The organism is Pseudomonas sp. HOU2 (genome assembly GCF_040729435.1).
Classification (GTDB): domain Bacteria; phylum Pseudomonadota; class Gammaproteobacteria; order Pseudomonadales; family Pseudomonadaceae; genus Aquipseudomonas.
Map to the genome: position 1 here is coordinate 1,379,398 of NZ_CP160398.1, position 115,343 is coordinate 1,494,740.

Below are 115,343 nucleotides of genomic sequence, written 5' to 3' on the forward strand. Positions count from 1 at the left end.
GGACGGCTACGAAGCGAGCCGGCAGATTCGCCAGAGCGGGCGCTGGCCGCACCTGCCGATCGTCGCGCTGACTGCCAACGCCATGTCCGAAGAACGCGAGCGCTGCCGTGCGGCCGGCATGAGCGATTACCTGGCCAAGCCGTTCCGCCGCGAAGAGCTGGCGGCCCTGCTCGACCAGTGGATTCCGGCTACGTCAGCGCTTTGATCTGCCCCAGCAGCTGATCGAGGCCGTTACGCAAATCGTTGAGCCGATCAAGGTCCACCCCGCTGTCGCACAACAACCGCGCCTTGAGCGGCCCGACCTGCTCGCGCAACGCCTGGCCTTGCGCGGTCAGGCTCAGGTGCACTTCACGCTCGTCGCGCGCCGAGCGCTGTCGCTGCACCCACTGCAATTGTTCAAGGCGCTTGAGCAACGGCGTCAGGGTGCCGGAGTCCAGCGCCAGACGCTCGCCCAAGGCCTTGACCGTCGGTTGCGCCGGCGCACTGTCCTGCCATTCCCACAGCACCAGCATCGCCAGGTACTGCGGATAGGTCAGGCCGAGCTGATCGAGCATCGGCTTGTAAGCACGAATCACCGCCCGGGACGCGGCATACAACTTGAAGCACAACTGACTGTCGAGCTTCAGCGAATCGTCGGGCAGGCTGTTCATTTGAGCAGGGCTTCGATCTCGCCGCTGATGTCCTGCGGCTTGGTGGTCGGGGCGAAACGCTTGACCAGTTGCCCATCCTTGCCGATCAGGAACTTGGTGAAGTTCCACTTGATGCCCTCGGAGCCGAGCAGACCCGGAGCGCGTTTTTTCAACTGCACGAACAATGGATGCGCGTCAGAACCGTTGACGTCGATCTTCTTGAACAGCGGGAAACTCACGCCGTAGTTCAGCTCACAGAACTCGCTGATCGCGCCTTCGTTGCCCGGCTCCTGCTTGCCGAACTGATTGCATGGAAACCCCAGCACCACCAGGCCCTGATCCTTGTAGGTCTGCCACAACTCTTCCAGGCCTTTGTACTGCGGGGTGAAGCCGCACTTGCTGGCGGTGTTGACCACCAGAACCGCCTTGCCGGCGAAATCGGCCAGGGTCTTTTGCTCACCCTTGATGGTGATGACAGGAATATTCAGCAGGTTGTCGCTCATGATCCGCACTCTGAATTCTGGAAGAAGGCGTAAACATAGCGAGCAATTAAATTGCGTGCAATTTAATTAACTGCACATAACCCTGTAGGAGCTGCCGAAGGTTCGGGCCGCGTTCGGACGATCTTTTGATCTTGAAAATCAAAAGATCGCAGCCTTCGGCAGCTCCTACAGGGTGGATCAAGCGCACCGGTCGGGCGGGCAGTTCATTCGCGCGGCTCGAGATCCAGGCACACCGAGTTGATGCAATACCGCAGGCCGGTCGGTGGCGGACCATCGGGGAACACGTGGCCCAGATGCGCGTCGCAGCGGGCGCATTTGACCTCGGTGCGGATCATGCCGTGGCTGGTATCGCGGATTTCGGTCATGGCGCTTTCGCCGATCGGCGCGTAGAAGCTCGGCCAGCCGCAGCCGGAATCGAATTTGGTCGTGGAGTCGAACAGCGGCTCATTGCAGCAGACGCAGTGATAAACGCCGTCAGTCTTGGTGGCGTTGTATTTACCGGAGAACGGCCGTTCGGTCGCACTGAGGCGACATACGTTGTACTGCTCCGGGTCGAGCATCGCACGCCATTCTTCCAGGGTTTTTTCCAACTTTTCCATCGTCACACCTCAGCGGCTGAAAAAGCCCGATCTGTACCTTTTCCACGGATCGGGTGGCACGTATGATTGCGCCTCGTCACACGCCAGTCTGGCAGCCAGACCGGGCGCATTCAAACGGATTCTCGGCGCCACGGCGCAAGACTCCGCCTGTGCGAAGACGCAGGAATCCCAGTACGGTTGGCCATCCGCCGTCTGGATCGTTCATTTTCGGGATCACATCGCCATGCAGTTCAGCAAATCGAACAAGCTCGCCAACGTCTGCTACGACATTCGCGGCCCGGTGCTCAAGCACGCCAAACGTCTGGAAGAGGAAGGCCAGCGCATCCTCAAGCTGAACATCGGCAACCCGGCGCCGTTTGGTTTCGAAGCGCCGGACGAAATTCTCCAGGATGTGATCCGCAACCTGCCGACGGCCCAGGGCTACAGCGATTCCAAAGGCCTGTTCAGCGCCCGTAAAGCGGTGATGCAGTACTACCAGCAAAAAAATGTCGAAGGTGTCGGCATCGAAGACATCTACTTGGGCAACGGCGTGTCCGAGCTGATCGTGATGTCGCTGCAGGCACTGCTCAACAACGGCGACGAAGTGCTGGTACCGGCCCCGGACTATCCGCTGTGGACTGCAGCCGTGAGCCTGGCTGGCGGCAATGCCGTGCACTACCTGTGTGACGAGGGTGCCGACTGGTTCCCTGATCTGGCCGACATCAAGGCCAAGATCACCCCGAACACCAAGGCCATGGTGATCATCAACCCGAACAACCCGACTGGCGCGGTGTATTCGAAGGAAGTGTTGCTGGGCATGCTGGAAATCGCCCGCGCGCACAACCTGGTGGTGTTCTCCGACGAGATCTACGACAAGATCCTCTACGACGACGCCGTGCACATCTGCACCGCCTCGCTGGCGCCGGACCTGCTGTGCCTGACCTTCAACGGTCTGTCGAAATCCTACCGCGTGGCGGGTTTCCGCTCCGGCTGGATCGCCATCTCCGGGCCGAAACACAATGCCCAGAGCTACATCGAAGGCATCGACATGCTGGCTAACATGCGCCTGTGTGCCAACGTGCCGAGCCAGCATGCGATCCAGACTGCCCTTGGCGGTTATCAGAGCATCAATGACCTGGTGCTGCCGCAAGGTCGCCTGCTGGAGCAGCGCAACCGTACCTGGGAGTTGCTCAATGACATTCCGGGCGTCAGCTGCGTCAAACCGATGGGCGCGCTGTATGCGTTCCCGCGGATCGACCCGAAGGTCTGCCCGATCCACAACGACGAAAAATTCGTCCTCGACCTGCTGCTTTCCGAGAAACTGCTGGTGGTGCAAGGCACGGCCTTCAACTGGCCGTGGCCGGATCACTTCCGCGTGGTGACGTTGCCCCGTGTCGACGATCTCGAGATGGCCATCGGCCGCATCGGCAACTTCCTCAAGTCCTACCGCCAGTAACCGGTCAACGGTGCGCAACGGCCCGAACGTTGCGCACTGTCTGATTCAGCAACACTTCTGCACTCTCCGCCCCGCTGCGCCTTCTACACTTGCGATTCGTATGGCTCACACGCCTCTGGCGTAGAGGTGGCGGGTGGCGACCGTCTGTCAGCCCTTTCGGTTTCGCTCGTGAGCAATGACCTGCGGCACCTCGAATCCGCTGTAGGACACAGTTTGAAATAGTCACTCGGTTGAATCACCCGGTGCCGCACCTTATATACCCCGCAGTACGCTACATCTTTAGCTTGAGGAGATTTCTACAACCATGATGCGCATCCTGCTGTTTTTGGCCACTAACCTGGCGGTCGTGCTGATAGCCAGCATCACCCTGAGCCTGTTTGGCTTCAACGGGTTCATGGCGGCCAACGGGGTTGATCTCAACCTCAGTCAGCTGCTGGTTTTCTGTGCGGTCTTTGGTTTCGCCGGTTCGCTGTTCTCGCTGTTCATCTCCAAGTGGATGGCGAAGATGAGCACCAGCACCCAGATCATCAGCCAGCCACGTACCCGGCATGAGCAATGGCTGCTGCAAACCGTCGAGCAACTGTCCCGCGAAGCCGGGATCAAGATGCCCGAAGTCGGTATTTTCCCGGCCTACGAAGCAAACGCCTTTGCTACCGGCTGGAACAAGAACGACGCGCTGGTCGCGGTCAGCCAGGGCCTGCTCGAACGCTTTTCGCCGGATGAAGTGAAAGCCGTTCTGGCCCACGAAATCGGTCACGTGGCCAACGGTGACATGGTCACCCTCGCGCTGATCCAGGGCGTGGTGAACACCTTCGTGATGTTCTTCGCCCGGATCATCGGCAACTTCGTCGACAAGGTGATTTTCAAGAACGAAGAAGGCCAAGGCATCGCCTACTACGTGGCGACGATCTTCGCCGAACTGGTACTGGGCATTCTCGCCAGCGCCATCGTCATGTGGTTCTCGCGCAAACGCGAATTCCGCGCCGACGAAGCCGGCGCACGTCTGGCGGGCACCAACGCGATGATCGGTGCGCTGCAACGCCTGCGCGCCGAACAGGGCCTGCCTGTGCACATGCCGGACACCCTCAACGCCTTCGGCATCAACGGTGGCATCAAACAGGGCTTTGCCCGCATGTTCATGAGCCACCCGCCGCTGGAAGAGCGTATCGACGCGCTGCGTCGTCGCGGTTGATCGGTTTGGCACAGTAACGAAAAGGCCCGCAGTGATGCGGGCCTTTTTTGTACTCGGGGGTTATGCGCTGCCTGTTCTGGCCTCATCGCTGGCAAGCCAGCTCCCACAGGGTTTTGTGGTGTTCTCTGGATTTCTGATACAACGGGGATCACTGTGGGAGCTGGCTTGCCAGCGATGAGGCCGGCCCTGCCAATAAAAACCTATCGGCCAGAAACCCGATAAACCCGCTCCTCCAACCGCGTCACTCCCGCCTGCAGAAACTTCCAGCTCTCCCCCAGCACATCCTGCTCTTCCAGCATCCGCACCTGCCAGACATCACCCAGCAACCGCTGCACTTCATCATCCCCCACCGCAAACGGCGGCCCTGGCATCTGCGCCTGATTGTAATCCAGGGTAATCAACAGACCTTGCACACTTTGCGGCAGGATTTGCTGCAGATGCGCCGCATAGCGCTCACGCATCGCTGGTGGCAAGGCGATCAGCGCGGCGCGGTCGTATAACGCGGTGCAATCGGCTACATCGCTTGCTGTCAGCGCAAAAAAGTCACCGCACCACAACTCGATGGCGTCACCGCGATAGACCTTGAACGCACCCTTCTGGCTGATCTGCGGCTGCACCTGATGCTCCCTGAAAAAGTCCTTAATAGCCTTTTCCGACAGTTCGATCCCGAGCACCTGATGACCGCGCCCGGCCAGCCACGCCAAATCCAGACTTTTCCCACACAACGGCACGAGCACTCGCGCCGTTGCCGGTACCGCCCAGTGCCGCTGCAGATACGGGTTCACCTCAGGCAGATGAAAGCCGATCTGATTGGATTCCCACTTCTTGTGCCAAAACTCAGGCTGCATGCATCACCCCAAAAAATTCGATCAAAAGGCGTTAAAACTTATATTAGATTTAGATCAATGATCTGACTGAAGATGAGGCCATCTTACCGCTCAGGAACCTTTCCATGTTTCCCAGCCTGTTTATCTCCCACGGCTCACCGATGCTGGCCCTGGAACCCGGTGCCAGTGGCCCGGCGCTGGCGCGTCTGGCGGCCGAACTGCCGCGGCCGAATGCCATCGTGATCGTCTCTGCCCACTGGGAAAGCCAGGAGTTGCTGGTCAGCAGCAACCCTCGTCCAGAAACCTGGCACGACTTCGGCGGCTTCCCGCGCGCCCTTTTCGAAGTGCAGTACCCGGCACCGGGGGATCCGCAACTGGCGGCCGAAGTGGCTGAATTGCTTGACGCCGCGCATCTGCCGGCACGCCTCGACCCGCAACGCCCGTTCGATCACGGCGTTTGGGTGCCACTGTCGCTGATGTACCCGCAAGCGGATATTCCGGTGGTGCAGGTGTCGCTGCCGAGTCGCGGCGGCCCGGTGTTGCAAACCCGTGTCGGACGAGCGCTGGCGACGCTGCGCGAGCAAGGCATTCTGCTGATCGGCTCCGGCAGCATCACCCATAACCTGCGCGAGCTGGACTGGCATGCTGGCCCGGACAGTGTCGAGCCATGGGCCAGGGATTTTCGCGACTGGGTCATCGACAAGCTTGCAGCCAACGACGAAGCGGCTCTGCACGACTACCGTCAGCAGGCACCCAATGCCGTGCGCAGCCACCCGAGTGATGAGCATTTGTTGCCGCTGTATTTCGCACGGGGTGCCGGGGGTGAGTTCAACGTGGCGCACCAGGGGTTCACCATGGGTGCATTGGGCATGGACATCTATCGCTTCGGTTAAAGGCAGATCAAAAGATCGCAGCCTGCGGCAGCTCCTACATTTGGAATGCATTTCTCCTGTAGGAGCTGCCGCAGGCTGCGATCTTTTGAGCTTGAAAGACAGGCAAAAAAAATCCCCGAACCAGTCGGGGATTTTTCATGTGCGATCAATCAGCCAAAGGGCGGATCAATCTTCGCGGTAGCGACGCAGTTTCAACTGCTTGCCAGCGACGCGAGTGTCCTTCAGCTTGGTCAGGAGTTTGTCCAGACCATCTTCCGGCAGCTCGACGAGGCTGAAGCTGTCACGCACCTGGATGCGACCGATCGCTTCGCGGGCCAGACCACCTTCGTTGAGGATCGCGCCCAGCAGGTTCTTGGCGGCGATACCGTCACGCGCACCCAGCGCGGTACGGCAACGGGCACGGCCTTCGCCCAGAGGCATTGGCGCGCGACGCTCGCGGTCACCACGATCAGGACGATCACCGGAACGCTCAGGACGGTCGCCACGCGGTGCGTTGTTCGGCACCAGTGGACGTTCCTTCTCGATCGCTGCCAGGTTCAGCGCCTGACCATTAGTGGCCTTGCGCAGCAGAGCAGCGGCCAGTGCACGCGGAGTGCAACCGATGTCGGCAGTCAGACGATCCAGCAGTTCGCCGTGAGTCGACTCGGCATCAGCGACCAGCGGCGACAGGCTGTTGGTCAGTTTCTTGATGCGTGCATCGAGAACAGCCTGAGCGTCCGGCAGACGCACTTCGGCAACCTTCTGACCGGTGACACGCTCGATCACTTGCAGCATGCGGCGCTCACGTGGAGTCACCAGCAGCAGCGCACGACCTTCGCGACCGGCACGGCCGGTACGGCCGATACGGTGCACGTAGGATTCCGGATCGTACGGCATGTCCACGTTGAACACGTGGGTGATGCGCGGAACGTCCAGACCACGGGCAGCCACGTCGGTCGCGACAACGATGTCCAGACGGCCATCTTTCAGCGAGTCGATCACGCGCTCACGCTGGTTCTGGGCGATGTCACCGTTCAGCGCAGCGGCTTTGTAGCCTTTGGCGTCGAGGGCGCTGGCCAGATCCAGGGTCGCTTGCTTGGTGCGCACGAACATGATCAGAGCGTCGAAGTCTTCCACTTCCAGCAAGCTGAGAACGGCAGAGGTCTTCTGGTCAGCGTGAACCAGCAGGTGAGCCTGCTCGATCGCGGTAACGGTCTGGGTCTTGCTCTGGATCTTCACGTGCTTCGGATCGCGCAGATGGCGCTCGGCGATGGCACGGATCGACTGCGGCAGGGTCGCCGAGAACAATACGGTCTGACGGGTTTCCGGCATGGCCTTGAAGATGACTTCCAGGTCGTCCATGAAGCCCAGTTTGAGCATTTCGTCTGCTTCGTCCAGAACCAGATGGTTCACGGTAGCGAGGACTTTTTCGTCGCGACGCAGGTGGTCGCACAGACGGCCCGGAGTGGCGACAACGATCTGTGCGCCATTACGGATTGCTTTCAATTGTGGGCCCATCGGCGCGCCGCCGTAGACAGCCACAACAGTTACGCCCGGCATTTGCTTGGCGTAGGTTTCGAAAGCGGTTGCAACTTGTAGCGCCAACTCACGAGTTGGGGCCAGGATCAGAGCTTGCGGCTCGCGCTTGGACGGATCAATGCGGTGCAGGATAGGCAGGGCAAAGGCAGCGGTTTTACCGGTACCGGTTTGCGCCTGACCAATCATATCGTGACCGGCGAGGATGATCGGGATCGACTGCTGCTGAATGGCCGAAGGCTCTTCATAGCCGGTAGCGACTACTGCAGCGACAATATTGGGATGAAGTTCAAGAGCGGCGAAGCCGCCGATTTCCTGGGTCATGGGTCTGCCTCTAAGTGCATCCGCAAAGACCCATGCTCCAAAGCTGCACATGCCGTGTTGAGACTCAAGAGTCGCCCTGGCAGCTTTGTCGGCGGGGATTTGCGAAAACGTATGAATGAAAAAGAATCGTCAAGGAAGAGCCCGCAGTGCGGACGTGCAGCCGAAGCTGACTTCGGGGAATTGCGCTACCTAAACGCGGCCCGGTTAAAGGCCGGCGCGCACTATACCGGAATTTGCCCGAAAAGGGAGCTTTTTTTATCAGCTGAATCGCTGTGTCACCGCTGTGTAACGGGGTTTTGCGGATAATCGTGCGAAGGTCTATTTTGCAAAGGCCCGGCCTTGCGGGCGATGACGCTTAAACGATTCACCGATGTGCGGCATACCGTCGCTGCACCCGCCCTTCCCGCCCGAGGATTTACCCATGAATCAGTCCTGCCCCGGTCGCGTCAGCCGTGAACGTCGTGGTCATGTCCACCTGATCGGCCTGGACCGAGCGGCCAAACGCAACGCGTTCGACCTCGATCTGCTCAACGCGCTGAGCCTGGCCTACGGTGAGTTCGAGGCCGACACCGAAGCGCGGGTGGCCGTGGTATTCGGGCATGGCGAGCACTTTACCGCCGGTCTGGATTTACTGAATGCGAGCTCTGCGCTTGCCGAAGGCTGGCAGGTTCCGACCGGCGGTTGCGACCCGTGGGGTGTTTTCGTCGGACCGCGAGTGAGCAAACCGGTGATTGTTGCCGCGCAAGGCTACTGCCTGACCATCGGCATCGAGTTGATGCTGGCCGCCGACATCAACCTGTGTGCGAGCAACACCCGCTTCGCGCAAATGGAAGTGCAGCGTGGGATTTTTCCTTTTGGTGGCGCGACTTTACGTTTTCATCAAGTGGCGGGATGGGGCAACGCGATGCGCTGGTTGCTGACCGGAGATGAGTTCGATGCACACGATGCGCTGCATTTGGGCCTGGTACAGGAAGTGATGGCCAGCGAGGATCTGTTGCCACGAGCGATTGAGTTGGCCGAGCGAATTGCCCGGCAGGCGCCGCTGGGGGTGCAGGCGACGCTGATGTCGGCTCGGCAGGCGCGGTATGAAGGTGAGACCGCGGCGGCACAGGGGTTGCCGGCGCTGGTGAAGAAGTTGCTGGGGAGTGAGGATGCCAAGGAAGGGGTACGGTCGCTGGTTGAGCGGCGCCCTGGAATCTTCAAAGGGATCTGAGAAAACGGGTGCTCTTCAGGCCCTCTTCGCGAGCAAGCTCGCTCCCACATTTGGAATGCATTTCAAATGTGGGAGCGAGCTTGCTCGCGAAGGGCCATTACTGACCACTCATGTCGCCGGGCGAATTGCGTTGATCAACGACTGCAACGAATACCCCAACCGCGGCGCCAGCTCTTCGGCCCGGGCGGTCAGGGCTTGCATGTCCAGGTCCTGATCGAGATCCGCCGGCACAATCAGAATCACATTGCCCTCCTTCACCGGCAGCTCCCAGTAATGCCGGTGATACAGCCCGCGCAGCAATGCTGCGCCCAACGGCTTGCCGTCATCGGTGGCCCACTGGTTGATCACCAGCCAGCCACCCGGATTCAGACGTTTCTGACAATCACCGAGGAAACTCCAGGCCAGATGCCCGACACCCGGGCCGACATCGGTGTAGAGGTCGACAAAGATCAGATCCGCAGGCTCGGCCGTCGGCAGCAACTCCAGGGCATCGCCGACACGAATGTACAAACGCGGATCGTCATCTAGCCCCAGATATTCGATGGCCAGGCGCGGCACGTCCGGGCGCAGTTCGATGGCTTCGACGTCTTCCAGCGGCAGAAACTTGAGACAAGCCTGGGTCAGGGTGCCGGCACCGAGGCCGAGAAACAGCGCGCTCTCCGGTTGCTCATGGCACAACGCGCCAATCAGCATCGCCCGGGTGTAGTCGTATTCGAGCCAGCTCGGATCGGCGGTGAACACGCAGCTCTGCTCGATGGCATCGCCGAATTCCAGAAAGCGGTAATCGGCCACTTCCAGCACGCGAATCACGCCGAACTCATCCTGTACCTCGGCGAGCAACAGCTCGACGCGCTCCTCAGTCATTTCGTCTCCTGATGGTCACCGGGCGCGGTGACGCGATGGCACCGCTCCGGCGCCGTGGCAAAGCGGCGATTGTCGGTGATGGGGCGGGAGCAGGTCACGCACTAATTGCTGCTACCATGGGCTTCCCGTGCGTAGAACCAATTAGAGACCGTGATGAGCCAACCGTGGAGCCCTGACAGCTGGCGCGCCCTGCCGATCCAGCAACAACCCCAATACCCTGACGCGGCGCATCTGCGCCAGGTCGAGCAGACCCTGGCCAGCTATCCGCCGCTGGTGTTTGCCGGCGAAGCACGCGAGCTGCGCCGTCAGTTTGCCGAAGTGACTCAGGGCCGGGCGTTCCTGCTGCAGGGCGGCGATTGCGCGGAAAGCTTTGCCGAGTTCTCGGCGGCGAAGATTCGCGACACGTTCAAAGTATTGCTGCAAATGGCGATCGTCATGACCTTCGCCGCCGGTTGTCCGGTGGTCAAGGTCGGGCGCATGGCCGGCCAGTTCGCCAAGCCGCGCTCGGCCAACGACGAGACCATAGACGGCGTGACCCTGCCCGCCTACCGGGGTGACATCGTCAACGGCATCGGTTTCGACGAAAAGAGCCGGGTGCCGGATCCCGAGCGCCTGCTGCAGTCTTACCACCAGTCCACCGCCACCCTGAACCTGTTGCGCGCCTTCGCCCAGGGCGGTTTTGCCGACCTGCATCAGGTGCACAAGTGGAACCTGGATTTCATCGCCAACTCGGCACTGGCCGAAAAATACAGCCATCTTGCCGATCGCATCGATGAAACCCTGGCGTTCATGCGCGCCTGTGGCATGGACAGTTCGCCGCAACTGCGCGAAACCAGTTTCTTCACCGCCCACGAAGCGCTGCTGCTGAACTACGAAGAAGCCTTCGTGCGTCGCGACAGCCTGACTAACGATTACTACGATTGCTCGGCGCACATGCTGTGGATCGGCGACCGCACCCGTCAGCTCGACGGCGCCCACGTCGAATTTCTGCGCGGAGTGAACAACCCGATCGGGGTGAAAGTCGGCCCGAGCATGAACCCGGATGATCTGATCCGCCTGATCGACGTGCTCAACCCGGACAACGATCCGGGCCGTCTGAACCTGATTGCGCGGATGGGCGCAAACAAGGTCGGCGATCACCTGCCGGCGCTGATCCGCGCGGTGCAACGTGAGGGCAAGCAGGTGCTGTGGAGCTCCGACCCGATGCACGGCAACACCATCAAGGCCAGCAGCGGCTACAAGACCCGCGACTTCGCGCAGATCCTTGGCGAAGTGAAACAGTTCTTCCAGGTACACGAAGCCGAAGGCACTTATGCCGGCGGGATTCACATCGAGATGACCGGACAGAATGTCACCGAGTGCATCGGCGGTGCGCGGCCGATTACTGAAGACGGGCTGTCGGATCGCTACCACACCCACTGCGATCCGCGGATGAATGCCGATCAGTCGCTGGAGCTGGCGTTTCTGATTGCCGAGACGCTGAAGCAGGTTCGTCGCTAAGCCGCCCGCCCCCATCGCCTGTAGGAGCTGCCGAAGGCTGCGATCTTTTGATCTTGATCCTAAAAAACAAAATCAAAAGATCGCAGCCTTCGGCAGCTCCTACAGGGGTCCAGATCACCCAAAGATCTTTGTGGAAGCCAGTCTGCTGGCGATAAGGCCAGTTCAGTCACAGAGAATTGCAGACATTGCCACCCGCAACCGCCCCGCACTTTCGCGCTGACAATTAAGCTGCACTCGCGCAAGCCCCAGCCAATCGGCCATCTGCCGCAAATTCAACGCCAGCGCCAACATCCCCTCATCATCCAGCCCCGGCGCCTCCTCGTGCACTGCATGCACCGCCAATCGCCCCGCCGCCCGCTCGGCACGCAGATCGACCCGCGCGGCAATCCGCTCGTTGTGCAGAAACGGCAGCACGTAATAGCCATAAACCCGCTTGTCCTGCGGCGTATAGATCTCCAGCCGATAGCGAAAATCGAACAGCCGCTCGGTACGACTGCGCTCCCAGATCAACGAATCGAACGGTGACAACAAAGCACTGGCGACAACTTTACGCGGGACTTTCGGCTGCGGCAGGCAGTAGGCAATTTGTCGCCAGCCGGCGACTTCGCAAGTCTGCAACTGCCCGTCCTCGACCAGTTCCGCCAGACGCGGTCGCGCATCTCCCGGATTCAGGCGAAAGTAATCGCGCAGGTCTTTTTCAGTGCCAACACCCAAGGCCTGCGCCGCGTGCAGCAGCAAGCCCCGCTGCGCTTCAGCCTCGTCAGGTAACGCTTGCTGCAAAATAGAAGATGGAATGACCCGCTCCGGCAAATCATACAAACGCTCAAAACCGCGACGGCCGGCCACCGTCACTTCACCGGCGGCGAACAACCATTCCAGCGCATGCTTTTCCGCACTCCAGTCCCACCACTGTCCGGCCTTGTCCTCACGGGTCGACAGGCTGCCGGCGCCCAATGCACCGCGCTCCTCAACCGCGCTTAAAACCCGGCGCACGACGTCCTGCCGTTCAAGACCAAACTTCGCCAGTTGCTGATAAATGTCTCTGCCAGTTCTGGCCCGCTGCATCCGCCAGCCCAGCAACGGATACATCGCCAGCGGCAGCAACGACGCTTCATGGCCCCAGTATTCGAACAGCGTGCGCCGACGACCCGAACTCCATGCAGCCTGGTCGAGCAGATCGGAAGAATAGGAACCGAGACGGGAAAACAGCGGCAGGTAGTGCGAGCGCACCACGGCGTTGACGGAGTCGATCTGCAGCAGGCCCAGCCGTTCGATCAGCCGGTTGAGTTGCGGCGCCTTGACGGTCGGCGGCTGGCGCCCGTTGAATCCTTGGGCAGCCAGCGCCAGACGTCGCGCCTGTTTGAGGGAAAAGGCCAGAGTCGCGGGCATGAACATCTCCTTGTCTGCTCGCAACCTACCTCACCTGAAAGTGGTTTGTGTAGTAAGGCCCTGATCATTTATGCATCGGATCGTCCCAGAACGGCCGGATGGCCTCGTGCTCGACGTCGGCACGGCTGACCCCGATGTCCTTCAGCGCTTCGTCGCTCAGGCTGGCAAGCAACTCGCGTTCTCGGTGCAGTTCGTACCAGCGGCTAAACTTGTGCAGCAGGTCGGAAACGATATGGCCGTGGCCGGAAAATTTTGTGTCGTCTACATACTCTCTTTGACCTTTCATCGTGTTGCCCTCCTTGTGGATGGCTCAAGTCTCGCGCTGGCGCTAAGATCAATCCAACGAATGTTTCTGATGGCATTCATCACGGAGATTCATCAATTGTCGGCTTACCCCAGTATCGATACCGATGTCCTGCGCACTTTCGTTGCGATTGCCGATCAGGGCGGTTTTACCCGCGCCGGCGAGATGGTCAACCGCACGCAATCGGCGGTGAGCATGCAGATGAAGCGCCTCGAAGAAGACGTGCTGCAACGCCAGTTGTTCGAGCGCGACGGCCGCCAGGTACGCCTGACCGCCGAGGGCCAGGTGCTGCTGGGTTATGCGCGGCGCATCCTGAAATTGCACAGCGAAGTGTTCAATACCCTGCGCGAGCCGCACATGGTTGGCACGGTGCGCATCGGTACGCCGGACGATTATGTGATGCGGTTTCTGCCGGGGATCCTCTCGCGGTTTGCCCAGTTCTACCCGCTGATCCAGATCGAAGTGCACTGCGAATCCAGCAAACAGCTGTTGCAGCGCACCGATCTGGACCTGTCGATCGTCACTCGCGAGCCGGGCAACGAGATTGGCCAGTTGCTGCGCAAGGAGCGATTCGTCTGGGCCGAGGCGCAGAATTTCAGCGCCCATGAGCAGACGCCGCTGCCGCTGGCGATGTTCAACAGTGATTGTTTCTGTCGCTTGTGGGCGTGCAATGCGCTGGACGCAATGGGCCGCGAATACCGCATCGCCTACAACAGCACCAGCCTGTCGGCGCTGATGGCGGTGGTGAGCGCCGGTCTGGCGATCACCGCGCAACTGGAAAGCCTGATCACCCCGGACATGCGCATTCTTGGCGCTGCCGAGGATCTGCCGCTGTTGCCCGAGGCCAGCATCATGCTGATCCGCAACCTGAACAATCCGTCGCCGATCACCGAATGCCTGGCCGAGCACATCGTCGAAGGCTTCAAACTTTAAAGGCGAGCATCACCGCACACAGCACCAGAAAACCGCAAAACAGCCCGCGCAGGAGCCTTTCCGGCATGGCGTGGGCGACTTTCACCCCCCAACTGATGCTCGCCAGACCGCCAATGGCCAGTGGCAGGCCGATCATCCAGTCCACTTCGTGATGCACCGCGTAAGTCACCAGGGTCACGCCAGTGCTCGGCAACGCCAATGCCAGCGACAGGCCCTGGGCAACCACTTGGCTGGTGCCGAACAGGCTGGTCAGCACTGGCGTTGCCACCACGGCGCCGCCGACACCGAACAGACCGCCCATGGTTCCGGACGCTGCGCCCAACACTCCCAGCCATGGCCAGGAATAGCGCATTTCGGAAGTCGCGGCGGGTCGCTTGCCAAACATCTTCAGCAGGTTGTACGCCGAAAGCACCACCAGGAACGCGACAAAACCGATGCGCATGGTCTGCGCATCGATGCCCACCGCCCAGATCGAACCGATCCACGCAAAGCAAAAACCCATGACCGCCAACGGCAGCGCATGACGCAGCTCGATGCGATTGCGCTGGTGATAGCGCCACAGCGCCAGCATCACGTTGGGCACCACCATCACCAGCGCTGTGCCTTGGGCGATCTGTTGATCGAGGCCGAACCACACGCCCAGCAGCGGAATGGCGATCAAACCACCGCCAATGCCGAAGATCCCGCCCAGGGTTCCAAGGGCGGCGCCAAACAGCAGGTACAACAAAAACTCGATCACAGCGATGTCCTCATCCGTCAGACGACTCATCCTACGCAGTCGAGGCTGGCGGGGAAACGCACAGCAACGCACAATGGCTATGCCAATTTCGCACAACCACTGAAGCACTCATGAATCCCAATCAGTTGACCGAACAGCTCGGGCTGTTTCTCGATGTACTGGAGAGTGGCAGTTTTTCTGCAGCTTCTCGTCGGCATCCGCTGACGCCCTCTGCCGTGGCGCGGCGCATCGACAGCCTGGAAAACGCGGTCGGCAGCCAGTTGTTCATTCGCAGCACCCACGCCGTACGGGCGACCCCGGCGGGTCTGGCGTTTGCCGAGCGAGCACGACGCATCGTCAGCGAACTGCAACTGGCCCGCGCCGAGGCAGTGTCGCTGAGCAGTGCACCGGAAGGCTTGATCCGCATCGATGCCCCGGCGGCTTTTGGTCGCCGCCATCTGGCGCCGGTGATCGCTGATTTTTTGGTGCTGTACCCGGGACTCGACGTGCAGTTGCACCTGATCGACAGCTTCATCGACATGCACGGCTCGAATCTGGGCAAAGTCGATCTGGTGCTGCGTGCCGGGCAAATGGCCGATACGCGGCTGGTCGCCACGCCCCTGGCGAGCATGGTACGCATTGCCTGCGCCAGCCCCGACTACCTCAAACGCCGTGGCGCACCGAGTCATCCCGCGCAGTTGAGTGAACACGACGGGCTGGATTGGGAAGGTCTCGCCCCACCCTTCGCCTGGCGCTTCGAACTGGACGGGCAAATGCAACTGCATCGCCCCGCGCGCATCCGCATGAGCGCCAATAATGCCGAAGCGCTGGTGTGCGGGGCACTGGCCGGGCTGGGCGTCGCGCATTTGCCGACCTGGCTGGCCAGTGAGTACCTGCTGCGCGGCGAACTGCTGCCGCTGTTCTGCGAGAACGGTCTGCCGCAACCAGAGAGCACCGGCATCTATGCACTGCGCATGGAACAGCAGACCCATTCGCGCAGCCGTCTGCTTCTGGAATACCTGAAGACCCGCTTCAGCCCGGTGCCGCCGTGGGATCTGGCGCTACAGCGCGAGCTGGGCCGGCACTAGATTCTGGATAATTATCTGGCGCATTAAACATTCGGGCGCTAGATTCAAGCCCATCATCGAACAAGGCTTTGCCATGACCACCGAACGCGACACCCCCGACAACTGCGATCACCTGCTGCTCGATAATCAGGCCTGCTTCGCCCTGCATTCCACTTCGCTGATGATGACCAAGGTCTACAAGCCGCTGCTGCAAGCGCTGGGCCTGACCTACCCGCAATATCTGGCAATGATGGTGCTGTGGGAAAAGGACGGTTTGACCGTGGGCGAGATCAGCACGCGATTGATGACCGATCCGGGCTCGCTGACGCCGCTGCTCAAGCGACTGGAGGGTGAAGGCCTGCTGAGCAGAACTCGCAGCCGTGAGGATGAGCGGGTGGTGATTGTCGAGTTGACCGCGCAGGGTCGGGCTCTTCGCGAGCAGGCCAAAAGCGTTCCGCAATGCATCTTGGGCGCCAGTGGTTTCACCCTCGAACGCCTGCAGAATCTACAATCCGAGCTGCAAGCCCTGCGCAGCCATCTGCAAGACAGCCTGACCGGATAACAACGCTGCCCCTTGTAGGAGTGAGCCTGCTCGCGATAGCGGTTGTTCAGTCGGCCCCCGTATTGCCTGCTCCACCGCTATCGCGAGCAGGCTCACTCCTACAAAGGATCGGTTCACCAGAAAAAATATTCAGCCCGCGCCCCCACCATCCGCTCTAAATCTTCACTTTCAAGCTGATCGACAGTGCCTTTAAAGGACCGAGATTCAGCTTTCTCAAAAAATTATCTTGCGCACTAATCATTTGCGAGCTACATTTCTCTCGCACTTACTTAGCGCGCAAACAATTAGCGCAAAATCAGAATTCCAACGAGGCCCACACCATGCAAACTCTCTACACCGCAATTGCAACCTCCACTGGCGGCCGTGACGGTCGTGCAATCTCCAGCGACAACGTCCTCGACGTCAAACTCGCTACCCCCAAAGAACTCGGCGGGGCCGGTGGTGCTGCGACCAACCCTGAGCAACTGTTCGCTGCCGGTTACTCCGCCTGCTTCATCGGCGCGCTGAAATTCGTTGCCAGCCAGACCAAACGCAAAATCCCCGACGATGCCTCGATCACCGCCCACGTCGGCATCGGCCAGATCCCTGGTGGTTTCGGTCTGGACATCGATCTGCACATCAGCCTGCCAGGCCTGGAACAAGCGGATGCACAGAGCCTGGTCGAAGCGGCGCATCAGGTCTGCCCGTACTCCAACGCCACTCGTGGCAACGTTGACGTACGCCTGCACACCACCGTTTGAGAACAACGCCAATCCACTGTGGGAGCGAGCTTGCTCGCGAATGCGGTGTGTCATTCAACAAACAGGTTGTCTGACCGGGCCTATTCGCGAGCAAGCTCGCTCCCACAGGGTTAAGAGGTAGACGTGGAATCGCAGGCACAAAAAAGCCCGACTCGATGGTCGGGCTTTTTCTTTCCGCGAAAAGCAGTGCTTATTTGGCACGGCCTTTGTAGGAACCGCCTTCGCGGGTATCGATCTCGATCATGTCGCCGATTTCGATGAAGTCAGCAACCGACAGCTCGGTACCGTTCTTCAGTTTGGCAGGCTTCATCACCTTGCCGGAAGTGTCACCGCGAGCGGAACCTTCGGTGTAGTCAACCTGACGCACGATGGTGGTCGGCAGTTCTACGGAAACCAGACGCTCTTCGAAGAACACGGCTTCGCAAACGTCGGTCATGCCTTCTTCAACGAAAGGCAGAACGCTTTCGATGTCTTCGGCGTTCAGTTCGTACATGGTGTAGTCAGTGGTGTCCATGAACGTGTAGGTGTCGCCGCTGATGAAGGACAGAGTCGCTTCTTTGCGGTCGAGGATCACGTCGTCCAGCTTGTCGTCCGCACCGTAAACGGTTTCGGTCTTGTAACCGGTCAGCAGGTTCTTCAGCTTGGTCTTCATGATCGCGCTGTTACGGCCCGACTTGGTGAATTCAGCTTTCTGAACCAGCCAAGGATCGTTGTCGATACGGATCACGGTACCGGGTTTGAGTTCTTTACCAGTTTTCATTGCGAATATCCGAATTTGGATGGGATTTACAAAAATCTAGGCCGCGTATCATATCCAATTTAGGTAAAACCTTACCAGCGCCGTGGCAAGATCCGCCTGCAAGCCTTGTTCCAGACACCACGCCTCGGCGTTTTCCTGCAGCTCTGGCCAGTGTTTACGGGCCTGGAGCCAGTGCTCGCCGATCGGCTGCCCGGCACTCCAGGCCCGCCACAGACCGCTCATCGCCTCGGCTGCGGCCGGCGAAAGCCCCTTCGTATACAACGCAAGGAACGCATCGAGCTTGTCGAGGTGGATGTCTTCGTCCTGCTGATAGATGTGCCAGAGCATCGGTCGCCCGGCCCACTGCGCCCGGACGAACGAGTCTTCACCGCGCACCGCGTTGAAATCGCAGCACCACAGCAACTGATCATATTGATCCTGACGAACGAACGGCAGCACCTGCACCGTCAGCGCCTGGCGCACGTTCAGATCGCCCACCGCCAGCGAGTCGACCCCGAGCCAACGCGCAACATCACCGAGAATCCGCCCTTCTGGCACCAGCAGATGGGTGGGCGCGTCATCGGCGGCCAGCACATCCAGCCAACTGGCGAGACCGGCGTTCTCGTAGGCAAACAACGAAATCAGTTGTGCGCCGGGCGCGCGTTCGATTCCCAGACGTTGCAGAAACTGACGCTGCGCCTGGTCATCCGCCTGAAACGCGCGACGTCGCTCAAGCAAACCCCGTTCACGCAGCAAGCCTCCGGCCCCCGGCTGAAACCCGGGAAAGAAGAAAAACTTCTGTACGGACTTGTACTTCACCGAAGGCAAACCGTGGCAACCGCTGACCCAGTCTTCGGCGCTGAGGTAATCGAGGTTCATCCACAGCGGCGGCTGTTGCCGCTCGGCCATGGCGTCCATATAAGCGGTTGGTAACTGACAAGCGAACGCGGCGATCACCACGTCCGCCGCCGAGGTCTGCGGCCAGTCGCTCGGCCAGTGCCGCACCTCGACGCCCTGCTGCGATTGCTGCGCCAGGTGGATGTCGATCTCGGGGCAGATACGTTCAAAGGCGCGCAGGTCATCGACCCACAGCCGCACCGTCACGCCATGCTCGGCCACCAGTTGCCGGGCCAGACGCCAGGTCACGCCGATGTCGCCATAGTTATCGACCACGGTGCAAAAAATATCCCAGCGGGTTTTCGGTACCGGCATACAAGTCTCCCGTTGGCAAAAGCGCTGATTGTCCGCATAAATAACCTCGCGCAGAAGAGCCGACGGCGATTAATCTTCGTGCGACAATCGCCACTTGCCCGCAATCATCCGCCAGGAGGCAGCCATGCCCTATCGCCCCAACCCGCGTCGTCCCTTGCCCGTTCAGCTTAGCGCGCTGCAACTGACCGGCAGCATCGCCCTGGGCATGTGGCTGGGCTTTCTGGCCATCGCCCTGACTTGCTGGCTGATTTCGCGGTTCGTGTTGACCGAGCAACTGGCACCGGTTGCCCAGGCCGTGCAGCAACTGGCCAAGCCGCCAGCGGCGGTCCAGGTGCAACCGGACATTCCGCCACAGAGTCCGCTGTTCGACCAATATGAGGAAAACCTGCGCAAGAACGAGCAGCAGAATCGCCTCGATCAGGCTCGCAGCAGCACGCGCAATCAGTCGAACCCCAAATGCCAGTTCTGGCTGCAACAGGACCAGACCGCGCCGAGCGAAAAGAGCCGCGCCAACGTTTTGCAATTCTGCGATTGATCATGAACAAACACACCGTCCACCAACTGATCCTCGACAAACTGCGCGTCGACCTCGACATCGCCGAGCGCGCCGCGCAGACCGCGTACGAAACCGCGACCCACGAGGAGAACATCGCCGAGAACAAGTACGACACGCTCGGACTTGAGGCTTCCTATCTGGCGGCTGGTCAGGCGAAACGGGTCGAGGAAATCCGCCAGTCACTGGCGCTGTGCCAGAACCTGACACTGCGTGCCTATGATGAAAATCGCGGCATCGAGATCGGTGCCCTGCTCGGTCTGGAGGACGAAAAGGGTCGCGAGCAATGGCTGTTTCTGGCACCGGATGCGGCAGGCCTGAAAATCGATGTGGTGGGTCAGCCGATTACCGTCATCACCCCGCGCTCGCCGCTGGGCAAAAGCCTGCTGGGCAAGTTCGAAGGCGATGAGGTGGAGATTCTGGTGGCGGGCACCCGGCAACAGTTCGCTGTCACCGAGGTGCTTTGAAGCAGGGTTTTAGTGGACCGGCAGTTCGACGCCGTCGAACAGCTCTTCCAGTTCCTGCTTGTTGTGGCACTGGATGGCTTTGGCCATCACTTCGCGGGTCAGGTGCGGGGCGAACTTCTCAATGAAGTCGCACATGAAACCACGCAGGAAAGTACCGCGACGGAAACCGATCTTGGTGATGCTCGACTCGAACAGCTCGCTGGCATCCAGCACCACCAGGTCGTTATCAAGTTTGGTGTCGACCGCCATCTTGGCGACAATACCCACACCCAGGCCCAGACGCACGTAGGTTTTGATCACGTCGGCGTCGGCCGCGGTGAACACCACTTTCGGCGTCAGGCCACGATGGCTGAAGGCTTCGTCGAGTTTCGAACGGCCGGTGAAACCGAACACGTAAGTCACGATCGGGTATTCGGCCAGCGCTTCGAGGGTCAGCTTCGGCAGCTTGGTCAGCGGGTGGCCCTGGGGCACGACCACGCAGCGGTTCCAGCGATAGCACGGCATCATCACCAGATCGCCGAACAGCTCCAGCGCTTCGGTGGCGATGGCGAAATCGACGGTGCCGTCAGCGGCCATCTCGGCGATCTGCATCGGCGAACCCTGGTGCATGTGCAGCGCCACGTCCGGGTATTGCTTGATGAAATTGCTGATCACCGGCGGCAGCGCATAACGTGCCTGGGTGTGGGTGGTGGCAATCGACAGGGTGCCTTTCTTCTCGTTGGAGAATTCCTGGGCAATCTGCTTGATGCTTTCGACCTTGCGCAGGATTTCACCCGCGGTGGTGATGATGCGCTCGCCGGCCGGGGTGACGCGGGTCAGGTGCTTGCCGCTGCGGGCAAACACTTCAACGCCAAGTTCGTCTTCCAGCAGGCGGATCTGTTTACTGATACCCGGTTGCGAGGTGTAAAGGCTTTGGGCGGTAGCGGAAACGTTGAGGTCGTGGTGCGCCACTTCCCAGATGTAGCGCAATTGTTGAAGCTTCATATGTATCCCTCAAAGCAGGTAGACGCCACGGGCATCAGCGACGGTATATAACTATATTAATGGTTTGATGAATAAATCTAGAACTTTTTTATCAAAACGCCATTATTCCCGCTTCAGCGATCCTCCCGGCGCCGGCGCTCCACCAACGGCACCAGATAAACCGGCACCTTGGCCAATTGCAGGACCCGGGTCGCCGTGCGCCCCAAAGGCGTTTCCGCCCCTACGCCGTGGCTGTGAGTGCCTACGATCAGCAAATCCACAGAGAGTTTCTGCACCTGGTCGAGAATCACCTGCGCCGGATCACCCTGCACCACCCGAACCGCGCAAATCCTCTGCAGATCCTGCTCGCCCTCGTCGCCCAGCTCTTCGCGAAAACTGTCCAGCACCCGTTGCTCGATATTGGCGATGACAGTTTTCAGACCCTGACTGTGAAATTCGTTCAATGCCTGTTCGTCGAGATAACTCTGCAACACCGATTCGGCAAACAGCCCCATGGGTTCCACTGCATGCACCACATACAAGTCGGCATTGAATGTCCGCGCCAGTGCCAGGGCATGCTGCATCACTAAAGGTGCGTAAAGACCGAGGTCAGTGGCATACAGCATCGAACGAATCATATGACCTCCTCGCGTGCCAACTATGGCGGAGATTTGATTCAGCTTAGCAGTGCCTTGGCGAGTACGACGTGCGACGCAACGTCTTGAAGCACTGGGGCTTTAGATCGACGGTTCGTTGCTGATGCCATGCGGTACGTGACCGGTGGCGACCACTTCGCGGGCGGCCTCGCAGTGGCCAGTCTGATCGTCGAAAAACACATCGGCAGCGAAGGCTTCGAGAAACGCCGATTTGGTCAGCCCGCCGAGAAACAGCGACTCGTCGAGACGGATATCCCACTCGCGCAAGGTACGGATCACCCGCTCATGGGCCGGTGCCGAACGCGCGGTGACCAGCGCCGTGCGGATCGGGCAGTCGTCCTCGGGGAACTCGCGCTGCAGCGCATTGAGGGCCGCCAGAAAACCTTTGAACGGCCCGCCGCGCAAGGGCTCGCGTGCCGACTCACGTTCCTTGGCCTGGAACGCCTCCAGCCCGCCGGACTGATAAATGCGCTCGGACTCATCGGAAAACAGCACCGCGTCGCCGTCGAAGGCGATGCGCAATTCGTCACTGGCGGCGCGACTGGCGCCACCGGACAGGATCGTCGCGGCGGCAAATCCGGCGTCCAGCGCGGCGCGTACATCCTCGGCGTGCGTGGACAGGAACAGGTCACAGCCAAAGGCTTTGAGGTACGGATAGGGACTGCGCCCGCCGACGAAGGCCGCCCGGGAAATGTCCAGCCCATAATGATGGATTGAATTGAAGGCGCGCAGGCCGGTGTCGGCGCTGTTGCGCGAAACCAGAATCACCTCGACCCGGGCGCGGTCGAGGCGACTGTTGAGGCTCAGGAGTTTTTCCACCAGGGGAAAGGCATCGCCGGGCGCGAGAATCTCGTCTTCGTGTTCGATCTGGTATTGCCGATAGGCTTCGACGCCGCTCGCCAGGTAGACCTTGTGACTCTCGCTCAGGTCGAACAGGGCGCGAGACGAGATCGCCAGCACCAGTTTGTCATCGATGTTCTTGGCCATGCCTTCCCCCACTCCCCCAGAAAACCGACTCAGGTGTTGCGCCGGTCGATGAAACTCAATGTGCGATACAGCGCCTCGATCCGTGGCAACTCACATCCTGCCGCCTTGGCGGCGGCCAATGGCCGGGCGTAAATCGCTTCCAGCTCCAGCGGCCGTTTATGCAGGAAATCGTGGTACATGCTCGGCCAATAGTCGGGCATTTTCTCGGTCATCATGAACAGGTACTCGGCGTAACCGGGCGGTATGTCGTGACCACAGGCCTTGGCGCCCTGCACCACTTCGGCCATCAACGCCTGGATCAGCGCGCGACTGTCAGCGTCGGCCATCAGCGGCGTGGTGCCGGCGCCGAGCAACACCGAGAGCCCGTTGTAGGGAATATTCCACACCAGTTTCTGCCAGCGTGCCTGATGCAGATTGGGCATCGCCTGCGAATCGATACCGGCGGCGCGGAACAGACCGGCGCCCTCCTCGACCAGCGCCGTACGCGCCGTGTCGTCTGCCGCCGGGCCACTGTGGTAGCCAACGTTCACCGCCCCCAACGCCTGATGGGTAATGTGGCCCGGCCCTTCGCGATGTACGCAGATCAGGCACAGACCCCCGAGCAGATGCAGGGAGTCGGGGAGCAACTCGCGCAGGCTGTCTTCGACGTCCAGACCGTTTTGCAGCACCAGCACTTTCGCGTCGGGCCTGGCCGCAGCAATGATCGCCGGGGCCAGACCGGCGTTGCTGGTGGTCTTGGCGCCGACCAGCAACCAGTCGCAGGCCGGCATGTCCTCGGCCTTGGCATACGCTTGCACCGGGTTCAGCGTCAGCGTGCCATGCACGGCACTGTCCACCTGCAAACCACGTTCGGCTACTGCCGAGAATTCACTGCGCAGTAAAAAGTGCACATCGAAACCGGCCCGCGCCAGCATCAGCCCGTAAAACCCGCCAATCGCGCCGGTGCCGATAATCCCGATCACCGGTTTGCTGTCTGCTCCCACCATCTATGGCAACTCCTCTGCAATTCGACGCAGTGCCTGCGCCACGGCCGCGTTCAGCGCGGTGGCGGTCAGGCGCGTGTGCAATGCCCCAAAGAACTCGCCGTCGCGCACCACAAACAGCGCCGGCAAATGAAAGACCTGATAGCGTTCCACCAACCCGCCATTGTTGCCGGCATCGATCCAGCACAGGCGATCCACCGCCAGCTCGAACCCGGGCAACACCTCTCTGGCATAGCGGCAGCTGGAACAGCCGACACTGGTAAAAATCACCAGCGAAACGCCGCTCATCGCCAGCAGCCGCTGGTCGGCGTCGAAATCGGTCAGCTCGGATTCGACCACTATACTGGGGGAAACAATGTCAAATGGCCGACACAGGGAGTCTGTGCTCATGGGACGTTTCATTCCTCATCCGGACGAAGTGCCGGTTGAATTAACCTTGCTCAAGCCCGAGTGTATTTCCAGGCAACAGCTGCACACTATCAGCCTCGGCGGGATCGCTTGCAATTATCACCGCGCCTGGCGCCACGGCACGGCGCTGCAAGTGCGCATGCCGACACTCAATGCCGACATCTGTTATCCGGGCTATGTCGCATGGTGTCTGCGGCGCAAAAAGGGCTATTTGGTGGGCATCGCGTTCACTGATGAGCAGACGCTGTTCAGCGCCAGGATGGGCGAACAGGTGTGCCAGATCGAACGTTATTGCCGCATGAACGAGGCCCACGACGACCTGCAGGATATTCAGGCGCTGGCCCTGCAATGGGTCGAACAACACGCCGACGAGTTCTCCCACGACAGCGTGCGCAAGGCTTTTGCCCAGCCAGTGCTGGATTAAAGCGGCGTTTGCCCATTGTCGAGCCGCGCCTGACGCGCTAAGGTTCGGCTCCCCGACGCGCTTAAATCTGCTGTGCTCCGCCGCGCGGGGATCGCTGGCGGCCGGCACCCGTGACCTGACGAGTAAACGATGGCTGATTTACCGATCAACGACCTAAACGTCGCCTCTAACGAGACCCTGATCACTCCCGATCAGCTCAAGCGTGATATCCCTCTGAGCGATGCTGCGCTGCGCACCGTCACCAAGGGCCGCGAAGTCATTCGCAACATTCTTGATGGCACCGACCACCGTCTGTTCGTAGTGATCGGCCCGTGCTCGATCCACGATATCAAGGCTGCCCACGAATACGCCGATCGCCTCAAGGTGCTGGCGGCGGAAGTCTCCGACACCCTGTATCTGGTCATGCGCGTGTATTTCGAGAAGCCACGGACCACCGTCGGCTGGAAAGGCCTGATCAACGATCCGTACCTGGATGACTCGTTCAAGATTCAGGACGGCCTGCACATCGGTCGCCAGTTGCTGCTGGACCTGGCCGAGAAAGGCCTGCCAACCGCCACCGAAGCGCTCGATCCGATCTCCCCGCAGTACCTGCAGGACCTGATCAGCTGGTCGGCCATCGGCGCGCGTACCACCGAATCCCAGACCCACCGTGAAATGGCGTCCGGCCTGTCTTCGGCTGTCGGCTTCAAGAACGGCACCGACGGCGGCCTGACCGTGGCGATCAACGCCCTGCAGTCGGTTTCCAGCCCGCACCGTTTCCTCGGTATCAACCAGGAAGGTGGCGTGTCGATCGTCACCACCAAGGGCAACGCCTACGGTCACGTGGTGCTGCGTGGCGGCAACGGCAAGCCGAACTACGATTCGGTCAGCGTCGCCCTGTGCGAGCAGGCGCTGAACAAGGCGAAGATCAAACCGAACATCATGGTCGATTGCAGCCACGCCAACTCCAACAAGGACCCGGCCCTGCAACCGCTGGTGATGGAGAACGTCGCCAACCAGATCCTCGAAGGCAACCAGTCGATCATCGGCCTGATGGTCGAGAGTCATCTGAACTGGGGCTGCCAGGCCATCCCGAAAGACCTCGCCGACCTGCAATACGGCGTGTCGATCACCGATGCCTGCATCGACTGGTCCGCCACCGAGAACACCCTGCGCAGCATGCACGCCAAGCTCAAGGATGTTCTGCCAAAGCGTCAGCGCAGCTGATCAGCGTTTCACGGGCATAAAAAAACGCCGGGCATTGCCCGGCGTTTTCGTGTGTGCGATTCAGATCTTGGCGGCGCGGCGCTGATGACGCTCCATGTAGCGTTCGACGTAGGAGCACGACGGGATCACCGTGTAGCCCATTTCTTCGGCGTACTGCAGCGCGCTTTCAGTCAGCGCGGCGGCAATGCCGCGACCGCGCAGGGCATTGGGCACGAAGGTGCGATAGATATCCAGGGTCTGTTTCCCCAGATCCATATAGGTCAGGTAGGCACGATGACCGTCCACATTGGTCTCGAACTGATGACCAGCCTGGTCATGGTGGATGGACAACGCCTCGCTCATCACTACTCCTCGCGGGTCTTGAATTCTGACCCCTACCTTACCGATGTTTTTCCGGCGAAGGAACATCTACGCCACCCCGTGCCTGATGGACACCGAGAAAAACCACACCGATCTCGCGCAACCGAGCACGTGATAAATAGTAGGCACCATTGGCGAAAATGCTCAAGGTGCGCTCGTCATCATGCTCGTTGACCGGGTGACTCCGATGGACGCAGCGGCGAGAGCAGGGAGGATCTTCCCGAAGCGCTCACCGGAACATTGCCGAATGTCGAGACTTAAGACGCGGGCGCTTCTTCAAAGTCACCTCAAGAGCGACAAAGATATGTGAGGCGTCATGCAAAATCGGAACAAAAGTGTAGACGAATTCATCTAGGCAGACTTGGTGCAACATGCAGAAACAGCACCGGGCAGCGGGAACTTTTTCTCATTAACACGCTCAGACCGGGGCTTGCAGCTGGATATTTTTTATACAGCCCAGTTAAAAGTTGCTCGAAAAAGAATCAACGCCTACAATTTTTTTTGCTTCTTGCGCTCCGTCAGTTTACTTACTACAAGTAATGGGTAGTATGTACGCCGGCTATTTCCTCAATCGGAGGAGAAAGCCACTTAATTGAAAGTCCTTGAAGGGGAACACGATGAACAACGTTCTGAAATTCTCTGCTCTGGCTCTGGCCGCAGTTCTGGCTACCGGTTGCAGCAGCGCATCGAAAGAAACCGAAGCACGTCTGACCGCTACTGAAGACGCAGCTGCTCGCTCCCAAGCTCGTGCAGACGAAGCTTACCGTAAAGCTGATGAAGCTCTGGCTGCTGCTCAAAAAGCACAACAGACTGCTGACGAAGCTAACGAGCGTGCTCTGCGTATGCTGGACAAAGCTAGCCGCAAGTAATAATCCCTCGGGATTGTTATCAAGCCGACCCATTTTTTGGGTCGGCTTTTTTATTGCCGGCAGCTTTGTCCAGGCAATAAAAAACCCGCCGACGCTTCAAGCATCGGCGGGTCCGGATCGAGCTTACTGTTGCAAGTCGATCGGTGTGCTCGAAACCATCGGCGTTGCCGCACCCGGGGTGCCGATTTCGGTAGGCAAGCCGTCTTCAGCCGCGACTACATCGCGCACCACGTCCCAATTCACCCGTACGTTATTGGCAATATCCTCACGCTTGAGCATCGCATTGATGACCGCAGTGTGCTTGTCGACCACCGACGGGTTGCCCTTGTCATCGATCGGCGTATGCGCCTCGAGATACACCTTGCCGCCACTGCGACCGAACTTGTACGCGTCGTTGAGAATGCGCACGGAAGTACCGACCGGCACCATGCTGGCCATTTCCAGCACGTTGTTGTTGAACATGCGGAAGCAACCGTGGCTGGTGCGCATGCCGATACCGAACTTCTTGTTCGAACCATGGATCAGGTAGCCCGGGGTGCCCAGGGTGAACTTGAACGGACCCAGCGGGTTGTCCGGGCCGGCCGGTACCACGTTCGGCAGCGGATCACCGTCGGCGGCGTGCTCGGCCTTGATCGACGCCGGAGGCGTCCAGGTCGGGTTCGGTGTCTTGGCGGTGATCGAGGTGTGCGCGATTGGCGACCCCCAACCTTCACGCCCAATCCCCAGCGGGAAGGTGTACACCACGTTCCGGCCTTTCGGGAAATAGTAGAGGCGGTATTCAGCAAGGTTGATCACGATGCCTTCACGCGGACCCGGCGGCAAAATGAACCGGGTCGGCAGGACGATTTCGGTACCGGCGCCCGGCAGCCAGGCATCGACGCCCGGGTTGGCCGCAACCATCTCCGAATAACCCAGGTCGTATTGGGTGCCCAGGTCAGCGAAGGTATCTTCGTACTTGGCCTTGATCACCTGCACCTGGCCGATGATGTCCTCACCGGGTGGTGGCAGGGGAAACTCCAATGCAGCAACGGGACCGGCCACACACAGGGCGGCAAGTGACAGGCAGCGGGTGACGGCAGGAAAGCGCGGCAACATCCGGAAAATCCTTCGCATGATCAACAAGGGTATAAGAGCGCGATTGTACACCGCACCTCGAGAATTCGGGGAGATGCGCCGATGGGCAGCCAGAAGTCTTCATGTAGGAGCTGCCGCAGGCTGCGATCTGTTGATCTTAAAGCTCGAAACGCAACTCCGGCCAGATCGGCGAGGTGCCGCGCTTCTGCGATTCAAGAATCGCCCGGCACAACGAACACAGACGCTGATCCTGGAACACCCGGCGATCCACACTCGACCAGCGCGGTTGCGCCGGCAGCAGACTGCCACACAACGTGCGATCCGCCGAGCCACCGAGTTCGAGCTGACGGGTCACCAGATGCACCCGCACTTCCTGGCAGGCGAACAGATCCAGCTGTTCGTCAGGCTCGATCAGTTGGTAGGCAAACAGGGACCAGGCAGGACGCGGCATCGGGGGCTCCAAATAAGGGGGCGCCACATTAGCCGAAAGCCTGCCGCTAGAAAAGCCTCATAACAGCGGTTTTAGCGTCGGCCAGACATTTTCCAGCAACTTGCCCTGAGCCCCGGCCGCCGGGTGCAGACCGTCGGCCTGCATCAGCTCGGGATGCCCGCCTACACCGTCGAGGAAAAACGGCACCAGCGGGATTTTTTTATCGTCGGCGAGTTTGCCGTAGACCTCGGCAAAGGCATCGGTGTAACGCTTGCCGTAGTTGGGCGGCAGTTGCATGCCCAGTAGCAGGACCTTGGCACCACTCTGACGCGAGCTGTCGATCATCGCCGCAAGGTTTTGTTGCAATTGCGTTGGCGGCATCCCGCGCAGGCCGTCGTTGCCACCCAGCTCAAGGATCACCAGCCCCGGTTTATGCTCTGCAAGCAGCGCCGGCAGGCGCGCCTGGCCTCCGGCACTGGTGTCGCCGCTGATGGAGGCGTTGACCACTTTATCGTCAAAACCCTCCTGTTTGAGCCGTTGTTCCAGCAGCGATACCCACCCCAGGCGGGTATCCAGTCCGAAACCGGCGCTGATACTATCGCCAACGATCAGGACAGTACCCGCCGCTGCGTTCTGGGCCATGCACATCAAGGCCAGGCCAGCACTCAAAAACCACACACGCATCGGATTCTCCATGGGCGCAAGCATTCTCACCGCGAAGAACCTCAGCAAAGTGGTTCCCAGCGCGGAAGGTGAACTGACTATCCTGCACGAACTCAGCCTGGAACTGAACAAGGGCGACAGCCTGGCCATCGTTGGCGCGTCCGGTTCCGGCAAATCCACCCTGCTCGGCCTGCTCGCCGGCCTCGATCTGCCAAGCAGCGGCGAAGTCATCCTCGCCGGGCAATCCCTGGGCAATCTCGACGAAGACCAGCGCGCGCGCATCCGTGCCGAACACGTGGGGTTCGTCTTCCAGTCCTTCCAGTTGCTCGACAGCCTCAACGCGCTGGAAAACGTCATGCTGCCGCTGGAACTCGATGGCCGCAAAGACGCCCGTGAGCGCGCTACTGAACTGCTGCAACGGGTCGGCCTCGGCCAGCGCCTGACGCACTCGCCGCGCCAGCTCTCCGGTGGCGAACAACAGCGCGTGGCGATTGCCCGGGCCTTCGCTGCCGAGCCGGACGTGCTGTTCGCCGACGAACCCACCGGCAACCTCGACAGCCACACTGGCGAACGCATTAGCGACTTGCTGTTCGAACTGAACAAGGAACGCGGCACTACTCTGGTGCTGGTGACCCACGACGAACGCCTGGCCCATCGCTGCCGGCGCCTGATCCGACTTGAAGCCGGGCTGCTGGTCGCCCCTCTGGAGCCTTGATGGCACGTTTGCCGTTGTTGCGTCTGTTCAGTCTTGCGTTACGCCAACTCATGCGCGATGCCCGTGCCGGTGAGCTGCGCGTGTTGTTCTTTGCCTTGGTCGTGGCAGTGGCAGCGAGTACCGCCATCGGCTACTTCGGTGCCCGCCTCAACGGTGCAATGATGCTGCGCGCCACCGAGTTCCTTGGCGCCGACCTGGTGCTTGAGGGCAGCTCGCCGGCCCGCGACGAACAGATCCGCAGCGGCACCGAGCTGCGCTTGAATCATGCGCAGGTGGTGGAATTTTCCAGCGTCATTGCCACCGACAATGGCATTCAGTTATCGAGCATCAAAGCGGTCGACCGCGCCTATCCACTGCGCGGCGAACTGAAAAGTGCCCCGGCCCCGTTTGCCGCTGAAACCTCGGGCGGCGAGCCGCAACCCGGTGAAGCGTGGGTTGAAGCTCGTCTGCTGACTGCGCTGGATCTGAAGATCGGCGACAGCATCGACGTCGGCATGAAAACCCTGAAGCTGACCCGCGTGTTGACCTACGAACCGGATCGCGCCGGCAACTTCTACAGCCTCACGCCTCGGGTGATGATCAACCTCGAGGACCTCGCCGCCACTGGCGTGGTCCAGCCCGGCAGCCGCGTGAGTTATCGCGAGTTGTGGCGCGGCGAACCGCAGGCGCTGGAAACCTATCGGCAACTGCTCAAGCCGGGATTGGCGGCAAATCAACGAATTCAGGATGCGCGCGACGGTAACCGGCAGATTGGCGGCGCACTGGGCAAGGCCGAGCGTTATCTGAACATGGCCAGTCTGGTCGCGGTGTTGCTCGCCGGCGTTGCGGTGGCGTTGTCGGCCAACCGCTTCGCCAGCCGCCGCTTCGATGCCAGCGCGCTGTTGCGCTGCCTTGGTCTGTCACGTCGGGAAACCATGCTGCTGTTCAGCATTCAATTAACCGTACTCGGTCTATTCGCTGCCCTCAGTGGCGCAGTGCTCGGCTGGCTGGCGCAACTGGGACTGTTCGCGCTGTTGCATGATCTGCTGCCGGCGGACGTCCCGCCGGGTGGGCTGTTTCCTGCATTGGCCGGGATCGGCACCGGGCTGGTGGCGCTCGCCGGGTTCGCCCTGCCGCCGCTTGCCGCGCTGGGTCGGGTGCCACCATTGCGGGTGCTGCGCCGTGACATGCTGCCGATCCCGTCGAGTACCTGGATGGTCTATGGCGCGGCGCTGGGTGCACTGGGCCTGATCATGTGGCGCCTGAGTCTCGATCTGCTGCTGACCTTCGCCCTGCTCGGCGGTGGTGTGGTCGCCGCGCTGGTGTTGGGTGGCTTGCTGCTGTTGCTGCTCAACAGCCTGCGACGGATGCTCGCCCGTGCGCCGCTGCCGTGGCGCCTCGGCCTGGGCCAGCTGTTGCGTCATCCACTGGCGGCGGCTGGTCAAGCACTGGCGTTCGGTTTGATCCTGTTGTCGATGGCACTGATCGCCCTGTTGCGTGGTGAACTGCTCGACACCTGGCAAAACCAGTTGCCGAAAAACGCCCCCAACTACTTCGCCCTGAACATCCTGCCGGCGGACAAACAGGCCTTCACCGATCACTTGATCAAGGTGTCCGCCCAAGCGGCGCCGCTGTACCCGGTGGTGCCGGGACGGCTGATCAGCATCAACGGCGAACCGGTGCAGCAAATCGTCAGCAAGGATTCGGCCGGCGACCGCGCGGTGCAACGCGACTTGAGCCTGACCTGGGCCGCCGACCTCCCGGCTGGCAACAAGCTCACCGCCGGTTCGTGGTGGACCGGGCAACCGTCGGATGAAGTTCCGGGTGTATCGGTTGAAGGCAAAGTCGCCGAAAGCCTCAAGCTCAAACTCGGCGATCACATGGTGTTCAGCGTCGGCGGGGTCAATCGTGAAGCCAAGGTCACCAGTCTGCGCGAGATCAACTGGGACAACTTCCAACCGAACTTCTTCATGATCTTCCAGCCCGGCACCCTGAAGGATCTGCCGGCGACTTACCTGACCAGTTTCTATCTGGCACCCGGTCACGATCAGCAGATCGTCGAGCTGTCACGGGCCTTTCCGGCGGTGACCATCCTGCAGGTCGAAGCGCTGCTGGAACAACTGCGCAGCATCCTCGCCCAGGTCACCCTGGCGGTGGAATACGTGTTGTTGTTTGTGTTGGCGGCGGGGATGGCGGTGCTGTTCTCCGGCTTGCAGGCAACGCTGGATGAACGCATTCGCCAAGGCGCACTGCTGCGCGCGCTGGGTGCGCAACGGCAATTGCTGGTCAAGGCCCGGCGCATCGAGTTCGGCTTGCTCGGGGCGGTCAGCGGCCTGCTCGCGGCCATCGGTTCGGAAGTGGTGAGTCTGGTGTTGTATCGCTATGCATTCGATCTGCCATGGCATCCGCATCCATGGCTGCTGATGCTGCCGTTGATTGGCGCCGCGCTGATTGGCGGTGCCGGGGTGTTCGGCACGCGTCGGGCGCTGAATGCGAGTCCGCTGACAGTCTTGCGCGAGGGTTGATAGACTCCAGCCTTCGTCACCACAAGAAGTTGCCATGAGCCGTTATCGCCCTCCCCGCACCGCCGGCACCGCGCTGATCACCCCTGAAGGTGAAGCGCGGATGCGCGCAGAATTCCATGAGCTGTGGCATGTGCGCCGCCCGCAGGTGACGCAAGCGGTCAGCGAAGCGGCGGCGCAGGGCGATCGTTCGGAAAACGCCGAGTACACCTACGGCAAGAAAATGCTGCGCGAGATCGACAGCCGCGTGCGATTTCTCACCAAGCGTCTCGAGGCCTTGAAGGTCGTCAGCGAGAAACCCAGCGATCCGAACAAGGTCTACTTCGGCGCCTGGGTCACCATCGAGGACGAAGACGGCAAGCAATCGCGCTACCGCATCGTCGGCCCGGATGAACTGGATCTGAAACTGGGTCTGATCAGCATCGACTCACCACTGGCCCGCGCCTTGATCGGCAAAGCGCTGGACGCCGAAGTCCGGGTGCAGACGCCAACCGGTGAGCAGTTTGTCTATATCGTGGCGATCGATTATCCGTAACGCGTTTCAGCGACGGGTGATCAGCCCCTGCCGCGCAACGCGGGTCAGTTGCTTGATCATTTCCGGAGCGTCTTCAGCGCTCGGTGCCTGAATCACCGCCAGGTCAAAACTGTCACTGGCAAAACGTGCAAGCGACTCGCCGTCTTCAACGAACTGGATCAGGAACGCGGCAGGACCGCCGCTGCGACGTGGCCAGCCATCGAGATAACGCAACAGCGTTGGCTGATGTTTGCCGCCAAGCAGGATTTTCGGGTTGCGCTGGGTGATATGAGCCGTGATCGGCGCGGGACGTGCTGGAGGGCGTAGTGCATTCATCGTGTCGTGTCTCTGCCTCAAAAGTCTGCATGGCAGGTGAGAGGCAACACCGAACCAGCGCTTTAGCGGTATTTCGAAGCCCTGTTCCGGCTTCTGACGGCAACTGTCTGAGTCACCTGGCGCCCCGCAAGTAGCTGTTTAAATCGGCGCATGAGCAACATCCTAGAGAACGTGACCGACGGGTGTCAAGAATCAGCCGCAACAAAAAAGGCCCGCACAATGCGGGCCTTTTGCTTGATCCAGAGCGCTCAACCGGCGATGGCGCGATCCACCGACAGCTTGCCGGCGCCTTCGATCATCACCGCGAGGCTGCCACCGAGCAGCGCCAGGGCGAACTCGTAACCGTTGTTGGCCATGAACAGACCGTTGCTGATGTGCACGGTGAAGATCGCCACCAGCGACAGGAAGGTCAGACCCAGCGCCGCCGGGCGCACCAGCAGGCCGATGATCAGCGCCAGACCGGCGAAGAACTCGGTACCGCCGGCCAGAGTGGCCATCAGGTAACCCGGGTGCAGACCGATGCTGTCCATGTATTGCGCGGTGCCCGCCAGACCGTAACCGCCGAACAGACCAAACAGCTTTTGCGAACCGTGGGCGGCGAAAATCACGCCGACCGCGATGCGCAGAATGGTCAGGCCGTAACCGGCGCGGGTGAACAGAACCTTGTTGATCAGAGAGCTCATGGGGCATTCCTTGTTTTGCGAGAAGTGTGTTGGGATTGGCCGCTATATTAATCAGTTAAATTCATGTTAAAAGCGCAATTATTCCGCCATAACAATCAAGTTATTCGATTACTTCCGTGAGGCAACTTTCTGGCCCCGGGACTCCAAAGACTCCCGCTCACGGTCGTACGCCAAGTAGTACTTGTTCACGCTATTAACATAGCTGACGGGACCCATGCCCACCTGTTCCATGGCGATGCGCTCGACCTGAAAGAACCACTGGTTCGGATTCAGGCCACGGCGCCGTGCTTCGGCGCGCATGCCTTGTACCCGTTCCGGGCCGATGTTGTAAGCCGCCAGAGTGAAGGCCATGCGCTCGCGCTCATTGAGTTTCGGACTGTTGAAAAACTTGCGACGGATCATCGCCAGGTACTTGGCCCCGGCCTGCACATTCGCATCGAGATTCTGGATGTTGTTCACACCGACCCGCTGCGCTGCGGACGGGGTGATCTGCATCAACCCGGTCGGGCCACTGCCGCTGCGGGCGCTGGGTTGCAGGGCTGACTCCTTGAAGGCCAGCGCCGCCAGGTTCAGCCAGTCCATGCTTTGTGCGTCGGCGTGTTTTTGCAGGGTCGGGCGCAGTTTCTCCAGACGCTGGCGGTCAGCCTTGGCCAACGGATAGTGCACTTGGTAGAGCCGTCGATAGATCCGCAGAAACTCTGCATCCTCGTTCGCCGGCTTCCTGTAGCCGCCCAGAAAGCGATCGATGCTCGCCCGCAACATCGAGGCATCACGGCGCACGAACCAGTATTCCTCACCCGGCTCGCTGATCATCAACTGCCGGTCGAAACGCAGCTTGGGCAGGATCTTGCCCCAACGCTCGGCAATCGGTTGCTCAACGATGGTCAGGTGGAAAATTCCGCCCTGCACCATCTCCAGCACGTCTTCGACCGCCAGTGTCGGGTCGACCCATTCGATCTTGATCGGCGCCAGTTTGTGCAACGCCAGCTTCTGATTGAGCTGGCTGACCGCCTCCCCCGCCGCACTGCCGGTCGGCAAGGCCAGGGTCTTGCCGGAAAGCTGCTCGACCTTGGTGTAACGGCGCTCGCCCTTGATGCCGACGAGCACCAGCGGCACGTTACTGGCGATCGGCTCACTGCTGGCAACCGCGTGGCCAGGTTGCAGATCAAGCAGCTCACCGGGCGCGACCAGATCACCTTCACCACGCTGCAACGCGCCGAGCAGTTGATCCTTGGCTTTGGGAATGATCTTGAGGGTAATTTCCTGACCATCGCGGGCGTGGCCATTGAGGTATTGCTCGAAGGCGCGCAGGCGATGGTATTCGACGCCGATGGCCTGACCCTGGACTTCACCGGAACTGTTGCGGCTCTGGTTGACCAACACTCGCAACACGCGACTGCTGCGAATTTCCGAGAGGTCGCGGACCTTGGCGGCCGGCACGGCTTGCTGTGGCCCGGGCAGGCGCGCAACCGCCGTTATCGGCAGCAGCAGCGACGCGCACAACAGGAGCAAAACCGAGGGACGATGCATCCACTCTCCGGAAAGAATACGGGGCGTTTTACCGCTGAACGGTCAAAAACACCGACAAAAACAGAGCGCCTGGAGCGCTGGCAAAGTGCGAGAGACTGGCACAGTGATGGCATTTGCGCCAACCCGGGCTGCGTCACGGCATCAAAAGACAGCTATAACTCGTTGTAGTTCTTGGCTTTTCTTATAAATCTACAGCTCTGGTATGCTTCCCGGCCTTCGGCCCGAGGTAGAACCATGCAACTCATCGATATCGGCGTCAACCTGACCAACCCCAGTTTCGCCGAAAAACATCAGGCGGTACTTGATCGCGCCTACGCCGCCGGGGTCTGCCAATTGGTGCTGACCGGCACCAGCGTCGAGGGTAGCGAACAGGCGCTGGAGCTGTGCCGGCAACTGGATGACAGCGGCCAGCAACTGTTCGCCACCGCCGGCATTCACCCGCATTCGGCCAGTGACTGGAACGCTGACAGCGCGCGGCGTTTGCGCAGCCTGCTGCAAGAGCCAAACGGGGTCGCCGTGGGTGAATGCGGGCTGGATTTCAACCGCGATTTCTCGCCGCGCCCGCAACAGGAAAAAGTCCTCGAAGAACATCTGGCGCTGGCGGTAGAACTGCAGTTGCCGGTGTTCCTGCATGAGCGGGATGCCAGTCAGCGCCTGCTGGAAATCCTCAAGGACTTCCGCGATCAACTGCCCGCCGCCGTGGTGCATTGCTTTACCGGCGAGCAAAAAGCGCTGTTCAGTTACCTGGACCTGGATCTGCACATCGGCATCACCGGCTGGATCTGCGACGAGCGCCGCGGCACGCACCTGCATCCGCTGGTCAAGGAGATCAAGCGCGGACGACTGATGCTCGAAAGCGACGCGCCGTACCTGCTGCCGCGCACTTTGCGGCCAAAACCGAAAAACGGTCGTAATGAACCGGCGTATTTGACCGAAGTGCTGCGCGAAGTGGCACTGCACCGGGGCGAGAGCCAGGAAGATCTGGCTGCGCACACCACGGCGTGTGCCCGCGCGTTCTTCAACCTGCCGCCATTGGTTTAAACAGCAAAAGATCGCAGCCTGCGGCAGCTCCTATAATAAGAGGGTGAACATCCTGTAGGAGCTGCCGAAGGCTGCGATCTTTTGATCTGTTGACCCACATCAAGCCCGACTTCCAACGTAGAGGCACAATAATGGCACCTTGCCAAAACTGTTTCCGCTATCAGAGAAGACCTCCATGGGTGCCTGGCTTAGCAATATCTCGCTGAAATACAAATTCTGGGCGGTCAATGCGGTCGCCTTCGTCACCACCCTGCTGCTGGTGTTGTACGCCGTGCAGCTTGAGCAGCAGGCCCGCAGTCAGGCGTCGAAAACCTCCGCACAGGCCCAGGCGCAATTGCTCAAGTCCTGGCCGGCCGGGCAGGCGCTGCCCAAGGCCGATCAAGTGCTGACTTTCAAACGGGGTGAAGCACCGCGCCTCAACGACCAGCCTGTGCTGGAAATCAGCGACAGCAACGGCTGGAACGAGATCAATCATCTGCCGCTGTTCGGCAACAACCCGCTGATGGGTGCCGAAGTGTTCAGTCGTGCCGACGGCCAGCAAGTCGCGGTCATCGCCTATGGCCCAAGTCTGGCGCAGGTGTTCAGCGAACGCTTTGCCAACTACGCCGTTGCCGTGTTCATCTTGATGTTCGCCATGCTCTGCGCTTCGCAGCTGCTGATCCGCTTCCTGCTCAGTCAGCTCAACACGCTGAAGGACGTGATGCTGCACGTCGAGAAAAGCGGTGACCTCTCGGCCCGTGTGCCGCTGGCCTGCAAGGACGAAGTCGGGCAAATGGCCAATGCGTTCAACGCGATGCAGGCCGGTTATCAGCGCGTGGTCACCACCGTCGCCAACACCGCGCGGCAACTGGACGTCGGCGCCGCGCGTCTGGCGTCGAGCATGAACGAAGTGCGCCACGGCATGCTCGGTCAACAGAGCGAAACCGATCAGGCCGCCACCGCGATCAATGAAATGACCGCCACGGTGTATCACATCGCCCAGCACGCCGGCGCCACCCGTGACCTGTCGCAGACCGCCGATGGTCTGGCCGGCAGCGGCCAGCAAGTGGTCAGCCGGGTGCAGCAATCGATTGCCGGACTCTCCAGCGGCGTGCAGCAGACCGCCGAGATGATCCAGCGCCTGGCCGAGGACAGCCAGAAGATCAACGGCGTGGTCAGTGTGATCCACAGCATCGCCGAGCAAACCAACCTGCTTGCCCTCAACGCCGCCATCGAAGCGGCGCGTGCCGGCGAGATGGGCCGTGGTTTTGCCGTGGTCGCCGACGAGGTGCGCAACCTCGCCAAACGCGTGCAGACCTCCACCGATGAAATCACCACCATGGTCTCGGCGTTGCAGGCCGGCACCCGCGATGCGGTGGACTTCATGCAGGAGAGTTCGTACAAGGCCGACGACTGCGTGCAGCAGGCGCAGGAGGCTGGCGAGGCGCTGGCGGAAATCACTGGCGCGGTGGCGCAGATGCGCGAGAGCAACACGCAGATTGCGGTGGCGGCCGAGCAGCAGAGTCAGGTCGCGGAAGAGATGAATCGGGCGGTGGTGAGCATTCGTGATGTGACCGAAAACACTGTGCAACAGACCGTGGATTCGGCGACTACCAGTAATGAACTGGCGACGTTGGCCGGGGAGCTCAACAAGGCTATCGGTCAATTGAAACTCTGAAGATCAAAAGATCGCAGCCTTCGGCAGCTCCTACAGGTATACGCATTTCAATGTAGGAGCTGCCGAAGGCTGCGATCTTTTTTTGTTCACCATTACTATGATGCCAATAGCCAACCTCGATTCGCCGCCCCCCTCGCCCCGGCCTATTCTTCAAGCATGTGTTCAACATGGATCGAGGAGTAGTCAACATGGGCAAACGTCACCCTAACCTTCCCGCGTGGCAATGGCGCGCGTACCCGGACAATCACCAGCACCCGACCAATCTGGTGTTGCACCTGATTGCCGTGCCGCTGTTCATCGTTGCGTTTCTGCTGATCGTGTCCGGGGTGTTCAGCCTGAGTCTGGCCAGTGTCGCCATCGGTGTGATCGGTATCGTCGCGGCGCTGGGTCTGCAGCGCCACGGCCACAGCCTGGAGGCGCAAGCCTCCGAGCCGTTCAGTGATCGCAAAGATGCGGTGTCGCGCTTGCTGGTCGAGCAGTTCCTGACCTTTCCACGGTTTTTCCTAAGCGGCGGCTGGTGGCGCGCCTGGCGTGAGCGCCACCGTCGGCACTGAGTGACTCAGGCAAAAATCGTCACGGTCTGCCGACTCATGGCAATCAACTCCCCCTCCGCGCTCCACAGCTTGGCGGCGACATGGCCGTAGCCGTCGGCGGCGTACTCGATGTCCGCCAGGTATTTGCACCAGTCCAGCGTGCTCAAGTCGCGTAACGGCTGGACGAATTCGATGGTCCAGGTCAGCGTGCTGCCCGGTGCCGGTTTCTTCAGGTACGGCAACAGTGCCGGTGGCCACGCATCCACCAGCGCCAGCAGATGCGCTTCATTGACCGGCTCTTCCTTCACATCGCCACGCAAGCGCACCCAGCCGCCCATCTGCCGCGATTGATTGCCGGTGAACGGCATGCCGCCGACACTCCAGCGCATCGCCAGATGGCGCATGAACTCCGGGGTCACGCCCTTGATGTAGGGCAACTCCTGGCATTCGTCCCAGTGTTTCATTTCAGCTGCCGGATAGGCGGCAACGGCCACTTCCGAAGGACGCGAAGCGCCAAAGCTGCCCTGCACAATCGTCACCACCTGACCGTTCTGCACAGCCCGGCCCAGCACTTGGCTGACCGCTTTGCCTTCGCGCAACACATCGACTTCGAAGCTCACCGGGACTTCCGGTTCGACCGGGCCGACAAAGGTGATCGCCAACGAACGCACCGGGCGCTCCGCCGGCACTTTCGCGCGCATGGTTTCGTATTGCAGCGCCGCGACCAGGCCACCAAAACTGGCCCGACCCTGACCCCACTCGGCGGGAATGGTCACTTCTGGCTGGCGACGAACCGCCTCGATCAGATCGGAAAAGCGCATGACAACCTCGGCAAGCGAAAAAAGGAATGCAGCGATCTTAACCAGCATGGCAGAGCGCCGCAGCGTCTATTCCGGTCAAATGGACTGACAGAAAGGCCTTACCCCGATTTCCCATGCAAAGAAAAACCCCTGTAGGAGCTGCCGAAGGCTGCGATCTTTGTTTTTTAAAATCAAAAGATCGCAGCCTTCGGCAGTTCCTACAGGGGCCGGGTGATTTCGAGATTATTTGAAGCAGCTTGAACTGAGTTTATCCAGCACGCGATCGGCCTTGGCTTCGGACTTGATCAGGCCCGCCTGCCACGTCGCGACGCACGGTTGCAGATCGCTTTCCAGTTCGGCCCGCGCCAGCCACTGCCAGCAATCGTGCCAGTCGCCCAGCGCGCCCTGCGCCGACTTCAATCGCGCCAGCGCTGATTCAGGCAGGCGATCGAGTTCCGGGTAGGCTTCGATGCCATAACGCACGCGCTTGATCAGCAGGCGCAGACGATGGCGGTCATGGGCCGGATCGTGCAGGGCCTCGTCGAGTTTTTTCCATTGTTTGTGCAGGCGTTTTTCGATGCGCTTGCCCAAGCCCTTGAGCAGCCCCTGACGCTCGGAAGCACGCAGGAATCGCGGGAAGGCGTCGAGGATGATCAGCAACGAAGCCACTTCGGCGCTCGCGGCCAATGCTGGATAGGCTTCGTCCATTTGCGCCATGCGTCGCTGTGCGGCTTGCGGTTGATCATGCTTGAGCAGGTAGGCGGCCAACACCTCGCGGTCGCGCCACGGTGTGGTCAACTGCCCCAGCGCAGATGCCGCCACTTCCAGTTGCTCAACACCCGGCAAGCCACGCAAGGGGCGCAACAGGCTGCGCAAGCGCCGCACCGTGGTGCGCAAATCATGCAGCGCCTCGGGGTCGGTACGCGCAGTCAGGCGCGCCTGACAGGCCAGCAGCCGCACTTCCAGGCTCAGGACATGAGCCACCAACCGATCCACCAACGCTGACATCACTCGCTCCTGATTCAAATGGCTTGAAGGACCAGTCTGCCGCTGCAAGGCAGGCGCATCCTTGCGTCAAGTCAGCAGCTTAGCGCCCGGCGCGGGATTCGCGAATATAGAAACGGGCTTTCTCCGCCTTGTTGCTGCAGCCTTCAAAGCCTTCGAATTGCTGCTGGGTCTTGGCTGCGGTCAACAGCGACAGCGCCTTGGAGTAGCTGACCGTGCCGGCAAAACCTTCGGCCTTGGCCAGATCCAGTTCATGCCACGCCGCATCGAGCTGACTGCCACAGCTGTCACGATAAGCAGTCTTGCCAGCGCAACCGGCCAATGCCAGCGCAATCAACGGCACACAGATCCAGGCTTTCATCACTTACACCTCAAATAGGTCAACAGTCGTGCAGGTAAGACGTTACGCCAAGGGAAAAGTGCCTTGGCGGCCCATGAATCTGCGGTGACCAAGGATAGCGCCGAGTGGTCATGGAGTATCGAAAAAACGACGCCCCTGCCGCCCCGAACGACCCTGACGATTGTCGCCTGCCCCCGGATGGGTGCATTGTGCAAGCTTGTCGGGGAGGAAGCTGGATGAAAAAGCGTGTCGCGCTGGTACTGGGTTCCGGTGGCGCCCGGGGCTATGCCCATATCGGGGTCATCGAGGAAATCGAAAGACGCGGTTACGACATCGCCTGCATTGCCGGTTGCTCGATGGGCGCGGTGGTCGGCGGGATCTATGCGGCGGGCAAACTCGACGAGTACCGCGCCTGGATCGAATCCCTCGATTATCTGGATGTGCTGCGGCTGGTGGACGTGAGTTTTCGCCTCGGGGCGATTCGTGGCGAAAAGGTCTTCGGGCAGATCCGCAAGATCGTCGGCGAGATCAACATCGAAGACCTGCGCATCCCCTACACCGCGGTCGCCGCCGATCTGACCAACCAGCAGGAAATCTGGTTTCAGGAAGGCTGTCTGCATCAGGCGATGCGCGCCTCGGCGGCGATTCCCAGCCTGTTTACCCCGGTGATGCAGGGCAACCGGATGCTGGTGGACGGCGGCATTCTCAACCCGTTGCCGATCGTCCCGGTGGTCTCCAGCCACTGCGACCTGATCATCGCCGTCAACCTCAACGCGACCAACCAGCGCCACTACAAATTGCCGGTGATCCAGCGCCCGCCCGCATTTCGTTCGCGCTTCGACAGTTTGCTCAGTTCGCTGGGTTCGAAGATGCCGTTCCGCCGCAAACAGGCCGAGCAATTGCTGTTGCTCGAACAGGAGGCCTTGCGCGCCGAGGCGGCAGACATCAACCCATGGCTGGAAGGCAGCGAACCGGAAAGTCAGCAACCGGCAGCGGCACCCGAGCGCGAAGGCGCACCGAAATCCGCCACCGGTTCGTTCATCATCGACAACGTCGGGCCGGCGTCACTGCTGGACCTGATCAACCAGAGTTTCGAGGTGATGCAGACCTCGCTGGCGCAATACAAGATCGCCGGTTATCCACCGGACATTCTGATCAACGTGCCGAAGCGCGTGTGCCGGTTTTTCGAGTTCTACAAGGCGCCGGAACTGATCGCGCTGGGACGGGAGATTGCGCGGGATACGCTGGATCGGTATGAGAGTGAGCAGAGTAGAGAGCCCTAAGTTCTCGGCTGCCTGTCAGGACCTCATCGCTGGCAAGCCAGCTCCCACAGGGTTTCTGCGATACACAGTTTTCCATCACACCCGAGAAATCTGTGGGAGCTGGCTTGCCAGCGATGGCACCCGTTTGGTCAACGCATGACTAGAGAGTGTTATCACTGATCAGTCGATACCCAACCCCTGCCTCCGTCACAATAAACCGCGGCCGCGTCGGATCATCCGCCAGCTTCTGACGCAAATGCCCAACAACAATCCGCAAGTAATGACTGTCCTCGGTGTGTGTCGGCCCCCAGATATCCTTGAGCAATTGCTGCTGGGTGATCACCCGCCCCGGGTGCCGCGCCAGTTGCGCCAGGACCGCGTATTCCTTGCGGGTCAGCGCCACTTCGGCGCCGTCGAGCAGCACCCGCCGATAGGCCAGATCCACGGTCAACGGGCCGAACGTCAGCGCCGCTTGCTGGGCCTCGCCGGCCGGTGCCTGGCGCAACAACGCGCGGACCCGGGCGAGAAACTCCTGAATGCCGAACGGCTTGGTCACGTAGTCGTTGGCACCGCCATCCAGCGCCTGGACTTTCTGCCCTTCGCTGGCCCGCACCGACAGCACCAGCACCGGCGCGGTGGCCCACTCGCGAAACTCGCGCAGCACCTGCTGGCCGTCCATGTCCGGCAGGCCGAGGTCGAGCACCAGCAAGTCGGGTTTGTTCAGCGCCGCCTGGGCCAGGCCCTCGGCACCGGTGCCGGCCTCCAGCACTTTGTAGCCTTGTGAGGCGAGGCTGATGCGCAGGAATTTGCGGATCTGCGGTTCGTCATCGATGACCAAAATGGTCGCGGTCTGGCTCATGAATTCACATCAACACAAAAGATTGGCAAGAGAGTAGCGCAGCCGGGCTCAGGCTTCATTGTCCATCCCCGGTTGCGCCTGCAATGGCAGGTGCAGGGTGATGCTGGTGCCGCGCCCGTCGATGCCGTCGGCGACGCTGATGCGTCCGCCATGCGCGCCGACCATGCCCTGACAGATCGCCAGCCCCAGCCCCGTGCCCTGCCCGCCGCGATCACCGCGGGCGGCGGTGTAGAACATGTCGAAAATCTTCGCCCGTTCGTCCTCGGGAATCCCCGGCCCTTCATCGCTGACCGTGAAGAAAATCTCCTCGTCATCGGCGCCGGCACTCAACTCCAAACGACCGTGTGGCGGCGAGAAGCGTGCGGCGTTTTCCAGCACATTGACCAGCGCCTGCTCGATCAGCGCCGCATGCACGAACAGCAGCGGCAGCTCGGCCGGCACATCGGTGCTGACCTGCAACGGCGCCAGCACCGCGCGCAGGCGATTGAGCGAGCTGCCAACGATGTCCGCCGGCGCTACCCAGTCGCGCGCGAGCTTCAATGCACCATGGCCGAGGCGGGTCATGTCCAGCAGGTTCTGAATGTAGCGATCGAGGCGTTCGGCCTCGTCGCGGGTGCCCTCGAGCAACTCGCGGCGATCCTCCAGCGGAATCGCTTCTCCCAGGGCCAGCAGGCTGTCGATGCTGCCGCGCATGGCGGTCAGCGGTGTGCGCAAATCATGCGATACCGAGGCCAGCAGCGCACTGCGCAATTGCTCGGTTTCACCGTGCAGGCGCGCAGCTTCCAGATCGTCCGCCAGTTGCGCCCGGGCCAATGCCTGAGCCAGTGGCTGGCTTAACGCGGTGAGCAGGCGCCGACGCTGACCGCTCAAGGTCTGGCCCTCTTTGGCGCAGACCCCGAGCAGCGCCAGCGGCCCGTCCTCCACCGACAGCGGCCACCACCACCAGCGACCGAACGGCAGCGTGCCGGTGCCCATGCCGGCCGGTTGATCGTGTTGCCAGGCCCAGTCGGCGGCGGCGCGTTCCGATTCGGTGAACTCCAGCGGCCCGCCAGTCTCGACTTTCCAGCCGCCCTGGCCGTCGCGGTTGAGCAGGCACAATTGCAGATCGCTCCAGCCGTTGAGGTGCTGCGCGGCGGCGCTGACCACCGCTTGGCGATCCGTCGCCGCAGTCAGTTTGCGCGACAGATCAAGCAGCTCCGTGGTCTCTTCCTGGGTGTCGCGCAACGCCTGTAACTGACGGCGCTGGCGTGCGGCGAGATTGCCAGTGAGCGCCGCCATCAGCAGGAAGAACAGCAAGGTCAGAACGTCTTCTTCGCGCTGGATGGCGAAGGAAAAATTCGGCGGAATGAACAGGAAGTCGTAGGTCAGAAACGACAGCGCCGCACAGGCCAGCGCCGGGCCCAAACTGCTGCGCACCGCCACCAGCAACACTGCCGCGAGGAACACCAGCGAGATGTTCGGCAGCGGCAAAATACTCGACACCGCCCACGCCAACGCACTGGCCAACAACGTGGCAAGCAGCGCCAACAGATAGTCGAACCATACCAGCGTCGGCGTCATCCGCAGACGCGGCTGCGGGTGTTCATGGTCGTTGTCGAGGACGTTGATTTCCAGACTGTGAGCCTGACGCAGCAACCGTGCGGCAAGCCCGCCACCGAACAGGCGACGGCGCAGACTCGGCCGCGACTGGCCGACCAGCAGCAGACTCGCACGACGTTCGGCAGCATGCTGGATCAGGGTTTTCGCCACTTCGCCGGCGCGCAACAACACCACTTCGCCGCCGAGGCGTTCGGCCAGTTGCTGGGCATTTTGCAGGCGCAGGCGCGACTGTTCATCGCGCACCGTGCCGTTGTCGACATGCACCAGACTCCACGGCAAATGGCGACGCTGGGCCACGCGACTGGCGTGGCGCACCAGGCGTTCGGCATGCGCATCGCCATCGACGCCGACCAGCAAACGCCCGCGCACCGCCGGAGCCGCCTGACCGAGTTGGCGATAGCCTTGAGCGAGATCGTTGTCGACCTGCGCCGCCGCCGTTTGCATCGCCAGTTCGCGCAGCGCGGTGAGGTTGGTCTGGGTGAAAAACGCATCGATCGCCGCCCGCGCCTGTTCCGGCACGTAGACCTTGCCTTCACGCAGACGCTCCAGCAACTCACGCGGCGGCAGGTCGATCAGCAGCAGTTCGTAGGCTTCCTGCAGCACCCAGTCCGGCAGGGTTTCGCGCACTTGCACGCCGGTGATGCCGCGCACCTGATCGTTGAGGCTTTCCAGGTGCTGGACGTTGACCGTGGTGTACACGTCGATGCCGGCGGCGAGCAGCTCCTGAATATCCTGCCAGCGCTTGGCATGACGACTGCCGGGGGCGTTGGTGTGCGCCAGCTCATCGACCAGCACCAGCTTGGGTCTGGCGGCGAGCAGGCCGTCGAGGTCCATTTCTTCGAGCATCACGCCACGGTATTCCGAACGCACCAATGGCTGCTGCGGTAAACCGCCGAGCAACGCTTCGGTTTCCGCGCGACCGTGGGTTTCGACGACGCCGGCAATGATTTTCACGCCCTGACGCAGTTGCGTGTGCGCGGCCTGGAGCATGGCGTAGGTCTTGCCGACCCCGGGGGCGGCGCCGAGGAAAATCTTCAGCCGGCCACGGCCGTCGCGGGGCAGGTCTGCTAACAGTGCGTCGGCGCGGCCGGAGTCGCTCATCGGGGATTGCCTTGTTCGGTTTGAAATGAGGGTGAACCGTCAAAAGATCGCAGCCTGCGGCAGCTCCTACAGGTCGATCCAGTGTAGGAGCTGCCGAAGGCTGCGATTTTTTGATCTACAGCTTTTCCAGCGCCATGTTCAGCTCCAGCACGTTGACCACCGGTGGCCCCACCAGCGGCTGTTCGATGTGCGCATCGAGCAATTGCTGCAAGGTCGACACCGGCAGGTTGCGCGCTTGCGCGACACGCGCCAGTTGATAGGCAATTGCTGCCGGAGGCAAGTGCGGATCGAGGCCGCTGCCGGAGGTGGTCAGCAGCGCCAACGGCACCGGCCCCTGACCGGGCACCTGCAACTTGTGGGCGTCGTCGATCACCCGGGTGGCCAGCGCCGGATTGCTCGGCGCAAGATTGCTGGCGCTGCTGGACACGGTGGCGAAGGCACCCGCCGAAGGACGCGGATGGAACCACGCATCACCGACGAAATCCTGGGCGATCAGCGACGAGCCGCGCACCTTGCCGTCGGCATCGTGCACCAGGCTGCCATTGGCCTGTTCAGGAAAAGCGACCTGCGCAACGCCGGTCACCACCAGTGGATAAGCCACGCCGGTGATCAGGGTCATCAGCACCAGCAGGCTCAGGGCCGGACGTATCATTGTGGACATTGCAAAATCCTCGAATTCGTTGGGCAAACTTTTGTGAGGTGTCAGGGGGATCTCTTCCCCCTCACCCCAGCCCTCTCCCCCAAGGGGGCGAGGGGGAAAGGGAGCCGATCTTTGTGCGTCTCAGGACCGGTGTTCAGCTCGGTATCTCAGGTCGATGCACCTCTGATAAACCACTCGGTCAGTCCCCTCTCCCTACGGGCGGTCCGACGTTTCGGGAGGGTTAGGGTGAGGGGCTCTTCCAACCTCAAACCAAATGCAAAGCCGTGAGCAGCATGTCGATCACCTTGATCCCCACGAACGGCACCAGAATCCCGCCCAGTCCGTAGATCAGCAGATTGCGCCGCAGCAGTGCCGCGGCACTCGCCGCTTGCACCCGCACACCGCGCAGTGCCAGTGGAATCAGCACCACGATGATCAGGGCGTTGAAGACGATCGCCGAGAGGATCGCGCTCTGCGGACTGGTCAGCTGCATGATGTTCAGCACGCCCAGTTGCGGATAAATCGCGGCGAACAGCGCCGGCAGGATCGCGAAGTATTTGGCCACGTCGTTGGCGATGGAAAAGGTTGTCAGCGCACCACGGGTCACCAGCAATTCCTTGCCGATCTGCACCACGTCCAGCAGCTTGGTCGGGTCGCTGTCGAGGTCGACCATGTTCGCTGCTTCGCGTGCGGCTTGCGTGCCGTCGTTCATCGCCATGCCGACGTCAGCCTGGGCCAGCGCCGGAGCATCGTTGGCACCGTCGCCGCACATGGCGACCAGACGACCGTCGTTCTGTTCGAGACGGATACGTGCGAGTTTTTTCTCCGGGGTGGCTTCGGCGAGCACGTCATCCACGCCCGCTTCAGCGGCAATCGCGGCAGCGGTCAACGGGTTGTCGCCGGTGACCATCACCGTGCGAATCCCCAGTTTGCGCAGCTCGGCAAAACGCTCGCGAATGCCTGGCTTGACCACGTCCTTGAGATGGATCGCACCGAGCAGCTTGCCGTCGGCGCAGACCAGCAACGGCGTGCCGCCGCTCTGCGCGATCTTGTCGATTTCCCGCGACAGCGCCGGAGCCAGATCGGAGCGTTGTTGACCGAGGAACGCCAGCAGCGAATCGACAGCGCCCTTGCGATAAACGCGGCCCTGGTAATCGACACCGGAGAGACGGGTTTCCGCACTGAACGGCACGGCCGTCAACGTATCCAGTGCCGGCTCGGTTTGCGGGTGCAGACCGCGCAGGTACTCGACGATCGATTTGCCTTCGGCGGTTTCGTCCGCCAGAGAAGCGAACAACGCGCCTTCGGCCAACTCGCGACCATTCACGCCTGGCGCGGCATACACCGCGCTGCAACGACGGTTGCCGAAGGTGATGGTGCCGGTCTTGTCCAGCAGCAGCACGTGCACGTCACCGGCCGCTTCCACGGCGCGCCCGGACTTGGCGATCACGTTCAGCCGTACCAGTCGATCCATCCCGGCAATACCGATGGCCGACAGCAAGCCACCGATGGTGGTCGGAATCAGCGTGACCAGCAGCGCCACCAGGAACACCAGCGGCAGGCTGCCGTTGGCGAAGTGGGCGAACGGCTGCAGGGTCACCACCACCAGCAGGAAGATCAGGGTCAGGCCGATCAGCAGGATATCCAGCGCGACTTCGTTCGGGGTCTTCTGGCGTTTGGCGCCTTCGACCAACGCGATCATGCGGTCGAGGGTCGATTCACCGGGGTTGGCGGTGATCTTCACCAACAACCAGTCGGACACCAGGCGCGTGTTGCCAGTGACCGCCGAGCGGTCGCCGCCGGACTCGCGAATCACCGGCGCCGATTCACCGGTGATCGCCGCTTCGTTGACCGCCGCGATCCCTTCGATGACCTCGCCGTCACCGGGGATCATCTCCCCCGCTTCGACGCGCACCACATCACCCTTGCGCAGGCTGGCGGCGGGCACCACCTGAAAGCTGCCATTGGCCAGTTTGCGCCGCGCGCTGAGGCCTTCGCTGCCAGCCTTGAGGCTGTCGGCGCGGGCCTTGCCGCGACCTTCGGCCAAGGCCTCGGCGAAGTTGGCGAACAGCACGGTGAACCACAGCCACAGAGCAATCTGCGCGGCGACGAAAGTCGGCACGACATTGTCCGGGATGAAGCACAGCACGGTGGTGAAAATCGCGGTCAGTTCGACCACCAGCATCACTGGCGAACGCACCAGCTGGCGCGGGTCGAGCTTGACGAAGGCTTGCACCAGCGCCGGACGCCACAGGGCCGAGATCGCGGTTTTCGGTGCTTCTGCCGACTGGGTCGGCACCGCAGGTTTTGCAGGAACATGCATATTCATGATCGATTCCTTAGAAGCCCATGCTCAGGTGTTCGGCGATTGGCCCCAGCGCAAGAGTCGGCAGGAAGGTCAGGCCGCCCACCAGCAAAATGGTCACGGTCAACAGGGTCACGAACAGCGGGCCGTGGGTCGGGAAGCTGTTCTGGCCGATCGGTGCGCTTTTCTTCATCGCCAGGCTGCCGGCCAGGGCCAGAACCGGCAGGATGTAACCGAAGCGACCGATCAACATGCCCAGACCGAGCATCAGGTTGTGGAACGGGGTGTTGGCACTCAGGCCACCGAACGCCGAACCGTTGTTCGCACTGGCCGAGGTGTAGGCATAGAGCAACTGGCTGAAACCGTGCGGGCCGGGGTTACTGATGGTCGCCGCCGGGCCAGGCAGAGCAGCCGCGATGGCGCCGAGTACCAGCACGCCCACCGGCATGACCAGCAGTGTCACCACCAGCAATTGCACTTCCCGCGCCTGCAGTTTCTTGCCGAGGTATTCCGGTGTGCGGCCAATCATCAGGCCGGCGAGGAACACCGCGATCAGCACGTTGAGCAACATGCCGTAGAGCCCGGCACCGACGCCGCCGAAGATCACTTCACCGACCATCATGTTGACCAGCGCGACCATGCCGCTGAGCGGGTTGAGGCTGTCATGCATGCCGTTGACCGAACCGTTCGACGCCGCCGTGGTGGTCACCGACCACAGCACGGTGGCGGTGGTGCCGAAGCGTGCTTCCTTGCCTTCCAGTGGCGCGGTCTGTTCGACCGCGACATTGTTCAGCGCCGGGTTAGGCTGATATTCGGCCCACAGCGAAGTCGCGCCGCCGATCAGGAACAGTGCGAGCATGCAGGCGATGATCGCGCGGCTCTGACGCTGGTCTTTCACGTAATGACCGAAGGTGAACACCAGCGCTACCGGAATCAGAATGATCGACGCGAGTTCGAACAGGTTGCTCCACGCGGTCGGGTTCTCGAACGGATGCGCCGAGTTGACACCGAAGAAGCCACCGCCGTTGGTACCCAGTTGCTTGATCGCAATCTGGCTGGCCGCCGGGCCGAGCGGGATCACTTGATCGACGCCCTGCATGGTGACGGCATTGACGTATTGCGCGAAGGTCTGCGGTACGCCCTGCCACACCAGGTACAGCGCCAGCAGCAGGCACAAAGGCAGCAGGCCATAGAGGGTGGCGCGGGTCATGTCGACCCAGAAATTACCCAGAGTCTTGGTCGACTTGCGCCCGATGCCACGGCACAACGCAACCAGCACGGCGAGACCGGTGGCGGCGCTGACAAAGTTCTGCACGGTGAGACCGACCATCTGGCTCAGGTAGCTGAGGGTCGCTTCACCGCTGTAGGACTGCCAGTTGGTGTTGGTCATGAAACTGACCGCGGTGTTGAACGCCTGAGTCCATTCCTGGCCCGGCAGGTTTTGCGGGTTCAGCGGCAGGTGATCCTGAAACAACAGGATCGCGAACAGCAGCAGGAAACCGGCAAGGTTGAACGCCAGCAAGGCCAGCGTGTACTTCTGCCAGCTCTGCTCAGCCTGCGGATCCACCCCGGCAATCCGATAGCAACCGCGCTCGACCGGGCCGAGAACCGGCGTCAGCCAGGTGCGCTGACCTTCCATCACCTTGTAGTAAAAACGCCCGAGGAACGGCGCCGGCAGCAAGACCACCGCAAAAAACGCGAGGATCAGCCAATAGTCATAACTGTGCATAGCCGCTCCTAGTTCCGGTCCGCGCGCAACAGCGCAACCAACAGATAAATGAACAGCCCGGCTGCCAACAGCAGGGACACCCCGTCCAGAACGCTCATGGAAGATCTCCGTGTTACGGCGTATTGCCGCGTGTGGAGGCATTGTCGGAAAGGAGGCTGTAAAGGAACGAGACCGAGGGGTGCTGAGAGGCATAAAGAAAGCGTAAAGAGTGGGTTTATGCTGGCGTTACAGTAGAGTTTTGCGTCGTGTGGGCGGGCCTCTTCGCGGGCAAGCCACGCTCCCACCGGTTTGGCGGTGGTACTGGAATCTGTGAACGACTTGAATCCCTGTGGGAGCGGGCTTGCCCGCGATGACGGCAGCACAAACGACATCGCACCCAACTGGCGCACGAAAATGTGCCCATCCGGTAATGAACATCTTGGATAACGACAGCTTTCAGCCTATTGCGACCTGATGCACAGGACTGGCACGCCCACTGCACACGCCCTCCCCCGAGCTTTCCAAACCGTTCCGGGAGCAAGCGCATGAACACACAACTCAAACCCACGCTGGGCACCTTGCACCTGTGGGGCATCGCCGTCGGGCTGGTGATTTCCGGCGAGTATTTCGGCTGGAGTTACGGCTGGGGCGTGGCCGGTACACTGGGTTTTCTGGTGACCTCGTTCATGGTCGCGACCATGTACACCTGCTTTATCTTCAGCTTCACCGAACTGACCACGGCGATTCCCCATGCCGGCGGGCCGTTCGCTTACAGCCGTCGTGCATTCGGTGAGAAAGGCGGGCTGATCGCCGGGCTGGCCACGCTGATCGAATTCGTTTTCGCACCACCGGCTATTGCTTTGGCAATTGGCGCTTATCTGAATGTGCAGTTTCCGGCACTTGACCCGAAACACGCGGCAGTCGGCGCCTACATCGTCTTTATGGGGTTAAACATCCTCGGGGTCAAACTAGCCGCGACGTTTGAACTGATCGTCTGCGTGCTGGCGGTGATCGAATTGCTGGTGTTCATGGGTGTGGTCGCACCGGCGTTCAGCTTCAGCAGTTTTGCGTTGAACGGCTGGGCCGGCTCCGATGTGTTCGGGCCGCCAGCGATTGCCGGGATGTTCGCCGCGATTCCCTTTGCCATCTGGTTTTTCCTCGCCATCGAAGGCGCGGCAATGGCTGCCGAAGAGGCCAAGGATCCCAAGCGCACGATTCCCAAGGCCTACATCAGCGGCATTCTGACGCTAGTGCTGCTGGCGATGGGCGTGATGTTCTTCGCCGGCGGTGTCGGTGACTGGCGCACCTTGGCGAACATCAACGACCCGTTGCCACAGGCGATGAAAACCGTGGTCGGCGACAACTCCGGCTGGCTGCACATGCTGGTGTGGATCGGCCTGTTCGGCCTGGTGGCGAGTTTCCACGGGATCATTCTTGGCTACTCGCGACAGTTCTTCGCCCTCGCCCGCGCCGGTTACCTGCCGGCGTCGCTGGCGAAGCTCTCGCGCTTCCAGACTCCACACCGGGCGATCATCGCCGGCGGCCTCATCGGCATCGCCGCGATTTACAGCGACGGCCTGATCAACCTCGGTGGCATGACCCTCACCGCCGCGATGATCACCATGGCCGTGTTCGGCGCGATCGTGATGTACATCATGAGCATGCTCAGCCTGTTCAAACTGCGTAAAACCGAACCCAATCTCGAGCGGACTTTCCGGGCGCCGTGCTATCCGCTGATTCCGCTGATCGCACTGGTGCTGGCGGTGGTGTGCCTGATCGCCATGGCTTGGTTCAACGCGCTGATCGGGCTGATTTTCCTTGGCTTCATGGCGGTCGGTTTCGGCTACTTCCTGCTGACCGGGCAGTTACGCGCCGATGCGCCGGCCGATGCGATGCTGACAGGGCGATAACACATCATGTAGGAGCTGCCGAAGGCTGCGATCTTTTGATCTTGTTTTTGAAAAAGCAAAGTCAACAGATCGCAGCCTTCGGCAGCTCCTACAGGAATTAAGGTGCGGCGGGGATATCGGGCCTAGAATGGAACCACTGCGAACTTACTTCGCTCATAAGTGGTATGCAGCGTCGCTGGCGAAACCCTCGCCCGTCGAGCTGCCATTAAGGAGAGCCGTTATGCCCTGGTATGCCTGGTTGATTCTGGTCGTTGCAATCGGCTCGATCGTTGGCGGATTGATGATGTTGCGCGACACCGCCAACAAGGTTGAACTGACCGACGAAGAACGCAAACGCGTTGCGCAGCGAAACGCCGAAGCGGACATCAAGGACGCGCAGGATCGCTGAACGAAAAACCCCGCCAGAATCGGCGGGGTTTGTTTTTTTATGGATTTGGACTTATCCGCACGCTTTTTAGAAGTAGAAGTACAGTCACCATTCAATTTTCCTTGGTTAAGATGGTGGCCTTGTCGCGGAGAGTCGAAATGCGTTACTCGCAGGATCACAAAGCCCAGACCCATCAGCGCATCATCAAGGAGGCTTCGGCACGATTTCGCCAAGACGGTATCGGCGCCACCGGTTTGCAGCCATTGATGAGAGCACTAGGGCTGACCCATGGCGGGTTCTATTCACATTTCAAGTCCAAGGACGATCTGGTGGAAAAAGCCCTGCAAGAGGCTGGAGCGCAGCTGGACGCGCATTGCGCCATGCTGTTCTCCGAGGCGCGCCCGCTGGAGGCATTCATCGACAGCTACCTCTCCGAATGGCACTACAGCTCTGCGCACGAAGGCTGCCCGTTACCGACCATGTCCTCGGAAATGGGTCTGCGCGGTCAGCCCAGCCCAACCACCGACGCGGTGCTCAACAGCCGACTGGAACAAGTGCAAAGCACACTTGAGGGCTCATCGGCCGCTGATCGCAGCATTGTTATCATGGCTACACTGGTGGGCGCACTGGTGCTCGCACGCAGCGTCGAGAATCCGCAGTTGGCCCAACGGATTCTCGACGTCACACGTGACGCTCTGAAGAAAGATCAGGACTAGCCTTCCCAGCGTTTGAACAGCACGCTGGCATTCACCCCGCCAAAACCGAAGCCGTTGGACAGCGCATATTCGATCGGCATCGACCGCGCCTGGCCGTGAACGATGTCCACGCCTGCACTTGCCGGGTCAGGGTTTTCCAGATTGAGCGTCGGCGGCACAACCTGATCGCGGATGGCCAGTAACGTGAAGATCGCCTCCAGCCCGCCGGCCGCGCCGAGCAAATGCCCGGTAGCGGACTTGGTGGAAGTGACGGCGATTTTGTTCTGCTCGCCAAACACGCTTTTGATCGCCGCCAACTCACCCAGATCGCCGACCGGGGTCGAGGTGGCATGTGCATTGAGATGCTGCACCTGATCTGGCGCGACCCCCGCCTGGACCAGCGCCAACTGCATCGCGCGTCGTGCACCACTGCCGTCCTCCGGTCCGGCTGTGAGGTGATAGGCGTCGGCAGTGGTGCCGTAACCGACCAGCTCAGCCAAAGGTTGCGCTCCACGTGCCAGCGCATGCTCCAGCGATTCGATCACCAGCAGACCGGCGCCCTCGCCCATCACGAAACCATCGCGACCACTATCAAATGGTCGTGAGGCACGTTCGGGGGTGTCGTTGTAACCGCTGGACAGTGCTCGCGCCGCTGCAAAACCGGCCAGGCTGACCCGATCGATGCACGCCTCCGCCCCGCCACAAATCGCGATATCCGCTTCACCGGCACGAATCATCCGAGCAGCATCGCCAATCGCCTGGACCCCGGCGGCGCAGGCGGTTACCGGTGCGCCGAGCGGGCCTTTCAAAGCGTGCTGGATCGACACATGTCCGGCCGCCAGATTGACCAGAAACGATGGGATGGTGAACGGCGACAGACGACGCGGGCCACGACTGTCCGTGGTGCGTACGGCGTCGGCGATTGCACCAAACCCGCCAACACCGGAGCCGATGATCGTCGCGGTGCGCTCCTGATCCCTTGCCTCGGAGGGCTGCCATCCAGCCTGTAGCAAGGCCTGGCGTGCCGCTTCCATGGCGAACAGGATGAAGCGATCCATCTTCTTCTGTTCCTTGGGTGGCGTGGCAAGATCCGGATCGAACCCGGCCTCATTGTCCTCCGCCGCCGTTGGCACCATTCCGGCGACGCGGGTCGGCAGATCTGCGCTCACCGCGTCCGGCAAATTACGCAAGCCCGAGCGCCCGGCCAGCAAGCGCTGCCAGACAGTCTCGACATCACTGCCCAAAGGAGAAACCAGCCCCATGCCGGTAACAACAATTCGACGTTGACTCATACCACAGTTACCTCTGATCAGTTCTTGTAGCGTTCAGCCGCCGAACTGCGCGACAGATTCGGAGCCATGACATGCCGGGCACGAACAAAGGCCTGCCATTCACCTTCGTCAGGCAGCGACGGGATGGTGATCAACTCGCCCTGATCCAGACCGGCCAGCGCCGCATCGACCATCTCACCCGCCTCCATCACCATCTCCGCCGGAATGCCACTGGCGTCGATGCCCGAGCGCTCCCAGATTTCGGTGCGGGTAACGCCCGGTAATACCGCTTGTACCTTGACGCCGGTGCCTTCGAGTTCGGTGTTGAGCGACTGGGTCAGGCTTAACACGTAGGCTTTGCTGGCGCTGTAGGTCGCGTTGAAACGCTCGGGAAACAGCGCCACCACCGAGGCAATGTTGATGATCGTGCCACGACCAGCTTGAGTGAAACTGGCGGCAGCCGCCGCAGCCAGCAGGGTCACGGCGGTGACGTTCAACTGAATCAGGCGCTCCAGTTGCTCGGCGTCAGCATCGGCCAACAGACCATTGGCTGCCACACCGGCGTTGTTCACCAACAGGCTGATGCTCGAATCACTGCGCAGGCGCTGCTGGAGTTTCAGCAGATCATCCTTTCGCGTCAGATCAGCTTTGAGCACTTCGACCTGAACACCATGGGCCTCGCGCAATTGGCTCGCGGCACTTTCCAGACGTTGTTGATCACGGGCCACCAGCAGCAGATCAAAGCCCCGCGCCGCCAGCCGCTGTGCGTAAACGGCACCGATACCGGACGATGCACCGGTGACAACAGCGGTACCTTGAGACTGAACCGAATTCATGAGGGTGCTCCTGAAACAGGGGGGAACATTAACCTCCAACCCACACAGGTCTGGAGGCGACGGAAATTATTATAGGCATAATACCAAGACAATATGATACCCGTAATTTTCAACTCGCCGACAGACGCGCGAGCCTCCCTCCACCGAATTTCCGGCATCCCGAAAACAGAAAGGCCGGTCAATGACCGGCCCCTTGGCGTTGAATAATCAGCTTAGTTCACTTCCAGCTTCTCGCGATTGCGATCGAGAATCGCCTTGCCGATGCCTTTTACTTCCAGCAGCTCATCCACCGATGCGAATGGCCCATTAGCATCACGGTACGCAACAATCGCTTTGGCCTTCGCCTCGCCTATCCCGGACAATTGCTTTTGCAGAGTTGCCGCATCTGCACCATTGAGATCGACCTTTTCACCCGGGGACTGCGCCTTGGCATCAGTCACTAACGTAGCGTTTTCGGTGGAAGAAGTAACAGCAGGCGCTGCAATTACGGCAACTGAAGCACCGGTAAGCAGAGCAAAAACCAGAGAGTAGAAAAAACCGTTACGCATAAATGACACTCCATGACATGGTTTGAGAAAGCAGCTTTTCCCAAGCTGCTCTTACAAACCTAGGCCATGGAGGGCAGGTGTCAAAAATGCGTCTATTACAGAATGTGAAACAATCAAGGTTCGAGGCGGCGCTGCTGGTAAATCCAGTCGACGATTTCGCCGTCGGGGGTATAACCGCTGACGGTTTCGCGCAGAAGTTGACGAACTCGGGAATAGTCGTCCCTATCTACCGCAGCGAGCAGATCGTTCAGCTTGACCTTGAGTGCGTCCCAGGGAAGATGGTCTTCATTGGCTGTCATGATCATCGGATGGGGCGTGGCCGCCACGTTATCGCCGATCAACAACTCCTCGTAGAGCTTTTCACCGGGTCGCAAACCGGTGAATTCGATTGAGATATCACCCTGAGGATTGCGATCGGAACGAATGCTCAGTCCCGACAAATGGATCATTTTCTCCGCCAGCTCGACGATTTTTACCGGTTCGCCCATATCAAGCACAAAGACATCGCCGCCCTGCCCCATCGAACCTGCCTGGATGACCAGTTGGGCCGCTTCGGGAATGGTCATGAAATAGCGGGTGATTTTCGGGTGTGTGACGGTCAGCGGGCCGCCGGACTTGATCTGGCTGTGAAACAGTGGAATCACTGACCCGGAAGATCCCAATACATTGCCGAAGCGGACCATGGTGAAACGTGTCTTGTTGACCCGGGAAACATTGGCTTTGTCGCCGAACAGGACCGGAGCAACCTCACGGCTCAGTGCCTGGAGTGTCAGCTCGGCAAGTCGTTTGGTGCTGCCCATCACATTGGTTGGGCGAACAGCCTTGTCGGTCGAGATCAGTACGAAGTTCGACACACCGGACTGCAATGCGGCCTGGGCAGTGTTCAACGTGCCAATGACATTGTTCAGCACGCCTTCGGCAATGTTGTGCTCAACCATTGGCACATGTTTATACGCAGCCGCGTGATAAACCGTATCAACCTTCCAGGTCTTCATCACATCAAGCAATTTGTCCTGATGGCGGATGGAGCCAAGGATGGGCAGCAGGCGCACAGAAATTGATTCACGGGTGCAACGCGGCTCCAGCTCGGAAAGAATGCTGTAAAGATTGAACTCACTGTGTTCGAACAGTAGAAGCGTGGTCGGGCCTAGCGAAAATATCTGCCTGCACAACTCGGCACCGATCGACCCCCCGGCCCCAGTGACCATGACAGTCTTGCCCTTGATACAGCGTTCAAGCAGATCGGGCTGTGCTGGCACGGCATCGCGTCCCAGCAAGTCGGCAATGTCGACCTCCTGGATATCCTCGACCTTGACTCGGCCACTGGCCAAATCGGTGAAATTGGGTACGCTGCGAACATGGAGCGGAAAACCTTCCAGCATATTGAGGATTTCCCTGCGCCGAGCACGGGTCGACGATGGCAGCGCGAGAAGAATCTCCTGCGCACCCGTCATGTCGATCATCTGTTGGATATGCTTGGGTTTGTAGACCTGAAGACCCGAAATGGAACGCTCGGCAATACCTGCATCATCATCAAGAAAAGCGACCGGGCGCATGACGCGGCCCATGCGTAGTGCAGCCACCAATTGATTGCCGGCGACACCGGCACCGTAAATCGCAACCTTGGTAAGGCCGTCATCACGATTGGCAAAAGGAACATGCTGCGCTGCGGTAAACCAGTCGCCCATAAAGTACTGACGCATGAATAAGCGCAGACCGCCGATGATGACCAGGCTCAACCACCAATAATTGAAGATGATGGAACGCGGGACAACGGCTTCGTGATTGCTGTACCAGAACACCACGAGGGCCAGGATCAACGACGAAAGGCTCACGGCCTTGACGATCGCGATCAAGGCATCGTTGCCAAAGTAGCGCATGACTGCCCGATACATGCCAAAACGCACAAAGAGCGGAATCGCGATCAGCGGCGCTGATACGAACAGCCAAAAATGCGCCCTGAGAGGGTTGTACATATCGTCGACACCAAGGCGCACAATGAAGGCCAGCCAAAGCGCCAACCAAACGAGTACGACATCGGTGGCTACCTGAATCAGCCTTTTCTTGCGGCGAGGTAACCCAAGTAACAAAGCCCGAAATCTATCCATAATGCTTTCGTTCTCATCAACTTTCGATACTAAGTCCACGACTCAGGCAAATATCCCTGAAGAATACAGCACCCGTCAGCCGGATGCGCCATTGTCATGGTCCTTGAGTGGCGCCTTCCAGTGCACCGGCGTGATATTTAATAGCCAGCAGTACCAGCGGAACATAAGCCAACAGCACGCCGGCCAGCCCCGGAAAATCAAGCCGCACAACGCAGAATGCAATGGGCAGCAACCAGAAAAGATTAATCAATCCTACGCACAGCGTAACCGGCAGATGTTTACCCACCTGACGAGAGGCAAACTGATAAGCATGCGAACGATGAGCCTCATACACTTTGTCGCCCCGCAGCAAACGCCTCAAAAGAGTAAATGTCGCGTCAACGATAAACACTCCCATCAGGATCAACCACGGCCAGATTAACTCGGGTTGCTTGAAAGCGGCCTGAAGCGAGAGTCCGGCCAACACAACGCCGAGGAAGCCACTGCCAGCATCGCCCATGAATATCTTCGCAGGTGGGAAATTCAAAATCAGAAAGCCGGCAACACAGGTGGCGAGTAACAACGGCGCCAGGATCAGTTCGAAATGCTGGGTGATGCTGTACAGCACAACCATCCCCAGACAGGTTGTCACCGCTTCGACTGCGGCGATTCCATCGATGCCATCCATGAAGTTGTAGAGATTCAGCATCCAGACCAGATAGACGGCAGACAGCACCAGCCCGATCACGCCCATATCGAGCGCAAAACCCGCCATCGTGATCGTTGGAAATGGACCGAGTGGAGCAATGACCAAAACGGCTGCTGTGAAGTGTCCGATCAGGCGCCAACGCGCAGCTATATGGCGATGGTCATCGATAAAGCCAATTATTGCGACGAGCGCCCCTGCTCCCGCGCTACTCATAAGCGTCGAACTATCGACCTTGGAGAAAAACCACGCAAGTGTCAGAAATACAAGATACGTCAATACAAACGCCACACCACCACCACGTGGAGTCGGTACTGAGTGGGAACTTCGCGAATTGGGGACATCCAGAAGTTTTCGGTGCAGCGCGTAATGACGCAAGTAAAGGGTCAGTGCAAACGACATGACCAGGATCAACAGCAACCACAAAAAATAATAATCCATCACAACCCGTCACCCTGTAATTCTCGTCGAGCAAGGACACTGTGTTTCGCAGTAATTGTGACTTCGCTGATATGTGCAAAGAAAACAGTTACTGGAAACACATTTATCTTTAGCCCCCTATACAGCGGCTTTTTCCACTTGCGGCACAGACTCCTGAACCGACACTTTCTTAGTCGAACGGGCATATTTCTGCATCAGTGGACGCTCAAAGAAATGCCAGGACACGGACGCCAGCGTAATGGTCAACACCAGAGCCAGCACTACAATTTGTTCAAAGCTCAGCCAATTCAGACGCTTGAGCGAAAGCAGCACAGGAAGGTGCCAGAGGTAGATGCCGAAGGAGATCTCTCCCAGATAAGTGAGCGGCCACAACAGGCGCTTGACCTGGACGCTTGGGGTAATCACGCAGGCAGCAAAAATGATCATGCCAAATGACACCGCAATGAAGGTTCGGAACAACACGACCATCACCGGGATGTCCCAGAAACTGGCGTGTCTCCAATAGATGGAAAGCATCAAATAAAACACTGCGGCGGCGACGGCACATACGCCCAGGGCAACAGGCAGCTTCTGACAGTAGTCAAAAATCCTGTGCCCCAAGTCACTGCGAAACAACTTTGCCATCACAATACCGATGGCGAACTCATCCAGCATCCCCGGCAACTGTGTCGAGACCAGAAAGATCTTGAAGGGTCCCATTGCATCAGGCTCAACAAACCAGACCGTCCCCAACCGCCATGCCCAGGCCACCATCAAAAACGCAAACAGCACTTTCCAGATGCGAGCGACGTACAGCCACGGGGAAACCACCACCATCAGTGCGTAAAACTGCATCTCGGTCCCCAGCGACCAGTTGCTGCCGTTTATTGCACCGTGAAAGGCGGGAAAGAGGTTGTGCAGGAAAAACAAATGCGTCAGCAGATTTGCCCAAAATCCCTGAAACATGACCTCAGGCATAATGAAAGCGATGAAAACGAGCATGGTCAGGTAATGAAGTGGCACGATCCGGGCGATACGACGCCGGATGAAATCCGCGCGAAACCCTTGCGCACCGAACTTATCAATGCCTGAAAACGCTGCGAGGCCGATCACCAGACCCGAAATTACAAAAAAAAGGTCAACTCCCATCCAGCCAATTCGAAACCAGCTCAAAATACCTTCAGCTGGAAACGCCTTCCATGAGAAGTGTTCGATGATGTGATAAATCACTACAGATATAGCTGCAAATCCCCTTAACAAATCGATCAAGGGAAAGTGCAAAGATCGACGCTGCTGTAAAATTTCCGTAGTCATAATCGCAATATCAAGCCAGTGTGAGTCGAACTACCCTGTGCGTCTGACTTCATTCCATTCTCAGGACACAGGACAATAAAAAAATCGGCCAGCCCGCATGACGGGCTAGCCGATGTGCAACATTAACCCAAGAGCTTGTTCTTCAAACCCCGAAGCCCCTGGTTGCGCAGGACTTCCCAGCCCTTCTTCGCCATCTCGCCACCGGTTCTCGGATTCATGATGGATTGCTTCAGCAGGCCACCCAGGCGCGACCAGTCCACGGTTTCCATGCCACCACGAAAACCTGGGGTCAGCACTCGCGAGAACTCGAGCAACGCTGCCGCTTCTTGCTTCTTGTCGTGGAACTGCGGGTATTCGACCTTACCTTGAGTTTCCCACCAAGCCTTGTAACCGGTGGCATCGAACGGTTCCGGGAACGCACGCTGCAAGTCGATACGCTCACGATAAACAGCGCGGGCGCCCTTGCTGATCGGAGTGCCATCAGAGTATTGACCGTAGGCCCACACTTCTTTGGCAAGCGGATCTTCCGCCAGCTTCTTGGTTTCATCGTCGTACCAGTTAACCAGCTTGCTGACTGCCGAGTTGGTACCGCCATTTTTCGCCGCCATGACGCGGTGAGCACCGCTGTCAAAACCGGTGAAGTGATAAAAGCCCAAAGGCTCGCCGTTCACCAGGTAAGTCCCGTTGTCATCAATAGTGATTTCACGAGTGGTCAGGTTCCATGGTGCGACGTTATGGCGAGGTGTACGCATGATCGCGACACCTTCAAACAGCGCAGGTACCAGGTCGATCCACTTTTGGTCGGTAAACAGGCCATTCGGAATGTCGGCACGGCAGAAGTGGTAAATCCGCTCACCCCACCAGTTGGCGAAGGCCTTACCGGTATCTGTTGCTGCAACGGCGGCGAAACCCAGGTTATAGACACCGTGCTTCAGGCTGCAGATTTCGTTGTCCATCACTGCCGCAAGGCTGGACTCAGGTGTAATCTGGTGTGGCGTCAACACGACGTTGGATTCATCAAGTGCAGCAACGATGTCATCCAGGCGCGAGAAGGCGACGGTGTCCGGATCCAGATAGATAACTTTGGCGGTATCCGGCAACGCAAGCAGTCGTGACAACGTGAATGGCTTGATGGCAGTGGCAAGCTCAACGATGGTGTGGCAGAACGCCCAGGCTTTCCAGTGTGGAATATTCAATTCGCTGAGAGGAATGACCTCGTCGAAAGGCTCGCTGCTCAGGTCAATATTGTCACGCAACTCATCAGCCAGAGCCAAATGCAGGCGCCATTCTGGATGGTGCTCACGCAGCGAATTGAACAACATCCTCACTTTCGGAATGTAGTTGAATGCTGCGCTGGTGAAAACGTGCACTTGAGTCATTTCCAATACTCCTAAACCGAATAAATTCTTTTATGAAACATTACCAGCTCACTCAGAACTGACGGCACGTCGAAGTTCTTGAGTATGAGCGCTTTTTGATAGCTGGCAAGACGTTCTGCGGGTGCCCCTAGATCAAAACTGGCTACGGGCAATTTCATTTCCATCAACTCTTGGACGACGTAAGAGAACGTTTCTGGCCAAATGGACGGGAACAGCATGACATTCACGCCCGAGGATTCGATCAATTTTGCCAGATCGTCATGCTTGTAGTGGCCGGTTTGTGTAACCACCGACGCATCACACTGCGTCTCGATCGAACCGATGATGACAATCTTGATGTCAAGCTGCTGACTCATGATCTCTTCAGACAAACGCTGGACAATCTGAGCCCCTTTATGGAGCCCGATCTGCCCCACCACCCCGATTCTGAGTTCGGAGGTCTGGGAAGGTTTCACTGCGCCAAAATCGATGTATTCAACCACATGCGGCTTGACCACGGCGCGCGACAAATCAATAGATGGATAAGCCTTGCACAGCAGTTCCAGCGTGTTGGTGGAGAAGGTACGCACCTCATCCGCAACACTGAGGACAGTTCCCCACAGCGCTCGCCACTGATGCATATCTCGAGCACTGAACAGCGAAGTAAAACCGTTGTGGTTATTCAACAAGCACGACTGGCACTTGCTAAGGTCGGGAATACCACAATACTTGTTGGTGTCATCGATCAGGAAGTGTGAAGGACACACCATGAAAAAATCGTGGACCAGCAACAGCAACTTTGAATTGAGCTCTTTTTTCAGTTCAATAATAAGTTGAGGGATCTCTTCCGAGCGTGCAAATGAAACGCCCGTATTGTAGACGATCTCGTCAATCTTCAGCGACTTGCACAGCTCGATCAGAAACTCGTAGCCGGGAATCGACAATGTCTCACTCGTCGCGCCTTTCCTGACCATGAGGACATAAGACAATGTGGCAATATGGAAGCTGAAAATATAAACAACTTTCCCTTCCTGAATTTTTTCTGCGACCAGGCGTTCGCGATAATGGTTGGCACCGCCACCCAGATCATGATCAATAATCAGGACCGAGGATTGCGAGCCCGTAACACCCAACTGATCGCGTGCGTTCGACACATCATTTAACGAACCCGAAGGACGGTTACGAGTATATCGCTGGATTTTCTCGACCAACAATTTAAACTTCAACTGCCTGATCAACGACAAGCCACGCTTGAAAAACGCCCAAAACTGCTTCGCCAATGGCAACGCATTGGCTGACGTTTTCTCTAAAGAAATTAGTGAGGAAACCGAGACAGGAAGCTCTACCGAAGCACCATCGGCAAACTCAATCAAAAGAAATAAGTTATCCCCATTTTCGGCATCGGCTTTACAACTACCGTACATAACAAAACCGGAATGCAAGGCATTTTGCTTGCCGGAAAAATGAGAGGAGACATCTTCCCTCGGATTCCCGTAGCTAGCCGGAATTGCTTGAAAAGAGCCATTTTTGGTCTTGACCGCCAGTTTAACGCCTACGATCACCTTCTCTTCGTGAAAAGCCCAGCCAAATCCAAAATAAGTCTGGTTCCGCAGTACTAACGAATCAACGGACCAATGTAGCTTTTCCACTATCAATTCCCTTCACTTTTTTTAATAGCATCGAGCTCAGCCAAACGAGAAATTGCCAATTCCTCCGCAAAAGCCTTGGCATCTTCTGTAAGTTGTAGCCTTTCCCTTAAAGCTTGATTCTCTGCATAGAGCCCAACAATCTGATCCTGCTTTTCAGTATTCTCCTTGAGTGCATTGAGTTCATCCAATCGAGAAATGGCCAACGATTCAGCATAAGCCTTGGCATTTTCTGTCAGTTGCAACTTCTCTGTCAGTGCACGAAGCTCTTCACCAAGTTTTTTGGACTGCTCTACACTTTTTACATTGAGTGCATCAAGCTCGCCCAAGCGGGAAACGGCCAGAGCGTCAGATTCGTCTTTCGCGCTTTCAATCAGACTCAACTGCTTTCTCAGATCATCATTTACCGTGCTAAGGAAATGGATTCTATCCATTGAGCTGACGTTGGCGTTTAATGCATCCAGCTGAGCCAAGCGGGAGATCGCCAACGATTCTGCGTAGCTCTTGGCGTCTTCCGTAAGCTTTAACTGATCCTGAACCTTTTGAATTTCAGAACATAGGCTGTTTATCTCATCCAGGCGTCCGAACGCCAGATTCTCAGCGTACTTCTTAGCCGTCAGCGTTTCGTTGAGGCGAGCGTGGAGAGAGACCTTTTCAGCGCTGCACTCTTGTAATTCCAGCGAAACTCTATTGAATGCACTACGCAATGCATTTCGTGCAACTTCGTCCAACGCCGACAGAATAAAACCTTCGGAAGCTACAGATGTCTTCGATGAAATATTCAATGCCGAAGCACACTGAACGGCACCATCGATGATTTCTACAGAATCATTCAACGAGAACATAAAAGGCTGATCGATATTGCCAACAAACTCCAACATATCAGAGTTCAAACACTCAAACGCGAGCTTGACTCCCTGTTTCCACATGCTGATCGCTTGTTCACGCTCACTAGCATTCCAGTGAATCATACCGGCATGATAGGCCGCACTGACCTGCTTTGTTCCAAGTGTCGGCGTAATACTGGAAATCTGGCTATTCACAACACTTTTGTAATATTGCAGCGCTCGCTGTTGAAAATTCGCTCGGTGGCAAAATCGAGCTTGAAGATAATTTAACGAAACACACCACCTGCGAACATGTGGATTATCCGACTGATCATTTTTCAGATATACATCAACCGCGTTACTCCAATCCAACAGGTCTACTGCTGAATCTGCCTCGAAGTATCTCCACCCAAGAATTGCCAATGCTGCACCTTGATCCGCGCTGGCATCACTCGAACATGAGAGTATCTGTTCCGATAATTTGAACAGTTGCTCAGCATTCTTTATCCTCCATGGAATTTCCACCACGGAATGGACAATCCACGGATTTTCGTAATACCGAGCGAAATCAACAAGGTGAGTCTTGCCATTAAATTTCGGCAAGTTTCTCTCTTCATACGGCGCAGAATACTTTACGAGGGGACTTCTGAAAAACGAGAGAATCCAGTTACTCTCAGCTGTCTGCGCCTCAAGTGCAGCAATGCTCAGACTTGATTCAAAAAGCAGCCCGTTGGCCTCAAGAGCTGATTTATTCTCGGGGGAAATATCCCCGTCAGCACACGAATCGTTCGAACACCGAACCAGAAGACGACCACCTGGCCGTAGCTTCTCCACTGCAAGAGCAGTGAGAAGCGTAAGTCCTGCCGAATCCACAACAGCATCGATGCAAACGATCGTATCGATGTCACGACTTGACTCGGGAACAACGCCTTTTAGAGCAACTGTATCAATGGCGCCATCGGTCAATACCGAGAGAGGGATCTCACTGAATACGAAGTTTCGTGCAATCGAGTGGTTTTTAAACAAACGCAGACTTGCATTCGAACCTAAAAACAGAACGTCTGACAGAGGCGAAAAATACTTCGTTGCCAATTCCTTATAGGCTTCGATATCCAGCAGAGACTTAGGAACGCCACTGTCACGCAGGTTCACAAAAGTGCTCAATGGATTGGCAAGCAATTTGTGCGCGAATACCGATTTGTATGCCTCGGGATTCTCCATGGCACGGTGAGCCATGTGGACGATATCCTCTCCGGCCCACATTGCGAACAACCCGCCCAACTGCTCCAACGTGCCCTCAATCTTCCAGGTATTGGAAGGCAGGGCGATAAATGGAGTGTTCGCGAGTAAAGCCAGATAGACGGCGTGGTGGCGACCTGTAATAACAAGCTTCGCTGCGCGAAACTTTCTTAAAGTATCACGCCAGTCATTTACACTGTTTTCATATTCAAGCGGAAAGTAAACACAATCAGCAGAAAATTCGACGTTGGCTCTTTCCAGAACCTGCCTTACATCCTCTCGAGACAAATGACAGTCGGTGATAATGACCTTGTCACGATAGTTTTCGTCAACACCAGGGTTGAACCGTGCTCCAACAATCGAATCGGATACAATTCGCGAGTCAATGCCCAGGCTAGACAAGTATCTGAATGAGTTCACCTCTCTGACGGTCAAGTCATCAAGCTTTGCCAGGACATCGAGATAAACAGGTACATCCTGCAAGACCGCATTCACCAAAACGGTGCGCTTGCCCAGCTCTTGAGCATAGGCGAGGATGGCAAGCAAATGAAGGCCTGATCCGTGATGGATCGTGCCTTCACCATTGACCACCACAGCATCCACTGCAGAAATTTCTGCAGCCAGGGCACCATTTGCAAGAAAATCACGGGTTGATTTTTCGTCACCCTGCCACAAATCATGAAACTCATTGACGAAGTGTCGATATTCGACCACTGCCCCCACTTCCGAGAGCATTCTGTCGTGAGCATCCGACACGGCAAGGCAACCTATATGGTGATAGCTGCTGGTGTCATTGAAGATGGCAACTTTCATGCTGAATGCTCTATAAGTTTTTGTTCAAAACCCAAATCGCAAATGCCGCCAACAACATGTTCTTGCTGTTTGATTGCCACAGTAAAGAAGGCAGCTTCGTCCATCCAATGCAATATCTGCTGCGACCCATAATACATATCATGCTCACGAGTCACCGTCGCCTGTACCTCGTAGAGGTTTGCACCAAGCGTGCAGGCAGCATTAAACTCCACCGCAAACTCCGTACCTGCGCTGAAGTTCTTCAACCAAATAATTTCAGACGCGTCAGCATTCTTCAGTGATGCACGCATATCATGATTCAATGTGCCCCATGAAGTAATCTTGACGCCTTCCTTGTTTCGAATACGAAATGCAACGTTTACATTATTCAGATCAACGTTCGCCCGCAGCGAGACCTTGATCGTGAGGCGCTCGCCAATATAAAAATGCGAGACCTCAACACCTTTGGAATCGAGGATTTTCACACCCAGAATTTCAGCTTCCAGATCACCAAAAGACTTGATCTTGTTATGTTTCTCCGGAAGTTCAACACCTTTGACCTTTGCCTCTTTAACAGCCGCTGTAGTGGCTGCCGCATTGGCCGTCAGCTTTGCACCGTATTCAAGAAAGCTCTGGCGTTCATCCTCATGAAGCATCCGACGATACTCCAGAACGACGTCAGATGATTTACCCCACATCTTCCTCACCCCTTTGTGCAGAAGCAAAGCTCGGTGAGTCAGGGTGCGAACGCTTTCCTGATCGTGGGAAACGAAAAGTAGCGTGGTGCCATCAGAAATCAGCTTTTCAATCTGCTGGAAGCAGCGCTTTTGAAACAGCGCATCGCCAACCGCGAGCGCCTCGTCAACGATAAGGATGTCCGGAGTGACCTGGACCTGTACGGCAAACGCCAAACGAACCAGCATCCCGCTCGAATATGTTTTAACCGGCTGGTTAAGATGATCACCGATATCTGCGAAAGCAGCGATTGCGTCAAAACGGTCTTCGATTTCTTTCTGGGTCAGGCCGAGGATCGTGCCATTCAGAAAAATATTCTCACGACCGGTAAAATCTGGATTGAACCCCGAGCCAAGTTCAAGCAACGCAGCAATCCTGCCAAATGTCTGCACGCTGCCGGTGGTCGGGTTCAGTGTGCCGCAAATCATTTGCAAAAGCGTTGATTTGCCCGAACCGTTTCGGCCGAGAATACCAATCGACTCTCCTCGCTTGACCTCAAACGAAAGATCGCGAAGCGCCCAAAATTCTTTGTAATACTGCTTTCTCACAGGAGAAAGCATTTGAAGCAAGCGGTCGCTGGGCTTGTCGTAAATGTGATAGCACTTGCTCAGGTTCTCAACTTTGATCGAGATATCAGAGGACATCGGCAAACCCCTTTCTTGTTTTTTGGAACCAGGCGAAACCCAGCCAGCATACGACGACGGAGACCGCCATGCAGATTGAGTAGAGTCCCCAATCAATACCTTGCCCAAAAAATAATACGCCTCGCGCCAACTCAATCACTGGGGTCAGAGGGTTCATGAAAAGCAGGCCGCGGAATTCTTCGGGAATGGCCGTTGCCGGATAGAAGATCGGCGACAAAAACATCAGCGTCGTTGTAATAATGCCGATCAGTTGCGATATATCACGCAGAAAAACCCCGGACGCAGCGAGCAACCAGGAAAACCCCATCACAAACAATATGAGCGGCAAAAAAACCAGAGGAATAAGAAATACGGTCAAATGAGGAATACCAAAAAGCAAGGCATAGGCTGCAATCCAGACACTTAAACTGATCAGCGCATGAAATAGAGCCGCCCCCATACTGACCCAAGGCAGAATCTCAAGAGGAAAAATAACTTTCTTTACATAATTTATATTACTCGTAATCAATAACGGTGATTTATTGATACATTCAGCAAAAAAGTTATAAACCAGCAGACCGGCAAACAGTACCAGGGCGAACTCGACTTTAGAGTCACCTCCTCCACCCCAGCGCGCCTTGAAAATAACACTAAACACCAGTGTATACACACTCAACATAAATACCGGGATCAGGAATGACCACAGGATACCCATCATGGAGCCGCGATAACGCCCAACAATTTCGCGTTTGACCAAAGCCTTGATAAGTCCGCGATTTTTCCAGAAACTACTGACCATATTCAGGGGCGAAATTGAAAACTTTTCCATTACCAGCACACCTCAGCATCGCTCGGGAGATTTCCTGCACCATCTGAAACGATGCGTAACTGCCTAACGTTAGTTTCCACAATGATCGACTCGCAAGCCCCAAAATGTTCTGCTACACCGTTCATAAAAATCACAGAATCATCCACTTGACCAAACTTCATTTTAAATCCATCTCATTGACTAGAGAAAAGCGAATGATTAGTTAGCCATGTGCAAAACAGCACTTCCATGACAACTTCCAAAAACCACTCCACTTTAACTCCACCACATTAATCCTTTAAGTAAGATTGGTAATGCACCCCAAGAGGAAATATTTCGACTCAAAACTCAACGGGATCCACTACTCTCAAGCACAAAAACAAATATAAAAATACCCCCCATTATACATCACTACAAAAAAAAGATACAGCCCCAGTAATTATTGCTAACACCTGCAACCTAACAACATTCCAACCGCACTTCCAAAGCTCCATATCAATAATAATTTATTGTTGATTCTCAAGAAACTTTAGTGCAGTCCTCTTTAACTCCACCTCTGGAGAATAAGGCGCAGACCAACCGAGAGCTGTCTTTGTTGCCGTAATGTCAACCTGCAAAGAACCACAAACTCGCTGTATGACAGAGTGCATTCCACACAATCTCAAAACCGCCTTGAGCACCACTTCGGGAAAAGGTATCAGCAACGCCTTGCCACCGATTGTCTCTCGCAGGCAACGCAACAGTTCGCTAGTGGACAAATCTCTGCCATCGCTGACCAGGAAGGTCTGATTCCTGGCACCAACGTGATCAACACAGGTGACAATCAGATCCACCAGATTACTGATACCCACCAAACTTCTACGATTATTGATTGCGCCCATCGGCAACGGCAACCGCCTCGTCAGCACGCTCATCATCCGGTAGAAATTTGCCTTTACACCCGGCCCATAGACAAGCGGAGGCCTGATAATGACAACCTCCATCCCGGTCTCTTTACCGATACTCTTCAGCGCCTCTTCCGCCTCGAGCTTTGAAATGCCGTACGCATCAAGAGGCGCCGGGATGTCATCGGCCTTGAACGGATGACCTGGCAGCGTCACCTCACCGTTAACCTTGATCGAACTGATAAATATGAAGCGTCTGACCCCTGATTGCGCCGCTTTTCGCGCCAGCTTCACAGTACCGTCGACGTTTACTTTTCTAAAGGCTGCGAGCGCATCTGGTGCTGCCTCTTTCATGACATGCACGCGCGCGGCCGCGTGAATCACCGCATCTATATTCTCGAACTCGGGCAGCTCATTCGAACTGGCAAGATCGAACATTACCGTGGGGCACAATCCCGACAAGCACGATGCCCTTCTGACGACAGCTACCGGGGTCAGCACTTGATCAAGCAATAATCGGAGAACGACCGCCTCACCGACAAAGCCGGTAGCACCTGTAACCAATACTCTTCGGGAAGTCATCTTGCCTTCCCTCCTAACAGAGAAGTTAACCAACAGGTAAAGAAAAACAACACTTTGTCACGCAATCGTCGCCGACAACTTGCAGCACTCAGTGATAGTTTGAGTAACTGCCAACGCCCCAGCTTCGACCAGCGCCTAACAAAAGGATCCGAATCCAGCCCCACCAACCGCACAATCAATCGCACCTGATCAAACCACCAACCATCATGGATCGTTTTGTATCGAGCAATCAGATTGGAAATTCCGGTATTCGCGCCCACCTGATTGTGCTCGTGCTGCCGATATCGCATAGAAGGCAAAGGATCTATGAACCAGCGATATCCATGGCTACGCGCAAAGGCGTAACAGAACCAGTCATGCAAAGTGACACCCTGCAGCAAATGCCAGTTGGCCTGCATTGATTGCTTCAGGTGTTGCGCCAATGCGCGACTGAATACATAGGTACAACCTGGACCTGCCGCCTCGAATATATGATCCCAGGCAACCTGTGGCTGCGCCTTATTCAAAACAACAGTTCGCCCATCCGACCAAAAGGCCGTGACATTGCTCGAATAAGCGGAGTATTCGCCGGTTGCAAGAATATCGGTGGCGCGCTTCAGTTTTTCAGGAAGCCAAATATCGTCCTGATCGGAAAACCCGACGAAATCAAACGCAGTCAGATCGACATCACGAACCAAGCGATAGAAATTACATGCAGCGCCGCCATACCGATCACCGGTAGGCAGCACTGTCACACAATCATGTCGGGCGGCAAGATCTGCACACCAGGCTTCAGTACCATCCGTTGAGGGGTCGATACTGATAAAGAGGTTGAGCTCCACCCCTTGCTGGCAAAGAATCGAAGCGACCTGCTCTTCGATCCATGCCATGCCATTGTACGCAGCAAGCAAAATTGCAACTTTAATGGGTCTCACCGCTATACCAGCCCTGAATTACCCCTAAAGAAGGGCGCACTGAATTTTCACGAGCAAATTCAGATATGACCTGTCTCCAACAGTTGCTGCAGATATTGCCCGTAACCGGTTTTCTTCAAGCGCTCTGCCTGTTGCGCGAGCTGGACAGCATCAATCCAGCCATTGTTGTAGGCGATTTCTTCCAGGCATGCGACCTTGAAACCTTGCCGATGCTCAATCGTATGCACAAAGTGACTGGCCTCAAGCAGCGACTCGTGAGTCCCTGTATCCAACCATGCGAAACCGCGACCAAGAAGCTCAACCTTCAAGGAATCCTGGCTCAAATAGGCCCGATTTACGTCGGTGATTTCAAGCTCACCACGCGGAGAAGGCTTGATTCCCTTGGCAATCTCGACGACCTTGTTGTCATAGAAATACAAACCGGTAACCGCATAGCTCGATTTGGGCTTGGCCGGTTTCTCTTCAATGCTCAGCGCCCGACCTTGCGCATCAAACTCCACGACACCGAAGCGCTCGGGATCAGAAACATGATATCCAAACACTGTGGCCCCCTCCTGCTGAGAGCAGGCTGAGCGCAGATTGTCGGAGAAATGCTGACCATGAAAAATATTGTCGCCCAGAATCAGGCAGCACGGATCATCACCGATGAACTCTTCACCGATGATGAACGCCTGAGCAAGACCATCGGGGCTTGGCTGCTCTGCGTAAGTCAGCTTGATGCCGTATAGACTTCCGTCTCCCAGCAACTTGCGGAAGCTTGGCAAATCATCGGGCGTGGAAATGATCAGGATTTCACGCATGCCGGCCAGCATCAGCACCGACAAAGGATAAAAGATCATCGGCTTGTCGTAGATGGGCAGCATCTGCTTGGAAACGCCGAGCGTCAGTGGATGCAGGCGTGTGCCGGAACCGCCGGCGAGAATGATGCCTTTACGATTTGTCGTGATCATTTATTCAGAACTTCCATAATCATTCGGGTTACACCACTTTGCCAATCCGGCAAGTGTAGAGAAAAGTTGTCGCGCAGTTTCTGAGTATCCAGTCGGGAATTCAGAGGGCGGCGCGCAGGAGTCGGGTAGGCGGTGGTATCTATTGGATTGATTGCCTTGACGGCAAGCTCCTCACCGTTAGCCTTGGCAAGGTCAATCACATGACAGGCATATCCGTGCCATGAGATTTCGCCGGCAGCGGCCAAATGATAGAGACCTGCCAACTCAGGGCGGAGCAGAACCCGCTGAATAGCCAATGCTGTCACGTCAGCAATCAGGTCAGCACCTGTTGGAGCACCGATCTGGTCGGCGATGACACCAAGTGTCTCGCGATCCTTGGCCAGACGCAGCATGGTCTTGGCGAAATTATTGCCACGCGCTGCATAGACCCAACTTGTACGGAAAATCAGGTGCCTGCAACCCGAGGCGACGATCGCCTGTTCGCCTGCCAGCTTGCTGGCGCCATAGTGATTGACCGGCGATACCGCGTCGGTCTCCCGCCAGGCAGCCAAGCCTTCACCACTGAACACATAGTCGGTGGAATAGTGAATCAGCCACGCGTTCAAAGACGCAGCTTCCTGCGCCATAACCTTCATGGCGAGACCGTTCACGCGATCAGCCAACTCGATTTCGGACTCGGCCTTATCAACGGCAGTGTAAGCCGCCGCATTGACAATGATGTCGGGCTTGACCTGACGAATCGTATTACGCAGCGCGTCAAGGTCAGACAGATCACCAGTCAGACCGCCAGCCGGGTGGCGATCCAGAGCAACCAGTTCGCCCAGAGGAGCCAGGGAGCGTTGCAGCTCCCAGCCTACCTGGCCGTTTTTTCCAAGTAGAAGGATTTTCATGCTTTTTTTGAACGGTCTGCGTAGTTTTGATCGATCCACTGCTGATAGCTGCCGCTCTTCACGTGAGCAACCCACTCAGTGTTCTGCAAATACCACTCGACAGTCTTGCGAATACCGGTTTCGAAGGTTTCTTCCGGCGTCCAGCCAAGCTCACGTTGAATCTTGCTTGCATCGATCGCGTAGCGCTGGTCATGGCCAGGGCGATCCTGCACATAAGTAATCAGACTTGCGTGCGGGCGATGCGCGGAATCAGGACGAAGCTCGTCAAGCAGCGCGCAAAGAGTATGGACAACCTCAATGTTCTGCTTCTCGTTGTGACCACCAATATTGTAGGTCTCGCCAATGACACCTTCAGTTACAACCTTGTACAGCGCACGCGCATGGTCTTCGACATACAACCAGTCGCGAACCTGATTGCCTTTGCCATAGACCGGCAATGGCTTGCCTTCCAGTGCATTGAGAATGATCAACGGGATCAACTTCTCGGGAAAGTGGCAAGGGCCGTAATTGTTCGAGCAGTTTGTCACCAGTGTCGGCAAGCCGTAGGTGCGAGCCCATGCGCGAACCAGGTGATCGGAACTGGCCTTGCTGGCCGAGTACGGGGAACTAGGCTGATAAGGTGTAGTTTCAGTGAACAGATCTTCCGGACCTTCCAGATCACCATAAACTTCGTCAGTCGAAATGTGATGGAAACGGAAGCTGGCTTTACGCGCATCATCCAGTGCAGCCCAATAATGGCGAGCCGCCTCAAGCAATGTGTAAGTGCCGATGATGTTGGTCTGGATGAACTCGGAAGGCCCGGAAATAGATCGATCAACATGAGATTCTGCGGCCAGATGCATAATCGCATCGGGTTGATGCTCACGCAGAACACGATCAATCTGATCACGATCACAAATATCAACACGCTCAAAAGCGTATCGCGAGTCATGACTGACCTCAGCCAAAGACTCCAGGTTACCGGCGTAGGTCAGCTTATCAACGTTAACGACAGAGTCGGTGGTGTTGGAGATGATGTGACGGATGACTGCCGAGCCGATGAACCCGGCGCCGCCGGTAACTAGAATTTTCACGCGAAAGCATACCCTTGAGCTGCGGACAGGCCATATAAGGGCGCTGTCTAATCCATGAATGCGGAAGCCACCAACCTCAGGGCTTCCGTCAGAGTCAGTCTGAATCGACGTGGAAATAGACCACTATCGAACAAGGGTTGCATTTTACAGCTTAATGAACGTTTTACTAATGGATATGGACAAGCGACGACCCAAATTTGATAGGCGCGCTGCAACCATCAAACTCAGACAAGGCGCTTTCGTGCAGCTCTGGACGAACGCCCCAGAAACCACCCAAGGATCGGACCAATCAGCATGCCAACGAGCAATGCGCACACCACCACCAACGATAGTGGAAGTTGTGGCCCAGCCAAACCGAGAAACATCAACGAGGTGGATTGCTGATTCTCGAGCACGAACGCCAGAATCACCAATACCAACAATAAAATGAAAACGCCAAGAAGCATGCGCTTGAGGTTACGCATGATTGACTCCTTGAGAAATAGCGACTGTCAAACCCCCTCCTCCTCTTCCTCGTTTACCCGATCACGCAATTCCTTGCCCGGCTTGAAATGCGGAACAAACTTGCCGTCAAGGCTGACCGACTGACCGGTCTTCGGATTGCGACCGACGCGCGGCGCACGGTAGTGCAGAGAGAAGCTGCCAAACCCACGGATCTCGATGCGATCGCCGGTAGCCAGGCACTGGGACATTTGTTCAAGCATGGTCTTGATGGCCAGCTCCACATCCTTGGATGAGAGTAGCCCTTGATGGGTGACAATTCGTTCGATCAACTCCGACTTCGTCATATTTTTCCCTTCTTTTTCAAGCAGCTAGATCAGCGCTTGAAAGGTTTTAGCACGCCCGGAAGATTTTGAACAGCCCAGGGATTGACATATCTTCCTTGGCGCCGAAACGCCTGTTTTCAGTGCACAAAAGCACAAACCGAAGCCGCGCACATTCAACGGCACATGACCAGCATGGTTCGAGTGACGTAGCCTGCGGGATTGAAGCCAAACGGATATTCATCTTCATCCCTGGCTTGGTCAGATCGGGTGATTACCCTGTAACCCGCCCCCTTACACTCCTTCGCCGCGCGTCTTTGGCACTTCTCCCACCCCGAACCCAGACCAGAGCAGTCGATCTCGATACCGCTGACGCCGCGCACGGCATGCGTTTTGGCACTTGTGGTACATCCAGCCAAAACCAACACTACAATCAACACAATAAACCTGTTCATCCACTTCCTTATGCCAGGCAACGCCCGACTACCGCACGAGTAATACCCAGCTTAGTCGCGAATAGGCGATTGATCCGATTAAAGAAACAGACAACTCGCTGAAGAGATTGGTTTCACCACAGCCCCGACATACGCAAACCGCGGCACACCTCATCAAATCGCAGGCACAAAAAAGGGCGACCGAAGTCGCCCTTTTTCATGATCAAGCAGAACTTAGTTCTGTTTGGCCATTGCTTGACGCAGCAGTGCCGCCATAGTGGTGTCAGCTGCTTCACCTTCCGGAGCTGCTTTCAGGCTCTGGATGGCTTCTTTCTCTTCAGCATCGTCTTTCGACTTGATCGAGAGCTGGATTACGCGGCTCTTGCGATCAACGCTGATGATCTTGGCTTCAACTTCCTGGCCTTCTTTCAGAACGTTGCGCGCGTCTTCAACGCGGTCACGGCTGATTTCGGAGGCTTTCAGGGTCGCTTCGATGTCGTCAGCCAGAACGATGATGGCGCCTTTGGCGTCAACTTCTTTCACGGTGCCAGTAACGATAGCGCCTTTGTCGTTAACCGAGACGTACTCGGAGAACGGATCGCTTTCCAGTTGCTTGATGCCCAGGGAGATGCGCTCGCGCTCTGGGTCAACCGACAGGATGACGGTGTCCAGCTCGTCGCCCTTCTTGAAACGACGTACGGCTTCTTCGCCCACTTCGTTCCAGGAGATGTCGGACAGGTGAACCAGACCGTCGATGCCGCCGTCCAGACCAATGAAGATACCGAAATCGGTGATCGACTTGATGGTGCCGGAGATCTTGTCGCCCTTGTTGAACTGGCCAGAGAAGTCTTCCCATGGGTTCGACTTGCACTGCTTGATGCCCAGGGAGATACGACGACGCTCTTCGTCGATGTCCAGAACCATGACTTCCACTTCGTCGCCGACTTGTACGACTTTCGAAGGGTGGATGTTCTTGTTGGTCCAGTCCATTTCCGAAACGTGTACCAGACCTTCAACGCCTTCTTCCAGCTCAGCGAAGCAGCCGTAGTCGGTCAGGTTGGTTACACGAGCGGTAACGCGAGTGCTTTCTGGGTAACGGGCTTTGATAGCAACCCATGGATCTTCGCCCAGTTGCTTCAGGCCCAGGGAAACACGGTTACGCTCGCGATCGTATTTCAGAACCTTGACGTCGATTTCGTCACCAACGTTGACGATCTCGGAAGGATGCTTGATGCGCTTCCAGGCCATGTCGGTGATGTGCAGCAGGCCGTCCACGCCACCCAGATCGACGAATGCGCCGTAATCGGTGAGGTTTTTGACGATACCTTTGACTTGCTGGCCTTCCTGCAGGGATTCCAGCAGAGCTTCACGCTCGGCGGAGTTCTCGGCTTCCAGGACGCTGCGACGGGAAACGACAACGTTGTTGCGCTTCTGGTCCAGCTTGATGACCTTGAATTCCAGCTCTTTGCCTTCCAGGTGCGTGGTGTCGCGCACTGGACGGACGTCAACCAGGGAACCTGGCAGGAACGCACGGATGCCGTTAACGTCGACAGTGAAGCCGCCTTTAACCTTACCGTTAATAACGCCCTTGACCACTTCCTCAGCTGCGAAGGCTGCTTCCAGAACGATCCAGCATTCAGCGCGCTTGGCTTTTTCACGGGACAGCTTGGTTTCACCGAAACCGTCTTCAACCGAATCCAGAGCTACGTGAACTTCGTCACCGACATTGATAGTCAGGTCACCAGCATCGTTGTAGAACTGTTCCAGCGGGATGAGTGCTTCAGACTTCAGGCCAGCGTGAACGGTTACCCAGCGAGCCTGGTAATCGATATCAACGATAACACCGGTGATGATGGAGCCTGCCTGAAGGTTCAGGGTCTTTAGGCTTTCTTCAAAGAGTTCCGCAAAGCTTTCGCTCATTTTAATTCCTGTAGATGAGGGCGAAGAATACGCCCATCTCCACACCCCAGACGGTGTGGGTTAGTTTCATTTAAAAGAAGCGCTGCAGGACTATGACTGGTCCCCTGCGGCCTTCTTGGTCACCCGGCGATATCGCGAATGGCGATCTCGCTCATGATGCGTTCAAGCACCTGATCGATGGACAACTCCGTGGAATCCAGCTGTATCGCATCAGCCGCCGGCTTGAGCGGGGCTACTGCGCGCTGGGTATCACGCTCGTCGCGTGCACGGATCTCATCTAGCAGACTCGACAGACTAACATCCTCGCCTTTGCCCTTCAACTGCAAATATCGGCGACGCGCCCGCTCCTCGGCACTGGCAGTCAGAAAAATCTTCAACGGCGCATCGGGAAACACCACTGTGCCCATGTCGCGACCATCAGCCACCAGACCCGGCGCTTCCTGGAAGGCGCGCTGACGCTGCAGCAGCGCCTCGCGCACTGCCGGCAACGCAGCCACCTGGGACGCTCCCGCACCAACACTTTCGGTACGGATCACATCGCTGACTTCATCGCCCTCAAGAATGATGCGCTGCAGCTGACCTTCGGTCGCCGCAATGAACTGCACATCCAGATGAGCGGCCAGTTTCTTCAGCAGCTCTTCATTGGTCAGGTCGACACCATGGTTGTGCGCAGCGAACGCCAGCAGGCGATACAGCGCACCGGAATCCAGCAGATTCCAGCCCAGACGCTTGGCCAGAATCCCGGCGACCGTGCCTTTGCCCGAACCGCTTGGCCCATCGATGGTGATGACCGGTGCAATGTTTTTCACGACTGAGCCTCTTGAGCCACACGAATGCCGACCTGCGCGCACAGCGCGAGGAAGTTCGGGAACGACGTCGCGACGTTGGCGCAATCATGAATGCGGATCGGCGCAGTGGCACGCAGCGAAGCGACACTGAACGCCATGGCGATACGGTGATCACCGTGACCATGCACTTCCCCGCCACCGATCTGGCCGCCATCAATGATGATGCCGTCCGGAGTCGGCTGGCACTTGACGCCCAGCGCCAGCAAGCCGTCCGCCATGACTTGAATACGATCCGATTCCTTGACGCGCAGCTCTTCGGCGCCGGTCAGCACGGTACGACCCTCGGCACAGGCCGCCGCCACGAACAGCACCGGGAACTCGTCGATGGCCAGTGGCACCAGCGCCTCCGGAATCTCGATACCTTTCAGTTTAGCTGCCCGCACGCGCAAGTCGGCTACGGGTTCGCCACCGACTTCACGCTGGTTTTCCAGAGTGATATCGGCGCCCATCAGGCGCAGGATGTCGATGACACCGGTACGGGTCGGGTTGATGCCCACGTGCTCCAGCACCAGCTCCGAACCTTCAGCGATCGAGGCCGCCACCAGGAAGAACGCCGACGACGAGATGTCGCCCGGTACTTCAATGTGGGTCGCGGTCAGCTTGCCGCCGGATTCGACCGACGCGGTAGCGCCATCGACGCTCACCGGGTAGCCGAAACCACGCAGCATGCGTTCGGTGTGGTCACGGGTCGGCGCCGGCTCGGTCACGGTGGTCTTGCCTTCCGCGTACAGACCCGCCAGCAGCAGGCAGGACTTCACCTGAGCACTGGCCATCGGCATGGTGTAGGTCAGACCCTTGAGCTTGTGCCCGCCACGAATGGTCATCGGCGGACGACCTTCGGCAGCCGTTTCGATCACGGCGCCCATTTCCCGCAGCGGATTGGCCACGCGGTTCATCGGACGCTTGGACAGCGACGCATCGCCGGTCAGGGTGCTGTCGAAGTTCTGCGCCGCCAGCAGGCCGGACAGCAGACGCATCGACGTGCCGGAATTACCCAGATAGATCGGACCCGGTGCCGGCTTCAAGCCATGCAGACCGACACCATGAATGGTCACACGACCGTGGTGCGGGCCTTCGATGACCACGCCCATGTCGCGAAATGCCTGCAAGGTCGCCAGGGCATCTTCGCCCTCGAGGAAACCTTCAACCTCGGTCACACCTTCGGCCAGCGAGCCGAGCATGATCGAGCGGTGGGAAATCGATTTGTCACCTGGTACGCGAATCCGACCGGACAGGCGGCCACCAGGTTGAGCCAGGAAAATCAGATCGTTGGAATTCATAGCGTCCACATAGGCCCTGCGGGCCAGGATTTTACTGAAATGCTCGCGGGCAACCCGGGCGCGCGTGAAGACGCCCAACAATTGGTGCCCATCCCCTGCATCGACCGCGTCGCGCAAGGCGTCGAGGTCGCTGCGAAATGTATCGAGTGTGCGCAGGACAGCCTCGCGATTGGCGAGGAAGATGTCGTGCCACATCACCGGGTCGCTTCCGGCGATTCTTGTGAAATCGCGGAAACCGCCCGCAGCGTAACGGAAGATCTCAAGGTTTTCATTGCGTTTGGCCAACGAGTCGACCAGACCAAAGGCCAGCAGGTGCGGCAGATGACTGGTCGCGGCCAACACTTCATCGTGGCGCTCGACCTGCATGTGCTCGACGTCAGCGCCCAGCTCGCGCCACAAGCGATCAACCACTGCCAGTGCGGCCGGGTCGGTTTGCTCCAGCGGCGTGAGGATCACCTTGTGCCGACGGAACAGCTCAGAGTTGGAAGCTTCCACCCCGCTCTGCTCGGACCCGGCAATCGGATGACCCGGCACGAAACGCGCCGGCATGCCGCCGAATGCCTCGGTCGCCGCGCGCACTACATTGCCTTTGGCGCTGCCGACATCGGTCAGGATCGCCTGGCCCAGATCGACGCTCGCCAGACGGGCCAGCACTTTCTCCATCGCCAGGATCGGCACCGCCAGTTGAATCACGTCAGCGCCCCGACACGCAGCGATCAGATCGTCTTCACAGCGATCCACCACACCCAACTCGACCGCCAGCTTGCGCGATTGCGGGTCGAGATCGACCCCGACCACCTCGCGGCAGAGACCGCTTTCGCGCAAACCTTTGGCAAACGAACCACCGATCAAGCCCAGACCGACCACTACAAGGCGACCGATCATAGGTGCAGCAGATTGCAGAGCAGTGACATCACCCACGAGCCAGAACCTTGCGCAGCGCTTCGAGGAAGCGGCTGTTTTCCGCCGGCAGACCGATGGTCACCCGCAGGTGGTTCGGCATGCCGTAATTGGCCACCGGACGCACGATTACGCCCTCACGCAGCAGGCCCTGAAAGATCGGCGCTGCGACCTGACCGAGATCGACACAGATGAAGTTGCCCTTGGATTCGATCCAGTTCAGACGCAATTCACGGAAACCCGCCTGCAACTGCTGCATGCCGGATTCGTTGAGCTGACGGCTTTGCGCCAGATACTCCTCGTCTTTCAGCGCCGCACAGGCCGCGGCCAGCGCCAGGCTGTTGACATTGAATGGCTGGCGCACACGGTTGAGCACGTCCGCCACCACCGCAGTGGACAGGCCATAACCGACGCGCAGCGCTGCCAGGCCATAGGCCTTGGAGAACGTGCGCGAGACCAGCAGGTTCGGGTACGCCGCGAGGAAGTCCAGACCGTCCGGCAGATCACTGCCTTCGGCGTATTCGATGTACGCCTCGTCCAGCACCACCAGCACGTGCTCCGGCACGTCCTGCAGGAACTCGTCCAGCGCTTCGGCGCCGAACCAGGTACCGGTCGGGTTGTTCGGATTGGCGATGAATACCACGCGGGTATTGGCGTCGATGGCCGCGAGCATCGCAGGCAAGTCGTGGCCCCAGTCCTTGGCCGGAACCACTTTGGCCTGCGCACCGACCGCCTGGGTCGCGATCGGGTAGACAGCGAACGCGTGCTCACTGAACACTGCGTTCAGGCCCGGCGCCAGATAGGCGCGCGCCACCAGCTCGAGAATATCGTTGGAGCCGTTGCCCAGGGTCACCTGGTTCAGCTCGACGCGGCACTGCTCGGCCAGCAGCGATTTCAGCGCAAAGCCGTTACCGTCCGGATAACGGGTCAGCTCCGCCAGTTCTTCGCGGATCGCCGCCAAGGCTTTCGGACTGGCGCCCAGCGGATTTTCGTTGCTTGCCAGTTTGACGATTTTCGCCGGATCCAGATCCAGCTCGCGCGCCAGCTCGTCCACAGGCTTGCCCGGAACGTACGGCGAAAGTTGTTGCACGCCCGGCTGTGCCAGAGCGAGGAAGTTGCCACTCATTTGCTACCGCCCCTTAGAGAACTGCTTTCGGGTAGGAACCCAGCACTTTGAGTGCTACTGCTTCCTGACTGATCTTTTCCAGTACACCTTTGATCAACGGATCACGGTGATGGCCGACAAAGTCGATGAAGAACACGTAGGTCCATTTGCCGCTGCGCGACGGACGGGTTTCGATCCGAGTCAGGTCGATGCCATTGTCGTGGAACGGCACCAGCAGCTCGTGGAGCGCGCCGGGTTTGTTGCTCATCGAGACGATGATCGAGGTCTTGTCGTCGCCGGTCGGCGGCACTTCCTGGTTACCGATCATCAGAAAGCGCGTCGAGTTGTCCGGACGGTCTTCGATCTTCTCGGCCAGGCGCGTCAGGCCATACAGCCCTGCCGCCATGTCGCCGGCAATCGCCGCCGAATTCCACTCACCCTTGACCCGCTTGGCCGCTTCGGCATTGCTCGCAACCGCCACGCGCTCGACATTCGGGTAATGCGCGTCCAGCCACTTGCGGCACTGGGCCAGCGACTGCGCGTGGGAGTAGATGCGACTGACGCTGTCGGTCTTGGTATTTTCCCCGACCAGCAAGTGATGGTGGATGCGCAACTCGACTTCGCCGCAGATCACCATGTCGTGTTCGAGGAAGCTGTCGAGGGTGTGGTTGACCGCGCCTTCGGTGGAGTTCTCCACCGGCACCACGCCAAAGTTCACCGCACCCGCCGCGACTTCACGGAACACTTCGTCGATCGCCGCCATCGGCTTGCTGATCACCGCGTGGCCGAAGTGTTTCATGGCCGCCGCCTGGGTGAAGGTGCCTTCAGGGCCGAGGTAAGCCACTTTCAGTGGCTGCTCGAGCGCCAGGCACGAGGACATGATTTCGCGGAACAACCGCGCCATCTCTTCGTTGCCCAATGGCCCCTGATTGCGCTCCATCACGCGCTTGAGCACCTGAGCTTCACGCTCGGGACGATAGAACACCGGCACTTCGCCTTCGGCCAGCGAGGCCATCTTTACTCGCGCAACTTCCTGGGCGCAGCGGGCACGTTCGCTGATCAGCTCGAGGACTTTACTGTCCAGAGCGTCGATGCGAATGCGCAGTGCCTTGAGTTCTTGCTCGGACATCAGCCGTGTTCCTTCTCGAATTCAGCCATGTACGCCACCAGCGCGTTGACGGCGTTGATGTCGACGGCGTTGTAGATGGAGGCGCGCATGCCGCCCACGGAGCGGTGGCCCTTGAGGTTGAGCAGGCCGCGTTCGTCGGCACCGGCGAGGAACGGCTTGTCCAGGCGATCATCAGCCAGACGGAACGGCACGTTCATCCACGAGCGGTCCGACTTGTTGATCGGGTTGCTGTAGAGACCGCTGGCGTCGATGAAGTCGTACAGCGTGCGCTGCTTGACGTCATTCAGCTTGGCGATCGCTTCAACGCCGCCCTGCTCTTTCAGCCACTGGAACACCAGACCGGACAAGTACCAGGCCAGGGTCGGCGGCGTGTTGTACATCGAGCCGTTATCGGCCGCGACCTTGTAGTTGAGCATGGTCGGGCACAGCGACCGCGCTTTGCCCAGCAGGTCTTCGCGGATGATGTTGACGACGATGCCGCTCGGGCCGATGTTCTTCTGCGCGCCGGCGTAGATCATGCCGAACCGCGAGATATCGACCGGACGCGAGAGGATGTCCGAAGACATGTCGGCCACCAGCGGCACGTCGCCAGTTTCCGGGATCCACTGGAATTCCAGACCGCCGATGGTTTCGTTCGGCGCGTAGTGAACGTAAGCGGCGTCTTTCGACAGGTTCCACTCGTTCTGCCCCGGAATGGCGAAATAGTCGTAAGGCTTGGCGGTGGCGGCAACGTTGACGTGGCCGTAGCGCGAGGCTTCTTCGATGGCTTTCTGCGACCAGATACCGGTGTCGACGTAGTCGGCAGAGCCGTTTTCCGGCAACAGATTCAGCGGGATCTGCGCGAATTGCTGGCTGGCGCCACCTTGCAGAAACAGCACTTTATAGTTCGACGGGATATTCAGCAGGTCACGCAGATCCTGCTCGGCCTGGGTGGCGATGGACACGAACTCATCACTGCGATGGCTCATTTCCATGACCGACAGACCCTTGCCATGCCAATCAAGGAGTTCACCCTGGGCACGTTGCAGGACAGCTTCAGGAAGCGCCGCAGGACCGGCACAGAAGTTATAGGCTCGCTTGCTCACATCCAATCTCGCTCTGATTTGGTGGTATCACATATCAGTCGGCGCCAATCTTGTATGGGAGCGAGCTCGCTCGCGAAGGCGGACTGACATTCAACAACAATGTCGCCTGATACTCCGCTTTCGCGAGCAAGCTCGCTCCCACATGGCTCGTCATGGGCGCCGATATTTCATTCCGGACAAATAACAAGGGGGCGAATTTTCATCCGCCCCCTCGCTTGTCCGCTTATTCCTGCGGCTCTTCGTCAGCTGCGGCGTCGAGTTGCTGGTCCTCGGCAACGTCGTCGATCACGACATCCCCCTCGAACTCGGCACCCTCTTCACCTTCAAGCTCTTCGCCTTCGACTTCCGACGGCTCCTGAACCCGCTCCAGACCGACCAGGGTTTCATCCTTGGCCAGTTTGATCAGGGTCACGCCCTGGGTGTTACGACCCAGGCTCGACACTTCGTCGACCCGCGTGCGCACCAGCGTGCCCTGATCGGAAATCAGCATGATTTCTTCGCCGTCGAGCACCTGAACCGCACCGACCAGACGACCGTTACGCTCGTTGCTGACCATGGCGATCACGCCCTGGCCGCCGCGCTTGTACTCAGGGAACTCGGTGATCGCGGTGCGCTTGCCATAACCACGCTCGGAAGCGGTGAGGATCTGGCTGCCTTCTTCCGGGATCAGCATCGAAATCAGCTTTTGCCCCTCCGGCAGACGCATGCCGCGTACGCCGCGAGCAGTACGGCCCATGGCACGCACATCGGACTCCTTGAAGCGCGTTACCTTGCCGCCGTCGGAGAACAGCATCACTTCACGCTCGCCATCGGTGATGGCCGCGGAGATCAGCACGTCGCCTTCGTCCAGCTCCAGCGCGATCAGACCGACGCTGCGCTGACGGCTGAAGGATTCCAGCGGGGTCTTCTTGACGGTGCCGTTGGCGGTCGCCATGAAGATGTAGTGACCTTCGGTGTATTCCTCGACCGGCAGCATGGTGGTGATGTATTCACCGTCATCCAGCGGCAGCAGGTTGACCAGCGGACGACCACGGGCGGCACGGGACGCTTCCGGAATTTCGTAAGTCTTCAGCCAGTAAACCTTGCCTTTGCTGGAGAACAGCAGCAGCGTGGTGTGGCTGTTGGCAACCAGCAGGTGAGCGATGTAGTCCTCATCCTTGACCCCAGTCGCCGACTTGCCTTTACCGCCACGACGCTGAGCCTGGTACGCAGCCAGTGGCTGGGTCTTGGCGTAGCCACCGTGGGAAATGGTCACGACGCGCTCTTCTTCCGGGATCATGTCGCCCAGGGTCAGGTCGAGGCGCGCATCGAGAATCTCGGTGCGACGCACATCGCCGTATTCGGCGCGGATCACTTCCAGTTCTTCGCGGATCACTTCCATCAGGCGCACGGCGCTGTTGAGGATGCGGATCAGCTCGCCGATCTGGTTGAGGATCTCCTGGTACTCGGCCAGCAGCTTCTCGTGCTCCAGACCGGTCAGACGGTGCAGACGCAGTTCCAGAATGGCTTGCGCCTGCTCTGGCGACAGGAAGTACTTGCCTTCGCGCAGACCGTATTGCGGATCGAGGTTCTCCGGACGGCACGAGTCGGCACCGGCGCGTTCCACCATCGCCACCACCGCCGAGGATTCCCAAGGGGTGCTGACCAGCGCTTCTTTCGCTTCCGACGGGGTCGGCGAAGCCTTGATCAGGGCGATCACCGGGTCGATGTTCGACAGGGCAACGGCCTGGCCTTCAAGGATGTGACCACGCTCGCGAGCCTTGCGCAGCTCGAACACGGTACGACGGGTAACCACTTCGCGACGGTGACGAACGAAGGCTTCCAGCAGATCCTTTAGGTTGAGGATGCGCGGACGGCCGTCGATCAGCGCGACGATGTTGATGCCGAATACCGATTGCAGCTGGGTCTGGGCGTAGAGATTGTTGAGGATCACCTCAGGCACTTCGCCGCGACGCAGTTCGATCACGACGCGCATACCGTCCTTGTCGGACTCGTCGCGCAGCTCGGTGATGCCTTCGAGCTTCTTCTCCTTGACCAGCTCGGCGATCTTCTCGATCAGACGCGCCTTGTTCAGCTGGTACGGGAGTTCGGTGATGACGATCTGCTGACGGCCACCGACCTTGTCGATGTCTTCTATGATCGAGCGCGCACGCATGTAAATGCGGCCGCGACCGGTGCGGTAGGCTTCGATGATGCCGGCACGACCGTTGATGATCGCGGCCGTCGGGAAGTCCGGACCGGGGATGTATTGCATCAGCTCATCGACGGTCAGCTCGGGGTTGTCGATGAGGGCCAGGCAACCGTCGATGACTTCACCGAGGTTGTGCGGCGGAATGTTGGTCGCCATGCCCACGGCGATACCGCTGGAACCGTTGACCAGCAGGTTCGGCACGCGGGTCGGCATGACCGCCGGGATCAGCTCGGTGCCGTCGTAGTTCGGCACCCAGTCCACGGTTTCCTTGTGCAGGTCGGCCAGCAGCTCGTGCGCCAGCTTGGTCATGCGCACTTCGGTGTATCGCATGGCCGCGGCGTTGTCGCCGTCCACCGAACCGAAGTTGCCCTGACCGTCAACCAGCAGGTAGCGCAGGGAGAAAGGCTGGGCCATGCGGACGATGGTGTCGTACACCGCGGTATCACCGTGCGGGTGATACTTACCGATCACGTCACCGACAACACGGGCAGATTTCTTGTACGGCTTGTTGAAGTCGTTGCCCAGCTCGCTCATCGCGAACAGTACGCGACGGTGCACGGGCTTGAGGCCATCGCGCGCATCCGGCAGTGCACGGCCGACGATTACGCTCATCGCGTAGTCGAGGTAGGACTGTTTCAGCTCGTCTTCGATATTGACCGGGAGGATTTCTTTGGCCAGTTCGCCCATGAGAAGCCTGATTCCTTTTTCTGGTGAAACTTCGTCATATCCATATGGGATGTACGAAGCTCGTCGGGGCAGGCTGAGTGCCGTGCGCCGACTTACGACAAATCAACAAGTCGGACCGTGATTTGCGCAGTAAAGACAGCTCCGTGAAGCTGCCTCGGAAAACGCCGGATGTTATCACAAGAGCCGCCACGCACCTATCCCCCAGATGCGCATGGAGCATAGTTAGTTGACCGATGACAGGCGTAAAGGGGACGAGAGAGGCTCAGAGCTTCTTTGAATGCGGATTTGAGGTCAGGTTTTGCGATGTTTATTGACTTTTAGGGCCCCATCGCTGGCAAGCCAGCTCCCACAGGGTCAGCAGCGAGCACAAAACCTGTGGGAGCTGGCTTGCCAGCGAAGGCGTCCTTGCAGACGCCAAAGCCAATCAATGCAGGCGCTTGCGGCACATCAACTGGGCCATTTTCGCCGTATCCGGGCGCTCGACGATGCCTTTTTCAGTGACGATCGCATCGATCAGATCCGCCGGCGTCACATCAAACACCGGGTTGAACGCCTCGACGTCCGCCCCCACGCGCTTGCCACCGACTTCCAGCAGTTCGGCGCCGTCACGTTCCTCGATCGGGATGTCGTCGCCGCTCGCGAGAGTCATGTCGATGGTCGAACTCGGCGCCACCACCATGAAACGCACGCCATGGTGCATGGCGTTGACCGCCAGTTGGTAGGTGCCGATCTTGTTTGCCACATCGCCATTGGCGGTGATGCGGTCAGCACCAACGATCACCCAGGTCACGCCTTTGGTTTTCATGATGTGCGCGGCCGCCGAGTCGGCATTCAGCGTCACCGGAATGCCTTCGTTCGCCAGCTCCCACGCGGTCAGGCGCGAACCTTGCAGCCACGGCCGGGTTTCATCGGCATACACCCGCTCGACCATGCCTTCCAGGTACGCCGCACGAATCACCCCCAACGCCGTACCGAAACCGCCGGTGGCCAAGGCGCCGGTGTTGCAATGGGTGAGAATCGCCTGGGCATTGCCCTGATGCTTGCGGATCAGATCGACGCCGAGCTGGGCCATGGTCAGGTTGGCTTCGCGGTCACTTTCATGAATGGCGATGGCTTCAGCTTCCAGCGCCGCCAGCGGATCGGCGTTTTCTTTCAGCCGATCCAGACGGTCGTGCATGCGATTCAGCGCCCAGAACAGATTGACTGCGGTCGGGCGGGAATCCGCCAGCAGGGCGAAATCCTCTTCCAGCGCCGCATACCAGTCGCCGCCTTCAGCCACGCGAGCGCGGGCCGCCAGCACAATGCCATAGGCCGCGCTGATGCCGATGGCCGGTGCGCCACGCACCACCATCGAACGAATCGCTTCAGCCACACCGGCAGCGCTGGTGTAGGCAATCCAGGTTTCCTCGAACGGCAAAATACGCTGATCCAGCAGGTGGAGCGCGCCATCTCGCCAATCGATGGCCTTTACTTTCTCCGCAGCCAACAGTCGATCGCGCATCCCTCACCCCGCACTCATGAACAAAAGCCGCCGATTATAGCGATCCCCCCGCGAAGACGCTCGGGTATACTTCGCCATCCTTTACAAAAGCACTGGAACCGACCCTCGATGCCGAAACCTGCCATTGCGCTCGACTTATTATTGCTGCCGACCTGGCTGGTACCCGTCGAACCCGCAGGCGTGGTGCTCAAGGAGCATGGCCTGGGCATTCGCGACGGTCGCATCGTATTTATCGGTCCGCGCGCCGAAGCTTTGAAGTGTAACGCCACTGAAGTCCGCGAATTACCGGACGTGCTGCTCGCCCCGGGCCTGATCAACGCGCACGGGCATGCGGCGATGACCCTGTTCCGTGGCCTGGCCGACGATCTGCCGCTGATGACCTGGCTGGAAAACCACATCTGGCCGGCCGAAGCCAAATGGGTCGATGAAGATTTCGTCCGTGATGGCACTGACCTGGCGATTGCCGAGCAGATCAAGGGCGGCATCAGCTGTTTCTCGGACATGTACTTCTTCCCGAAGGTCGCCAGTGAGCGCGTGCACAACAGCGGCATTCGCGCGCAGATCGCGATTCCGATCCTCGATTTCCCGATCCCCGGCGCCAGCAGCGCCGATGAGGCGATTCGTCAGGGCGTCGAGCTGTTCGGCGATCTGAAGCATCACGAACGGATCAAAATCACCTTCGGCCCCCATGCACCCTACACCGTGGGCGACGAGAACCTGGAAAAAATCCGCGTGATCGCTGAAGAGCTGGACGCGTCGATCCACATGCACGTCCACGAAACCGCCTTCGAAGTCCAGCAATCGCTGGAACATCGCGGCGAGCGACCACTGGCCCGCCTCGGTCGCCTCGGCCTGCTCGGCCCGCGCTTCCAGGCGGTGCACATGACCCAGATCAGCGATGACGATCTGGCATTACTGGTAGAAAGCAACACCAGCGTGATCCACTGCCCGGAATCGAACCTGAAGCTGGCCAGCGGTTTCTGCCCGGTGGAGCGCTTGTGGCAGGCTGGCGTGAACGTCGCCGTCGGTACCGATGGCGCGGCGAGCAACAACGATCTCGACCTGCTCGGCGAAACCCGCACCGCCGCGCTGCTGGCCAAAGCCGTCGCCGGCTCGGCCACTGCGCTGGACGCCCATCGTGCGCTACGCATGGCCACGCTCAACGGCGCACGGGCCTTGGGCATCGAGGCGCAGGTCGGTTCGCTGGAGATCGGCAAGGCCGCGGACATCGTCGCGTTCGACCTGTCCGGCCTGGCCCAGCAACCGGTCTATGACCCGGTGTCGCAACTTATCTATGCCACCGGCCGCGACTGCGTGAAACACCTGTGGGTCGCCGGCAAACAATTACTCGACGACCGGCGCCTGACCCGTCTGGACGAACAACAACTGGGCGCCACCGCCCGGGCCTGGGGCCAGCGCATCAACGGCCACACCGAATCGTAAACACCGCGGAGCAGATTCCGCGGCTACAACCCTTTTCAAGTTTTTCGAGGAATAGATATGAGCAACGTCGACCACGCCGAAATCGCCAAATTCGAAGCCCTGGCCCATCGCTGGTGGGACCGTGAAAGCGAATTCAAACCGCTGCACGACATCAACCCGCTGCGCGTCAACTGGATTGACGAGCGGGTCAATCTGGCCGGCAAGAAAGTCCTCGACGTCGGTTGCGGCGGCGGCATCCTCAGCGAAGCCATGGCCCAGCGCGGCGCCACTGTCATGGGCATCGACATGGGCGAAGCGCCACTGGCGGTCGCACAACTGCATCAGCTGGAATCCGGGGTCAACGTCGAATACCGGCAGATCACCGCCGAAGCCCTGGCCGAGGAAATGCCCGAGCAGTTCGACGTCGTAACCTGCCTGGAAATGCTCGAGCACGTACCGGACCCGTCGTCGGTGATCCGTGCGTGCTACCGCATGGTCAAGCCGGGCGGCCAGGTGTTCTTCTCGACCATCAACCGCAACCCGAAGGCGTACCTGTTCGCCATCATCGGCGCCGAATACATCATGAAGCTGCTGCCGCGCGGCACCCATGACTTCAAGAAATTCATCCGCCCGTCCGAGCTGGGCGCCTGGAGCCGCATTGCCGGCCTGACCGTCAAGGACATCATCGGCCTGACCTACAACCCGCTGACCAAGCACTACAAGCTGGCCAACGACGTTGACGTCAACTACATGATCCAGACCCTGCGCGAGGAGTAAGCCGATGGCCATCAGAGCAGTCCTTTTCGACATGGACGGCACCCTGCTCGACACCGCGCCGGACTTCATCGCCATTTGTCAGGCGATGCGCGCGGATCGTGGCTTGCCGCCGATGAACGACAAGCACATCCGCGACGAGATCTCCGGCGGCGCCAAAGCGATGGTCGCGGTGACGTTCTCGATGGACCCGGAATCGCCGGGTTTCGAGGAGCTGCGTCAGGAATTCCTCGAGCGTTATCTGGCTGGATGCGCGGTGCACAGCAAGCTGTTCGACGGCATGGGCGAACTGTTGGCCGATATCGAAAAGGCCAACCTGATCTGGGGTGTGGTCACCAACAAGCCGGTGCGCTTCGCCGAACCGATCATGCAACAGCTGGGGCTGGCCGAGCGTTCGGCGCTGCTGATCTGCCCGGATCACGTGAAAAACAGCAAACCGGACCCGGAGCCGCTGATCCTCGCGTGCAAGATGCTTGATCTGGATCCATCGACCGTTTTGTTTGTAGGCGATGATCTGCGTGATATCGAGTCGGGCCGCGATGCCGGCACCAAGACCTGCGCCGTAACCTATGGCTACATCCACCCGGACGACAACCCGCGGCACTGGGGCGCGGATGTGGTGGTGGATCATCCGCTGGAGTTGCGCAAGGTGATCGATAGCGCGCTGTGCAGCTGCTGACCTGCCCCCCCTTGTGGCGAGGGAGCTTGCTCCCGCTGGGTCGCGCAGCGGCCCTTTTTTTCCTGAGTGCGCATTTTCTCAGGCACACCGCACTGGCTAGCGTTACGACTGCTTTGCAGCCGAGCGGGAGCAAGCTCCCTCGCCACAAAGTTCAGCATTCGCCTTATGGAGAGGTTTTTATGTTTGATTACACCGCCCGTCCCGAATTGCTCAAGGATCGGGTCATTCTGGTCACCGGTGCCGGTCGTGGCATCGGTGCGGCTGCCGCGATAACCTACGCCGCCCATGGCGCCACCGTGCTGCTGCTGGGCAAGACCGAAGCCAATCTGACCCAGGTCTACGACGAGATCGAGGCCGCGGGCCATCCGCAACCGGCAGTGATCCCATTCAACCTCGAGACTGCCCTGCCGCATCAGTACGATGAGCTTGCGGCGATGATCGAAACCGAGTTCGGCCACCTCGACGGCCTGCTGCACAACGCCTCGATCATCGGGCCGCGCACGCCGATCGAACAGCTGTCGGGCGAAAACTTCATGCGTGTCATGCAGGTCAACGTCAACGCCATGTTCATGCTGACCAGCACCCTGCTGCCGCTGCTCAAGCTGTCGCAGGATGCCTCGGTGGTGTTCACCTCCAGCAGCGTCGGGCGCAAGGGCCGCGCCTATTGGGGCGCCTACGGGGTGTCGAAGTTCGCCACCGAAGGCCTGATGCAAACGCTGGCCGACGAGGTCGATGGCGTGGCCCCCGTGCGCTCCAACAGCATCAACCCGGGCGGCACGCGTACCAGCATGCGTGCACAGGCCTATCCGGGGGAAAACCCGCTGAACAATCCGACTCCGGAAGAGATCATGCCGGTGTACCTGTACCTGATGGGCCCGGACAGCACGGGCATCAATGGCCAGGCATTCAACGCGCAATAACTGCCATACGTCGCTTTTGTTGCCGTGGCGGATTACCGTCGCGGCACACAATTGCCGCTTCCCACTGTCACACTTCAGTCAAATATCCGCCACCCGCCCTCAAAGCAAAAAGCCATCCTGTTGATTCATAAAGGTTTTAATAAACCTGAACTGAATGGCACGACTTTCGCTCTAATTTTCCTCAAAGCATGCCGTGTGAAGGCACTGGGGCAAGGCCGATTTCGATAGCTGACTAATCGTCATCAGGCAGACTAAACTTACGCCAAATGTCCTACGGGACTGATGGATCAGTATGACGCGCAGCCCATAGCCGCTCTCACCCAGCCTGTAAGACAGACTTACTGCTTAGGGGCTCACGCCATATGAAATCACCCTCCCAGACCAATGCAATTGACTTTGACAGTGCCAAATTGCAACGCCTGGGCTTTGGTCAGCTGCCTCCGCTTCTGGAACGCCCGGCCAGCCTGGCGCAACTGCGCCAGCAAATGAGCCTGCAACTGCAAACCAGTCTTGAGCCGCAACGAATCCTTGGTCTGTTTTTCCGTGAAGTTCAGCGCCTGGTGCCGCTGGATGCCTTGAGCTACGTGCATACGGGCAGCGACCTGCGCCTGGAGTTCGGCGCGCGCGGTCACCATTCGGTCAGCTACAGCCTCAGCCACGAAGGCGAACACTTGGGCGAACTGGTTTTCCGCCGCAACCAGCGCTTCAGCGAGCAGGATCAGGGCAACCTTGAGTCACTGCTGTCGTCTCTGTTATTCCCGATGCGCAACGCCCTGCTCTACCGCGCAGCAACGCAAAGTGCATTGCGCGACCCGTTGACCGGAACCGGCAACCGAATCGCCATGGAGCAGACCCTGCAACGCGAAATCGACATGTCCCGCCGGCACCTGCAACCGCTGTCGGTGCTGATGCTCGACATCGACCACTTCAAGCGAGTCAACGACAGCCACGGCCACAGCGCCGGGGATGACGTGCTCAAAGCCGTGGCGGCCTCGATCAAGGGCCAGCTGCGCAACGTCGACATGGTGTTTCGCTATGGCGGGGAAGAGTTTCTGATCTTGCTGTGCAACACCGGCCGGGAAGCGGCGGCGATGGTCGGCGAGCGTCTGCGGCATGCCGCGCAGGCAGCGGAATATTTCGCGGACGGGCAGTTGATCGACCTGACTGTGAGCCTTGGCTGCTCGACTCTGCTGCCGGGCGAATCAGCGGACAGTCTGCTGCGCCGGGCCGACAGTGCGCTGTACGTGGCCAAGCGCGAGGGGCGCAATCGGTTGGCGATGGCTGGCTGAGTTCTTCCAGACACCCAAAAACAACTGTAGGAGTGAGCCTGCTCGCGATCCGGAGTGTCAGTCACCCTCTACATTGACTGACACACCGGATCGCGAGCAGGCTCACTCCTACATTTTTTACGGCGTTATTGGCTATCAGCTCTCTACGAGTGTCCGGCGTTCACGCCCGTGCAACGCACGCTCGGCGGTCTCCAGTTGCATGCAGCGCTCCAGGAACAGGTACATGTAGTCGTAGCTCTTGCACACCGCCTGGCGCAGTTCCGCCTGCAACGCCTTGCTCGGGTTCATGCCTGCCAGCGTGCAGATGATTTCCAGCGCTTCCCACGGATGGGCATCGTCGTATTGGGCATGCATCTTCAGCCACTTCATCGCGCGCTTGCGCTCTTCTTCCGGGAACGCCGCCGCGTACACGCCAGTTGAGCAGACCAGCGCCGACCACTCCCCGGTAGCCCCCTCGATAGCGTAGTTGGTCGCAGCGATGGCGACGATCAGCGAATCCGCCGAACTCGTATGCCAGCACCAGTGACTCAGCGCATGCAGTTCCGGCGGTACTTGCTGGGCCTGCAGATCCTCCAGGCTGACGCCATGCGCGCGGCTCCAGTTCAGCCAGTAGTCGGCGTGATTGAGTTCGACGCGGATGTTGCGCATCAACCAGCGGCGCGCCATATCCTCCCCAGGATGGCGGGCGAACTTGGTCTTGGTCAGGTTCTGCGCCATATACAACGCAAACTGTTCAACCACTGGCCAGCCCCCGATCAGGTACTGACGCATGGTTTTGGCGCTGAGCTTGTTATCACGCATGCGCATATACAGTTCATGTTCGACAACCCGGCGCTTGCTCTCGCTGCAATCCGTAATGAGCTGTTGTGCCCAGGCAGGATAACTTGCAGCTTCCATGAGTGGTCCGGTTCGGTTGAATGTGTCGATCACTGTTCGGCTCCTTTTGATTTGTGATTGTAAGGATCGGCAAGAGCTTTCAACGGAACGTGCCAGGCGCCTTGAACAACAGCGGCTGCGGTCTGGCGGGCCGACTTTGCAAACTGTCGCAGGTAAACAACTGCGGGCGTTCGATGACGTAACCCTGAGCGTAATCCACCCCGATTTCAAGCAATGCCTGCTCGATCTGAGTTGTTTCTACAAACTCGGCAATTGTCTGCTTACCCATGACATGCCCGATGTGATTGATCACCTCGACCATAGCGCGGTTAATCGGGTCGTCCAGCATATCCTTTACGAAACTCCCGTCGATCTTCAGGAAGTCTACAGGCAAATGTTTCAAATAAGCGAATGAAGACATTCCGGCACAAAAGTCATCAAGTGAGAAGTAACAACCTAAGCCTTTGAGTTCATTAATAAATCGAATTGCGCTGCCCAGATTGGCAATAGCACTGGTTTCAGTAATTTCAAAACAAATCATTTCAGGGGGTATAGCGTAACTAACAAATTGTTCACGCAGAAAGTGCAAGAACGCGTCATCTCCAATAGTAATGCCTGAAAGATTAATCGCACACATTGCCAACGGGCCTTCATGTTGTTCGGCGATGCATTGGGCAATCACTTTAAAAACATTCTCGACCACCCAACGATCCAGTTGACTCATCAGGCCATAACGTTCTGCCGCCGGAATGAAACTGTCCGGCAGGATCATCCGTCCGGCTTCGTCATGCAGACGCAAGAGTATTTCGATGTGCCCGCCGCCATGGGCTGTAGCGCCCAGCGGAGCAATTTCCTGGGCATAGAGGCAGAAGCGGTTTTCTTCCAGCGCCATGTGCAGGCGCTGCACCCAGGCCATTTCGCCGAAGCGCAGCGACAGTTCGGAGTCGTCGGCATGGTAGACCTGCACCCGGTTGCGGCCCTTTTCCTTGGCCATGTAGCAGGCCATGTCGGCGGCGCGCAATGAGGCTTCGAGGGTGGTCGGGGTCTGGGCGATGTGCACCAGGCCGATGCTCACAGTGGTCAGGAACGGCCGCCCCTTCCACACGAAGTGCAGGTTCTGCACGGTCTGGCGCAGGCTCTCGGCGATTTTCTCGGCGGCATCCGGGGCGCAGTTCTCCAGCAGAATGCCGAACTCGTCACCGCCCAGCCGCGCCAGGGTGTCGCTCTCGCGCAAGCCCGATTGCAACAGCGTGCAGATGTGCCGCAGCAACTCATCGCCGGCGGCGTGACCGCAGGTGTCGTTGACCAGTTTGAACTGATCCAGATCGAGGAACATCAGCGCATGCCGACCGGGCTGACGCGTCAGGTTGTGCAACGCCTGCTCCAGGCGATATTCGAATTCGCGGCGATTGGCCAGACCGGTCAGGGCATCGTGGGTCGCCTGCCACGACAGGTTGGCGATGTATTGCCGTTCCTGAGTCATGTCATGCAGCACCAGCACCGTCCCAATGACCTTGTCGGCATTGCGGATCGGCGCGCCCACCAGCGTCACCGAGACCGTGCTGCCATCCAGACGCTGGATCAGCTTGGAGTGTTCGCTGCCACCGACCAGTTGCCCACTGAGAATATGCTCGATCAGCGTCAGCCCTTCGGCCTGGGCGTTGTCATCCAATAGATTGAACAACGCCGCCAACGGAAGACCCGCCGCGTGCTCGGACTTCCAGTGCGTCATGGCCTCCGCCGCCGGGTTCATGTAATCGATCGCGCCGTTGACGTCGGTAGTGATCACCCCGTCGCCAATCGATTGCAGGGTGATATGTGCCCGATCCTTCTCCAGCTGCAACGCCTGAGCAAAGGCATGCCGCTGCTTGAGCAGTTTGTGGGTGCGCAACAGTGCCAGCACGATCAACCCCAGCGCCGTGGCCAGGTTGGTGAACAGCAGCAGGCGCAGGATCATCCGCGAACCTTCGCCCAAGGCATCGCTGAACGCCTTGGCCGCCGGCGTCACACCGTCGTTAATGGCAAAGATCTGCGCTTTCCAGTGCTGGATATCAGCCGGCGTCGCAATGTTTTCGCTGATGCCCTGATGCATCTCGCGCGCGACATTGTCCAGTTGCACCAGATAGGCGTCGCCGATGGTCCAGCGGTCGATCGCGGTTTCCAGATAACTGAAATGACGAAAATTGAGGTACAGCCAGATCAGGCTCGACACATCATCGGGATGGTTGCCGCCCTTGAGAATCCCCTCCCGTGCCGCCTGCAGATCCGGCGGCTGACGATCCAGCGCCAGACGCAACTGGTGGCCGCCCTGGGGCACGGCGATCGCTTCCTTGTATTTGAGAAAGATCGCCTCGTCGCGGCTGTCGGCATACAGGTTCAGGTAATAGATGGCGTCCTTCTGGCCCTTGGACCAGAGACTCTCGCCGGCAACATAGCCGCGCACGGCCGACAGGACGTAAAGACTCACGCCCCCCAATAACGCCTGAAATAACACGACGGCAATAAATGGCCAGACGATGCCCAACAACCGTGGCGTTCCGAGAGTCCTTTTTTGCTTCATGAGGTCCTTTGCGCACGCACTGTCATCTTCAAGGGGAGACCGCCAGAGCCAGACCAGGGAGCGACCCCTTCCAGCAAGCCAGGACATTTTCAACCGGCGATACGTATGTACCGCACCCGCTGTTCGCCATGCTTCGACACTGACGGCTTTCAATCATTCCAGAGTCGTTTTCCATGCAGTCACCTTCCGCCACGCTGCAACGCCATACTGCCCAACAGAGCGAATACCGCGCAATGATCACCGCCCTGCGCGCCGTCCTTGACGCTTCGACGTCAGTGGAGACCTACTACCTCACGCCCCAGACGCATTCACGCCTGGGTGCTGCACACGACCAGGCGCAAAACCTTCTGCAAGCGCTGTTCGAAGACAGCGCCGAACCCCTATTGGCGGCTCACCTGCAAGCGTCCAGAGGATCACTGCTGCACGTCGACGCCACAGCCGGTCACTGCAGTTTCTCCTTCAACCGTCCCGATGGCAGTGTCGCCCGTTACGCCATCGAGGATGTCAGCCGGGCCTCCAGCCGCATTCAAGAGTTTCAGCGAGCGTTGCTGAGTATAGGCGCACACCTGCGTTCCGACAGGCTGCTGCCGTTGTCACAACTGCTGCGTGAGTCGGGGTTCACATTTGCGGACGTACAGGACGCCACGGCACTGGCCCGGCTGATCGCCAAGGTCGAAGAACGGCGCGCCAGCCATCGGCTGAATCTGCGACATCACCCGGCGCTGACGGCACTGATGAGCGACGATGACAAAGCCGCGGTTCACGACCTGATTGGCGACTGGCTCACTGGCAAAACCTTGTCGGCGATCGACAGTCTGGCCGCTGAAGTAACGCCTCCCTTCACCCGCCAGCAATTGGAACAGCAGCCCGCCGCGTGCCTGGAACGCCTGCTCGACACCCCCAAGGCGCGCGACCTGGGCCAGCGCTTGCTGCAGAAACTGCAATGGTACGGCGCCCGGCCCGATGAGCCGACCGTCCCCGATATTGGCCTGCGTTTACTGCTCGAAGCCTTGTGCCTGTGGTACGAACTGCCCGGCGACAGCAACTCGACCGAAGTGGCGGGTTTTGCGCTGGAACAACGCGCTCACCACGGCGCCAGCTACGCCACCATTCGCCGGGACTTTTTACAGCATCTGGAGGAGACGCACCGAACCTCGACCACCAGCGAAAAACATCTGCTGGGATGGGCATGCCTGGCGCAGTTCGGACTGGATTTTCAAGTGCAAGACATCCCTGACGACCTGCCGTATGCCTGCTCGGTGGTCTGGGTCAATTTCGTGCATGGCGTGCACCTCGCCCATGCCCTTGATCCACAGTTGCTGGAGCATCTGAGCTTTCAGCAACTGGTCGATCTGCCGCTGCACAACAGCGAAAACGCCAGCCCCGAACTGCAGACCCTGATCGCCATGACCCGAGCGGCCGCCGCTCAGACCTGGACACTGGCCACCGGAGCCCAGACCGCAGCGAACGAGACATCCGGCGATGACACTGCCCTGCAAGCGCTGGAAGATCACAAGACAAAATTGAACGCAGCGATCCTGCAACTGGACATCGAACCGCCACGGCGGCTCGCCCTGGCAAAACAGCAACTGGACAAGGCGCTGGCCAACGATCTGTACGATCACACGACGATTCGCCTCAAACGCCACCACCCTTCAACGGCCAACCGTAGCCGACGCAGCATTATCGATACCCCGGATGTGGCATTGCCCACTTGGCCGCTGCTTGAGGTCTATGCCTCTGGCGGGCTGAGCACCGACTTGCGCTGGTACGTCAGTCATGATGGCCGCAACGCCAGCGAGTGGGTCAGCCTCAATGCAGCAGGCAAACTGCAAAGCGGCTTCGTCAATTCCGACCAACCTGGCCGCCCCCTCTCCCGGTTCCCGAGCAACCGCACTCTGCCCGACATCAAGACCTTGTTCGACCAGCAGTTCGACGGCTATCTGAGCAAGACCCGCAAAGCCTACGAATATCTGATCAAGTCGCTGCTGGTCACGCTGCCGTGGGCTGATCGCCTGGCACTGGAGCACGGCGAAGTGAGGATTCACAGCCTCAGGGATCCGACACGGCATATCGAGGCTCACCTGGAAACAGCGGAAAACGTCCTGCCGCACCGGGCCCGCATGGGCTTCGTGCTGCAGGCGGCGTATCAGGGCCCACCGCGCTTCTATGAATGCTTGCCACGCGCCGGCATCATTCGTCAACGCCCGGATCTGGATGGCACACATATCGGCGGTCTGTTATTGCGACCACTACCGCCCAGACGTGGACGCACCAAGGGCCAGAGCATCTCTCGCATCGTCGCCCGCCGCCTGCCATTCGATCGAGAAGCACACTGGAACGGTTCGATACCCGCCCCCGACGCCAAGTGCGTTGCCATTCTCGAACCACTGGGCGGCCCCCTCCCGGCTTCGATGATCCCGGCGGCCCATCACGACAGTTCACCGAACCTGACCTTCACCTCGCCACGCACTACGCAAATAGCCTCGCTCATCGCGGACCAGTTGTTCTATGTCGATGAACAGGCGCTGCGCAGTGAAGCCTGGGGAAGAACCCGCTTCGAACGCGACACCAGCAAAAAACACTGGATTCATGCCATCAGGGGCTTTATCCCGTTCTGGGGCAGCCTCGAAGACCTGCAATCGGACAAGTTGTGGAAACGCGCACTGGGCGTGCTCGGCCTGTTCCTCGATATCGTCTCGTTCGCAATTCCCTTGGGCAAGTTCGTCGCCGGCAGCATCCGCCTCGCCGCAGTGGCAGGAAAAATGTCGATTCGCGTCGCCCTGCCCCGCATGGCGCGACTGTCGGAAAACCTGCTGGTTTCGACCTTGAAAAACGTCAATCCGCTGGCCGCTGTACCCCTCTTGCTCAAGCTCGGTGGCCGAGGCGCAATCGGCGCGGTGCGGGCCGTAGCGCATCTGGAACACCGTGCCGTGGCGCGTCTGAAAAGGCTCGCCGGCAGAAGCGCTGACTATGACCTGCTGCACAGCCTGCCTCAGGCGCTGGATGCCGGACGCTGGAAAGCGCTGAAGCCTGCCGATCATCTGGCCGTGGTCAGGGGCATTGACGATGTGCCAGTGCGCAACATTGGCGGCTCGCGGTATCACGTGCTCGATCCGCTGTCCGACCGCCCTTACGGGCCCCGGTTGCTCGCACACGAACATGACTTTTCGCTGGGGCGTTCGCACTACAGCACGGTGAAAAAAACCGACGACAAGATCGATATCGAGCTGATGCCCGACAGGCGCGTCGAGCTCATGCCCGAGGCTGGCGGACGCACCACGGTGTTGATCGATGATGTGCCCTATCGACTTGACGGCGATGAACTGCGCCGTGTCGATCTGCTCGATGACAGTCAGCACTGGACGCTGCTGCCGTGCCGGATACGTCGCGCACCGGGCGCGGGCGACTGCCGCGTCAGCTACATCACTGCAGACCCCGCCCCGACCCCCGCGCTCGGCACGATCGACAAGGAAAAAGGTTACGCCCCGTGGTTCGGCGAACGGGTTTCGGAGCCGGCCACCCTGCCCCGGCAAGACGCACCGTTGCTGGCGGTCGATGCCAAGCTTTATCAGATCGTGGATAACCGCCCGCGGCTGTTCACCGGCGACCTGCGTCGGCTGGGCATCAATCAAGGCAAACTGGTGCCGAGGCAGCAGATTCAAGCCACGCTGCAGTTTCGCAAAGGCATTTATGCGCGGATAAAAACCGGCGGTACCTATGACGGAATCAACGATTCACATCAGGTGGGCGCCGTGCTGATGCCGGCCATCGACGGCTCGGCCACCCATGTGTTTTTCCGGGTCAACAACCATGAGTACTACCTGGCAACCTTCGCCAAAGGCGAAATCCCCGGCAAGCAGCTGACGTTCAAGCGCCTGGCCCCCGCCGAACTGGCCGACGGCACCCTCGGTGCGGAACTGCTGACCGTCTACACCGGCTCGCTGCATGCCAACAACATGGTACGCCTCCATGGCCTGGAATCGGTGCAGCGCGCGATGCACACCATGGAACAGATCGCGATCCCCATCGGCACCACGGCCACCCCTGCAAACAACATGAAATGGCTGAAGGTCGACACCAGCCCGGGCGAAGCGCTGATGTTCGATCACTCGACACGGATGATCGTCACCCGCCTGCCCGAAGGCGCCGCCACCTGGGCGCGCAGCAAAGAGGCGCCGGAAGCCTTTCGGCAGAAAACCGCAGAGATTTTCGACACGCTGTTTCTGTCACCGACGATCAATCCGGCCAACACCAACGCAGCACTGCGCATCGACAGTACCATGCAGAAATTGCACAACCTGTTGCCCATGCGGGAGCGGCCGGTCAACGCACGCAACATTGCCTATGCCGAAGTCACCACGGTCAGCGGCAAACGGGAAATTTACGTCAGCGTGTCCGGCGCTCAAGGCAGTACCCAGCGTCTGCCGCTGTTTCGCCACATGGGCGCCAATCACGTGCGGATCGGCGACACCACTTACATCAACATCGACTACAACCCGGCGTTTGCGCGAACCTCGCTGGAGGTTACCGAGCAAGGGCGATTGCTGGCCGTGCCGCTGACCATCAAGGACCTGAAAAGCTATCAACCGACGCAGACCAGTCGGCCGACCTCGCTGGACAGCGAAAGCAAACTGATCAGCGTGCTGCGCGAGAAATACCCCGACCCGACAGAGATCCGCGCGGTCGACATCGCGACGACCATGCGCCCGTGCGAATCCTGTTCGGTGGTGATGAAGCAGTTCGCCCATGACGGCGGAGAGGCGGCGTTGCAGGTGCTCTGGGGCTGATCAGAGGCGCTGGAGATGGCCGTAGAGCTTGGCGTAGAGGCCGCCATCGGCGATCAGTTGCTGGTGGTCGCCATCTTCGGCTACTTGCCCGCCATCGAACACCAGCACCCGATCCGCTTGCTTCACCGCCGACAGGCGATGGGCAATGATCAGCGTGGTGCGACCGCTGAGAAACCGCGCCATGGCCTGATGCAGGTTGTATTCGGTGGCGGCATCGAGGGCCGAAGTGGCCTCGTCGAGGATCACCACTTTCGGCTCGGCGAGGATCATCCGCGCAATCGCCAGACGCTGGCGCTGACCACCGGACAGACGCACGCCGGAACGTCCGACGATACTGTCGAGGCCGTCCGGCAGCGCCCGAATCGTCGCCTCCAGTTGAGCGATTTCCAGCGCCTGCCAGCAAGCTTCGTCGCTGCGGGTGCGGCCCATGGTCAGGTTGGCCCGTACCGTGTCGTTGAACAGCGCCGGATGCTGCAGCACCACCGCGACGTTTTCGCGAATCAGCTCCAGGCCGATTTCCTGCTGGGTCGAACCGCCGAAACGAATGGTACCCGCCGACGGTGTGTACAGCCCCAGCAGCAACTGCACCAGAGTACTTTTGCCGCCGCCACTGGCACCGACAATCGCGACTTTTTCCCCGGGGGCGATCGACAGGTTCATCTGATCCACCACCAACTCGTCGCCGTAACCGAAGCTCAGCCCCTGCACCTCGATGCCCACGGTTTCCCGGCCCTTGAACGGATCGACACCACCGGGGTACTGCGGCTCATCAGCACGCGCCAGCAGTTCGTTGATCCGCGACAGTGCGCCACCCGCCGCGTAATAGGCGTATTGCAGATTGAGCAGTTGCTCGACCGGGCCAATCATGAACCACAGGTAGCTGAACACCGCGAGCATCTGGCCGATCGACAGGTCGGAAAACAGCACGGTGAGCATCGCCGCCGCGCGGAAGATGTCGATGCCGAACTGGAACAGCAGACCGCTGGCGCGATTGGACGCATCGGTCTTCCACTGCGAGTTGACTGCATAATTGCGCACTTCCTGCGCACGCAAGCCAAGCCGCCCGAGGAAGAAGCCCTGTCGGTTGCCGGCGCGCACTTCCTGAATCGCATCGAGGGTTTCACTCAAGGCCTGAGTGAAACGCGAGGTGCTGTCGTTCTCGAGTTTCTTCAGGTGCTTGACCCGTTTGCCCAATTGCACCGTGGCGTAGATCACCAACGGGTTGAACAGCAGGATCAGCAGCGCCAGTTTCCAGTGCATCCACATCAGGATGCTCGCGGTGCCGACCAGGGTCAGCATCGCCACCAGAAACCGGCTGAGGGTTTCGCCGACGAACTTGTCGAGGGTGTCCAGATCAGTGACCAGGTGCGTGGTCACGGTGCCGCTGCCGAGGCTCTCGTATTCGCCGAGGGAAATCCTTTTCAGGCGTTCGATCAGGCGCACGCGAATGCGGTAGACGATGTCTTTCGCCAGCCGGGCGAACAGCCGCGCCTGCAACACGCCAAAACACAGGGCACTGCAGCGCAGAGTCAGGGTGACCAGCAGCATCAGGCCGATGTAACCCGCCGCTTGCTGCCACATCGACGGCAACACGTGGTTCATGACTTTCAGCGCGGCGTCGCCATGCCCGAGCAGGACCTCGTCCACCAGCAACGGCAACAGCAACGGAATCGGCACGCTGCACAGCGTCGCCAGCACGGCCACGCCGTTGGCGATCCACAGGGATTTTTTGTGATGCAGTGCCAGACGCCGGACTTCTGCCCAGCTCAGCCGGTCGACACGCTTTACGGCTGGCGTGTCATCGGCCCGGTCAGGCACAGGCTGCGCGCTCCAGCCAGCGTCCGAGCAACGGCGACAGCTCGCTGAGCGGTTGATAGCCGTTGGTCAACAGCGCCAGTTGGCCGTTGCGCTCGGCGAGCAGGGTCGGGAATCCGGCGATGCCCAGATCTTGCACCCAGCTGAAATCAGCCTGAGTCGCCTTGTGCTGATCGGCATGATCGAACAGCGCGGCAAACTCGATACGCGGCACGCCGGCCTGCTCGGCCAGCTCGACCAACACACTGGCCTGGGTGACATCACGGCCTTCAGCGTAAAACGCCTGCTGGATCAGGCCGACCAGTTTCCACGCGCAATCCGGTGCCAGACTGCGCGCGGTGACGATCGCGCGGCAGGCCGGCTCGGTGTCGTAGACGAAACCGTCAGGCAGCGCACCGTCGAACTTGAACGGCTGACCGGTGGCCTCGGTGACCGCCTGCCAGTGCTCAAGAATGTAACGCCGCGTGGTCGGCTCCAGCGCCGCACCGCTGCCGGTGCGCAACCCGCCGACCACCAGGTGCAGCTCCACTCCCGCTGCCTGCGCCTGCTCGACCAATGCCTTGGCGACCGGAGCGAACCCCCAGCACCAGGAACACATCGGATCCATCACATAGAGCAGGCGCGCAGTCATGATCAGGCCTCGGTGGATGCTTGTTTATAGTTGTAGCCGATCGGGTGCGGCATGTTGCGCGCCTTGGCCAGTTCGATCTGCTTCTGCCGATCGATGGCGCTGCGGCGGGTTTTCTCGCTCAGCTTGTCCCAGCAATGCGGGCAGCTGATGCCGGCCACGTAGTGCTCGGAGGCGCGATCTTCAACGCTGACCGGTGTGCGGCAGGCATGACATTGATCGTAGTCGCCTTCGCTGAGGTCGTGACGCACGGTCACGCGGTTGTCGAACACAAAGCAGTCGCCCTGCCACTTGGTCTCTTCCTGCGGCACCTCTTCGAGGTACTTCAGGATGCCGCCCTTGAGGTGGTAAACCTCTTCGAAACCCTCGCCCAGCATGTAGCTGGAGGCTTTCTCGCAGCGAATGCCGCCGGTGCAGAACATCGCGACCTTCTTGTGCACGGCCGGGTCGAAGTGTTCTTTGATGTAGTCGGGGAATTCGCGAAAACTGGTGGTTTTCGGATCGATGGCGCCTTCGAAGGTGCCGATCGACACTTCGTAGTCGTTGCGGGTGTCGATCAGCAGCACTTCCGGGTCGCTGATCAGCGCGTTCCAGTCCTGCGGTTCGACGTAGGTGCCGACCTTTTTGTTCGGGTCCACGCCTTCGACGCCGAGGGTGACGATCTCTTTTTTCAGCTTGACCTTGGTGCGGTAGAACGGCTGCTCGTCGCAGTACGACTCTTTGTGGTCGATGTCGATCATGCGCGGGTCGTTCTTCAGCCAGGCGAGCAGGCCATCAATGCCTTCGCGGCTGCCGGACACGGTGCCGTTGATGCCTTCTTCGGCGATCAGCAGGGTGCCTTTGATACCGTTGTCGACCATCGCTTGCAGCAGAGGCTCGCGCAGGTTGACGTAATCTTCGAGGGTGACGAACTTATACAGTGCCGCCACGACAATCGGTTGTGTCATGGGTATTTCTCCAGGTGGCTACCCTCGCAAAGGGTGAACCGGATTCAAAAAAAACGCGCCGGGTAAGCGGCGCGTTGCGGATTCTAGCAAAAACACGGTGTGTTTAGGATCTGTCAAAACTCTGTGGCGAGGGAGCTTGCTCCCGCTCGGCTGCGAAGCAGTCGCAAAACTCGCATCTTGGGAGTGCTGCGCACTCCAGCGGGAGCAAGCTCCCTCGCCACAACAGCCCTCGCAATCCTCATTGTTTGCTACCGCCGGCACAGGTCGGCGACGCCGGGGCGGCGCCCACTTCTGCCCATTCCTGCGGGGTGTAGGTGTGCAGCGCCAGCGCATGGAACTCGCCCATCAGCTCGCCGAGCGTGCCGTAGACTTTCTGGTGGCGCTTGACCCGGTTCAGGCCTTCGAACTGCGCGCTGACCACCACTGCCTTGAAGTGCGTCTGTAACCCGCGACTGTGCATGTGGCTTTCGTCCAGCACTTGCAGATGCTCAGGCTGCAGCAGGCCCAGCGTCGATTCGATGCGTTGTTGCATGCTCATCACGAACTCCGCTTACTTCTTCTTGGCCGGCGCAGCGCCTTTCGGTGCCAGCTCGTTGGTCATGTCGTCGAGCAACTTGTTGACGACAGGCACGGCGCTTTCCAGCTTGGCCTGGGTCATCTGGGCCGATTGCTGAGTCAGCTGCGGCATTTTTTCCAGGACTTTCTTGCCCAGTGGCGACTGGTAGAACGCGACCAGGTCTTTGAGCTCCGATTCGCTGAAGTTGCTGGTGTAGAGCTTGACCATGTCAGGCTTGAGCTTGTTCCAGCCGATGGCCTGGTCCAGGGCGGCGTTGGCCTTGGCCTGGTAGGTTTCCAGTACGGCTTTCTTGGATTCCGGGGCTTTGGTCTGTTCAAAACGCTGAGCGAACATTTGCTGCACTTGCATGTACACCGGAGTGCCCAGCTTGTCAGCGTGCGCCAGGGTCAGGAAAGCTTCAGCACTGGCGTTGTGGCTGGCGGTATCGGCAAGCACCTGGCCGCTGGCGCAAACCAGTGCAACCGCGGTGCAGATGGCACGAAGACGAGTCATCGAGTTTCCTTTTCAGCTAGGCGAGGTAAAACCCCAAGGGCGACCATTCTGCGCCTAAAAAACCTCGTGGCTCAACCCCCGAGCCTTGCCGTGCTTGATTGGCGGGGTTTTACCGGTCAACAATCGGTTCGAGGGAACCACCTGGGCCTGACCGGGCCTAAACTGCGCAAACAGACCAACAGGAGTGTGCACGATGAGCCGTATCGAAACCGACAGCCTGGGCCAGATCGAAGTCCCGGACGACGCCTACTGGGGTGCTCAGACGCAACGCTCGCTGATCAACTTCGCCATTGGCCAGGAACGCATGCCGCTGCCGGTACTGCACGCCCTGGCCCTGATCAAGAAAGCCGCCGCCCGGGTCAACGACCGCAACGGCGACTTGCCCGCCGACATCGCCCGCCTGATCGAACAGGCCGCCGACGAAGTCCTCGACGGCCAGCACGACGACCAGTTTCCGCTGGTGGTCTGGCAGACCGGCAGCGGCACCCAGAGCAACATGAACGTCAACGAAGTGATCGCCGGCCGTGCCAACGAACTGGCCGGCAACCCGCGCGGCGGCAAGACGCCGGTGCATCCCAACGATCACGTCAACCGCTCGCAAAGCTCCAACGACTGCTTCCCTACCGCCATGAGCATCGCCACCGCCAAAGCCGTGCAGGAGCAATTGCTGCCGGCGATCGCCGAGCTTTCCGGTGGTCTGGCCGAATTGGCCGCACGGCACATGAAACTGGTGAAGACCGGCCGTACGCACATGATGGACGCGACGCCGATCACCTTCGGTCAGGAGCTGTCAGGCTTTATAGCGCAGCTGGATTACGCCGAACGGGCGATCCGCGCCGCGCTACCGGCGGTGTGTGAACTGGCGCAGGGTGGTACCGCGGTCGGCACCGGCCTGAATTCGCCGCACGGCTTTGGCGAAGCCATTGCTGCCGAACTCGCCGCGCTGTCCGGCCTGCCGTTCGTCACTGCGCCGAACAAGTTTGCCGCGCTGGCCGGGCATGAGCCGCTAACCAGTCTGTCCGGCGCCTTGAAGACCCTCGCCGTGGCGCTGATGAAAATCGCCAACGACCTGCGCCTGCTCGGCTCCGGCCCTCGCGCAGGCTTTGCCGAAGTCAAGCTGCCGGCGAACGAACCGGGCAGCTCGATCATGCCCGGCAAGGTCAACCCGACTCAGTGCGAAGCGCTGTCGATGCTGGCCTGCCAGGTGTTGGGCAACGACGTCACCATCGGCATCGCCGCCAGTCAGGGGCACCTGCAACTGAACGTGTACAAACCGGTGATCATCCACAATGTGCTGCAATCGATTCGCCTGCTCGCTGACGGGTGCAGCAACTTCCAGCAGCATTGCATTGCAGGGCTCGAGCCGGATGCGCAGGTCATGGCCCAGCACCTGGAACGTGGCCTGATGCTGGTGACCGCACTGAACCCGCACATCGGTTACGACAAATCAGCGGAAATCGCCAAGAAGGCTTACGGCGAAGGCCTGACCTTGCGTGAGGCGGCGCTGCAGCTGGGCTATCTGACCGATGAAGAGTTCGATGCCTGGGTGCGGCCGGAGAACATGATCGAGGCTGGCGCCAAGGGCTAACAGCAAAAAGATCGCAGCCTGCGGCAGCTCCTACAGGGAAACGCATTCCAACTGCAGGAGCTGCCGCAGGCTGCGATCTTTTGCTTTTCAGGCCACCCGCATGCGCCGCGCTTTCAGCCCGGCAATCAGCGACGGGCCCAACGCCACCAGCGCCGACCCCAGCACCACCAGCACCGCCCCGCCATAACCCAGCCCGTTGATCTGCTCGGCGTGGACATAGTCCGGCCACACCCCGGCGGCAATCGCCACCGCGCCAAAGGTCACCAACGGCGTGATCGCCAGCGTCGCACTGACCCGCGAGGCCTCCCAATGCGCCAGCGCCTCGGCAAAGGCACCGTAGGCAATCAGCGTGTTCATGCAGCACGCCAACAGCAGCCAGCCCTGCAACGGGCTTAGCTCCAGCGCTTTGAGTGGATGCACCCACGGCGTCAGCAGCAGCGCGCAGAACAGGTAGATCACCATCATCACCTGCAGCGAATTCCACACCGTGAGCAACTGCTTCTGACCCAGCGCATAGAAGGTCCAGACCGTCGAGGCCAAGAGCACCAGCAACACGCCGGCGGTGTAGTCCGACAATGAGGTGAGCAGTTCGGCCAGCCGTTGATTGAAAAACAGCACAAAGCCGATCAACAGCACCGCCAGGCCAATGCCCTGACCGATGCTGAAGCGCTCCTTGAACACGAACAGGCTGGCGATCAGCAACATGATCGGCCCCATCTGCACCACCAGTTGCGCAGTGCCGGGGCTCAGCAGGTTGAGGCCCATCAGGTACAACACGTAGTTGCCCACCAGCCCGAGCACCGCCATTAACACCAGCCAGCCGCCCTTTGGCCCCAGCACCTTGCGACTGGGCAAGCGCCTGACCGACGCCAGATAAATGAACAGGCATCCCCCGGAGACCAACAGGCGAAACCAGGTCACGGTGATCGGGTCCATCACCTGCAACACCTGTTTGAGCTTGATCGGCAGGATGCCCCACAAAAATGCCGTCAGCAGCGCCAGGAACAGACCGTAAACCCAGCGACCGGATGAAATGTGCATGCGAACCCCAATGCCTGCTGACAAGAGCGGTCATTCTAGGCCCGCCGTCAGCGGCAACACAGGGACAGTTCGGGCCAGGCCGCGAATGAAACTGTGCAGGTCGCAGCATTAAATTGACGCTTAGCCGTTGATCGGCTGACCAGGCGCGCCAAGTGCTTCAGGCATAAGCTGATTGGATCCCTGCAACGGATCACTCAAGGAGCCCCGATCATGTACGGAATGCGCGCCCAGGACAGCGCCCCCGCCACGCACTTTCGCAGCGACCGGTTGTGCCGGGTCAATGGCGAACTGTTTTTCTGCACGCGGGAGAACACCCTCGAAGGGCCGTTCGACAGCGCCGAGAAGGCAGAGCGGGAGATTCAGGCCTATATCGCGCGGATGCAGGCGCAGACAGCGTAGACCTGTGGCGAGGGAGCTTGCTCCCGCTGGGGCGCGCAGCGGCCCTCGTTTCAGGCTTTACCGGGAAATTTCAGGTCTGCTCCGCAGCCCAGCGGGAGCAAGCTCCCTCGCCACAAGGATTGTGTTGGCCCGTCAGCGAACAGCCTCAAACAACCCCGTCGCCCCCATCCCGCCCCCCACGCACATGGTCACGATGCCGTAACGCAAATTGCGCCGCTGCAACTCCCGCACCAGATGCCCGACCTGCCGCGACCCGGTCATGCCGAACGGGTGGCCGATGGAGATCGAGCCGCCGTTGACGTTGTATTTGTCGTTGTCGATCTCCAGCCGATCGCGGGCATACAGGCACTGCGAAGCAAACGCCTCGTTGAGCTCCCACAGATCGATATCCGCCACTTGCAAGCCCTTGGCCTTGAGCAGTTTCGGCACCGAGAACACCGGGCCGATGCCCATTTCGTCCGGCTCGCAACCGGCCACGGTGAAACCACGGAAAAACGCTTTGGGCTTGAGCCCCAGTTGCAGGGCTTTTTCCAGGCTCATCACCAGCGTCATCGAGGCGCCGTCAGACAGCTGTGACGAGTTGCCGGCTGTCACGGAGCCGTCCTCGGCAAATACCGGTTTCAGTCCGGCGAGACTTTCGTAAGTGGTGTCCGGGCGGTTGCAGTCGTCGTGATCGACAATGCCGTCGAGGATCTGCACTTCGCCACTGCTCTTGTCTTCGACACGGTACTTGACCGCCATCGGCACAATTTCATCATTGAACAGCCCGGCCGCCTGCGCCTGGGCAGTGCGCAGCTGGCTTTGCAGCGCGTAACGATCCTGGGCCTCGCGGCTCACGTCATAACGGCGCGCGACCACTTCGGCGGTCTGGCCCATGGTGTAGTAGATGCCCGGCACCTGCTGCTTGAGCAACGGGTTGATCAGGTGATCGGTGTTGACGCTTTTCAGGGTCAGGCTGATCGACTCGACGCCACCGGCAACAATGATGTCGCTGCAACCAGAGGCGATCTGGTTGGCGGCAATCGCAATCGCCTGCAACCCCGACGAGCAGAAACGGTTGAGGGTCATGCCGGCCACACCGGTGCCCAGCCGCGACAGCACCGCCACGTTGCGGCCGATGTTGTAACCCTGCGCGCCCTCGTTGGAGCCGGCGCCGACAATGCAGTCCTCGACGCTGGCCGGGTCGATGTCGTTGCGCGACAGCAGCGCGTTGACGCAATGGGCCGCCATGTCGTCGGGACGGGTCTGGTTGAACTTGCCGCGAAAGGACTTGGCCAGGCCGGTCCGCACGCTGTCGACGATCACCACTTCACGCATGGCATACCTCAATTGTTGTTGTCGGAGGAGAGTGAACCGAGGATAAGTCCAGCCCGCCGCCGACCGCGACAATCATTCACCTCGCGTATGCGTGTCCATCGGCTCAGTGCTTGTGTTTTTTCGCGTGCTTGTCGGATTTCTCGAAGGCTTCCTCGAGCGCGCGGTTGATCGTGCGCAGCACCTTGACCCGCGCCCAGCGCTTGTCATTGGCCTCGACCAGGGTCCAGGGCGAAATCTCGGTGCTGGTACGGTCGACCATGTCGCCCACAGCGGCGCGGTAGGCGTCCCACTTGTCGCGGTTGCGCCAGTCGTCCTCGGTGATCTTGAAGCGCTTGAACGGAATCTGCTCGCGGGCCTGGAAGCGCTCCATCTGCGTGTCCTTGTCGATCGCCAGCCAGAACTTGACGACGATCACCCCGGCGTCGGCGATCTGCTCTTCGAAATCGTTGATCTCGCTGTAGGCCCGCAGCCAGTCGGCCGGGCTGCAAAAGCCCTCGATCCGCTCGACCAGCACCCGGCCATACCAGGAACGATCGAACACGGTGAACTTGCCCCGCGCCGGCAGGTGTCGCCAGAAGCGCCACAGATACGGTTGCGCACGTTCCTCCTCGGTCGGCGCGGCAATCGGCACGATATTGTATTGACGCGGATCGAGCGCCGCCGCCACCCGGCGAATCGCCCCGCCCTTGCCCGCCGCATCGTTGCCTTCGAACACCGCCACCAGTGCATGGCGACGCATGCGTTTGTCGCGCATCAGCCCGGACAACCGTGCCTGCTCGGTAATCAGTTGTTCTTCGTAGTCTTTCTTTTCCAGCCGCTGATTGAGGTCGAGGCTGTCGAGCAGATTGAGTTGATCGACCGCCGTGCCCAGCGGTGCGGCGTTGACCTCCTCAGTCTCTACCTGCGCACGCTTGAGCGCATTCTGCAGGCCTTCGAGCAGGATCTTGCCCACCGCCAGGCTGCGGTAGTTGGCGTCCATGCCTTCGATGATGTGCCACGGCGCGTAGTCGCGGCTGGTGCGGCGCAGCACGCGCTCGCCGTATTTGACGAACTTGTCGTAGGTCTGCGATTGCTGCCAGTCCAGCGGGCTGATGCGCCAGCTGTGCAGCGGGTCGTCGGCCAGCGCCTTGAGGCGAGCCTTCATCTGTTTCTTGGACAGGTGAAACCAGAACTTGAAGATCAGCGCGCCTTCATCGCAGAGCATCTTTTCCAGACGCTCGGCGGCGTTGATTGCCTGATCCAGACGCGGATCCTTGAATAGACCGTGAACTCGCCCCTGGAGCATCTGGCTGTACCAGTTGCCAAAGAAAATCCCCATCCGCCCCTTGGCCGGGAGCATCCGCCAGTAACGCCAGGCCGGTGGCCGCGCCAGTTCTTCATCGGTCTGCTGATCGAAGGTGCGCACCTCGATCAGGCGCGGGTCCATCCACTCGTTGAGCAACTTGACGGTCTCGCCCTTGCCCGCGCCTTCGATGCCGTTGATCAGGACGATCACCGGAAAACGCTTCTGCTGCTGCAACTCGAACTGCGCTTCCAGCAACGCTTCGCGCAGTGCAGGCACCGCCGCGTCGTAAGTCTCTTTGTCGATGGCATGGCCGATTTCGGCGGATTCAAACATGGGCACGGCTCCTTCCAGGATTCAGCAAGACTAGCGGATTGGGCACAGATGCAGGGCAGAAATTCCCCACCACAACAAGCAGAAGGAACGAACCCCTGTGGCGAGGGAGCTTGCTCCCGCTGGGTTGCGCAGCAACCCGAAAACCTTTCACCCCGGTTACTCCAGTTAAACCGCGTGCGCCGGCTTTACGACTGCTGCGCAGCCGAGCGGGAGCAAGCTCCCTCGCCACAGAAAAGCTCACTTTCAGCCACAAACAGTGAATTTTCCTTGAACCCCCTCAACCCAGCCTTGCCATGGATCAAGCACCCCGCGCCCGATCGGCTAGAATGGCCGCCTTGTCGTTGCCGAGCCTGCCATGAAACCTGTATTGCCCCACGCCCAACTCGACTGGGATGACCACGGACGCCCGCGCTCGCGGGTGTTCGATGACGTGTATTTTTCCGACCAGTCGGGGCTGGATGAAACCCGTTACGTGTTCCTCGAACAGAACCGTCTGGCCGAGCGTTTTGCCGCGTTGCCGGCGCACGGGCGGCTGGTGATCGGCGAAACCGGCTTCGGCACCGGGCTGAATTTCCTTTGCGCCTGGCAGTTGTTCGAACAGCACGCGGTGGCCGGTGCGCGACTGCATTTCGTCAGCGTCGAAAAATACCCGTTGAGCCCGACGGATCTGCAACAGGCCCTGGCCCTGTGGCCGGAACTCAAGCCTCTGGCCGATCAGTTGCTCAAGCATTACGTGGCGATCCATCAGGGCTTTCAGCGGATCGTCCTCGGTAACGGTCGGGTCACGCTGACCCTGCTGATCGGCGATGCGCTGGAGCAACTGCCGCAACTCGATGCGCAGATCGACGCGTGGTTTCTCGACGGTTTCGCCCCGGCGAAAAACCCCGACATGTGGACCGCCGAACTGTTCGCCGAACTGGCGCGACTGGCCGCGCCCGGCTCGACCATCAGCACCTTCACCAGCACCGGCTGGGTGCGGCGTCTGCTCAACGCGGCCGGGTTCAAGATGAAACGCACCCCGGGCATCGGCCACAAGTGGGAGATCCTGCGCGGCGAGTTTCTCGGCTGGCCGCAGGACGTCGCGCCACCGCTGCCGGACAAACCGTGGTTCGCCCGCCCTGCCCCGTTGACCGGCGAGCGTCGCGCACTGGTGATCGGCGCCGGGCTGGCCGGTTGCGCTACGGCTGCCAGCCTCGCGGCGCGCGGCTGGCAAGTCAGTCTGCTGGAGCGTCACGAGGCGGTGGCGCAGGAAGCGTCGGGCAATCCGCAGGGCGTGCTGTACCTGAAGCTGTCGGCCCACGGCACTGCGTTGTCGCAACTGATCGTCAGCGGCTTCGGCTACACCCGTCGCCTGCTGGAAACCCTGCAACGCGGCACCGACTGGGACGATTGCGGCGTGCTGCAATTGGCTTTCAATGCCAAGGAAGCCGAGCGTCAGGCGCAACTGGCCGCGGCATTCCCGGAAGATCTGGTGCACTGGCTTGATCAGCCGCAAGCCGAAGCGCAGGCCGGCATCGGTTTGGCCCACGGCGGTTTGTACTACCCCGAAGGGGGCTGGGTGCATCCACCCGCGCTGTGCCAGGCGCAAGCGGCGCAAGCAAACATCGAACTGCTCAAGCATCACGATGCGCTGGAACTGCGCAAGGTCGACGGGCAATGGCAAGCCCTCGACGGTGACCGCGTGCTCGCCAGCGCGCCGGTGGTGGTATTGGCGGGCGCGGCGGAGATCAAACGCTTCGCGCAAAGTGCCGAGCTGCCGCTCAAGCGCATTCGCGGGCAGATCACGCGCCTGCCACAAACCGCCGAGAGTCAGGCGCTGCGCACCGTGGTCTGCGCCGAAGGGTATGTCGCCCCGGCGCGCCTGGGCGAACACACCCTCGGCGCCAGCTTCGACTTCAACAGCGACGACCTGACCCCGACCACCGCCGAACACCAGGGCAATCTGGCGATGCTCGAAGAGATCTCCAGCGATCTGGTGGCGCGCCTGCACATCAATCAGCTGACCCCGGAAACACTGGAAGGACGCGCCGCGTTCCGCTGCACCAGCCCCGACTATCTGCCGATTGTCGGCCCGCTGGCCGACCGCGAAGCCTTCGCTCAGGCCTTTGCCGTGTTGAGCAAGGATGCGCGACAAGTGCCGGACATCGCATGCCCATGGCTCGACGGCCTGTACGTCAACAGCGGCCACGGTTCACGCGGGCTGATCACCGCGCCGCTGTCTGGCGAACTGCTCGCGGCGTGGCTGAACAACGAGCCACTGCCACTGCCCCGAAGCGTCGCCGAGGCCTGCCATCCCAACCGTTTCGCCTTGCGCACGTTGATTCGCGGCAAATGAAAAATCGCGACTGGCCGCTGGTCAGTCGCCCCCGCTTATAACTCATCGTTCTAAAACTCCCACATCTGCAGCGGGTCAGTTTCTGAGTACCGGCCATTTTGGCCAGACTTGAATGACCCCTCCCCAACGGAAAAACCGGTAAGGACTTTATGTGCGGATTAGCTGGCGAGTTACGTTTTGATCATCAACCTGCAGACCTTGCAGCGGTTGAGCGAATCACCCATCACCTGGCCCCTCGCGGCCCCGACGCGTGGGGCTTCCATGCCCAAGGGCCGATTGCCCTGGGCCATCGTCGCCTGAAAATCATGGACCTGTCGGACGGCTCGGCGCAGCCGATGATCGACAGTCAACTGGGCTTGTCCCTGGCCTTCAACGGCGCGATCTACAACTTCCCGGAACTGCGCGCCGAACTCGAAGCGCTCGGCTACGCCTTCTATTCCGGTGGCGACACCGAAGTGCTCCTCAAGGGCTACCACGCCTGGGGCGAAGCGCTGCTGCCGAAACTCAACGGCATGTTCGCGTTCGCCATCTGGGAGCGCGATGCCCAGCGTCTGTTCATCGCCCGTGACCGTCTCGGCGTCAAGCCGCTGTACCTGTCGCGTACCGGTCAGCGTTTGCGCTTTGCCTCGGCCCTGCCGGCGCTGCTCAAGGGCGGCGACATCAACCCGATCCTCGATCCGGTGGCGCTCAATCATTATCTGAATTTCCACGCGGTGGTGCCCGCTCCACGCACCTTGCTCGCCGGCATCGAAAAGCTGCCGCCAGCGACCTGGATGCGCGTCGAAGCCGATGGCCGCACCGAGCAGAAAACCTGGTGGACCCTGCCCTACGGCCCGCACGACGACGAGAAAAACCTGACCCTCGAAGACTGGCGCGACCGCGTGCTCGACAGCACCCGTGAAGCGGTGGCAATCCGTCAGCGTGCGGCCGTGGATGTCGGCGTGCTGCTCTCCGGCGGTGTCGATTCGAGCATGCTCGTCGGCCTGTTGCGTGAAGTCGGCGTTGAGAACCTGTCGACCTTTTCCATCGGTTTCCAGGATGCCGGCGGCGAGCGCGGTGATGAATTTCAGTATTCCGATCTGATCGCCAAACACTACGGCACGCAACACCATCAATTGCGCATCGACGAAAAAGAGATCATCGAGCAACTGCCCGCCGCGTTCCGCGCGATGAGCGAGCCGATGGTCAGCCACGACTGCATCGCCTTCTACCTGCTGTCCCGCGAAGTGGCCAAGCACTGCAAAGTGGTGCAAAGCGGCCAGGGCGCGGACGAGTTGTTCGCCGGGTATCACTGGTATCCGCAAGTTGATGGCGCAGCGGATCCATACGCGGCCTATCGCGCAGCGTTTTTCGACCGCAGCTACGACGACTACGCGGCCACCGTGCAACCGAAATGGCTGACCGCGAATGACGCCGCTGGCGACTTCGTCAAGGAACATTTCGCCCAACCCGGCGCCGAGGCTGCGGTCGATAAAGCGCTGCGTCTGGACAGCACGGTGATGCTGGTGGATGACCCGGTCAAGCGTGTCGACAACATGACCATGGCCTGGGGCCTGGAGGCGCGCACGCCGTTCCTCGACTATCGACTGGTTGAACTGTCGGCGCGAATTCCCGGCCAGTTCAAGCT

Annotated in this window: 104 protein-coding genes and 1 pseudogene (2 of these 105 only partly in view); 35 read left to right on the top strand and 70 right to left on the bottom strand. The window is 59.3% G+C overall.

The window, feature by feature from the left end:
* Positions 1 to 205: the 3' end of a response regulator gene (locus ABV589_RS06085; RefSeq protein WP_367085266.1), read on the top strand. Its footprint begins 2,117 nt before the window's first position; the window shows 205 of its 2,322 coding nt (coding positions 2,118–2,322); the start codon falls outside the window, past its left edge; its stop codon occupies positions 203 to 205.
* On the opposite strand, the gene ABV589_RS06090 is transcribed toward ABV589_RS06085, so the two are convergent.
* The 3 genes from ABV589_RS06090 to msrB all read right to left on the bottom strand — a co-directional run bounded on the left by ABV589_RS06090 (position 189) and on the right by msrB (position 1,731).
* Positions 189 to 650, bottom strand: coding sequence for a MarR family transcriptional regulator (locus ABV589_RS06090; protein ID WP_367085267.1), 462 nt, complete (start codon positions 648 to 650; stop codon positions 189 to 191). The genes ABV589_RS06085 and ABV589_RS06090 overlap by 17 nt on opposite strands.
* Positions 647 to 1,132 (bottom strand): glutathione peroxidase, encoded by a 486-nt coding sequence (locus ABV589_RS06095; RefSeq protein WP_367085268.1) that lies wholly within the window; start codon positions 1,130 to 1,132, stop codon positions 647 to 649. The genes ABV589_RS06090 and ABV589_RS06095 overlap by 4 nt, the downstream gene beginning before the upstream one ends.
* A 203-nt stretch (positions 1,133 to 1,335) precedes the next feature.
* On the bottom strand, positions 1,336 to 1,731 hold the full coding sequence (msrB, locus tag ABV589_RS06100; RefSeq protein ID WP_367085269.1) for a peptide-methionine (R)-S-oxide reductase MsrB: 396 nt from the start codon (positions 1,729 to 1,731) through the stop codon (positions 1,336 to 1,338).
* Between the two features lie 223 nt (positions 1,732 to 1,954).
* Between msrB and ABV589_RS06105 the strand changes: the two genes are divergently transcribed.
* The gene (locus ABV589_RS06105) at positions 1,955 to 3,166 is read left to right on the top strand and encodes a pyridoxal phosphate-dependent aminotransferase (RefSeq protein WP_003226761.1); all 1,212 of its coding nucleotides are present in this window, start codon (positions 1,955 to 1,957) and stop codon (positions 3,164 to 3,166) included.
* Between the two features lie 304 nt (positions 3,167 to 3,470).
* Positions 3,471 to 4,358 (top strand): protease HtpX, encoded by an 888-nt coding sequence (gene htpX / locus ABV589_RS06110; protein WP_007964827.1) that lies wholly within the window; start codon positions 3,471 to 3,473, stop codon positions 4,356 to 4,358.
* Positions 4,359 to 4,558: 200 nt separating this feature from the next.
* Here the strand turns inward: htpX and ABV589_RS06115 are convergent, their stop codons facing one another.
* Positions 4,559 to 5,206, bottom strand: a complete 648-nt coding sequence (locus ABV589_RS06115; RefSeq protein WP_367085270.1) for a thiopurine S-methyltransferase — start codon at positions 5,204 to 5,206, stop codon at positions 4,559 to 4,561.
* Between the two features lie 104 nt (positions 5,207 to 5,310).
* Here ABV589_RS06115 and ABV589_RS06120 point away from each other — a divergent pair, with 104 nt between their 5' ends.
* Positions 5,311 to 6,078, top strand: coding sequence for a class III extradiol ring-cleavage dioxygenase (locus ABV589_RS06120; RefSeq protein ID WP_367085271.1), 768 nt, complete (start codon positions 5,311 to 5,313; stop codon positions 6,076 to 6,078).
* 165 nt (positions 6,079 to 6,243) lie between these two features.
* Here ABV589_RS06120 and ABV589_RS06125 read toward each other — a convergent pair whose 3' ends face one another.
* On the bottom strand, positions 6,244 to 7,917 hold the full coding sequence (locus tag ABV589_RS06125) for a DEAD/DEAH box helicase (protein ID WP_007964821.1): 1,674 nt from the start codon (positions 7,915 to 7,917) through the stop codon (positions 6,244 to 6,246).
* Between the two features lie 421 nt (positions 7,918 to 8,338).
* On the opposite strand from ABV589_RS06125, the gene ABV589_RS06130 reads away from it, so the two are divergent.
* Complete coding sequence (locus tag ABV589_RS06130) at positions 8,339 to 9,130, top strand: crotonase/enoyl-CoA hydratase family protein (RefSeq protein WP_367085272.1); 792 nt, start codon at positions 8,339 to 8,341, stop codon at positions 9,128 to 9,130.
* A 108-nt stretch (positions 9,131 to 9,238) separates the two neighbouring features.
* Here ABV589_RS06130 and ABV589_RS06135 read toward each other — a convergent pair whose 3' ends face one another.
* Positions 9,239 to 9,994: a spermidine synthase gene (locus tag ABV589_RS06135; RefSeq protein ID WP_367085273.1), complete on the bottom strand. Its 756-nt coding sequence runs from the start codon at positions 9,992 to 9,994 to the stop codon at positions 9,239 to 9,241.
* A gap of 153 nt (positions 9,995 to 10,147) precedes the next feature.
* On the opposite strand from ABV589_RS06135, the gene ABV589_RS06140 reads away from it, so the two are divergent.
* Positions 10,148 to 11,494, top strand: a complete 1,347-nt coding sequence (locus ABV589_RS06140; protein ID WP_007964815.1) for a class II 3-deoxy-7-phosphoheptulonate synthase — start codon at positions 10,148 to 10,150, stop codon at positions 11,492 to 11,494.
* A gap of 162 nt (positions 11,495 to 11,656) precedes the next feature.
* Here ABV589_RS06140 and ABV589_RS06145 read toward each other — a convergent pair whose 3' ends face one another.
* Both ABV589_RS06145 and ABV589_RS06150 read right to left on the bottom strand, forming a co-directional pair.
* Positions 11,657 to 12,883, bottom strand: a complete 1,227-nt coding sequence (locus tag ABV589_RS06145) for a winged helix-turn-helix domain-containing protein (RefSeq protein WP_367085274.1) — start codon at positions 12,881 to 12,883, stop codon at positions 11,657 to 11,659.
* A 64-nt stretch (positions 12,884 to 12,947) separates the two neighbouring features.
* Positions 12,948 to 13,169 (bottom strand): DUF1127 domain-containing protein, encoded by a 222-nt coding sequence (locus ABV589_RS06150; protein ID WP_007964812.1) that lies wholly within the window; start codon positions 13,167 to 13,169, stop codon positions 12,948 to 12,950.
* A 96-nt stretch (positions 13,170 to 13,265) separates the two neighbouring features.
* Between ABV589_RS06150 and ABV589_RS06155 the strand changes: the two genes are divergently transcribed.
* Positions 13,266 to 14,120, top strand: a complete 855-nt coding sequence (locus ABV589_RS06155; RefSeq protein ID WP_177325748.1) for a LysR substrate-binding domain-containing protein — start codon at positions 13,266 to 13,268, stop codon at positions 14,118 to 14,120.
* On the opposite strand, the gene ABV589_RS06160 is transcribed toward ABV589_RS06155, so the two are convergent.
* Positions 14,110 to 14,859: a sulfite exporter TauE/SafE family protein gene (locus ABV589_RS06160; protein WP_045122197.1), complete on the bottom strand. Its 750-nt coding sequence runs from the start codon at positions 14,857 to 14,859 to the stop codon at positions 14,110 to 14,112. The two genes, ABV589_RS06155 and ABV589_RS06160, sit on opposite strands and share 11 nt — an antisense overlap.
* Positions 14,860 to 14,969: 110 nt before the next feature.
* On the opposite strand from ABV589_RS06160, the gene ABV589_RS06165 reads away from it, so the two are divergent.
* The 3 genes from ABV589_RS06165 to ABV589_RS06175 all read left to right on the top strand — a co-directional run bounded on the left by ABV589_RS06165 (position 14,970) and on the right by ABV589_RS06175 (position 17,207).
* On the top strand, positions 14,970 to 15,926 hold the full coding sequence (locus ABV589_RS06165) for a LysR family transcriptional regulator (protein WP_367085275.1): 957 nt from the start codon (positions 14,970 to 14,972) through the stop codon (positions 15,924 to 15,926).
* 73 nt (positions 15,927 to 15,999) lie between these two features.
* Positions 16,000 to 16,467 carry a MarR family transcriptional regulator gene (locus ABV589_RS06170; protein WP_367085276.1) on the top strand — a complete coding sequence of 156 codons (468 nt, stop codon included), beginning with the start codon at positions 16,000 to 16,002 and terminating at the stop codon, positions 16,465 to 16,467.
* A 320-nt stretch (positions 16,468 to 16,787) separates the two neighbouring features.
* On the top strand, positions 16,788 to 17,207 hold the full coding sequence (locus tag ABV589_RS06175; protein WP_047599843.1) for an organic hydroperoxide resistance protein: 420 nt from the start codon (positions 16,788 to 16,790) through the stop codon (positions 17,205 to 17,207).
* Positions 17,208 to 17,223: 16 nt separating this feature from the next.
* Here ABV589_RS06175 and ABV589_RS06180 read toward each other — a convergent pair.
* The 3 genes and pseudogenes from ABV589_RS06180 to earP all read right to left on the bottom strand — a co-directional run.
* Positions 17,224 to 17,346, bottom strand: a pseudogene (locus ABV589_RS06180) (metal ABC transporter ATP-binding protein); the annotation flags it as partial.
* 51 nt (positions 17,347 to 17,397) lie between these two features.
* Positions 17,398 to 17,967 (bottom strand): elongation factor P, encoded by a 570-nt coding sequence (locus tag ABV589_RS06185; RefSeq protein ID WP_003226785.1) that lies wholly within the window; start codon positions 17,965 to 17,967, stop codon positions 17,398 to 17,400.
* 48 nt (positions 17,968 to 18,015) lie between these two features.
* Positions 18,016 to 19,158, bottom strand: coding sequence for an elongation factor P maturation arginine rhamnosyltransferase EarP (earP, locus tag ABV589_RS06190; RefSeq protein ID WP_367085277.1), 1,143 nt, complete (start codon positions 19,156 to 19,158; stop codon positions 18,016 to 18,018).
* Between the two features lie 124 nt (positions 19,159 to 19,282).
* Here earP and ABV589_RS06195 point away from each other — a divergent pair, with 124 nt between their 5' ends.
* The gene (locus tag ABV589_RS06195) at positions 19,283 to 19,693 is read left to right on the top strand and encodes a hypothetical protein (protein ID WP_007964805.1); all 411 of its coding nucleotides are present in this window, start codon (positions 19,283 to 19,285) and stop codon (positions 19,691 to 19,693) included.
* 2 nt (positions 19,694 to 19,695) lie between these two features.
* Positions 19,696 to 20,178 (top strand): transcription elongation factor GreAB, encoded by a 483-nt coding sequence (locus ABV589_RS06200; protein ID WP_367085278.1) that lies wholly within the window; start codon positions 19,696 to 19,698, stop codon positions 20,176 to 20,178.
* Positions 20,179 to 20,187: 9 nt separating this feature from the next.
* On the opposite strand, the gene cysB is transcribed toward ABV589_RS06200, so the two are convergent.
* From cysB to ABV589_RS06225, 5 genes are all read right to left on the bottom strand, one after another.
* Positions 20,188 to 21,162: an HTH-type transcriptional regulator CysB gene (gene cysB, locus ABV589_RS06205; RefSeq protein ID WP_007908591.1), complete on the bottom strand. Its 975-nt coding sequence runs from the start codon at positions 21,160 to 21,162 to the stop codon at positions 20,188 to 20,190.
* A 113-nt stretch (positions 21,163 to 21,275) separates the two neighbouring features.
* Positions 21,276 to 21,779: a universal stress protein gene (locus ABV589_RS06210; RefSeq protein ID WP_123587438.1), complete on the bottom strand. Its 504-nt coding sequence runs from the start codon at positions 21,777 to 21,779 to the stop codon at positions 21,276 to 21,278.
* A gap of 99 nt (positions 21,780 to 21,878) precedes the next feature.
* The gene (locus ABV589_RS06215) at positions 21,879 to 22,784 is read right to left on the bottom strand and encodes a 5'-nucleotidase (RefSeq protein ID WP_367085279.1); all 906 of its coding nucleotides are present in this window, start codon (positions 22,782 to 22,784) and stop codon (positions 21,879 to 21,881) included.
* A gap of 29 nt (positions 22,785 to 22,813) precedes the next feature.
* Complete coding sequence (locus ABV589_RS06220) at positions 22,814 to 23,770, bottom strand: putative 2-dehydropantoate 2-reductase (protein ID WP_367085280.1); 957 nt, start codon at positions 23,768 to 23,770, stop codon at positions 22,814 to 22,816.
* On the bottom strand, positions 23,771 to 24,157 hold the full coding sequence (locus ABV589_RS06225; RefSeq protein WP_367085281.1) for a thioredoxin family protein: 387 nt from the start codon (positions 24,155 to 24,157) through the stop codon (positions 23,771 to 23,773).
* Between ABV589_RS06225 and ABV589_RS06230 the strand changes: the two genes are divergently transcribed.
* Positions 24,156 to 24,599 (top strand): PilZ domain-containing protein, encoded by a 444-nt coding sequence (locus tag ABV589_RS06230; RefSeq protein WP_007964792.1) that lies wholly within the window; start codon positions 24,156 to 24,158, stop codon positions 24,597 to 24,599. The genes ABV589_RS06225 and ABV589_RS06230 overlap by 2 nt on opposite strands.
* Positions 24,600 to 24,728: 129 nt before the next feature.
* On the top strand, positions 24,729 to 25,805 hold the full coding sequence (locus ABV589_RS06235; RefSeq protein ID WP_007908583.1) for a 3-deoxy-7-phosphoheptulonate synthase: 1,077 nt from the start codon (positions 24,729 to 24,731) through the stop codon (positions 25,803 to 25,805).
* 60 nt (positions 25,806 to 25,865) lie between these two features.
* On the opposite strand, the gene ABV589_RS06240 is transcribed toward ABV589_RS06235, so the two are convergent.
* Entirely contained in the window at positions 25,866 to 26,147 is a 282-nt protein-coding gene (locus tag ABV589_RS06240) for a GNAT family N-acetyltransferase (protein WP_003226804.1), read from the bottom strand.
* A gap of 635 nt (positions 26,148 to 26,782) precedes the next feature.
* Here ABV589_RS06240 and oprI point away from each other — a divergent pair.
* A complete protein-coding gene (gene oprI, locus ABV589_RS06245) occupies positions 26,783 to 27,034 on the top strand; it encodes an outer membrane lipoprotei OprI (protein WP_003199355.1) in 252 nt (83 codons plus the stop codon).
* Between the two features lie 123 nt (positions 27,035 to 27,157).
* On the opposite strand, the gene ABV589_RS06250 is transcribed toward oprI, so the two are convergent.
* The 3 genes from ABV589_RS06250 to ABV589_RS06260 all read right to left on the bottom strand — a co-directional run bounded on the left by ABV589_RS06250 (position 27,158) and on the right by ABV589_RS06260 (position 29,222).
* The gene (locus tag ABV589_RS06250; protein WP_367085282.1) at positions 27,158 to 28,129 is read right to left on the bottom strand and encodes a L,D-transpeptidase family protein; all 972 of its coding nucleotides are present in this window, start codon (positions 28,127 to 28,129) and stop codon (positions 27,158 to 27,160) included.
* A 136-nt stretch (positions 28,130 to 28,265) separates the two neighbouring features.
* Entirely contained in the window at positions 28,266 to 28,559 is a 294-nt protein-coding gene (locus tag ABV589_RS06255; protein WP_003226812.1) for a hypothetical protein, read from the bottom strand.
* A 57-nt stretch (positions 28,560 to 28,616) separates the two neighbouring features.
* The gene (locus ABV589_RS06260; protein ID WP_367085283.1) at positions 28,617 to 29,222 is read right to left on the bottom strand and encodes an arylesterase; all 606 of its coding nucleotides are present in this window, start codon (positions 29,220 to 29,222) and stop codon (positions 28,617 to 28,619) included.
* 10 nt (positions 29,223 to 29,232) lie between these two features.
* Between ABV589_RS06260 and ABV589_RS06265 the strand changes: the two genes are divergently transcribed.
* The 3 genes from ABV589_RS06265 to greB are packed head-to-tail and all read left to right on the top strand — an operon-like array spanning position 29,233 to position 32,952.
* Entirely contained in the window at positions 29,233 to 29,916 is a 684-nt protein-coding gene (locus tag ABV589_RS06265; protein ID WP_103483839.1) for an ABC transporter ATP-binding protein, read from the top strand.
* Positions 29,916 to 32,420, top strand: a complete 2,505-nt coding sequence (locus ABV589_RS06270) for an ABC transporter permease (protein ID WP_367085284.1) — start codon at positions 29,916 to 29,918, stop codon at positions 32,418 to 32,420. Before ABV589_RS06265 ends, ABV589_RS06270 begins: the two co-directional genes overlap by 1 nt.
* A 34-nt stretch (positions 32,421 to 32,454) precedes the next feature.
* Entirely contained in the window at positions 32,455 to 32,952 is a 498-nt protein-coding gene (gene greB / locus ABV589_RS06275) for a transcription elongation factor GreB (RefSeq protein WP_007964774.1), read from the top strand.
* A 6-nt stretch (positions 32,953 to 32,958) separates the two neighbouring features.
* On the opposite strand, the gene ABV589_RS06280 is transcribed toward greB, so the two are convergent.
* The 3 genes from ABV589_RS06280 to ABV589_RS06290 all read right to left on the bottom strand — a co-directional run bounded on the left by ABV589_RS06280 (position 32,959) and on the right by ABV589_RS06290 (position 35,480).
* Entirely contained in the window at positions 32,959 to 33,267 is a 309-nt protein-coding gene (locus ABV589_RS06280) for a hypothetical protein (protein WP_003226820.1), read from the bottom strand.
* Positions 33,268 to 33,515: 248 nt separating this feature from the next.
* A complete protein-coding gene (locus ABV589_RS06285; protein ID WP_007964771.1) occupies positions 33,516 to 33,950 on the bottom strand; it encodes a DoxX family protein in 435 nt (144 codons plus the stop codon).
* 108 nt (positions 33,951 to 34,058) lie between these two features.
* A complete protein-coding gene (locus ABV589_RS06290; RefSeq protein ID WP_367085285.1) occupies positions 34,059 to 35,480 on the bottom strand; it encodes a transglycosylase SLT domain-containing protein in 1,422 nt (473 codons plus the stop codon).
* Between the two features lie 234 nt (positions 35,481 to 35,714).
* Here ABV589_RS06290 and ABV589_RS06295 point away from each other — a divergent pair, with 234 nt between their 5' ends.
* From ABV589_RS06295 to ABV589_RS06305, 3 genes are all read left to right on the top strand, one after another.
* Positions 35,715 to 36,521: a TatD family hydrolase gene (locus tag ABV589_RS06295; RefSeq protein ID WP_367085286.1), complete on the top strand. Its 807-nt coding sequence runs from the start codon at positions 35,715 to 35,717 to the stop codon at positions 36,519 to 36,521.
* Between the two features lie 175 nt (positions 36,522 to 36,696).
* The gene (locus ABV589_RS06300; protein WP_367085287.1) at positions 36,697 to 38,178 is read left to right on the top strand and encodes a methyl-accepting chemotaxis protein; all 1,482 of its coding nucleotides are present in this window, start codon (positions 36,697 to 36,699) and stop codon (positions 38,176 to 38,178) included.
* Between the two features lie 188 nt (positions 38,179 to 38,366).
* Positions 38,367 to 38,732: an Mpo1-like protein gene (locus ABV589_RS06305; protein WP_367085288.1), complete on the top strand. Its 366-nt coding sequence runs from the start codon at positions 38,367 to 38,369 to the stop codon at positions 38,730 to 38,732.
* A 5-nt stretch (positions 38,733 to 38,737) separates the two neighbouring features.
* On the opposite strand, the gene ABV589_RS06310 is transcribed toward ABV589_RS06305, so the two are convergent.
* The 3 genes from ABV589_RS06310 to ABV589_RS06320 form a co-directional block, all read right to left on the bottom strand.
* Complete coding sequence (locus tag ABV589_RS06310; RefSeq protein ID WP_367085289.1) at positions 38,738 to 39,532, bottom strand: thioesterase family protein; 795 nt, start codon at positions 39,530 to 39,532, stop codon at positions 38,738 to 38,740.
* Between the two features lie 222 nt (positions 39,533 to 39,754).
* Positions 39,755 to 40,519: a CHAD domain-containing protein gene (locus tag ABV589_RS06315; RefSeq protein ID WP_367085290.1), complete on the bottom strand. Its 765-nt coding sequence runs from the start codon at positions 40,517 to 40,519 to the stop codon at positions 39,755 to 39,757.
* Positions 40,520 to 40,598: 79 nt separating this feature from the next.
* Positions 40,599 to 40,877 (bottom strand): hypothetical protein, encoded by a 279-nt coding sequence (locus ABV589_RS06320; protein ID WP_007963692.1) that lies wholly within the window; start codon positions 40,875 to 40,877, stop codon positions 40,599 to 40,601.
* A gap of 215 nt (positions 40,878 to 41,092) precedes the next feature.
* On the opposite strand from ABV589_RS06320, the gene ABV589_RS06325 reads away from it, so the two are divergent.
* On the top strand, positions 41,093 to 42,139 hold the full coding sequence (locus ABV589_RS06325; RefSeq protein ID WP_108592473.1) for a patatin-like phospholipase family protein: 1,047 nt from the start codon (positions 41,093 to 41,095) through the stop codon (positions 42,137 to 42,139).
* Between the two features lie 139 nt (positions 42,140 to 42,278).
* On the opposite strand, the gene ABV589_RS06330 is transcribed toward ABV589_RS06325, so the two are convergent.
* The 6 genes from ABV589_RS06330 to kdpF form a co-directional block, all read right to left on the bottom strand.
* Complete coding sequence (locus tag ABV589_RS06330) at positions 42,279 to 42,977, bottom strand: response regulator (protein WP_115989197.1); 699 nt, start codon at positions 42,975 to 42,977, stop codon at positions 42,279 to 42,281.
* 48 nt (positions 42,978 to 43,025) lie between these two features.
* Complete coding sequence (locus tag ABV589_RS06335; protein WP_367085291.1) at positions 43,026 to 45,677, bottom strand: sensor histidine kinase KdpD; 2,652 nt, start codon at positions 45,675 to 45,677, stop codon at positions 43,026 to 43,028.
* A 115-nt stretch (positions 45,678 to 45,792) separates the two neighbouring features.
* Positions 45,793 to 46,338: a potassium-transporting ATPase subunit KdpC gene (gene kdpC / locus ABV589_RS06340; protein WP_329696219.1), complete on the bottom strand. Its 546-nt coding sequence runs from the start codon at positions 46,336 to 46,338 to the stop codon at positions 45,793 to 45,795.
* A 244-nt stretch (positions 46,339 to 46,582) separates the two neighbouring features.
* The gene (gene kdpB / locus ABV589_RS06345) at positions 46,583 to 48,646 is read right to left on the bottom strand and encodes a potassium-transporting ATPase subunit KdpB (protein WP_367085292.1); all 2,064 of its coding nucleotides are present in this window, start codon (positions 48,644 to 48,646) and stop codon (positions 46,583 to 46,585) included.
* A gap of 10 nt (positions 48,647 to 48,656) precedes the next feature.
* Positions 48,657 to 50,351 carry a potassium-transporting ATPase subunit KdpA gene (gene kdpA, locus ABV589_RS06350; RefSeq protein ID WP_367085293.1) on the bottom strand — a complete coding sequence of 565 codons (1,695 nt, stop codon included), beginning with the start codon at positions 50,349 to 50,351 and terminating at the stop codon, positions 48,657 to 48,659.
* Positions 50,352 to 50,359: 8 nt separating this feature from the next.
* Positions 50,360 to 50,449 carry a K(+)-transporting ATPase subunit F gene (gene kdpF, locus ABV589_RS06355; RefSeq protein WP_007963673.1) on the bottom strand — a complete coding sequence of 30 codons (90 nt, stop codon included), beginning with the start codon at positions 50,447 to 50,449 and terminating at the stop codon, positions 50,360 to 50,362.
* A 426-nt stretch (positions 50,450 to 50,875) separates the two neighbouring features.
* On the opposite strand from kdpF, the gene eat reads away from it, so the two are divergent.
* The 3 genes from eat (at position 50,876) to ABV589_RS06370 (ending at position 53,323) form a co-directional block, all read left to right on the top strand.
* Positions 50,876 to 52,240, top strand: coding sequence for an ethanolamine permease (eat, locus tag ABV589_RS06360; RefSeq protein WP_367085294.1), 1,365 nt, complete (start codon positions 50,876 to 50,878; stop codon positions 52,238 to 52,240).
* Positions 52,241 to 52,460: 220 nt separating this feature from the next.
* Positions 52,461 to 52,628: a DUF2897 family protein gene (locus ABV589_RS06365; protein WP_003226857.1), complete on the top strand. Its 168-nt coding sequence runs from the start codon at positions 52,461 to 52,463 to the stop codon at positions 52,626 to 52,628.
* Positions 52,629 to 52,765: 137 nt separating this feature from the next.
* Positions 52,766 to 53,323 carry a TetR/AcrR family transcriptional regulator gene (locus ABV589_RS06370; protein WP_367085295.1) on the top strand — a complete coding sequence of 186 codons (558 nt, stop codon included), beginning with the start codon at positions 52,766 to 52,768 and terminating at the stop codon, positions 53,321 to 53,323.
* On the opposite strand, the gene fabF is transcribed toward ABV589_RS06370, so the two are convergent.
* The 27 genes from fabF to mtnA form a co-directional block, all read right to left on the bottom strand.
* Positions 53,320 to 54,594, bottom strand: coding sequence for a beta-ketoacyl-ACP synthase II (gene fabF, locus ABV589_RS06375; RefSeq protein WP_367085296.1), 1,275 nt, complete (start codon positions 54,592 to 54,594; stop codon positions 53,320 to 53,322). The two genes, ABV589_RS06370 and fabF, sit on opposite strands and share 4 nt — an antisense overlap.
* 17 nt (positions 54,595 to 54,611) lie before the next feature.
* Positions 54,612 to 55,409: an SDR family oxidoreductase gene (locus ABV589_RS06380; RefSeq protein WP_367085297.1), complete on the bottom strand. Its 798-nt coding sequence runs from the start codon at positions 55,407 to 55,409 to the stop codon at positions 54,612 to 54,614.
* A 212-nt stretch (positions 55,410 to 55,621) separates the two neighbouring features.
* Positions 55,622 to 55,957, bottom strand: coding sequence for a helix-hairpin-helix domain-containing protein (locus tag ABV589_RS06385; RefSeq protein ID WP_367085298.1), 336 nt, complete (start codon positions 55,955 to 55,957; stop codon positions 55,622 to 55,624).
* A 113-nt stretch (positions 55,958 to 56,070) separates the two neighbouring features.
* Positions 56,071 to 58,068 (bottom strand): nucleoside-diphosphate sugar epimerase/dehydratase, encoded by a 1,998-nt coding sequence (locus tag ABV589_RS06390; protein WP_177327376.1) that lies wholly within the window; start codon positions 58,066 to 58,068, stop codon positions 56,071 to 56,073.
* 91 nt (positions 58,069 to 58,159) lie between these two features.
* Complete coding sequence (locus ABV589_RS06395) at positions 58,160 to 59,191, bottom strand: glycosyltransferase family 4 protein (protein ID WP_367085299.1); 1,032 nt, start codon at positions 59,189 to 59,191, stop codon at positions 58,160 to 58,162.
* Between the two features lie 117 nt (positions 59,192 to 59,308).
* Positions 59,309 to 60,484, bottom strand: a complete 1,176-nt coding sequence (locus ABV589_RS06400) for an acyltransferase (protein ID WP_367085300.1) — start codon at positions 60,482 to 60,484, stop codon at positions 59,309 to 59,311.
* A 122-nt stretch (positions 60,485 to 60,606) separates the two neighbouring features.
* Positions 60,607 to 61,863 carry a glycosyl transferase gene (locus tag ABV589_RS06405; protein WP_367085301.1) on the bottom strand — a complete coding sequence of 419 codons (1,257 nt, stop codon included), beginning with the start codon at positions 61,861 to 61,863 and terminating at the stop codon, positions 60,607 to 60,609.
* An 11-nt stretch (positions 61,864 to 61,874) separates the two neighbouring features.
* Positions 61,875 to 63,491, bottom strand: coding sequence for a glycosyltransferase (locus tag ABV589_RS06410; protein WP_367085302.1), 1,617 nt, complete (start codon positions 63,489 to 63,491; stop codon positions 61,875 to 61,877).
* Positions 63,492 to 63,493: 2 nt separating this feature from the next.
* Positions 63,494 to 66,367, bottom strand: a complete 2,874-nt coding sequence (locus ABV589_RS06415; RefSeq protein WP_367085303.1) for a polysaccharide pyruvyl transferase family protein — start codon at positions 66,365 to 66,367, stop codon at positions 63,494 to 63,496.
* Positions 66,364 to 67,725, bottom strand: a complete 1,362-nt coding sequence (locus ABV589_RS06420) for an ABC transporter ATP-binding protein (protein WP_367085304.1) — start codon at positions 67,723 to 67,725, stop codon at positions 66,364 to 66,366. Before ABV589_RS06420 ends, ABV589_RS06415 begins: the two co-directional genes overlap by 4 nt.
* Positions 67,715 to 68,533 (bottom strand): ABC transporter permease, encoded by an 819-nt coding sequence (locus ABV589_RS06425; protein ID WP_367085305.1) that lies wholly within the window; start codon positions 68,531 to 68,533, stop codon positions 67,715 to 67,717. The genes ABV589_RS06420 and ABV589_RS06425 overlap by 11 nt, the downstream gene beginning before the upstream one ends.
* Before the next feature lie 485 nt (positions 68,534 to 69,018).
* Positions 69,019 to 69,978: an SDR family oxidoreductase gene (locus tag ABV589_RS06430; protein WP_367085306.1), complete on the bottom strand. Its 960-nt coding sequence runs from the start codon at positions 69,976 to 69,978 to the stop codon at positions 69,019 to 69,021.
* Positions 69,975 to 70,898, bottom strand: a complete 924-nt coding sequence (locus tag ABV589_RS06435) for a glycosyltransferase (protein ID WP_367086175.1) — start codon at positions 70,896 to 70,898, stop codon at positions 69,975 to 69,977. The genes ABV589_RS06430 and ABV589_RS06435 overlap by 4 nt, the downstream gene beginning before the upstream one ends.
* Before the next feature lie 53 nt (positions 70,899 to 70,951).
* On the bottom strand, positions 70,952 to 71,842 hold the full coding sequence (gene rfbA, locus ABV589_RS06440) for a glucose-1-phosphate thymidylyltransferase RfbA (protein WP_367085307.1): 891 nt from the start codon (positions 71,840 to 71,842) through the stop codon (positions 70,952 to 70,954).
* Positions 71,839 to 72,732, bottom strand: a complete 894-nt coding sequence (gene rfbD / locus ABV589_RS06445) for a dTDP-4-dehydrorhamnose reductase (RefSeq protein ID WP_367085308.1) — start codon at positions 72,730 to 72,732, stop codon at positions 71,839 to 71,841. Before rfbD ends, rfbA begins: the two co-directional genes overlap by 4 nt.
* Positions 72,729 to 73,805, bottom strand: coding sequence for a dTDP-glucose 4,6-dehydratase (gene rfbB / locus ABV589_RS06450; protein WP_367085309.1), 1,077 nt, complete (start codon positions 73,803 to 73,805; stop codon positions 72,729 to 72,731). The genes rfbD and rfbB overlap by 4 nt, the downstream gene beginning before the upstream one ends.
* 224 nt (positions 73,806 to 74,029) lie before the next feature.
* Positions 74,030 to 74,269 carry a LapA family protein gene (locus ABV589_RS06455; RefSeq protein WP_367085310.1) on the bottom strand — a complete coding sequence of 80 codons (240 nt, stop codon included), beginning with the start codon at positions 74,267 to 74,269 and terminating at the stop codon, positions 74,030 to 74,032.
* A 27-nt stretch (positions 74,270 to 74,296) separates the two neighbouring features.
* A complete protein-coding gene (gene ihfB, locus ABV589_RS06460; protein WP_003189779.1) occupies positions 74,297 to 74,593 on the bottom strand; it encodes an integration host factor subunit beta in 297 nt (98 codons plus the stop codon).
* A 152-nt stretch (positions 74,594 to 74,745) separates the two neighbouring features.
* Positions 74,746 to 75,024 carry a hypothetical protein gene (locus tag ABV589_RS06465; RefSeq protein ID WP_367085311.1) on the bottom strand — a complete coding sequence of 93 codons (279 nt, stop codon included), beginning with the start codon at positions 75,022 to 75,024 and terminating at the stop codon, positions 74,746 to 74,748.
* A 213-nt stretch (positions 75,025 to 75,237) separates the two neighbouring features.
* Complete coding sequence (gene rpsA, locus ABV589_RS06470) at positions 75,238 to 76,923, bottom strand: 30S ribosomal protein S1 (protein WP_007963626.1); 1,686 nt, start codon at positions 76,921 to 76,923, stop codon at positions 75,238 to 75,240.
* 119 nt (positions 76,924 to 77,042) lie between these two features.
* Entirely contained in the window at positions 77,043 to 77,732 is a 690-nt protein-coding gene (gene cmk / locus ABV589_RS06475) for a (d)CMP kinase (RefSeq protein WP_007963625.1), read from the bottom strand.
* Positions 77,729 to 79,936 carry a bifunctional prephenate dehydrogenase/3-phosphoshikimate 1-carboxyvinyltransferase gene (locus ABV589_RS06480; protein WP_367085312.1) on the bottom strand — a complete coding sequence of 736 codons (2,208 nt, stop codon included), beginning with the start codon at positions 79,934 to 79,936 and terminating at the stop codon, positions 77,729 to 77,731. The genes cmk and ABV589_RS06480 overlap by 4 nt, the downstream gene beginning before the upstream one ends.
* A gap of 28 nt (positions 79,937 to 79,964) precedes the next feature.
* On the bottom strand, positions 79,965 to 81,077 hold the full coding sequence (gene hisC / locus ABV589_RS06485; protein WP_367085313.1) for a histidinol-phosphate transaminase: 1,113 nt from the start codon (positions 81,075 to 81,077) through the stop codon (positions 79,965 to 79,967).
* Between the two features lie 13 nt (positions 81,078 to 81,090).
* Positions 81,091 to 82,185 carry a prephenate dehydratase gene (gene pheA / locus ABV589_RS06490; RefSeq protein WP_367085314.1) on the bottom strand — a complete coding sequence of 365 codons (1,095 nt, stop codon included), beginning with the start codon at positions 82,183 to 82,185 and terminating at the stop codon, positions 81,091 to 81,093.
* On the bottom strand, positions 82,185 to 83,270 hold the full coding sequence (gene serC, locus ABV589_RS06495; protein WP_367085315.1) for a 3-phosphoserine/phosphohydroxythreonine transaminase: 1,086 nt from the start codon (positions 83,268 to 83,270) through the stop codon (positions 82,185 to 82,187). Before serC ends, pheA begins: the two co-directional genes overlap by 1 nt.
* Positions 83,271 to 83,493: 223 nt before the next feature.
* Positions 83,494 to 86,148 (bottom strand): DNA gyrase subunit A, encoded by a 2,655-nt coding sequence (gyrA, locus tag ABV589_RS06500; RefSeq protein ID WP_367085316.1) that lies wholly within the window; start codon positions 86,146 to 86,148, stop codon positions 83,494 to 83,496.
* Positions 86,149 to 86,572: 424 nt separating this feature from the next.
* Positions 86,573 to 87,649, bottom strand: coding sequence for an S-methyl-5-thioribose-1-phosphate isomerase (gene mtnA, locus ABV589_RS06505; RefSeq protein ID WP_367085317.1), 1,077 nt, complete (start codon positions 87,647 to 87,649; stop codon positions 86,573 to 86,575).
* A 108-nt stretch (positions 87,650 to 87,757) separates the two neighbouring features.
* Between mtnA and ABV589_RS06510 the strand changes: the two genes are divergently transcribed.
* From ABV589_RS06510 to ABV589_RS06530, 5 genes are all read left to right on the top strand, one after another.
* Positions 87,758 to 89,092, top strand: a complete 1,335-nt coding sequence (locus ABV589_RS06510) for a TRZ/ATZ family hydrolase (RefSeq protein WP_367085318.1) — start codon at positions 87,758 to 87,760, stop codon at positions 89,090 to 89,092.
* Positions 89,093 to 89,149: 57 nt separating this feature from the next.
* Positions 89,150 to 89,848, top strand: a complete 699-nt coding sequence (gene ubiG, locus ABV589_RS06515) for a bifunctional 2-polyprenyl-6-hydroxyphenol methylase/3-demethylubiquinol 3-O-methyltransferase UbiG (RefSeq protein ID WP_367085319.1) — start codon at positions 89,150 to 89,152, stop codon at positions 89,846 to 89,848.
* Positions 89,849 to 89,852: 4 nt separating this feature from the next.
* Positions 89,853 to 90,524: an N-acetylmuramic acid 6-phosphate phosphatase MupP gene (gene mupP, locus ABV589_RS06520; RefSeq protein WP_367085320.1), complete on the top strand. Its 672-nt coding sequence runs from the start codon at positions 89,853 to 89,855 to the stop codon at positions 90,522 to 90,524.
* Between the two features lie 179 nt (positions 90,525 to 90,703).
* Positions 90,704 to 91,444, top strand: a complete 741-nt coding sequence (locus ABV589_RS06525) for a YciK family oxidoreductase (protein ID WP_367085321.1) — start codon at positions 90,704 to 90,706, stop codon at positions 91,442 to 91,444.
* 362 nt (positions 91,445 to 91,806) lie between these two features.
* Positions 91,807 to 92,733 (top strand): GGDEF domain-containing protein, encoded by a 927-nt coding sequence (locus ABV589_RS06530; protein ID WP_367085322.1) that lies wholly within the window; start codon positions 91,807 to 91,809, stop codon positions 92,731 to 92,733.
* 135 nt (positions 92,734 to 92,868) lie between these two features.
* Here ABV589_RS06530 and ABV589_RS06535 read toward each other — a convergent pair whose 3' ends face one another.
* Positions 92,869 to 93,663 carry a TenA family transcriptional regulator gene (locus tag ABV589_RS06535; protein ID WP_007963614.1) on the bottom strand — a complete coding sequence of 265 codons (795 nt, stop codon included), beginning with the start codon at positions 93,661 to 93,663 and terminating at the stop codon, positions 92,869 to 92,871.
* A 46-nt stretch (positions 93,664 to 93,709) separates the two neighbouring features.
* Positions 93,710 to 96,169: an EAL domain-containing protein gene (locus ABV589_RS06540; protein ID WP_367085323.1), complete on the bottom strand. Its 2,460-nt coding sequence runs from the start codon at positions 96,167 to 96,169 to the stop codon at positions 93,710 to 93,712.
* Between the two features lie 173 nt (positions 96,170 to 96,342).
* Here ABV589_RS06540 and ABV589_RS06545 point away from each other — a divergent pair, with 173 nt between their 5' ends.
* Positions 96,343 to 100,959 (top strand): deaminase domain-containing protein, encoded by a 4,617-nt coding sequence (locus ABV589_RS06545; RefSeq protein ID WP_367085324.1) that lies wholly within the window; start codon positions 96,343 to 96,345, stop codon positions 100,957 to 100,959.
* On the opposite strand, the gene ABV589_RS06550 is transcribed toward ABV589_RS06545, so the two are convergent.
* The 5 genes from ABV589_RS06550 to ABV589_RS06570 all read right to left on the bottom strand — a co-directional run bounded on the left by ABV589_RS06550 (position 100,960) and on the right by ABV589_RS06570 (position 105,418).
* Positions 100,960 to 102,777: an ABC transporter ATP-binding protein gene (locus ABV589_RS06550; protein WP_367085325.1), complete on the bottom strand. Its 1,818-nt coding sequence runs from the start codon at positions 102,775 to 102,777 to the stop codon at positions 100,960 to 100,962.
* Positions 102,770 to 103,372, bottom strand: coding sequence for a DsbA family protein (locus ABV589_RS06555; RefSeq protein ID WP_174823774.1), 603 nt, complete (start codon positions 103,370 to 103,372; stop codon positions 102,770 to 102,772). Before ABV589_RS06555 ends, ABV589_RS06550 begins: the two co-directional genes overlap by 8 nt.
* 35 nt (positions 103,373 to 103,407) lie before the next feature.
* Complete coding sequence (locus ABV589_RS06560) at positions 103,408 to 104,349, bottom strand: rhodanese-related sulfurtransferase (protein WP_108592511.1); 942 nt, start codon at positions 104,347 to 104,349, stop codon at positions 103,408 to 103,410.
* A gap of 238 nt (positions 104,350 to 104,587) precedes the next feature.
* Positions 104,588 to 104,887, bottom strand: a complete 300-nt coding sequence (locus ABV589_RS06565; protein ID WP_367085326.1) for a BolA family protein — start codon at positions 104,885 to 104,887, stop codon at positions 104,588 to 104,590.
* A 12-nt stretch (positions 104,888 to 104,899) separates the two neighbouring features.
* Positions 104,900 to 105,418 (bottom strand): DUF2059 domain-containing protein, encoded by a 519-nt coding sequence (locus ABV589_RS06570; protein WP_003226938.1) that lies wholly within the window; start codon positions 105,416 to 105,418, stop codon positions 104,900 to 104,902.
* Between the two features lie 193 nt (positions 105,419 to 105,611).
* Here ABV589_RS06570 and ABV589_RS06575 point away from each other — a divergent pair, with 193 nt between their 5' ends.
* On the top strand, positions 105,612 to 107,006 hold the full coding sequence (locus tag ABV589_RS06575) for a class II fumarate hydratase (protein WP_139054911.1): 1,395 nt from the start codon (positions 105,612 to 105,614) through the stop codon (positions 107,004 to 107,006).
* A gap of 87 nt (positions 107,007 to 107,093) precedes the next feature.
* Here the strand turns inward: ABV589_RS06575 and ABV589_RS06580 are convergent, their stop codons facing one another.
* Positions 107,094 to 108,047, bottom strand: coding sequence for a DMT family transporter (locus ABV589_RS06580; RefSeq protein ID WP_367085327.1), 954 nt, complete (start codon positions 108,045 to 108,047; stop codon positions 107,094 to 107,096).
* Between the two features lie 210 nt (positions 108,048 to 108,257).
* Here ABV589_RS06580 and ABV589_RS06585 point away from each other — a divergent pair, with 210 nt between their 5' ends.
* Positions 108,258 to 108,446, top strand: a complete 189-nt coding sequence (locus ABV589_RS06585) for a DUF6316 family protein (protein WP_367085328.1) — start codon at positions 108,258 to 108,260, stop codon at positions 108,444 to 108,446.
* Between the two features lie 132 nt (positions 108,447 to 108,578).
* Here the strand turns inward: ABV589_RS06585 and ABV589_RS06590 are convergent, their stop codons facing one another.
* Positions 108,579 to 109,763, bottom strand: a complete 1,185-nt coding sequence (locus ABV589_RS06590; protein ID WP_367085329.1) for a thiolase family protein — start codon at positions 109,761 to 109,763, stop codon at positions 108,579 to 108,581.
* 103 nt (positions 109,764 to 109,866) lie between these two features.
* The gene (gene pap / locus ABV589_RS06595) at positions 109,867 to 111,381 is read right to left on the bottom strand and encodes a polyphosphate:AMP phosphotransferase (RefSeq protein WP_367085330.1); all 1,515 of its coding nucleotides are present in this window, start codon (positions 111,379 to 111,381) and stop codon (positions 109,867 to 109,869) included.
* Positions 111,382 to 111,736: 355 nt separating this feature from the next.
* Between pap and mnmC the strand changes: the two genes are divergently transcribed.
* Together mnmC and ABV589_RS06605 are read left to right on the top strand one after the other, a co-directional pair.
* Positions 111,737 to 113,716 (top strand): bifunctional tRNA (5-methylaminomethyl-2-thiouridine)(34)-methyltransferase MnmD/FAD-dependent 5-carboxymethylaminomethyl-2-thiouridine(34) oxidoreductase MnmC, encoded by a 1,980-nt coding sequence (gene mnmC, locus ABV589_RS06600; RefSeq protein WP_367085331.1) that lies wholly within the window; start codon positions 111,737 to 111,739, stop codon positions 113,714 to 113,716.
* Positions 113,717 to 113,865: 149 nt separating this feature from the next.
* Positions 113,866 to 115,343 carry the 5' portion of an N-acetylglutaminylglutamine amidotransferase gene (locus ABV589_RS06605; protein ID WP_367085332.1) on the top strand. It continues 295 nt past the right edge of the window, so 1,478 of the gene's 1,773 nt are visible here — the first part of the coding sequence; the start codon lies at positions 113,866 to 113,868; its stop codon lies beyond the right edge, outside the window.

Coding starts and splice junctions, on each gene's coding strand:
- ABV589_RS06090 (WP_367085267.1), bottom strand. CDS start 650: ATGAACAGCCTGCCCGACGATTCGCTGAAGCTCGACAGTCAGTTGTGC.
- ABV589_RS06095 (WP_367085268.1), bottom strand. CDS start 1,132: ATGAGCGACAACCTGCTGAATATTCCTGTCATCACCATCAAGGGTGAG.
- msrB (WP_367085269.1), bottom strand. CDS start 1,731: ATGGAAAAGTTGGAAAAAACCCTGGAAGAATGGCGTGCGATGCTCGAC.
- ABV589_RS06105 (WP_003226761.1), top strand. CDS start 1,955: ATGCAGTTCAGCAAATCGAACAAGCTCGCCAACGTCTGCTACGACATT.
- htpX (WP_007964827.1), top strand. CDS start 3,471: ATGATGCGCATCCTGCTGTTTTTGGCCACTAACCTGGCGGTCGTGCTG.
- ABV589_RS06115 (WP_367085270.1), bottom strand. CDS start 5,206: ATGCAGCCTGAGTTTTGGCACAAGAAGTGGGAATCCAATCAGATCGGC.
- ABV589_RS06120 (WP_367085271.1), top strand. CDS start 5,311: ATGTTTCCCAGCCTGTTTATCTCCCACGGCTCACCGATGCTGGCCCTG.
- ABV589_RS06125 (WP_007964821.1), bottom strand. CDS start 7,917: ATGACCCAGGAAATCGGCGGCTTCGCCGCTCTTGAACTTCATCCCAAT.
- ABV589_RS06130 (WP_367085272.1), top strand. CDS start 8,339: ATGAATCAGTCCTGCCCCGGTCGCGTCAGCCGTGAACGTCGTGGTCAT.
- ABV589_RS06135 (WP_367085273.1), bottom strand. CDS start 9,994: ATGACTGAGGAGCGCGTCGAGCTGTTGCTCGCCGAGGTACAGGATGAG.
- ABV589_RS06140 (WP_007964815.1), top strand. CDS start 10,148: ATGAGCCAACCGTGGAGCCCTGACAGCTGGCGCGCCCTGCCGATCCAG.
- ABV589_RS06145 (WP_367085274.1), bottom strand. CDS start 12,883: ATGCCCGCGACTCTGGCCTTTTCCCTCAAACAGGCGCGACGTCTGGCG.
- ABV589_RS06150 (WP_007964812.1), bottom strand. CDS start 13,169: ATGAAAGGTCAAAGAGAGTATGTAGACGACACAAAATTTTCCGGCCAC.
- ABV589_RS06165 (WP_367085275.1), top strand. CDS start 14,970: ATGAATCCCAATCAGTTGACCGAACAGCTCGGGCTGTTTCTCGATGTA.
- ABV589_RS06170 (WP_367085276.1), top strand. CDS start 16,000: ATGACCACCGAACGCGACACCCCCGACAACTGCGATCACCTGCTGCTC.
- ABV589_RS06175 (WP_047599843.1), top strand. CDS start 16,788: ATGCAAACTCTCTACACCGCAATTGCAACCTCCACTGGCGGCCGTGAC.
- ABV589_RS06185 (WP_003226785.1), bottom strand. CDS start 17,967: ATGAAAACTGGTAAAGAACTCAAACCCGGTACCGTGATCCGTATCGAC.
- earP (WP_367085277.1), bottom strand. CDS start 19,158: ATGCCGGTACCGAAAACCCGCTGGGATATTTTTTGCACCGTGGTCGAT.
- ABV589_RS06195 (WP_007964805.1), top strand. CDS start 19,283: ATGCCCTATCGCCCCAACCCGCGTCGTCCCTTGCCCGTTCAGCTTAGC.
- ABV589_RS06200 (WP_367085278.1), top strand. CDS start 19,696: ATGAACAAACACACCGTCCACCAACTGATCCTCGACAAACTGCGCGTC.
- cysB (WP_007908591.1), bottom strand. CDS start 21,162: ATGAAGCTTCAACAATTGCGCTACATCTGGGAAGTGGCGCACCACGAC.
- ABV589_RS06210 (WP_123587438.1), bottom strand. CDS start 21,779: ATGATTCGTTCGATGCTGTATGCCACTGACCTCGGTCTTTACGCACCT.
- ABV589_RS06215 (WP_367085279.1), bottom strand. CDS start 22,784: ATGGCCAAGAACATCGATGACAAACTGGTGCTGGCGATCTCGTCTCGC.
- ABV589_RS06220 (WP_367085280.1), bottom strand. CDS start 23,770: ATGGTGGGAGCAGACAGCAAACCGGTGATCGGGATTATCGGCACCGGC.
- ABV589_RS06230 (WP_007964792.1), top strand. CDS start 24,156: ATGGGACGTTTCATTCCTCATCCGGACGAAGTGCCGGTTGAATTAACC.
- ABV589_RS06225 (WP_367085281.1), bottom strand. CDS start 24,157: ATGAGCACAGACTCCCTGTGTCGGCCATTTGACATTGTTTCCCCCAGT.
- ABV589_RS06235 (WP_007908583.1), top strand. CDS start 24,729: ATGGCTGATTTACCGATCAACGACCTAAACGTCGCCTCTAACGAGACC.
- ABV589_RS06240 (WP_003226804.1), bottom strand. CDS start 26,147: ATGAGCGAGGCGTTGTCCATCCACCATGACCAGGCTGGTCATCAGTTC.
- oprI (WP_003199355.1), top strand. CDS start 26,783: ATGAACAACGTTCTGAAATTCTCTGCTCTGGCTCTGGCCGCAGTTCTG.
- ABV589_RS06250 (WP_367085282.1), bottom strand. CDS start 28,129: ATGTTGCCGCGCTTTCCTGCCGTCACCCGCTGCCTGTCACTTGCCGCC.
- ABV589_RS06255 (WP_003226812.1), bottom strand. CDS start 28,559: ATGCCGCGTCCTGCCTGGTCCCTGTTTGCCTACCAACTGATCGAGCCT.
- ABV589_RS06260 (WP_367085283.1), bottom strand. CDS start 29,222: ATGCGTGTGTGGTTTTTGAGTGCTGGCCTGGCCTTGATGTGCATGGCC.
- ABV589_RS06265 (WP_103483839.1), top strand. CDS start 29,233: ATGGGCGCAAGCATTCTCACCGCGAAGAACCTCAGCAAAGTGGTTCCC.
- ABV589_RS06270 (WP_367085284.1), top strand. CDS start 29,916: ATGGCACGTTTGCCGTTGTTGCGTCTGTTCAGTCTTGCGTTACGCCAA.
- greB (WP_007964774.1), top strand. CDS start 32,455: ATGAGCCGTTATCGCCCTCCCCGCACCGCCGGCACCGCGCTGATCACC.
- ABV589_RS06280 (WP_003226820.1), bottom strand. CDS start 33,267: ATGAATGCACTACGCCCTCCAGCACGTCCCGCGCCGATCACGGCTCAT.
- ABV589_RS06285 (WP_007964771.1), bottom strand. CDS start 33,950: ATGAGCTCTCTGATCAACAAGGTTCTGTTCACCCGCGCCGGTTACGGC.
- ABV589_RS06290 (WP_367085285.1), bottom strand. CDS start 35,480: ATGCATCGTCCCTCGGTTTTGCTCCTGTTGTGCGCGTCGCTGCTGCTG.
- ABV589_RS06295 (WP_367085286.1), top strand. CDS start 35,715: ATGCAACTCATCGATATCGGCGTCAACCTGACCAACCCCAGTTTCGCC.
- ABV589_RS06300 (WP_367085287.1), top strand. CDS start 36,697: ATGGGTGCCTGGCTTAGCAATATCTCGCTGAAATACAAATTCTGGGCG.
- ABV589_RS06305 (WP_367085288.1), top strand. CDS start 38,367: ATGGGCAAACGTCACCCTAACCTTCCCGCGTGGCAATGGCGCGCGTAC.
- ABV589_RS06310 (WP_367085289.1), bottom strand. CDS start 39,532: ATGCGCTTTTCCGATCTGATCGAGGCGGTTCGTCGCCAGCCAGAAGTG.
- ABV589_RS06315 (WP_367085290.1), bottom strand. CDS start 40,519: ATGTCAGCGTTGGTGGATCGGTTGGTGGCTCATGTCCTGAGCCTGGAA.
- ABV589_RS06320 (WP_007963692.1), bottom strand. CDS start 40,877: ATGAAAGCCTGGATCTGTGTGCCGTTGATTGCGCTGGCATTGGCCGGT.
- ABV589_RS06325 (WP_108592473.1), top strand. CDS start 41,093: ATGAAAAAGCGTGTCGCGCTGGTACTGGGTTCCGGTGGCGCCCGGGGC.
- ABV589_RS06330 (WP_115989197.1), bottom strand. CDS start 42,977: ATGAGCCAGACCGCGACCATTTTGGTCATCGATGACGAACCGCAGATC.
- ABV589_RS06335 (WP_367085291.1), bottom strand. CDS start 45,677: ATGAGCGACTCCGGCCGCGCCGACGCACTGTTAGCAGACCTGCCCCGC.
- kdpC (WP_329696219.1), bottom strand. CDS start 46,338: ATGTCCACAATGATACGTCCGGCCCTGAGCCTGCTGGTGCTGATGACC.
- kdpB (WP_367085292.1), bottom strand. CDS start 48,646: ATGAATATGCATGTTCCTGCAAAACCTGCGGTGCCGACCCAGTCGGCA.
- kdpA (WP_367085293.1), bottom strand. CDS start 50,351: ATGCACAGTTATGACTATTGGCTGATCCTCGCGTTTTTTGCGGTGGTC.
- kdpF (WP_007963673.1), bottom strand. CDS start 50,449: ATGAGCGTTCTGGACGGGGTGTCCCTGCTGTTGGCAGCCGGGCTGTTC.
- eat (WP_367085294.1), top strand. CDS start 50,876: ATGAACACACAACTCAAACCCACGCTGGGCACCTTGCACCTGTGGGGC.
- ABV589_RS06365 (WP_003226857.1), top strand. CDS start 52,461: ATGCCCTGGTATGCCTGGTTGATTCTGGTCGTTGCAATCGGCTCGATC.
- ABV589_RS06370 (WP_367085295.1), top strand. CDS start 52,766: ATGCGTTACTCGCAGGATCACAAAGCCCAGACCCATCAGCGCATCATC.
- fabF (WP_367085296.1), bottom strand. CDS start 54,594: ATGAGTCAACGTCGAATTGTTGTTACCGGCATGGGGCTGGTTTCTCCT.
- ABV589_RS06380 (WP_367085297.1), bottom strand. CDS start 55,409: ATGAATTCGGTTCAGTCTCAAGGTACCGCTGTTGTCACCGGTGCATCG.
- ABV589_RS06385 (WP_367085298.1), bottom strand. CDS start 55,957: ATGCGTAACGGTTTTTTCTACTCTCTGGTTTTTGCTCTGCTTACCGGT.
- ABV589_RS06395 (WP_367085299.1), bottom strand. CDS start 59,191: ATGGATTATTATTTTTTGTGGTTGCTGTTGATCCTGGTCATGTCGTTT.
- ABV589_RS06400 (WP_367085300.1), bottom strand. CDS start 60,484: ATGACTACGGAAATTTTACAGCAGCGTCGATCTTTGCACTTTCCCTTG.
- ABV589_RS06405 (WP_367085301.1), bottom strand. CDS start 61,863: ATGACTCAAGTGCACGTTTTCACCAGCGCAGCATTCAACTACATTCCG.
- ABV589_RS06415 (WP_367085303.1), bottom strand. CDS start 66,367: ATGAAAGTTGCCATCTTCAATGACACCAGCAGCTATCACCATATAGGT.
- ABV589_RS06420 (WP_367085304.1), bottom strand. CDS start 67,725: ATGTCCTCTGATATCTCGATCAAAGTTGAGAACCTGAGCAAGTGCTAT.
- ABV589_RS06425 (WP_367085305.1), bottom strand. CDS start 68,533: ATGGAAAAGTTTTCAATTTCGCCCCTGAATATGGTCAGTAGTTTCTGG.
- ABV589_RS06430 (WP_367085306.1), bottom strand. CDS start 69,978: ATGACTTCCCGAAGAGTATTGGTTACAGGTGCTACCGGCTTTGTCGGT.
- rfbA (WP_367085307.1), bottom strand. CDS start 71,842: ATGATCACGACAAATCGTAAAGGCATCATTCTCGCCGGCGGTTCCGGC.
- rfbD (WP_367085308.1), bottom strand. CDS start 72,732: ATGAAAATCCTTCTACTTGGAAAAAACGGCCAGGTAGGCTGGGAGCTG.
- ABV589_RS06455 (WP_367085310.1), bottom strand. CDS start 74,269: ATGCGTAACCTCAAGCGCATGCTTCTTGGCGTTTTCATTTTATTGTTG.
- ihfB (WP_003189779.1), bottom strand. CDS start 74,593: ATGACGAAGTCGGAGTTGATCGAACGAATTGTCACCCATCAAGGGCTA.
- ABV589_RS06465 (WP_367085311.1), bottom strand. CDS start 75,024: ATGAACAGGTTTATTGTGTTGATTGTAGTGTTGGTTTTGGCTGGATGT.
- rpsA (WP_007963626.1), bottom strand. CDS start 76,923: ATGAGCGAAAGCTTTGCGGAACTCTTTGAAGAAAGCCTAAAGACCCTG.
- ABV589_RS06480 (WP_367085312.1), bottom strand. CDS start 79,936: ATGATCGGTCGCCTTGTAGTGGTCGGTCTGGGCTTGATCGGTGGTTCG.
- hisC (WP_367085313.1), bottom strand. CDS start 81,077: ATGAGTGGCAACTTCCTCGCTCTGGCACAGCCGGGCGTGCAACAACTT.
- pheA (WP_367085314.1), bottom strand. CDS start 82,185: ATGTCCGAGCAAGAACTCAAGGCACTGCGCATTCGCATCGACGCTCTG.
- gyrA (WP_367085316.1), bottom strand. CDS start 86,148: ATGGGCGAACTGGCCAAAGAAATCCTCCCGGTCAATATCGAAGACGAG.
- mtnA (WP_367085317.1), bottom strand. CDS start 87,649: ATGCGCGATCGACTGTTGGCTGCGGAGAAAGTAAAGGCCATCGATTGG.
- ABV589_RS06510 (WP_367085318.1), top strand. CDS start 87,758: ATGCCGAAACCTGCCATTGCGCTCGACTTATTATTGCTGCCGACCTGG.
- ubiG (WP_367085319.1), top strand. CDS start 89,150: ATGAGCAACGTCGACCACGCCGAAATCGCCAAATTCGAAGCCCTGGCC.
- mupP (WP_367085320.1), top strand. CDS start 89,853: ATGGCCATCAGAGCAGTCCTTTTCGACATGGACGGCACCCTGCTCGAC.
- ABV589_RS06525 (WP_367085321.1), top strand. CDS start 90,704: ATGTTTGATTACACCGCCCGTCCCGAATTGCTCAAGGATCGGGTCATT.
- ABV589_RS06530 (WP_367085322.1), top strand. CDS start 91,807: ATGAAATCACCCTCCCAGACCAATGCAATTGACTTTGACAGTGCCAAA.
- ABV589_RS06540 (WP_367085323.1), bottom strand. CDS start 96,169: ATGAAGCAAAAAAGGACTCTCGGAACGCCACGGTTGTTGGGCATCGTC.
- ABV589_RS06545 (WP_367085324.1), top strand. CDS start 96,343: ATGCAGTCACCTTCCGCCACGCTGCAACGCCATACTGCCCAACAGAGC.
- ABV589_RS06555 (WP_174823774.1), bottom strand. CDS start 103,372: ATGTGTTCCTGGTGCTGGGGGTTCGCTCCGGTCGCCAAGGCATTGGTC.
- ABV589_RS06560 (WP_108592511.1), bottom strand. CDS start 104,349: ATGACACAACCGATTGTCGTGGCGGCACTGTATAAGTTCGTCACCCTC.
- ABV589_RS06565 (WP_367085326.1), bottom strand. CDS start 104,887: ATGAGCATGCAACAACGCATCGAATCGACGCTGGGCCTGCTGCAGCCT.
- ABV589_RS06570 (WP_003226938.1), bottom strand. CDS start 105,418: ATGACTCGTCTTCGTGCCATCTGCACCGCGGTTGCACTGGTTTGCGCC.
- ABV589_RS06575 (WP_139054911.1), top strand. CDS start 105,612: ATGAGCCGTATCGAAACCGACAGCCTGGGCCAGATCGAAGTCCCGGAC.
- ABV589_RS06580 (WP_367085327.1), bottom strand. CDS start 108,047: ATGCACATTTCATCCGGTCGCTGGGTTTACGGTCTGTTCCTGGCGCTG.
- ABV589_RS06585 (WP_367085328.1), top strand. CDS start 108,258: ATGTACGGAATGCGCGCCCAGGACAGCGCCCCCGCCACGCACTTTCGC.
- ABV589_RS06590 (WP_367085329.1), bottom strand. CDS start 109,763: ATGCGTGAAGTGGTGATCGTCGACAGCGTGCGGACCGGCCTGGCCAAG.
- pap (WP_367085330.1), bottom strand. CDS start 111,381: ATGTTTGAATCCGCCGAAATCGGCCATGCCATCGACAAAGAGACTTAC.
- mnmC (WP_367085331.1), top strand. CDS start 111,737: ATGAAACCTGTATTGCCCCACGCCCAACTCGACTGGGATGACCACGGA.